Raw genomic sequence first — 102161 nt, 5'->3', positions numbered from 1 at the left:
GCAATAAGATCACGCTATCGGCGCTTGCGGCCGCAATGGCCGTAACCTCGATAGGCGGGGGACCGCTCGGAGACAAAGGAGGGGAGGCTAGGATCGGCTGGCTGCAAACGGCGTATGCCGAGGAGTTACCGGTAATAGATCCGCCAGGGACGGAACCGCCAGTGGTAGAACCGCCGGGTACCGAGCCGCCTGTAGCGGAACCCCCGGAGACTGAACCTCCAGTGGTAGAGCCGCCGGTAGTAGAACCTCCGGAAGCGGTGCCTCCGGTGATAGAACCGCCGATTGTCGCGCCGCCGTATGACGATCAGGCGGAATGGGCAAGCTTGCTGGCTTCGGGCATTCTGGATCGCGTGAACGAGTTGTTCGCTGCGCTGGCTGCCGGCGATCCGGCGGACTTCCAGGACGTACAAAATCTGCGCATCGAGCTCGCCGGACTGAGCGAGGCCGACTACGAGCCGTTGATCGCCCCGATCTGGAGCAAAATCAGCGGCAAGCTTCCCGAAGGGGTCGACGGCGAGGCGGCGAAAGCCAATCTGCTTAGATTTGCGAAAGCGATCGCATCCGCCCGGTACGACCCCGAGCTGTCGGAATACAAGGCCATCCGCAGAAATCCGGAATTCATCGCTCTGGTTCGGCTGATCGAATCGGCCGGCGGCGGGGTGAACGTGACGTTCAAGGATACGGTCGAATTCGTGCTGGGAGACGGCGGCGCGCGCAAAGGCATCGAGGGTGCGCTCGTCGACATGCTTTCCGGTTTGTCGCCGGTGGAAATGGCGATGGTGCTGGCCAGTCAGGAAAAATTGACGGACGTGCTGATCCGGGCAACCGACAGCGTGCTCAGGGATACGGACAACTACAAAGTGAGCCAGTTGCTGAACAACCTCGGCATCACGGCAGGAGATATCGGGGCCGCCGTCCGAGGGCTTCAGCTCAAGCTGCAGAAGGACGAGCCCGCCGTTCGCGCGCTGCTGATCGCTTATATCCGCACGGTCGCCGAAGCGAACGCGCAGATCAGCGAAGACGGGCGAGAGCATCGTTATGTTTTGACGGTACACGGAACGGAGGTTCCCGCTTTCCTGCTTAGATGGGATAAGGCGTCGGGAGATCCGGAAGCAACCGTTACTCCGGAGGGAGTCGTTACGATTCCCGAAGGCGTCGAAAGCGCATCGGCGGTCATTCGAGCCAGTCTCGTTAACCCTCTCAACGGGGTAGCGAAAGTGGTTTTCGAACAGCAGATTACGCTGACGGCCAAAGAGACGGAAGGCGACCGCTTCCCGGTCGAAGCGTTCATCGCCCGAATGAGCCTCATTCGCGACGCGCTCCTTGCGGGAGATCCATCGGACGCCCGCGCCGTGCGCAACCTGCGCGACGAGCTCGCCGGTCTGAACGCAGCCGCTAACCAACGGTTGATCGATCCGGTCTGGAGGAGCATCGCGCCTCGTCTGCCGGCGGACGTCGATCAGGCGGCGCTGCGTCTTCAGCTCTTCGAAGCGGTGAGAGCCGTCGGCGCGATTCATTACGATGCCCAGGCTTCGGAGCTGCAAGCCGTGCTCGCCGATCCGGAACATCGGGCGGCGCTGCAGACGGTCGCCGAGGCGGCGGGGATCAAGCGGCTGACAATGGACGATTATTTGATTTTCTGGTTCGGAGACGGCGAAAGCCGCGGAGGCGTCGAAGGAGAAATCCGCGCCATCGTGGCCGGAATGAGACCGTCGGAGCTGGGACGGCTGCTCGATAGTCCCGAAAGGCAGGGAGCGGTTCGCAATCAAGCGATCGCGGCGGTTCTGTCCAGAACCGAAGCCTATCCGTTAAGCGCCGCGTTGTCCAATCTGGGCGTTCGGCCGGCCGATATCGGCTCCGTCATCGCCAACTTCCAGGGCAAGCTTCGCTACGACGAACTTGCCGCCACAGCGTGGAACGTTGCCACGATCCGCGCCGAAGCTGTGCCAGTGGTGGAGATTACGGCGAACGGTCGCCAGCACCAATACGGATTGACGTTCCTTGGCGTCGAGATTCCGTCCTCCGTCCTGAGATGGAGCAAGGTGTCCGGAAGCAGGGATGTCAGCGTGACTTCCAACGGCAAAGTCACGATTCCGAAGAAGATCGCGGAGGCCACGGCCGTCATTCAAGCGGTATGGACGGATCGCAGCTTCCGCAGCGGGAAAGTTTTGTTCCGGCAGGAAGTGACGCTGGTGAACGAGGACTACGCGGAGTCCGTCGACGACATCGTCAAGGATGTGAAAGAGAAGCTGAACGACGTCGGCAGAAGGCTTAACGGCGCAACCGGCGACGAGGAGAAGGTCCAGCTTCTGGTGGAAGTGATCCAGCTTAACAAGGATACCGTCACCCGCATTCAGGCCGTGGAGGCTCCGAAACGGGAGAAGGACAAAGCGATCGCTGAAACGAAGAAGCTGACGCTGCGGATGACGACCCGCATTATTCAAAGTTTGTTGGATTTGTAAGTTAGCACAGGGGCTGTTCCATTATGGGGCAGCCCTGTTTTCGGAATAGGGGAGGGGGAGGGAAAAATGGGCAAGAAACGCGTGCGACGAAGAAGAAGGCGCGAGTTTCCGAAGCCGGACGCCGCAATCGTCACGTTATCCTCGCTGGTGGTTCTTCTTCTGATTTTATGGGGCGGGCTGCACATGCGGGAAGCTTCCCAGAGCAAGCTTGCGGCAGCCGCCGCTGCGGAGGAGCTGGGTGAACCGGAATCGCAGATGGCGTGGCAGGCAGCTCTCGAATTGTCGTCGGAGGAGGAGAATGTCGAATCGCCGGAGCCGGAGCCGGATGATACGTACGCGACCGAGACGGAGAACTCGTATTTGCCCGAGGGCGACGAGCAGGCCTCAGCGCCGGACTCCAAGGGCGGCTCCGACGAGCAGCTTGGCCGAGACGAGACTGCGAAGGCGGGACGGGAGAGCGGTGCAAAGTCGAATCAAGGGACGGCTGCGAAGCCGGGAACGCCGGTACGGTCTGCAACCGGATCCGAAAAAGCCGGAACTCCCAAAACACCCGATTCCGCAGAACAAGCTCCAGCCGAATCCGAACCGCCGGCCTCGGCCTCCGCGCAGTCGCCCTCAGACGCATCCAAGTCTGCCGCCCGTCCAGATACGAAGGAGACGAACGTCGCAGGGACGAAGGAATCCGCGCAACCGAATGAAGCTCCGACGATTCCGGCGGCAAGCGGCAAGCGCGATTACGATCAGGAAATCAAGGAAATCCAAGCCCAGTGCACGAGAGGGATGAAAGCGGCATTAAGCGAGGCGGAATCCGGCTTGCAGCAAGTGGATAAGAGGGATCCTTTCGCGATTCAGGCGTGGCAGTCGAGCCTGACGAAAAATATGGCGGCCGCGGAATCCGATTGCGACGGTCAGTTCAAGGAACTGATCCGAGACGCGGAGAACGATTCCGTATCGCCGGAAGCCATCGAAGAGTGGAGGAAATCTTTTAACGCCGCCAAAGAAGAGCTTAAGGCGGAGTCGAACGCCAAGGCGGCGCAATTACTCGGAGGGTGAATCGGTTTTGTTCGCCAGGGCGCGGTCGCGAAGCATTCGTTCGAGCAGGCTGCGAATGAGATCGAGATCGCTTTTCTCCAGTGGAACTCCGTCCCAATGAAGCTGCTCCACATTTAAGTACTCTTTCGCGTTGTGATTGAGCTCCGCAGGCGGGTCCGGATAATCGGTAAGGCCCAGGAGATAATCCGCGGACGTGCGCAGCACTCTCGACATCGTCTGTATGGACTCGATCGTGGGCTGCCGGTATCCGGATTCGTATCCCGCGTAAGTGCTCTTGGCGACTCCGACGCAATCGGCCACTTCCTGCATGGTCATTTTTCTCTTTTTCCGCAATTGCTTCAGTCGCTTCGGAAACATGCCCAGCCCCCCTTCCCAAGTCCCCGTTTCTTGTCGTATAGCGAAGGTTCACAAAGGACTTCGTTGTACTCTTCTCGGTTGCACCCATAATTATAGCATGTTTACCATATGCTTTCATCCGCTAGATTCCCTCCGGACCGAGCCGCCCACGGCAGGACGGCAGGCCGTCTGCCCGATTCGTATCCCTCATGCCTCTCGCTAACGGTTCCCGCAAGTTCCACCGATGCCTCCGATATGATAGTATGAAAAGAAAAAGAAGCCCTCAGAGGGTGAAGTTGCGATTGAGAGGTCGACCCATGCTCCCCAGATATTCAACCGTCAGACAATTCGGATCGGACGAGATCGTCATCAAGAAATCCCGTTTCATCGGTTATGCCAAGCCGGCGGAGACCGAAGAGGAAGCGGTCGCTTTCATAGAAGAAATCAAGAAGAAGCACTGGGACGCCACGCACAATTGCTCGGCCTACCTGATCGGCGAGCGCGACCAGTTCCAGAAGGCGCTGGACGACGGAGAGCCGAGCGGAACGGCGGGCAAGCCGATTCTGGAAGTGATCAAAAACCGCGGCATGAAAAACGTCGTCGTCGTTGTGACCCGCTATTTCGGAGGCATTATGCTGGGAGCGGGCGGTTTGGTGAGGGCGTATACGGACGGGGCCGTCGTCGGCATCGACGCGGCGGACCCGATCGTCAAAGTGCTGCATCGGGAAGTCGTCGTCGACGTAGACTATACTTGGTACGGCAAGCTGGAGAACGAGCTGAGGGGCCGTGGCTTCAGGGTGGGAGAAGTTTCCTTTACGGATCGTGTAAGGGTGCCTTGTTACCCCGAAGCCGGAGAGGCGGCGGAACGTTTTCAAGCCTGGATGACGGACTTGACGCAGGGGCAAGCCGTGATCGAAGCCGGTAAAGAGTTGTTCTTCATTGAAGGCGAATAACTCAAATGTTATTCCCTCGAAGAAGGGGTGACCCGTCTCGGCTCGAACGAGCCTGATGCCGTCACCCTTCGATGAGCTTCACGTAGAAAGTCCGTTCGCGCGGTCCGTCGAATTCGCAGAAGTAGATGCCTTGCCAGCGTCCGAGCAGCAGATTTCCTCCCGTCACGATAACGGTTTGAGACGTTCCGGTCGTGATCGCTTTCAGATGGGAGGCCGTATTTCCTTCGGCGTGGCGATATTTCGGATGCTCCCATGGATAGACCTCGTCCAACCGCATGAGCACGTCCCGTTTGACGTCCGGATCGGCGTTCTCGTTAACGGCGATGCCGGCCGTCGTGTGCGGACAGTAGACGATGACGGCTCCTTCGGTTACGCCGGAGCGGACAACGGCGGCCGCAACCTGCCTCGTGATGTCGATCACCTCGTCGCGACGCGACGTGGACAGCGTTTCCTTGATCAGCACAATCAACCCTCCCTTCCCCCTGATTATACCATCCACCGACAAAAGCCCAAAATCCGACTCGCCATTTATAAGCGCATTGAATAGGGTGCATTAGATTTTTTAATGAAATTGCGCTTGCTGCTCCGAATATGGATTGACGGGAGAAGCCGTTATCTGGTAAAGTATCAATACCTACTAATTTAATAGGAATTATCTTATATACAGCTCTCAAAAGCTCGGGGGGTACGCGTCAACGTGAGTTCCATGCTGCAGGGTCGCTGGTGGAGCTGGGGATTTCGCAGCACCGTCATGCTTTATTTCATTGTGCTCATTATTTTTCCGATTATCGGGATTTACGGGCAGTCTTTCTCGTCGGGATGGGCGGCGTTCGCCGATAACATTACGGAACCGCTCGCCTGGAAAGCCGTGCTGCTCACGGTTAAGCTGGCGCTGATCGCCACCGTCATCAACATGTTCATCGGAACGATGTCGGCGTGGGTGCTTATCCGCTACCGGTTTCCGGGACGACGGCTGCTGAACAGCCTGGTGGATCTGCCCTTCGCTTTGCCGACGGCGGTGGCGGGATTGATGATCCTGCTGCTGCTCGGTCCTCGCAGCTCGGTCGGAGGACTGGCCGAGAAGCTTGGCTTTACGATTCTGTTCCATCAGCCGGCCATCGTGATCGCGATGGTATTCGTCACCTTCCCGTTCGTCATCCGCGCGGTTCAGCCTCTGCTCGAAGAGATGGACTCTTCGGAGGAGGAAGCGGCGTACACGCTGGGGGCGACGAAGGCGGCGACGTTCTGGAAGGTCATTCTTCCAAGTATGCTTCCGGGCATTCTGAGCGGCGCGATGCTGGCGTTCTCCAGAGGGCTTGCGGAGTTCGGGGCCGTCGTGCTCGTTGCCGGGAACATTCCGGGCAAGACGCTGATCGCTTCGGTATATATTTTCGGCGAGATCGAGAGCGACAACGCGATCGGGGCAACCGCGGTCAGCGTGCTGCTGCTGACGTTCTCCTTCCTGATTCTGTGGACGGTTAATTACGTCCAGATGAGGAGGAAGAACGGATGAGAAGGCTGTGGATCGGATTAACCGTCGCCGTGTTCAGCGTGCTGCTCATCATTCCCGTCATTCGGATCGCGATGGGCGCTTTCGACGAGGGCTGGGGCGGGTTCGCCAGAGGATTGGCCAGACCCGAAACGCTGCACGCGCTGTACATGACCGGACTGATCGTCGTCATCGTCACGATCGTCAATACGCTGTTCGGCGTTATGCTCTCCTTGTATCTGGTTCGGGCGACCTGGCTTGGCAATAAAGTCAAACAATTGCTCAACAGCATTGTCGATCTGCCTTTCGCGGTGTCGCCGGTTATCGGCGGTTTGATGATCGTGCTGCTGCTCGGTCCCGAGACGGCGCTGGGAGCGCTGTTCAACAAGGCCGGGATCAACATCGTCTACGCCCTTCCCGGGATGATCATCGCGACGTTGTTCGTGACGTTCCCGCTTGTCGTGCGCGAAGTGATGCCGGTGCTGCAGGAAATCGGCAGCGCGCAGGAGGAAGCGGCGGCGACGCTCGGAGCAAGCGCTTGGACGACGTTCTGGCGCGTCACTTGGCCGTCGATCCGCTGGTGCGTCGTCTACGGCGTCGTGCTGACGGTCGCCAGGGCCATGGGAGAATTCGGAGCCGTGCTCGTCGTGTCGGGGAACATTCTGTTCAAGACGCAGACGGCGACCACGCTCGTGTATCAGGATGTCGAGAACTTTAATCTTACCGCGGCGAACTCCATCGCCTTGGTGCTGGCGGCAGGCTCCGTTACGCTGCTTCTGCTGATGGAATGGGCCAAATCGAGAAGGGAAGTGCATTGAGATGCATATCGAGGTTCGCGGATTAAACAAAAAATTCGGCGATTTCCAAGCGGTGGCGGACGTTAACTTCGAGATCGAGAAGGGCCAATTGATCGGTCTGCTCGGGCCCAGCGGCGGCGGCAAAACTTCGATTCTGCGCATGCTCGCCGGTCTGGAAACGGTAGACGACGGCGATATTGTGTTTCATGGCAAGCGGGTGAACGACCTTCCTCCCCAAGAGAGAGGAATCGGCTTCGTCTTCCAGAACTATGCGCTGTTCAAGCATATGACGGTGGCGGAAAACATCGCGTTCGGCCTGGAAGTGAAAAAGTGGTCGAAACAGAAGATCAAAGAGCGGGTGGCGGAGTTGGTCGATCTGACCGGACTGTCGGGCTTCGAGAAGCGTTATCCGCACCAACTGTCCGGAGGTCAGCGTCAGCGCGTCGCGTTCGCCAGGGCGCTCGCTCCCGAGCCGCAGTTGCTGCTGCTCGACGAGCCGTTCGCCGCGATCGACGCGAAGATTCGCCACGAGCTGCGCTCCTGGCTGCGCGAGATGATCGATCGTCTCGGCATTACGTCGATCTTCGTCACGCACGACCAGGACGAAGCGATCGAAGTGGCGGACCAAATTATGATCATCAACAAAGGGCGCCTGGAGCAGAAGGGCACGCCTTGGGAAATCTATAAAAATCCGGAGTCCCCGTTCGTGGCGAGCTTTATCGGCGAGTCGACGATCATCGAAGACGTCTCGGCGCTGCGGGGCTTCGGCGGATCGGCCGAGCCCGGCACAAAGGCGCTTATCCGTCCGGAATACGTCGAGATCGGCAAAGCGTCCGATTTCGAGCTGCTGTCGGCGACGGAGACCGGACGCGTCCGGCACATTCATTTCCGCGGAAGCGAATGGCTGGTGGAGGTCCAGATCGGAGCGGCGAAGCTCGTGACTTACCGTTCCTTGGAGAAAGAGATTTTGCAGCCGGGCGACGAGGTGCGGGTGCTCATTCACCGGGCTTATCTGTTCAACGATACGGACAGCTGGGTCATGGAGAACAAACTGAAAGAAGATCCGATGCCGGTTCACATTTAAGGCCGGACGGATGACGGATGGGAGCCTACGAAGGCACCGGGAGGTTGCGATGAAGAGGGAAAACCGTACGCTCGCAATCGGGCGTACCGCTTTGTATAGCGTATTTATTCTATCTATGCTGGCGTTTGTCCTGTCGGCTTGCGGAGCCGGTCGCGAAGAGCCGGGTTCTTCGGACGTTCCCGCGGAAGCGGGAGACGTCACGCTCGTGATCGGCGCTTATTCGGTCGCGAAGGACGCGCTTCAGGAGATTATCCCGGCTTTCAAAGCCCATTGGAAGGAAACTACGGGACAGACAGTCGCTTTCCAGGAGTCGTACGAAGCTTCGGGCACGCAGACCCGTTCCATCATCGGTGGCTTCGATGCGGACGTGACCCTGCTCGCGCTCGAAGGGGACGTGGATAAGCTGGTGAGCGCCGGACTCGTTTCTCCGGAATGGAATAAAGCTCGAATGAACGGGATGATCACGCGCTCGATCGTCGTGCTCGGCACGAGGGCGGGAAACCCGCTCGGTATCCGGGATTTCGAAGATTTGACGAAGCCGGGCGTGAAGGTGCTGTACCCGAATCCGAAAACGTCGGGAGGCGCTCAGTGGGACATCAACGCGATCTATGGGGCGGGTCTTAAGAAGGCGGAGCTGGAGACGGGAACGAAGGATGCGGCAGCCGCGAAGCAATTCCTGGTGGACGTGCACCGCAATATCGAATCGATGGACAAGAGCGGGCGAGCCTCGATGGCCGCCTTCGAATACGGGGTCGGGGACGTTATCATCACCTACGAGAACGAGCTGCTGGCGCGAATCGCCAAAGGCGTGGAGTACGATATCGTCGTGCCGCCGAGCACGATTCTGATCGAGAATCCCGCGGCGGTCGTCGACCGCAATGCCGATCGCCACGGAGTGAGGAAAGTCGCCGACGCTTTCGTCGAATTCCTCTATTCGGACGAAGCCCAGAAGCTGTTCGCCAAGCACGGCTTCAGGCCCGTGAACGAGGCGCTGGCCGCGCAGATGGGAGACCGTTATCCGCAGCCGCCGGAGCTGTTCACGATCGATTACTTGGGCGGATGGGGCGAGGTCAGGGACACGCTGTACTCCAAGCGGGGGATCTGGTATCAGGTACTGGCCGGACAATGAGCGGACGGGTTGGTAAAAAACAGTTTTAGCGGGAAGGCTATACACCGCTGGGCTGTTTTTTTTGTTATAATTGTAGATTAGAACAGGAATTGCGCAGCCAATAGGGAGGACTATCATTTGCAGAAACCAACCACGATACGTATTATGCTCATGATTCTTTATTTTCAGCTCGTTATGTTTTTACTGAGCGTCGGATCGCTGCTGGCGAATTTGGACGAGTTCAACGGCAGCGACAACGGAGCAAACTGGTCATTCATGATTTTGTACATGGCGCTTACGTTGCTGTCAATGATCGGCATGATCGTGATGATTAACAAGAGAAAGTATTTTTTCACGATGCTGATATCCATAGTTCTTTTATTGTGTTCCATGCTTACGAATCAATTGCAGTTTATGCTGTCTACTGTGCTGATTCTCATGTTCTTGCTTAAGCCGACTCGGGATTATTTCCGCGGAACTTACGTGGCTCCTCCTTCGGCGAGGAACCGCACAGCAGCCGCCGCGGCGACGGCCGATGGAGAAGAAGTCGAGAAAGCCGCATTGGCCGAGCCCGATGAAGCTCCCGCCGAGCCTCTCGTCAAGCTGAAGAAAGAACCGGAAGTGCATGTTCGCGAAGCGACTCCGGAGGATGCGGATACGGTATACTCCTTGATGAGGATGGCGTTCGAGGAATACCGCACGGCGATTCCTCCTTCTAGCGCGCTGGACGAAACGGAAGAATCGGTGCTGGAGGCGCTGCGCAGCGGCAGCGAATCGGCCGTGATCCTGTACGAGGAAGACACGGCTGTGGCGATGGTACGCTTCAAGTATGACGGCGACGCCATCTATTTCTTCCGCCTGTCGGTAGCTCCTCATCGCCGCAGAAGAGGATACGCAAGGCAGTTGGTGAAATGGATCGAGACGCATGGCATCGCCAAAAGCAAGAAGATCAGCCGCTGCAAGGTGCGCCAATCGGTGCAGAACAATCTGGTGCTTTATCAAAATATGGGCTACGAGGTCGTCGACCAAGAGCTTGTCGTTCGCCCTGCGGGCACGGTTAAGGCATTTACGTTGGAGAAGAAGCTTTGGGAATGAATACTCCCGCCACTTATCTTAGCTCGCCGGTCTTCGGACCGTGCGGGCTTTTGTTCACGATTTTTAACCGATCCTAGCGGAGGACATATGAGAAATGTCGGGATATTCGCTCACGTCGACGCGGGCAAAACGACGACGACGGAGCAAATGCTGTATCGGAGCGGACGGATTCGCTCCTTGGGCAGCGTAGACGACGGGACGGCGCAGACGGATTGGCTGGAGGTCGAACGGGCGAGAGGAATCTCGGTACGTTCCGCCGTTACGAGATTCGAATGGAAGGGCGTTCGGATCAACTTGGTAGATACGCCCGGGCACGTCGACTTCCTGTCCGAGGTGGAGAGGTCGCTACGGGTCATGGACGGAGCCGTTCTGATCGTATCGTCCGTAGAAGGCGTGCAGGCCCAGACGGAGGTTATCTGGCAGGCGCTTCGGGATCTGGGGATTCCTACGCTGCTGTATATGAACAAGCTGGATCGCACAGGAGCGGAACCCGAGCGTGTGCTGGGAGAGATTCGCCGGCTGCTGTCCGCGAACGCGGTTCCGGTGCAGAACTGCGGCGATGTCGAAGGAGCGTTCTCCGGTCCGATCGAGCTGCTGCAAGTCGGCGAAGATGCCAGAGCTGCTTGGTCGGAGCAGGCGCGCGCTGACCGAGAAAGATTGGCGGAGAAGATCGCGGAGCGGGACGATGCGCTGCTGGAAACGTATTTCGAGCGGGGAAGCCTGGACGATTCCGAGCTGATTCCGGCGTTGCAGGACGGGGTTCGGCGTTGCGAGCTGTTTCCCGTCCTCTACGGGGCATCCAATCGCGGCATCGGCGTCGACGCGCTCATGGACATGATCGTCGGACTGCTGCCCCCTCCGGAGGGCAAGGAAGAGAAGCCGTTGTCCGGCGTCGTGTTTAAGCTGGACAAGGACCCGACGATGGGGAGACTGGCCTATGTTCGCTTGTACGGGGGAGTCCTGCGCAACCGGGATACGGTACACAATCATTCTTTGAATATCGAGGAGAAAGTGACGCAGATTCGCAAAATGGACGGGCAGCGCAGTGAGGACGTCGGTATTCTGAAGGCAGGGGATATTGCCGTCGTCTGCGGATGGAGCCGGGTGAGGATCGGCGATATCATCGGCACGAGCGAAGGCGTGCCGGGGGTCCGGCGGTTGGCCGAACCGCTGCTTACCGTGCAGGCGCATTGGCGCAGCGAAGCGGAATATCCGGCTGTCGTTGCCGCGCTGCAGGAACTGGCGGACGAAGATCCGTACCTCGACGTGCAGTGGCTGCAGGAGGACCGCGAGCTTCACCTGCGCGTCATGGGGCCGATCCAGGTTGAAGTGCTGGGGCAGATGCTGTTAAGCCGGTACGGGCTTGAAGTTAATTTCGGAGAGCCTTCGGTCATTTACAAGGAGACGCCGGCGCGCAAGGGGGAAGGTTTCGTCGCGTATACGATGCCGAAGCCCTGCTGGGCCATTCTGCGCTTCGTCATCGAACCGGGAGAGCGGGGAAGCGGCCTGGAGTACCGATCGATCGTCCGTCCGGAGAGGCTGCTGGACAGCTACCAGAACGAGGTGGCCAGACGCGTGCCGGAGGCGCTTGAGCAAGGCTTGAAAGGATGGCCGGTTACCGATTTGAAGGTGACGTTGATCGAAGGAGAGCACCATGTCTGGCATACGCATCCGCTCGACTTCGTCGTGGCGACGCCGATGGGCATAATGGACGGACTGGCGAATACGGGGACGATTCTGCTGGAGCCGATGCTGCGCTTCCGGCTGTCGACGCCGGAGGAGTTCGGCGGCAAGCTGATGAGCGAGCTGTCCGTCATGCGCGGGGAGTTCGACATGCCGGTCGTTCGCCAAGGCCGCATGGAGCTGGAAGGGAGACTTCCCGTCGCCACTTCTCTGGATTTTCCGGCCCGTCTGGGGTCGATGACCAAAGGAAGAGGGACGCTGACGACCTACTTCGACGGCTATCAGGAATGTCCTCGCGACGTGAACGCGGAGAGGAGAAGACGCGGCGTTAATCCGCTTGATACTTCCAAGTATATTTTGGCGACCCGCAACGCTCTGTCGATAGGGTGATTCGGGCGACTAAGAGAAAAAGGCTGTTCCGTTCAGCAAGGCCGTAAGGATTGACGGCTTCGCTGACGGAACAGCCTTTTCGTTTTATGCGTTCAGCACGAATTTCTCGATAACATGCTTGACGCCGTCCTCGTTGTTGGACAGCGTGACGTAATCGGCGACCGCCTTCAGCGCCGGAACGGCGTTGGCCATCGCGACGCCGAGTCCGGCCGCTTCGACCATCTCGTGGTCGTTCATCGCGTCACCCATGGCGATCGTCTCTTCGATCGGAATGCCGTAATGGGCGGCAAGGAAGCGCAGCGCATGCCCTTTGGTGCCTTCCGGGTGCAGGAACTCCAAGTAGTTCGGCTTGGACTTGGTCAGATGCGCCTGCGATCCGAAACGGGCTTTCAACTCGGGCAGCAGCGCGTCCAGCTTCGCGGGCTCGTCGATGATGAGCAGCTTCGTCTGCTTCGGATGTTCGATAATGCGCTTAAAGTCCGTTTCTACAAAATAGGGGATCTTGGATTGCTTGACGTAGCCTTTGACCTTGTCGTTATCTTCGGGTACGTACAGCTTGTCGTCGATGTAGCTCTGCAGGTGCAGGCCGTTGGCCAGGCAGTATTCGTACAGTTCGCTCGCGACTTCTACCGGAATGGAGCGCTCGTAGAGCACCTCTTCGTCCAGCAGATTTTTGATCAGCGAGCCTTGGTAGGTGATGATAGGAACGTTCAGTCCGACTTGTCGGGCGATCTTCTGCGCGGAATCGAACATTCTTCCCGTCGCGATGGTAATATGGACTCCCCGGGCGATCGCGTCATTCATCGCTTGGCGCGTTCCTTCCGTCACCGTCAATTCGTCCGTTAACAGCGTGTCGTCAAGATCCATGGCTATGAGGCGGTATGGCATCTTTCTCTCCCTCTCTGTCTCGTTGGTATCGTCCCATTGTAACCCAAATCGGCTTAATCGAAAAGACGATAGGCATGGTATAATGATGGGGACTATCGGAGATGAGAGGAGATTCGGCAATGAAACGTTTGCGTTGGGGAATACTCGGCTGCGCCGCGATCGCGGACCGCGCCGTCATACCGGCCATTCTGGCGTCGGAGACGGGGGAGCTCGTCGGCATTGCCAGCAGGAACGAGGAGAAAGCAAGGGCGAAGGCGGAGGAGTTCGGCATTCCGAAGCACTACGGAAGCTATGAGGCATTGCTGGCCGACCCGGAGATCGATGCCGTGTACATCCCGCTTCCGAACCATCTTCACAAGGAGTGGACGATCGCGGCTGCGAAGGCCGGCAAACATATTCTGTGTGAGAAGCCTCTTGCGATGAATGCCGCGGAAGCGCAGGAGATGGTCGACGCGTGCAAGGAAGCGGGCGTGCATCTGGCCGAAGCTTTCATGTACAGGCACCATCCGCGTATCGCCAGGGTGAAGGAGATTATCGCGAGCGGGGAGATCGGCGCGCTGAGGGCGATTCGGGGCGTATTTACATACAATGGAGCCGCGAATAAAACGGATATTAGACAGGTGAAGGAATGGGGAGGCGGCGGTCTGTATGACGTCGGCGTATATCCGCTCAGCGCGGCCCGTTGGATTACGGGAGCCGAGCCGGAAGCGGCGACGGTTCACGCGCTGTTCTCGCCGGAGCACGACGATGTGGATATGATGGCCTCCGGTCTGGTAGAGTTCGAGGGCGGAGTGGCGTTGACGTTCGATTGCGGCATGTGGGCGACGTTCCGCAACGAGCTGGAGATCGTCGGCACGGAAGGCACGATCGTGCTGAAGCCGTCGTTCCTGCCGAATAAGGAGAACGACGTGATCGTCATGCAGGCCGGCGGGGAGACACGCACGGAAGGCCCTTACGGCGTGGACGCATACGTAGCGCAATCGGACCAGTTCGCCCGCGTCGTCTGGGGAGAGGAAGCTCCTCTGTATCCGGCTCAGGATGCCGTCGCCAATATGAAGCTGATCGACGCTTGCCTGGAGTCCGCACGCACTCGCCGTCGGGTTGAATTGGGATAATCTAATTACCCAGCACGTCCTTAAGGATGGCCAGGTTCGCATTGTAGGCGGAATTGATCCAATGTCGGGCGGCCACCTGGTAGACGCGATTTTGTTAGGGGTTATACTGACTATGAATGAACAAACGGGGCGGTGTGCAGAGTGAAGCGGATGCCAATCGGAGTCGATGATTTTAAAGCCATACACGAAAGAAATTTGTACTACGTAGATAAGTCTATGATGATCAAGGACATTCTTGATGATGGAGCCGAGGTTAATCTAATTGCGCGCCCCCGACGGTTCGGTAAAACACTCAATTTATCCATGCTGCGCTATTTTTTCGAGAAATCGGTTGAGAGTCACGTAACGCTTTTTCAGGACCTAAAGATCTGGCAACAAGGAGAGCGGTATCGGCGGGAACAAGGCAAGTATCCGGTCATTGTTTTGACGATGAAAAGCCTAAAAATGAATACATGGCCAAATAACTACTCCAGGCTATGCACATTACTAGCTACAGAGATAGAACGGCATGCTTACTTGTACGAAAAAAACAATTTGTCCAGCAACGATAAGTATGTCATCTCCAGAATCCTTGATAGGACTGCGGATGAATCGGAGTACGGGGGAAGCCTGGAACTGCTGTCGCGGCTGCTTCATGCCTACCATGGCCAGAAAGTCATTATTCTCGTAGACGAGTACGATACGTTGCTAAACGAGGCTTATATCCACGGTTTTTACGATGAGGCGGTTAATTTTCTGCGCTTGTTGCTGGGTGAGGCATTTAAGAATAACATTCATCTGCGCAAGGGAGTTATGACCGGGATTTTTCGCGTTGCAAAAGAAAGCATTTTCAGCGGGCTGAACAATCTCAAGGTAAGCACAATCATTCAAGATGACTACAGGGAATACTTTGGATTTACGGAATTTGAGGTCCAGGAAATACTTGAGGATTTCGGATTAACGGAACAAGTTGCTGAAGTCACGAAGTGGTATAATGGGTACCGGTTCGGGGAAGAAAGTCCCCTTACGATCTACAATCCATGGTCCATTATTCAATATGCGGATCAGCGCAAGCTGGTTTCATACTGGGTGAACACGAGCGATAATTTAATCGTGCGCAAACTCGTGACCGAGAGCAGCGGAGAGATTCAACTACAGGTTGCGGACCTGTTAAAACGACAGGCAATCGGTCCAATTCGCATTGATGATACAATCGTGTACCGAGAAGTAGATCGTTCGCCGGACACTATCTGGTCATTCTTGCTCATGAGCGGTTATTTAAAGACCGTGGAATTGGAAAGGCACAAGGAAGGGATGCTTCGCGGATTGTTCGGAATGCTGACGATTCCGAATGAAGAAGTGTATGATTTTTTCGCGGAGATGTTGTCTAATTGGTTCTCGGATACGGTAAAAGGCGGATCTACGACCAAGCTGCTGCAAGCGTTGACGGACGGTGATATTACCACTTTTAACGGGATGCTTAGAGAGACCGTTTTACACGTGTTTAGTTATCATGATGTGAGCGACGATCGCTCGGAGAGCTTCTACCACGCATTTGTTCTGGGGCTTCTGGTTTATCTCGATAAGGAGTACGAGGTCATCTCTAATCGTGAGAGCGGATACGGAAGACATGACGTAATGATCGTGCCTCGGGAGGGAAGAAAAGGACGGAAAGGGATTATTCTCGAGTTTAAAAAAGCGGATACGCTGCAAGAAGAGTCATTAGATGAAGCTCTTGATGCTGCTCTGCATCAAATTGAAGAAAAGCAATATGAGGCAGAGCTTCGGGCCCGCGGAATTCAGGATATCGTAAAGCTCGGCGTTGCTTTTAAAGGCAAACAGGTAAAGGTTAGAGGTAGAAGGCAGGAACTTTGATTAATCATCCAATTTGAGCGTTCTTGGAGAATGCGATCAATATATGGATACCGATAAATGAGGACACCCCTGGGTGTCTTCTGTTTTTATACCACATCGTCGTGATGCCCTGCTTTATGGAAACAGCCACCGCTCCAACTCAAACGGTCCGAAGGACGGAGGCTGGAGAGGCGGTGGACAGACGCTCGACGAAACGGGTGTCGACGCGGATTTTCATCCGGGCGTCGGAGCCGTGCTCGGCCGGATCCGTCAGCAGGTCGACGGCGAGCCGGGCCATCTTTTCCTTCTCGACATGGATAGTCGTCAGCTCGGGCGTGACGATGACGGACTCGTTGATGTTGTCGAAGCCGATGACGGAAATGTCCTCCGGGACGCGATAGCCGAGCTCGGCCAGCGTCTTCATGGCGCTGATGGCGATATAGTCGCACTCGCAGAAGAGCGCCGTAGGCAGCCTGCCTTCCGACCGAATGCAAGCTTCGAGCTGCTGGCGCATCGATTCTTGCGAAGAAAGCAGCGTCGGCGCGACCGCGAACGTTCGGCTCGGCGCGACCTCCAGACCTCTCTCCCGAAGCGCGGCAAGGAAACCCGATTTGCGCTCCTCGAAGTTGTGAATCCGCACGTTGGACGCGACATAGCCGATGTCCCGGTGACCTAGCTCGCACAAGTGCGCTCCCGCCTGGTAGGCTCCCATTGCATTGTTGATTTCGACGAAGTGAATCGGCAGCGTATCGTAGCAAGTATCCAGAACCACGAGCTGCGGGAGACGATCCGCGGCTGCTGCGATCTGCTCTCTCCCTAGATTGGTCCCCAGCAAAATGACCCCGTTGCTGCGATGTTCCTCGGCAATGGCACGAACGTTATGCTCGAACTGCTCCATATCCACGGATGAGAACATAACGGAATACCCTTTGGATCGGCAGCGTTCTTCGACGAAATGAATCAATTCGCGGAAAAAAGGCTGCTGGTAATACTCCTCAAGTACGATTCCCAGATTGGTGATGACCAGAAACAAAATCGATTTGGAGGTTTTATCGGACGAGGCAGTCGAGTTTCTCGGTTTGACGTTGTACCCCATTTCCCGGGCAATGCGCAATATTCTTTCCCTCGTCTCGCTGCCGATGCCGGGCTTGCCGCTGAGCGCCAAAGAGACGGCCGATTTCGAAACTTGCGCGATTTTCGCGATATCTTCCATTTTCATCGGAATTTCTCCGTTCTATTTCGAATATTAAGCTGAAGATGTCGAAGCTGTTGAGTTGAGTTTAGTTTACTATTGTTTTCCCGTTTTGTACAACACCTAAACTAAACAATCGTAATAATCCAGTTAAAATGACTAAACTAACACTAAATTTTAGTTGACTCCCTCATATTACGGTGATAGGATGGGGGTGTGAGTGAGTGGGGTTATCGTCTTTCTAATGACTATTTAGTTGTTATCTTGAATTTGTTTAGTGAAGTTTAGTTTACTCATGAGGGCGTTGAGAAAGGCAGATCCGAAAAGCCGATTTCACAAGGGAGAGAGCGACATGAAAAAGCTGAAGCTGGGGTATGCTCCGACGCGGAGGTTCACGTTCAGCGCGGAAGACGCTTTTAAGTACAAGGTGCAGATCCGCGAAAAGATGGACTCCTTCGGAATGGACATCGATATCGTCGATTTGGAGGGGCTTAATTCGGAAGGGCTGCTGTACGACGACCGGATCGGGGCGGAGGCAATCGCGGAGCATCTGCTCAAGGAGAAGGTTGACGCGGTCTTTTTCCCGCACTGCAACTTCGGGACGGAAGATACGGTAGCCCGGGTCGCCAAGGCGCTCGGCAAGCCGGTGCTGCTGTGGGGGCCGCGCGACGAAGCGCCGCTGGAGGACGGAATGCGCCTTCGCGATACGCAGTGCGGACTATTCGCGACGGGCAAGGTGCTGCGCCGTTTCCGGACGCCTTTTACTTACGTGACGAACAGCCGGCTGGACGACCCCGTGTTCGAGCGCGGCTTCAAAAATTTCGTGGCGGCGGCCAACGTGGTGCGTCATTTCCGCAGCCTGAGAATTTTGCAGATCGGGCCGCGGCCGACTTCCTTCTGGACGATGATGTGCAACGAAGGCGAGCTGCTGGAGCGGTTCGGCATCGAGCTGCACCCGATTACGCTGGTGGATATTACGAACGCGGCGAAGAAGGCCGAGAAGTCCGGAGGTCCCGAGCTGACGGAAGCGATCCAATACATTCGCGACAAGCTGGATATCTCCGAGGTGACGGACGACGACGTTAAGAGGGTAGCCGCGCTTAAAGTCGCGATGAAGAAGCTGGCGGTCGACTCCGGCAGCACGGCGATCGCGATTCAGTGCTGGTCCGCTCTGCAGGATGCAATCGGCATTATGCCGTGCCTGGCCAACGCGATTTTGACCGACGAGCAAATTCCGGTCACTTGCGAGACCGACATCCACGGTGCGATCACGTCGGTGATGGTGCAGGCGGCCGCGATGAACGAGGCTCCGACCTTTTTCGCCGATATTACGGTCCGCCACCCGGAGAACGACAATGGCGAGCTGCTGTTCCACTGCGGCAATTTCCCCGTGTCGCTCAGCGTGGAGAACAAGCCGAAAATGCGCAAGCACTTTTTGTTCGACGATCATGCCCCGGGTACCCACGAAGGAGAAATCCGCGGCGGCAGCATGACGATCGCCCGCTTCGACGGCGACAACGGCGAGTATCAGCTGTTCCTCGGCAAGGCGAAAGGCATCACTGGCCCGTATACGCGCGGTTCTTACGTCTGGGTGGAGGTCAACGACTGGCCGCTGTGGGAGGAAAAGCTGGTGAAAGGCCCGTACGTGCACCATTCCGTCGGCATACACGCCAACGTCATCCCGGCGCTTTACGAGGCCTGCCAATACATTCCCGGCCTTACGCCGGACCCGGTCGATCCGACGGAGGATCAAATCCGCGCTTGGCTGAGAGGGAGCGTGTAACGATGGCAAGCATACTGGAACTGAAGCGCAAATCGCTGCAAATCCGCAAAGAGCTGATGACGATGATCCATGCGGCGAAAGGCGGGCACACCGGAGGTTCGCTCAGCAATACCGACATTTTGACCGCCCTTTATTATGAAGTAATGAAGCACGATCCGAATCGTCCGAAGCTTCCGGAGCGGGACCGTTTCGTGGCGAGCAAAGGGCACTGCGTCGAATCTCTCTGGTGCATTTTGGCCGACCTCGGCTATTTTCCGAAAGAGGAGCTGTCCACGTTCAGCCAGTTCGGCACGAGATTGATCGGACATCCGAACAACAAGGTGCCCGGCGTCGAGATGAATACGGGAGCGCTCGGTCACGGCCTGGCCGTGTCTGTCGGAATGGCGCTGGCCGCCAAGCGGGACGGCAATCCGTACCGCGTCTATTGCCTGATGGGCGACGGAGAGCAGGCTGAAGGCTCGGTCTGGGAGGCGGCGATGGCGGGTGCTCACTACAAGCTGGACAATCTCGTCGGCATCATCGACCGCAATCGGTTGCAGATCAGCGGGAGCACGGAGGACGTTATGGCGTTGGAGCCGTTGGACCGAAAATGGGAAGCGTTCGGCTGGCATGTCGTCACCGTGGACGGCCACGATTACGGCGAGCTGCTGAAGGCGTTCAGCTCCGTGCCGGAGGCAGCTGGAAAGCCAACGCTGCTGCTGGCCAACACCGTCAAGGGCAAGGGAGTTTCTTTTGCGGAAAACAAACCGGAATGGCACCATCATGTTCCCAACGACGAGCAGCTGAAGCAGGCGCATGAGGAGATCGACGCCGAGCTGGCCGCGCTTGCAGATGAACAGGAAAGGAGCGGGGCTCATGCCTAATACGATTCCGAACCGCCAGGCGATGTGCGAAACGCTGCTGGAACTGGCGGAAAGCAGCCGTGACATCATGGTGCTGGCAAGCGACTCGCGGGGCTCGGCGGCAATGGCGCCGTTCGCGAAGCGGTTTCCCGAGCAATTCGTGGAGACGGGCATCGCGGAGCAAAACATCGTCGGCATCGCGGCGGGCTTGGCGCACAGCGGCAAAACGCCGTTCGTGACTTCGCCGGCCTGTTTCCTGAGCATGCGGAGCATCGAGCAGATCAAGGTGGACGTCGCTTACTCGAATACGAACGTCAAGCTGATCGGCATTAGCGGCGGCATCTCGTACGGAGCGCTCGGCATGTCGCATCACTCGGTTCAGGATATTGCCGTAACGCGGGCGATTCCCGGTCTGGCCGTCGTGCTTCCGGCGGATCGCCATGAGACGAAGAAGATGACCCGCGCCATCGCCGAATATGAAGGCGGCGTATACGTGCGCATCGGACGGAATCCTGTCGAGGACGTATACGAGGAGGACGACGATCGCGAGTTCGTGCTCGGCAAAGCCGTTCGCCTGAAGGACGGCGGCGATCTGACGCTGATCGCCGCGGGAGAAACGGTGCGCATTGCTCTGGATGCCGCTAAGCTGCTGGAGCAAAGCGGCATTCAGGCACGGGTGCTGAACATGCATACGATCAAGCCCCTGGACACCGAAGCGATCATCGCCGCCGCCGAAGAGACGGGCGCGATCATCACGCTCGAGGAGCACAGCGTATACGGCGGACTCGGCGCCGCGGTCGCCGAAGTGACGTCCCAGCATTGTCCGGTTCCGCTCAAGATTCTCGGCATTCCCGACGAGCCCGCGATCGCCGGCAAAACGGCCGAGGTGTTTCGCCATTACGGCCTGTCCGCGGAGAACGTCAAGGAGCTTGCCGAGCGATTGACGAGCGTGAAGGCGCGATGAGCTATCTGCTTACCGTAGATCAGAGCACGGCCGGCACGAAAGCGGTGCTGACCGACCGGGAAGGACGCATCCGGCATCGCTGCTCGCTCGCGCATCGGCAAATCTATCCGCGGGACGGCTGGGTGGAACACGATCCGCTTGAACTGTATGATAACGTTAAAGGAGCCATTCGCGGAGTCATGGAGAACGCCGGCATTGGCCCGGACGCCGTCGCGGCGCTGACGATTACGAATCAGCGCGAGACGGCGCTGATCTGGGACCGCGAGACCGGCTTGCCGATCGCCAATGCGATCGTCTGGCAGTGCCGGCGGTCCTCCGATTGGTGCGAGCGAATGAAGCGGGGAGGGCTGGAGTCGCAGGTCGCGGCGAAAACCGGCCTGACGCTGGACCCTTATTTCTCGGCAGGAAAATGGAGCTGGCTGCTGGAGCATGCGGCGACCGGCATTCCGATCGAGCGACTGGCCGCAGGTACGGTCGACAGCTGGCTGCTCTGGAAGCTGACAGGCGGTCAAGTACATGCAACCGATTACACGAACGCGAGCCGGACGCAGCTGTTCAACATCCATACGCTGAGATGGGATGAAGAGCTTGCGGACGCCTTCGGCATTCCGCTGTCGCTGCTGCCGGAAGTGAGGGACAGCGACGCCGCATACGGCATGACGGCCGAGCCGGAGCTGTTTCCGTCTCCGAAGCCGATCGTCGGCGTCATCGGAGATTCGCAGGCCGCGCTGTTCGGCCAGCAGTGCACGCGGCCGGGCATGGCCAAAGGGACTTACGGCACTGGAACGTCCGTGCTGATGCATACCGGAGACGATCCGATCAAGGCGGGACACGGGCTGGTGACGGCAGTGGCCTGGGGAATCGGCGGCCGGGTGGAGTATGCGCTGGAGGGCGTAATTCGCTCGACCGGAGACTGTCTGAATTGGGTGCGCAACGAGCTCGGCTTGTTCCGGGATTACTCCGAGTTGGAAGCGGCCGCAGAGGAAGTCGGCGATACGGGAGGAGTCTACCTGGTACCGGCTTTCGTCGGTCTCGGCGCTCCGCATTGGAACGCCCGAGCCCGAGCGGCGATTATTGGCCTCAACCGTTCGTCGGACCGCCGCCATCTGCTGCGCGCCGCGCTCGAGAGCATCGCCTATCAGGTAGCGGACGCGGTGCGCCTGCTGTCGGCGGAGACCGGTTTGCCGCTGCGCGAGCTGCGCGTCGACGGAGGGGCTACCGCCAACGAACTGCTGATGCGTTTCCAGGCAGACCTGTTGGATGCGGAAGTCGTTCGCTCCGATGCGGCCGAACTGTCCGCGCTCGGTTCCGCCTACCTGGGAGGGCTGGCTCTCGAATGGTGGGACCGGAACGAGTTGTTTTCGTTTTATCGCCAAAATAAAAGCTATTCGCCGAGCATGGACCCAGAGACGCGCGAGCGTCTGAGCCGGGGTTGGCAAGCGGCGGTGACGGCCGTGCTTGCGGCCGAGCAAGCTTCGCGGGCAGACTGATGTTCTGTCGGGCAGGCTGGGGCTGCGGCAGATCGCGTTCTGAGGACCGAATGCGGTCCGTCATCAAATCATACAGAAGAGGTGGAGGAATCACCGATGTCGTTGCGCGTCGTCCAATTAAAAACGGAATACGTCGAAAATCCGCTTGGACTAGACGAGAAGAAGCCGAGGCTCTTCTGGCGTCTGGAGTCGGAGGAGCGGGGAGCTTCGCAGAGCGCGTACCGCGTACTGGTGGCTTCCTCAAAGGAAGCGCTGGATCGCGATGAGGGAGATCGATGGGATTCCGGCAAGGTGGAATCGGACCGGTCCGTTCATATCGTTTACGAAGGAAATCCGCTTGTCTCCGAAGGACGTTATTATTGGAAGGTTCAGGTTTGGGACGGGCAGGGCCTGCCGTCGGCATGGAGCGAGGCGGCGTTCTGGACGATGGGGCTGCTCGACCGCGGCGAATGGAAGGCAGGGTGGATCGGCCGCAAAACGGAGCCTAACGTGGGCATGCAGCCGTCTCCGTTCGTGCGCAAGTCGTTCGCCGTCGACGGCCGAGTGGCGAGAGCGACCGTCTACGCCACGGCGTTGGGGCTGTACGAGCTTCGGGTAAACGGCGAGAAGGTCGGCGATCTGTTCGCGCCGGGCTTTACCGATTACGACAAGCGGGTGCAGGTGCAAACCTATGACGTGACGCAGCTTCTGACTGAAGGGGATAACGCTGTCGGAGCCGTGCTCGGAGACGGTTGGTACTGCGGAACCGTCGGCTTCCTGGGCAGCAAGGTTTACGGGGAGCGGCCTTTTTTCCTGCTGCAGCTTCATATTGAGTTGGCCGACGGCTCCAAGCGCATCGTCGCGACGGATTCGTCCTGGCGCACGACCCGCGGGCCGCTTCTGTATTCCGACATGATCAAGGGCGAAGCGTATGACGCGCGGCTGGAGCTGGACGGCTGGGATCGGCCCGGCTACGACGATTCGGGCTGGGAGCAGCCGGATGTCCGTCCGGGCTACAACGGTCTGCTGACCGCCTCGCTTGAGCCTCCGGTGCGCATCACCCAGACGATGAGGCCGATTTCCGTGCGCCGCACGGAAGCGGGAACCTACATTTACGATATGGGACAAAATATGGTCGGCTGGACGGAAGTGAAGGTTCGGGGGGCGCGGGGACGGAAGATTACGCTGAGCCATGCCGAAATGCTCAACCCCGACGGCTCGCTGTATTTGGATAACCTAAGGGTCGCCGTACAGCAGGATCATTATATATTGAAGGGCGAAGGCCTGGAAAGCTACGAGCCGCGCTTTACGTTCCATGGGTTCCGCTATGTCGAGCTGATCGGTTATCCCGGCGAGGCGGATCTCGATACGATCGTCGGCAAGGTCGTTCATTCCGACACGCCGCGCAATGGACGGCTGGAGACGGACGACGAGAGGGTCAACAAGCTGTATTCGAATATCGTGTGGGGACAGCGGGGCAACTTCCTGTCCGTTCCGACGGATTGCCCGCAGCGGGACGAGCGTCTCGGCTGGACCGGGGATGCCCAGATTTTTGCCCGAACGGCTTCCTACAACATGGACGTATCTCGTTTCTTCACCAAATTCACGTGGGACATGATCGACGCGCAGCAGCCGTCGGGCGCTTTCACAGACGTGGCTCCGGACGCCGGATGGATTCGTCACAAAATGTGGAATACCCGGCTCAACTGGTTCGCGCCGGATAATGCGGGCTGGGGAGACGCGGGCGTCGTCATTCCGTGGACGCTGTACCTGATGTATGGGGATACCCGCATTCTGGAAACCCATTACGACGCGATGACGCGCTGGGTCGAATATTTGAAGGCCAACACGGACGGACTGGTCCGCCCGAACTACGCCAACTACGGCGACTGGCTGTCGATCGACGCCGATACGCCGAACGAGGTGCTGGCGACCGCTTACTTCGCCTATAGTACGAAGCTGCTGTCGCGCATTGCCGGAGTACTGGGCAACGCAGACGACGAATCCCGCTACGGGAAGCTGTTCGCCGATATCGCTGCCGCATTCCGCCGCGCCTTCGTCGACGAAGAGGGACGCATTCACGGTGAGACGCAAACCGTCTACGTGCTGGCTTTGCAGTTCGGTCTTCTGGAAGGCGAGCTTCGCGACAAGGCAATCGCCCATCTCACGGCCAACATCCGCGAACGGGGCGACCGGCTGTCGACCGGCTTCCTCGGCGTCGGGTACTTGCTTCCCGCGCTGACCGACAGCGGACGGCTCGACGTCGCTTATACGCTTCTTACGCAGGAGGCTTTCCCGTCCTGGATGTATTCGATCAAGCACGGGGCCACGACGATCTGGGAGCGCTGGGACGGCTGGACCGAGCATAACGGCTTCCAGACGCCGTCGATGAACTCGTTTAACCACTACTCGCTTGGCTCCGTCGGCGAATGGATGTTCCGCTATATGGGGGGCATCGAAGCCGATCCTGCAAGACCAGGCTTCCGCCATGCGATCATTCGTCCGCAGCCAGGAGGCGCGATTAAGGAGGCGAAGGCGGAATACGAGTCGCTGCACGGCCTTGTGACAACGGAGTGGAAACGTTCGCCCGACGGAAGCTTCCGGCTTGCCGTGCGTATTCCGGCGAATACGACGGCGACGGTGGTCGTTCCGGGCGGCGGTGTCCGCGTAGACGGCCAGCCCGTCGAAGAAGCGGCATCCGCGCAAGGCTGGAAGCTGGCCGACCGTACGGCAGGCGCCGCCGCGTTCGAAGTCGGCTCGGGCGAGTACCTGTTCGAGTGCGTCCTTGTCCTTGAAAATAGCCGGCAATAGGGGAGGGGAGCTGAAGGTGAACGCCATTTTCGAACATTTTCCTTATCGGGTTCCTGCGAACAAACGCGTGCGCGTCATCGTCAACACCGATGCGGCGAACGAGGCGGACGACCAGTATGCAATCGTGCAGGCGCTGCTGACGCCGAAGCTGGACATTCGCGGTTTCGTTGCAACGCATTTCGGTACGCATCGCACGGACAAGTCGATGGAGCAGTCCTTCGACGAAATTAAGCGGATTCTCGAGCTGATGGACATGAGCGGGGATTATCCGGTTTACCGGGGCTCTGTGGGAAGGTTCGACCCCCATGAGCCGGCCGTTAGCGAAGGCGCGCAATTCATCATCGACGAAGCGATGCGCGACGACGCGCAGGAGCCGCTGTTCGCGATCTTCCTCGGCGCGATTACCGACCTCGCGGCAGCCTACAAGGCCAAGCCCGAAATCGCCGGAAGGCTGACCGCCGTCTGGATCGGCGCAGGCGCTTATCCGCACGGGGGCGAGGAGTTCAATCTGGGCAACGACATCGCCGCGGCGGACCTCGTGTTCGGGTCCGACATCCCTCTCTGGCAGGTTCCGAGGGACGTCTACAAAATGCCGCGCGTCTCGCTCGCGGAGCTTGCCGTCAAGGTGCGCCCGTGGGGGGGAATCGGCGAGTATCTGTTCCGGCAGCTGGAGGAATTCAACGTGCTGCCGATTCATTCGCTGCGCTGGCCTCCCGGGGAGTCGTGGAATATGGGCGATTCGCCGGCGGTATCCCTGCTGATCGACGATCAGAACTTCGATTACGAGCTTCGGCCCGCGCCGGAAATCGGAGAGGATATGAGCTACGCCCATTCCGGGACGCGCAGGCCGATTCGGGTGTACACAAGCGTCGACTCCCGGTTTATTCTGGAGGATCTGTACGCGAAGCTTCAGCTTTTTCACGAGTTGAAAGGTTCCGGCCGGGGCAAATAGGGAATAACGGACAGGCAGTCCCTCAGGACTGCCTGTCCGCATGTGCAGTAAGCGCGCTCGGCGCGCTTACTCCCCCCAACCGCCCCCAATTTTGTCAGGTTAAGGTCAAAATTTGTCATCCCCCGATCCTGGCGATTAGGTAGACCTTAGGCGGAACCGAGACTGCGGGGCTAAGGCCAAGAAAGTGCCTTGATGCTACTCATGACGGGGTGCCAAGGCCAAGAAAGTGCCTTGATGCTACTCATGACGGGGTGCCAAGGCCAAGAAAGTGCCTTGATGCTACTCATGACGCGGTGCCAAGGCCAAGAAAGTGCCTTGAGGCTACTCATGACGCGGTGCCAAGGTCAAGAAAGTGCCTTGAGGCTACTCATGACACGGTGCCGAGGCCAAGAAAATGCCTTGAGGCTACTCATGACGCCAGACGCAGTCCAAGACGTCAGCGGCCATAGCCCCAAGCCGCCTTCATTTCTGATATTCGCGGGGAGTCATGCCGGTCGCCTGCTTGAAGATGCGGCTGAAATAAAACGGATCGGCATAGCCGACCTGCTCGCCGACCGTCTTAACCGGCAAGTCCTTGCGCTGCTTGAGCAGGCGCTTCGCTTCGTTGATCCGCAGCGTGGCGATGTATTTCGAAGGCGCTTCGCCGGCGTGCTTAAGGAAAATCTTGCTTAAATACGCGGAGGAGAAGTTGAACTGCTTCGCGAGCTGCTCCAGACTGATCTCCTCGTGAAAATGATCCCGCAGATACTGCTGGACGCGCTGTACCGTTTTCTCGATATCGTTGGCTTCGACGAGGGGCTCCTTCGACAGCTGCGCCCGAACGTCGTCCAATACGTCCGCGAGGTCCTGCTGCTTGACCGGCTTCAGCAGATAGTGCTTGACGTTGAACTTCATCGCCTGCCGGGCATATTCGAAATCGGCGTACCCGCTGGTGATAATGACCGCGGTGCGCGGATAATATTTATGCACCTCTTCGATCAGCTTCAGCCCGTCCATCACAGGCATGCGAATATCCGTGATGAGCAGCTGGGGCTGCATCCGTCTGACAAGCTCCAACGCTTCCTCGCCGTGCGTGGCTTCTCCGATGACCGCGAAGCTTTGCCGGCTTTGCTCGATTTTGCGGATCAGGCCGCTGCGGATCAGATCCTCGTCCTCGGCGATCACCGTCGAATATTGAATGTCACGCATGCCGAATCACTCCTTGTGCAGCAGCCCTCCGATGCGCACCGACGCGCCGCCCTCCGGAAGGTTGCGAACTTCGAAAATTTTACGCTCGCCGTAAATCAGATTCAATCTTAAATAAATGTTAAGCAGACCCATGCCGTTCAGCTCCAGCGTCGGGAGGCTGCTTTCCCTCTCCAGCAGGGCCATCTTGTCGTGAAGCTGGGCCAGCTTGTCCGGCTCGAAGCCGCCGCCATAGTCCCTCACTTCGATTTGCCAGCTGGTGTCGTCCAAGGCGCCAATAATGTCGATCCGCCAGGGCGGAGCGTGGGAAGTGCCGAATTTAATGCTGTTTTCGACCAGCGGCTGCACGGCAAGCGTGGGCGCCATCTGCGCCAGCAGTTCCTCCGGCACATCAACGCGGTAGGTCAGCCGCTCGCCGAAGCGGATCTTATTGATTTCCAAATAATTGATTGTGTTCGTCAGCTCGTCCCGCAGCGGCACCTGCCGCTCCTTGGAGGTAATGTACCGCAGGAAGTCTGACATATGCTCGATCGTCGCGATCAGTTGTTCGTTCATCCGCTGTTCGGCCATTTCCTGAAGATTGGCCAGCGTATTGTACAGAAAGTGCGGATTCATCTGGGACTGAAGGGCGTTAAGCTGCGCTTGCAGGCTCTGCGCCTCGGCCAGCAGCAGGTGGTCCAGCGACTGCTTCAACCGTTCGCTCATGCTCTGGAACGCGTCGTGCAGCTCGTCCAACTCGATGAAACCGCTTTTCATTTTCTGCTGCGCGATAATGTTGGACCCGATATGCTCGAACGAGAAGTTGCGCACCGCGCGCCGAATCCGGTAGATCGGAAACGTAATCTTGTTGGCCGCATAGAAGCTGAGGCCGATGCCGAGCGCAAGCAGCACGAAAGCGGTTCCGAACAACAGGAACGTAAATTGCCTGAGCGGCCGGAACAAGTCGCTTTCCGAGGTCGTCAGAACCGTAGTCCAGCCGGTCGAGGACGAATAGTGCAGCGACAACAGCTGCTTCTCCCCGGTAACGGGATCGGTGAAAGGAAAGCTGCTGTACAAGTCCGCGCTCTTGTCCATAGGGGCGACCAGACTGCGGAACGCTTCGTTCCGCTTGCCGTCGTGCTCGAACGGGTAGATGACCCCGCCGTCCCGGTTAAGCACGTAAATATGGCCGTTGTACGGATTGTTGCTTTCGAAATCGGCAGCGCTTGCAAAAATGCGGTGCGCGTACTGCTTCACTTCGATGGCCCCGATCGGCACGTTGTATTCGTCGTACAGCAGCCGGTAGAGCGAGATGGAGTACTTTCCGACCGCGGAAGAATAATACTTGGACAGCTGCAAATCCAGGTTCGGATTGGAGACGAACTTGCCGGGCTGCCGATGCAGCAATTGCTCGATAAACGGCTTGTCCTCCGGGTTGTAGGCTTGTTCCCGGTTGTCGAAGCCGGTTCCGTAATAACGGCCGTTAAAAGAATACAGGTAAATTTGCTCGACCAGCCTGGAAGGCCCGATAATGGCGGTCAGCGCGTCCGTCAGCACCTTGGCGTCGTCGTTCTGCCGATTGCGCTGCTGCTGTACGGCGGAATTCGCGCCGGTATCGGTCGCCGGGGTCGCTTGGACTGTCTCGTTGCCGTCCGGCCCACTGACTTCGGACATGTAACTGGCGAAGCGCTCTTTAACCAGATTGGAGTACATGACATTCAGGGACACCCGATTAAGCTGCTCGATCTGCTCAACGAGCTGGTCGCGGATCGAGACGCCGAAGCTTTCCAGCGTGCTCATGGCCTGTCCCCTCAGTTGATGGGTCGACCAGGAGTAGAAGAAGAGAACGAACGTCGCGAACACGATCAGGATAATGGAGGAATACGTCAGGAACAAAGCCGTTTTCATACTTTTGAACATGCTCTCGTACTCCTTGATGCTAAACTGAACTAAACGTAGTTAAATTATACCTCAACATCTTTCGAATGTAAGCGGTTAAATTTAGACAAGTTTAGGACCGATTATTCTATGGAGGAAAAAAATCAGCTCACTATACTTAAAGTATCATCCATGGATGAACTAGCCGTTAACGAACAGAGGGGGACTATTCGAATGAAAAAATGGACGATGACCTTGCTTTCCGTATTCGTCGCGATGACGGTCGTGCTGGCCGGATGCGGCGGCAACAACGGCAAGGATGCCAACGGCGGAAGCGCATCTCCGTCTGCCGGAGCGGGCGGATCTTCCGAGCAGGGCGGCAGCAAAAAGAACGTGACGCTGACCTACATGGCGAGCCAGGGCTGGATCAAAGATTCAGAAATGGAGCTGGCGAAAAAGTTCGAAGAGGAAACGGGCATTAAAATCGACTTTCAGATCGTTCCAGCGGACCAGTATTTCAACGTGCTGAAAACGAAGTTGAACGCGGGGGAGGGTCCGGACATTTTCGGAGGACAGAGCGGCTATAGCGAAATCACGATGAACTACAACGTCGAGAAAAACGCCGTCGATCTGAGCGATCAAGAATGGGTGAAGCGCGAAGATCCGTTGTCCGTCGAGCAGCTAACCGTCAACGGCAAAGTGTATGCGCTTACGATTTGGGACACCTACAGCAGCTTCGTCATCGGGTACAACAAAAAGCTGTTCAACGAGCTGAATCTGGAAATTCCAAAAACGTACGAGGAGTTCAAAAACGCGGCGCTGAAAATTCAGCAAGCCGGGGTGACGCCGATCTACGAGCCGATTGCCGACGGCTGGCATCATGTCATGTGGTTTTCCGAAATCGGACCGAACTACGATAAACTCGAGCCGAATCTGTACGACGATTTGAACCAGAACAAGAAGAAATTCGTCGACAGCCAGGTCATGCTGGATTCCTTGACGCAGCTAAAGGAAATGTACGATCTGGACTTCTTCGGGGACAACACGCTTTCCGATACCGGCTCCGACACGGTAGCCAAGCTGGGCAGCGGCGAATTCGGCATGAGCCTGGTGGCGCAGAGCGTCGCGACGGAGATCGCGGAGGAATACGAGGAATTTGAAATCGAGGACATCGGCTTCTTCCCGATTCCGCTGACGGATAATCAAATCTACTATATCAATCCGGGCGGACCGAGCAAATTCATCTATTCCGGCTCGAAGTACATCGAGGAAGCGAAGCAGTACTTCAACTTCCTGACGAAGCAGGAAAATCTGCAATTCATGCTGGACAACGATCCGACGATTTCCAATCTGAATTTCCCGGACCTGAAGAACAAATATACCGCCGAGCAGCAGAAGCTGTTCGACAGCTACCAGGAGCGCGGAACGGACATTCAGAACTACGTCAACTATGTGAACCCGCAATGGATGGACATCGGCAAGGATATCGTCGCGATGCTGTCGGGCGTCATTCAGCCGGTCGACGTGCTCAGAAGCATCGACCAGCGTCGCGCGGAGATGGCCAAGGTGGCGCAGGATCCGAACTGGAAATAAGTCGCCTGTCCGGCGGGAATCGGGGTTGGCAATGGTCGCGCAAACGGCCGTTGCCAATTTCATTCTAAGGGGAAATGAGGGAAATTGCGATGAATCGCGCTATCTATCCGTTTTATTTCGGCATTGCTACCTTGATCGTCTATTCGATATTTTTCGTCGTGCCGGGCCTTATGGGCATTTACTACTCGTTCACCGACTGGAACAGCTACTCGGACGAGATTCGTTTCATCGGCTTCGACAATCTGGCGAAAATCTTCTCCGGAGAAGCGAAGTATCTCAGCTACATCGAAAATACGCTCGTGTTCACGGTCAGCACGGTCGTGCTCAAGACGGCGCTTGGCTTGCTCTTCGCGATTATGCTGAATGACGGCGTCCGGGCGAAGGGGCTTCACCGCGTCATGCTGTTCATGCCCTCCATCGTCCCGATGCTCGTCGTCGGTTTGATCTTCAAGTCGATTCTGAATCCCGCCAGCGGGCTGCTGAACGAATCGCTGCGGGCGATCGGGCTCGATTTTATGGCGCAGAAATGGCTGACCGACCTGAACTGGGCCTTCAAGTCGATCATCGCCGTGGACATCTGGAAGGGCGTCGGCTACATCATGATCATTTTGCTGGCCGGCTTGCAATCAATCGACAAAACCTATTACGAGGCCGCTGCGATCGACGGCGCAAACTTCTGGCAGAAGCTGACGCGCATTACGATTCCTCTTATCGTGCCGGCGCTCGTGGTCACGACGGTGCTGAACCTGCTGCACGGCCTCAAGGTGTTCGAAGCGGTGTACGTATTGACGAACGGCGGTCCGGGATACGCGACGGACGTCATGTATACGGCGATTTTCAAAGAGTTTTCCACGGGTAATTACGGCATGGGCACGGCGCTGTCTTCCGTCCTGTTCGTCGTGATGACGTTGCTCGGCTACTTTGTCGTACGGCTGATGTCGAGGGAGGGGGACGAACGATGATGAACAGGGTTCTGCTGCCGACGTTGCGCAACGCATTGGCCTGGATACTGAGCGCGACGATGTTTATTCCGCTGCTGCTCGTCGCCGTCAACTCCTTGAAGACGAAAGCCGAAGCGAACGGAATGAACATGTCGCTGCCGAAGTCTTTCCAGTGGTCGAACTACACGATCGTTATCGAGGAAGGAAAGCTGATCCAATCGTTCTTCAACAGCCTGCTGTACGCGACCGGCGCGACGATCGGAAGCATTCTTCTCGCTTCGCTGGCCGCCTACGTCTTCTCTCGCAACCGGACCCGGTTGAATAAGGCGATGTACTTCTATCTGATCATGGGAATCGCGATGCCGACCAACTTCGTCACCTTGATGAAGGTGATGCAATGGACGCATCTGGTCAATACGCAGACCGGAATCATTCTAATGCTGGCGGCGTCCAGCATTCCGTTCAGCGTGTTTCTGATCTACGGCTTCGTCGGCAGCGTTCCCCGCGAGCTGGACGAAGCGGGCATCGTCGACGGCTGCTCGCCGATCCGGCTGTTCCTCTCGGTCGTCATTCCGCTGCTGACGCCGGTGCTGGTGACGGTGGCGATCCTGAACTTCATGGGCTCGTGGAGCGACTTTATTCATCCGCTGTACTTTCTGAACAACTCGGACAAATGGCCGATGACGCTGGCCGTGTACAATTTCTTCGGGCGCTTCCAGGTCAACTGGAACCTCGTGTCGGCGGATATCGTGCTCACGACGCTTCCGGTCATCGTCATTTATTTGCTTGGCCAGAAATTCATTATTTCCGGCATGACGGCCGGCTCGGTCAAAGGGTAAAGAAGGTGAGCAAGCTGCTATCGCAACAGGAAACGCAGCGCGAAGACGATTCTATCCGGGTTCATAGACAGAGAGAAGAGGAGAGACCATGATGGCTAACGACAACGCCCAAGCGGGCGCGGCAGCGGCCCGGCAGGCCGTCTCGGCGGCGCACGATCCGCGCAGCGAGTGGTTCACGGAGGCGCGGTTCGGGCTGTACATTCACTGGGGGCTGTACGCTCTGGGAGCGCGCCACGAATGGATGCGGTCCCGAGAATTTCTGAGCAACGAGGAGTATGAGAAATATTTCCGGCATTTCGACCCCGATCTGTACGATCCGGCGAAATGGGCCAAGCTGGCGGGCGAAGCCGGGATGAAATATATGGTGGTGACGACCAAGCATCACGAGGGCTTCTGCCTGTGGGACTCCAAGCTGACCGATTACAAGGCGACCAATACGCCCTGCGGCAAGGATTTGCTGCGTCCGATGCTGGAGGCGTTCCGCGCGGAGGGCATTCGCACCGGGCTGTACTATTCGCTGCTGGATTGGCATCATCCCGACTATACGGTGGACGTCAAGCATCCGATGCGCTATGTCAAGGAATACGCGGCGCGTGACGCGCAACGGAACTGGCAGAACTATGTGAACTACATGCACGGCCAGACGAGGGAACTGCTGACGGAGTACGGGGACATCGACGTGCTGTTCCTGGATTTCTCCATTCCGTCCGAGGAGGGTTTCCCGGGAAAAGGGAAAGAAGAGTGGCAGAGCGAGCGATATGTAGAAATGGTGCGTTCGCTGCAGCCGAATACGCTGATTAACGATCGGCTCGGCGTGCCGGGCGACATTACGACGCCGGAGCAGTATCAGCCGCGGGAGCGGATCAAGGTCGACGGCAAGCCGGTGCTGTGGGAAGCCTGCCATACGTTCAGCGGCTCTTGGGGGTATTACCGGGACGAGGAATCCTGGAAGAGCACGGAGCAAATTCTCCGCATGCTGATCGATACGGTGAGCAAGGGCGGCAATTTCCTGCTGAACGTCGGTCCCAATGCGCGCGGCGAGCTGGACGAACGGGCGGTCGAACGGCTGGAAGAGATAGGAGTCTGGATGAGAAAGCATGCGCGCTCCGTTCACGGCTGCACCGCTGCTCCTTCTGAGCTGCCGGCCTGCCCGGAGGATTGCCGGTTCACGTACAATCCGAAGACGAATCGGCTGTATCTGCATCTGTTCGCATGGCCCTTCAAGCAGATTCATCTGCCGAATTTTTCGGGTCGGGTCGAGTACGCGCAACTGCTGGACGACGCTTCGGAAATCCGCATGGTGGAAGGCGAGAAGAAGCTGACAATGGAGGCGGGCGCGTTCGACGAAGGTCGTCCGGCCAATATGCTGACGCTGCAGCTTCCGGTCAAGCAGCCGAAGGCGGCGATTCCGGTCATCGAGCTGTTTTTGAAAAACTAGCGCGAACAGGGAGAGGAGATCACCATGAATAAAAAATACCGGATGGGCGTCATCGGCCTCGGAGAAGGCCGCAGCATCATGTCGGCCGCGCTGCAAAGCGAGCGGTGGGAGCTGGCGCAAGTATGCGATTTGAATGAAGAGTTGTGCCGCCAGCGGGCGCAGGAATTCGATTTTCATCATTGGACGACCTCTTACGAGGAGATGCTGGCCAACGACGACATCGACGTCATCGCGATCTATACGCCGGATCAGCTTCATGGCAAGCATATTACGCAGGCCGTCGAAGCCGGCAAGCACGCGATCTGCACGAAGCCGGTGCTGCCTTCGCTGGACGACGCGGCGAAGCTGCTCGCCTTCATGAAGCGGACGGACCGCAAGCTGTTTATCGGGCAGAGCACGCGTTATTTCGAGCCGATGCTTCATCAGCGCCGGGATTTCGAAGCCGGCCGTCACGGCGAGCTGTCAGTCGTGGAGGCCCATTACATTACGGACGGTCGCTGGTTTCTGGACAAAGGCTGGAGCAGGCAGAAGGGCTTCAGCTGGTTCCACGGCTTCATGATTCACGCGGTCGATCTCGTGCGCTGGTATCTTCCCGACGTGTCGGAGGTGTCCGGCTTCGCGCGGACGAGCGCCAATACGAAGGCGTTCGGTCTGGAGGCTTGGGATTCACTGCGCTTCGTCGCCCGCAACGAAGCGGGTCAGATCGCTTCGATGGCCGGGGATTACGCGCTGCCTGCGCTCGGGCAGCACGCCCAATCGCAGATCGGCTGCGTCCTTCGCGGCACGCAGGGGACGACTCGGGCGGAATACTCGAACCTGACCTATTATACGAATTTTGCCGGAGAAGAGCCGAAGGTGCATACTTTCGACGATAAGGAGCCCTACTATTTCCGCTTCGAGAACAAGAGCCACCATGCCGGAGAGTATCAGAACTATATCGAATACTTCGCGGACTGTCTCGACCGGGGCGAGGAGCCGCTGCCTGACGCGCGGGAAGCCATTCATACGCTGGCGTTCATGGAAGCGATGACCCGAAGCGTTCAGCGCGGAGGACAGCCGGTCAAGCTGGCCGAGGTGATCGCGGAGTACGGACTGTAGAAGGAACGGGAACGGGAGGCATTATCGGGATGGAGTTGAGATATAACAAGCCTGCCGAAGCGTGGACGGAAGCATTGCCGGTCGGCAACGGCCGGCTCGGCGGCATGGTGTTCGGCGGAATCGAGCAGGAGCGCGTCAGTCTGAACGAGGATACGCTGTGGTCGGGCTATCCGCGCGACTGGAACAATCCGCGGGCGTTGCAGGTTCTCCCCGAAGTGCGGCGGGCCGTGCTGGAGGAGCGTTACGAGGAGGCCGAGCGGCTCAGCAAGGCGGGCATGATGGGGCCTTATACGCAGGCCTACATGCCGCTGGGCGATTGGCATATTCGCTTCTATCACGGCCATTTCGCCGACGGCTACCGGCGTTCTCTGAATCTGGAGGACGCCTGCGCGACGGTCTCCTACGAGATCGGCGGCGTCCGCTATACGCGGGAGCTGTTCGCTTCGCATCCCGATCAGTCGCTGGTGTACCGTATTGCCGTGAATCAGCCGGGCAAGCTCGCCTTGAAGGCGTGGCTGGACAGCCCGCTGCGCTCGACGACGGCCTGGCGGGACGGCGGGGAGGACGAGGCTTTCTTCGCGGTACGGGGAGACTGTCCGTATGAGGTAAGCCCGAACTATGTGCACGATCCCGAGCCGGTCAAGTACGAGGCGGAAACGGACAGCCGCACGATCTCGTTCGAGGGCCGGCTGGCCTGCCGCGCGGATGCCGGCGCAAGGCTGAGGGTCGACCATACGGGCATCCATATCGAGCAGGCGACGGAGGTCGTGTTTTATTTTGCGGCGGGGACGAGCTTTGCCGGCTTCGATCGAATGCCGGATCGCGAGGCTTACCCTCCGGGCGGACTGACGGAGCGGCAGCTGCGGGAAGCGGCGGCGAGGCCGTTCGCGGAGCTGAAACGGCGGCATGAGGAAGATTATCGGCCGCGGTTTCGGCGCGTTCGCTTCCGCCTCGGTTCCAGCCTGCCCGAAGAGGAGCGGGCGACGGACGAGCGGCTGCGGCAACACGGGGCGCAGGACCCGGGGCTGGTAGCGCTGCTCGTACAATACGGCAGATACCTGCTGCTCGCATCCTCGCGCCCGGGCACGCAGCCGGCCAATTTGCAAGGGATTTGGAATCGGCATATTCGGCCGATCTGGAGCTGCAACTATACGCTGAACATCAATTTGCAAATGAATTACTGGCTGGCGGAAACGGCCAACCTGAGCGAATGCCATGAGCCGCTGCTCCGGTTCGTCGAGGATCTGTCCGTCACCGGGGAGGAAACGGCCCGCATTCATTACGGCTGCAGAGGCTGGACGGCGCATCACAATTCGGATGTGTGGCGGCAGTCCGCGCCTCCCGGCAACTACGGCGACGGCAATCCGCTGTGGGCGAATTGGCCGATGGGCGGCGTATGGTTGTGCCGGCATCTATGGGAGCATTATTTGTTCACGAGGGACGAATCGTTCTTGCGGCATAAGGCGTATCCGGTGCTCAGGAAGGCGGCGCTGTTCTGCCTTGATTGGGTGCAGCCTAACGGAGCCGGAGCGTATATGACCAATCCGTCTACTTCGCCGGAGCACCGCTTCCGGCTGCCGGACGGCAGAACGCCGGCGCTTACCGTTTCTTCCGCGATGGACATCAGCCTTATTCGCGAGTTGCTGGGTTTCTGCATCGAGGGGGCCGGGTTGCTGGGGCTGGAAGAGCCGCTTTTGCCGGAGCTGCGAGAGGTTCTGGAGAAGCTGCCCGAGACGGAGATCGGCAGCCGCGGGCAAGTTCAGGAATGGTATTCCGATTTTGCGGACGAGGACGAAGAACACCGCCACGTGTCTCATCTGTATGATCTGTTTCCCGGTTCGGCATGGGGAGAGAACCGGCAGGCCCATCTGTACGAGGCGGCAGGGCGAACGCTGGAGCTGCGGGGAGACGGCGGCACGGGCTGGAGCATCGGCTGGAAGATCGCCTTGTGGGCGCGCCTTCGCGACGGCAACCGCGCATTCGACATCGTGCGCCGTCTGCTGGTCGAAGTCGAGGACGACGGCGTCATGGATTTCCACCGGGGCGGCTTGTACGCGAACCTGTTCGTCGCGCATCCGCCGTTCCAGATCGACGGCAACTTCGGCGCCGCGGCGGGCATTTTCGAAATGCTGCTGCAATCGCACGAAGACCGGCTTGATCTGCTGCCGGCCTTGCCCGATGCTTGGCCGGAGGGAGAGATCGTCGGTTTGAAGGCGCGCGGCGGATTTACCGTCGACATGCAGTGGGAGCGGGGCCGGCTGAAGCGGGCGCTCGTTGCCTCGCCGGCGGATCAGCCGCTGCGCATCGCGTATCGGCACCCCGTTCGGGTGCTGTGCGCCGAGACCAGCGAGCCGCTTACCGGGGAAGCCGCTTCCGAGCATACGATTGCCGCGCGACAAGACCGGATCTACGAGATCCGGCCGGTAGATTGAAGGGGGGCAGCGCCGAACCCCCACCGATCGCCCGCTGTAGGCCGACTCAGTCGGGTGATCCCAATGCCCCCAATGCCCCCAATGCCCCGGATGCCCGACCCCGCGCGCGGGGCGATGGGGAATACGCACTGGTGATCCCGCTCCGATCGGTTTATAATTTGTAAAACATGAACGAGCGGCGTCGCAGAAGGGGGAGAAAAGAAGATGAAAGCAGGAGGAAATCCGACAGTCGCCAAAGTTCGCGACTTTTTCTCCCGAATTCGCACAGTCCTGCTTTTCAGCTATTTCGTCATTATTTTGCTGTCCATTGTCATCGTCGGCACCGTTTCGTTCACCATTTCCTCCTCTACGATCAAAGGCAGGGTCGAGTCGGCCAACGTGCAGATCGTCCGGCAGATCGCCAACAACATGGACAACGATTTTCGCAGCAAGCGCAATTTGCTGCTCGCTCCGTACTACGACCAGGAGTATATCGACGGCATCAACGCCTACCCGGAGATGAGCGAGCAGAACCAGTTCCTGTTCCGGCAGAAGCTGGAGAACCTGTATCTGAAGAGCTTCAACGCCACGCCGATCCGCGGCTTTATTCGCTTTCAAATCTATTATCGCAACGGGGAATTGCTGGCCGCCTCCAATGACTATAAACCGTGGACACCCGTTCAGGTTCGCAATTCCGAGTGGTTTCTGCGCACGGTGGCCAAGGACGGAGAGGTATTCTTCAACGGTCCCAGCTCGGGCGACGGCACGACCGACGCGGCCGCGACGGCGTATTCCTCGTCGATCCTGATCCGCGACTTCTCCAATCCGGAACGCTTCATCGTCGTGCGCGTCGAATACGGAGACGATCTGTTCCGGGCGATCGGCCGCAGCGACGACCTGTCCGCCGACAGCCGGATTCTCGTGCTGGACGGGCACAACGGTCTCGTCTACGATTCCCGGCCGGACGCTCCCGTTCCCGGGTCGCGGTTGCTGAACCGGCTGGACGGCCCCGAGGGCAAGTTCTGGACGGAAGGGGAGGACGAGGAGCAGTTCGTCTCGTACATCGTCTCCGAATCGACCGGCTGGAAAGCGGCCATCTTCACGCCGCGCCGGGACATTCTGGGCCCGATCGACAACATCAAAACGATCGTCATCGCCACGGCCGTCGTCGCCTTCGCGCTGACCTTTATTATCTCCGTCCTGTTCGGCCGCCGGATTACGCAGCCGATCCAGACGCTCTACAAGCACGTCAACCGCATCAAGCGCGGGGATTTCTCCGAACGGGTCGAGATCAAGCGAGCCGACGAGATCGGCCTGATCGCCGCCAACTTCAACGCGATGCAGGACGAGCTGCGCAATCTGATCGAGAACAAATACGTCAACCAGATCAAGCTGCGGGAAGTGGAGCTGGCGATGCTGTATTCGCAGATCAACCCGCACTTCCTGTACAACACGCTCGACATCATCAAGGCGATGGCCGACTATCACCGGGCTTCGGAGATCGGGGATATCGCCCAGGCGCTCGCCGATATGTTCCGCTACAACACGCGCAACCGCGATGAGGTCGTCACGCTGCAGGAGGAGCTGGACCAGATCGAGGCGTACATGAAAATCCAAAGCATCCGCTTCGACGACAAAATCGCCTACGAGGCGGACGTGGACGAGAGCCTGTACAATTACCCGGTGTTAAAAATGACGCTGCAGCCGCTCGTCGAAAACGCGGTCTTCCACGGTCTGGAGCGCAAGCGGGGCAAAGGAACGATAAGAGTCGCGGCGATGAAGGAGGAGGGGCGCTTCGCGCTGATCGTGGCCGACGACGGCGTCGGCATGTCGGAGCAGCGGCTCGCCGACCTGCGGACGAAGCTGAAGCAGTCGCTGCACCGGGAGGAAGCCGTATCCGTCGCCGAGGGCGGCATCGGCGTCCGCAACGTCTACGCCCGCTACGCCATCCAGTTTGGGGACAGGCTCGGCTTCGAGGTGGACAGCCGCAAGGGAGCCGGAACGAGAATCAGGCTGTCTCTGCCCTTCGACGAACACGCGGGAGGGCTTCCGGACCCTTCCGGACGATGAAGTCGGATTATTCAACAAAACGGGTCGATTTTATGAATGGGGTTACAGAAAACGCTTCCCTTATAATGAAAGCGTAACCAGAAGGAACATACTTTAAGGGAGGTTCACCAACGATATGAAAAAGATGAAAGCGGTATCCGCGGCGGTGGCCATCGGTCTGCTGGGCGCATCCCTCGCGGCTTGCGGCGGCGGCAACGGAAACGACAAAGGCGCTTCTCCTTCGGCTTCCGCCGGCGGAGCGTCCGAAAGCCCGAAAAACAGCAATCCGGTCACGCTGACGTTCGTCATCTCGAACACCGAGGATACGACGGCGTTCAACAAAGTATTCGAGACTTACGAGCAGCAGACCGGCAACAAAGTCGAGCTTCAGGCGCTGCCGGGCGGGGATTACGACAATCTGATCAAGACGCGCTTCTCCACCGGCGATTTTCCCGACCTGTTCCTCATGCAGCCGGGAACGAAGCAGTACGTCAAGCTGAGAGCCGCGGAGACGCTGCACGAATGGTCCGGCGAGTCCGGCATCTGGGACAACGTATTCGATTCGATCAAGCAAGCCCAGGTGGAAAACGATAAAATCTTCGGCGTTCCGTACGGCTCCACCGGCATGATGGGCGTGTTCTACAACAAGGAAGTGTTCAAGCAAGCGGGCGTGGACGTGCCGGCCAATTACGCCGACCTGGTCGAGATCGCCAAGAAAATCAAGGCGGCCGGCTTCACGCCGTTCTACGAAGGCGTTAAAGACGCTTGGCCTCCGCAAGTGTTCTACTACACCGGCTGGGTGACGCAGGTTGATCCGGCAATCGGCGACGAAGGCGTCGCCAAGCTGAACCGCAACGAGCTGAAGTTCGCCGACATTCCCGAGCTGAGAGATCTGTTCGCGAAGCAGAAGGAATTGAAGGAGCTGGACCTGTACCAGAAGAACGTCATGGCCGGCACGTACGACGAAATGCAGAACGAGATGGGCGACGGCAAAGTGGCGATGGCCTTCATGCTGGACGGCATCGTCTCGCAGATGGAGCAGAAATTCGGCAAAGACTGGGTAACGAACAACCTCGGGTTCTTCCCGTTCCCATCCGCGACCGATCAGGGCATCGCCATGATCACCCCTCCGAACCAGCTGATGGTGCCGGAAAAAGCGAAAAACAGGGACGCCGCGATCGAACTGGTGAAATTCATGCTGCAGCCGGACAACGTCAATCTGTTTTACGCGAACAAACCGGGCATTCCGATTTTCGAAGGTGCGACAAGCGAGCTGTATCCGGTGCAGGAAGACGTCAAGGCGTACATCGACGCCGGCAAGTCCCGCGTCAACATCCAGAACCGTCTGACCGCTTCGTTCGTGGACTTCTCGAAGACGCTGCAAAACTTCTTCCTTAAAGGCGATATCGACGAGGCGATCGAAGAATTCGGCGCCAACTATCAGAAAGACGGCAAGGCCAAGCTGCTGGAAGGCTTCTGATTCCGGGCCGGCCCCGCTCATAGACAAAAATAGATAAGGGGCCGTCTCCGCCGGAAGACCGCGGTTTACCGGCGAAGCGGCCCCGTCCAACTTGGGAGGAGGAGGGGAACATGGAAAGGCGCAAATACCCGCTTTATTTTTCCTATCCCGCCGTTGCCGTTTTTCTGCTGTTTTTTATCGCCCCGACTCTGATCGGAGTGTATTACAGCTTTACGAACTGGAACATTAACGCCGATTCGGTCAAGTTCATTGGCTTCGACAATTACGCGGCTCTTTTCCAGGAACCTAGACTGGGAAAGGCGCTCAGCAATACATTGATTTTCGCGGCTGCCGTTACCGTTCTGCAGAACGTCATCGGATTCGCGCTCGCGCTCGTCATGAACGAGTCGATCCGGATGAGGAACTTTTTTCGCACGGTGTTCTTCATGCCTTACGTCATCGCTCCGATCATTATCGGCTACGTGTTCCGAGCGATCTACCATCCGGAACACGGCATCGTCAACAAACTTCTGGAGGGCGTCGGTCTCGGCTTCATGGCCCAGGACTGGCTCAACGATCCGAAGTGGGCGTTGTTCTCGATTATCATTACGGACCTGTGGAAGGTCTCTGGCTTTGCGATGGTCATCTATCTCGCCGGGCTGCAGTTCATTCCGAAGGATCTGCTGGAGAGCGCGGCGATCGACGGAGCCAACTACTGGCACCGCCTCAAAAATATCATCCTGCCGCTCATCGCCTCGTCGACGACGGTCAACATTTTGCTGTCGCTCATCGGCTCGATGAAGGTGTTCGAGATGGTCATGGTGCTGACGGACGGCGGTCCGGGCTACACGACCGAAGTGTTCTACACGTATATCCGCAGCACGTTCAGCATGGGAGAAATGGGCTATTCGACGGCGATCAACCTGGTGCTGTTCGCGCTTGTCACTCTCGTCGGCCTGCCGGTGCTGGCGGCGCTTAAGAAGCGGGAGGTGGAGATGTGATGAGGCGGGGAGGCAAACAACTCGCGCTGTATCTCGTCGTCCTGCTCGGAGCGCTCGTCATTCTCGTTCCGTTCTATATGATACTCGTCAACTCGTTCAAGGGCATTCGGGAATCGGCGCTGTTCGGCATGGGGCTGCCGTCGGAATGGCTGTTCGCCAACTATGAGAAGGTGTTCGAGCAAGGGAATATTGTGCGCGGGTTCAAAAACAGCTTCCTGCTCGCGGGGCTGACCGTGCTGTGCGTCAACCTGTTCGCCTCGATGGCCGCCTTCGTCATCCAGCGCCGGGACGACCGGCTGATGCGGAGCCTGTACCTGACGTTCATTATCGGGCTGATCGTGCCGGTATCGATCGTGCCCACGATCCGGCTGATGGACATTCTGGGCATCAAGGGAACGTATTTCAGCATGATCATGTATTACACGGCCGTGCTGCTGCCGTTCTCGGTGTTCCTGCTGGTCGGCTTCATGAAGCAGATTCCGCGCGAGCTGGACGAGGCGGCGATGATCGAGGGAGCGGGCTTCTTCCGGCTGTACTTCCGGATTATTCTGCCGCTGCTGATCACGGTGCTGGTAACGGTGTCGATCGTCGTCATCGTGTCGGTGTGGAACGACTTCTTCGGGCCGTTCTATCTGGTGACGGACAGCACCAAGTGGACGATCGTGCTGCAAATTTTCAATTTCGTATCGCTGTACAACACGAACTGGGGCGTCGTGTTCGCGTTCATGGTCATCGTCGTGCTGCCGGTGCTGCTCGTGTACTTGCTGCTGCAGCGCTACATCATCGACGGCTTGACCGCCGGTTCGGTCAAAGGCTAGGGCGACGGCGGCAACGCGGAGAAAACCGGCCCAGGAAGGCCGCGAAAAAGGAGGAGGTCCGGCATGCGCAAAGTGATGGTGGTCGACGACGAGAAATGGGTCCGGCGCGGGCTCATCCAATCGATCCCTTGGGAGCGGCTCGGCCTCCTGCTGGCCGGCGAGGCGGCGGACGGCCAGGACGCTTACGAAATGGCGCTGGAGCAGAAGCCGGACCTGCTTTTCCTGGACATGAGGATGCCAGGCCTGGACGGCAAGGAGCTGCTGGCGCTGCTGGACGCCGAGCTGCCGGAGCTGCTTACGATCGTCGTCAGCGGCTATTCGGATTTCGAATATACGAAGCAGGCGATTCGCCATCGCGCCTTCGATTATTTGCTTAAGCCGGTCAAGAAGGAGGAGCTCGCCGACGTGCTGGACAAGGCGGTGGCGGAGCTTGACCGGAGGGAGGAGCAGCGGAGGATGGCCGCGGAGAGCCGACAGGACGACGGCTGGTTCCGCGACCTGCTGCTGGAGCGCGCGGAAGCGCCGGCTTCGTGGGCGGGCTTGTCGACGGCCGGCTTCGTCGCCCGGGCCGACCGGTACGGGGAGGACGGGGGAGACGCGGACACGCTGCGCGCTTTGCGGGAGAAGCTCGTTCGGGAACGGACGTTTTATTTCGGCGGGGAGTGGGAGCTGGCGCTGTCGCCGGCTCCGGACGGCGGTCCGGAAACGGTCGGGGCCGTCGCCGCGCGCAATCTGGCTCCGGGAGAGCTGCGCCGGCTGCTTGCCGCCGCCCAGGCCGAGTGGAAGCGAACGGACGGCGTCGGCCGCAGCATCGGCGTCAGCGAGGAAGGGCCAGCGGAGGCGAACTGCCTGCGGAAGGCTTACGCTCAAGCGCAAGCCGCGCTCGCCGGACGCAGGCTTCATGCGAAGGAAGCGCTCTTGTTCGCGGGATCGTGCGAAGGCGCGCCCGCGGCGGAGCCCTATCCGCAGAAGCGGGAGCAGGCGTTTCTGCTTGCGCTGCAGATGGGCAGCCGGGAAGAAGCCGGGCGGGAATTCGAGCTGCTGATGGCTTCCCTCTGCGGAGAGTCGGCGACGGTGGATCGGATGCAGCGGGGAGCGATCCTGCTCGTCCACGCGCTGGAGCGCCAGCTGCGCGCCAACGATTCCAGCCTGGAGATCGTCTGCGGGAAACATCCGCTGGAGCTGACGGAAGCGCTGCGGCGCAGAGTCGATCCGAATTCCGTGCGGGCGCTGTTCGAGAACGAGATCATTCCGGCCGCGCTGGCCGCGGCGGAGAGGCAAGGGGCGACGCAGGGGGAGCGGACCGTCCGCGAGGTTCTGAAGCTGATCGAGACGCATTTCGACCAGCCGCTGTCGCTGCAGCACATCGCGGAAAGCCGGTTCGTCAATCCCGACTATTTGAGCCGGCTGTTCAAGAAAACGACCGGCCACAACTTCGTCGATTATTTGACCGTTATACGCATCCGCAAGGCGATGGAGCTGATGCGGGTTCCGACTTATAAAAACTACGAGATCGCCCGGAAAGTCGGGTACGAGGACTATCGATATTTCAGTCAGATTTTCAAGAAGAAGACCGGCAAGACGATCGGGGAATTCCGCAGCGAATTCGTCACGGGTAAAACGTAAACGAAACGATACAGGCACGACAAGCATGGAAGAGGAGAGATGGAACATGGCAAAACGAATGATTCCCGATACGCTGATGCTGGAGGAACGGGCCGGACACGCGCTGAACGCGATGGCGGGCATGTCCGATCCGGATTTTCACGGCTATCCTTTTTTCGCCGCCAACCTGATGTCCGATCCGGCCAACATGACGCACGGGGACTGGGATTTCGGCTCGTCGCACGGACGGATGATCGACGGCATGATTTTGGCCCGACACATGTCGGGAGAGACGCTGGGCGAGGAGATCGAGGCCAAGTACCGCGAAAATCTGCTAACGTTCTTCAAGGAAGACGGACTTAGCTATCGTCAGCACAATCCGAATTTCGATTGGGAGCAGAACGCGAACCTGATCGACCAGCGAGCCGTCATTCTGTCGCTTACGACTTGGTATATGACGAGCGGCGATCCGAAGGTCAAGGAGGCGGCCGACCGCCATGTGGCCGCGCTGAAGCGGATTGCGATCAAGGAGCGGGAGGTGTGGTACTATCCGGCTTCCGAATACAAGGAGGGCGGCTGGCCGTCGCGCAACGCCGCGCTGCTCCGGCTTGCCCCCGATCCGGCCGCGTTCTGCGGACGGCTCATCATGCCGCTGCTCAAATATCACGAGGTGACGGGCAGCAAGGACGCCTTCGAGCTGTGCCGGTTCTTCACGGCGCTAATCGTCGAGCGAAGCGGCGTATTTAACGCGGACGGCAGCTTTAACGACGCGCTGGCGTACCGCAGCGGCCACTTCCATACCCGCCTCGGCACGCTCGACGCGATCGCGCGTTTCGGCGAGTTCACGGCCGACGCCAAGCTGATCGCCTGGGTCGAGAAGAGCTACGCGTGGGCGCTGACCAAGTGTACCGCGTTCGGGTGGACGCCGGGCGATCTGAAGGAGCAGGCGTACGAGCACGAAACTTGCTCGCTCGTCGATCTGATCGCGACCGGAATTACGCTGGCGAAGAACGGCTACACGAAATATTGGGGAACGGTGGAACGGTTCCTGCGCAATCATTTGACGGAGTCGCAGCTGCTCGACCTCGATTGGGTGAAGGAGACGGACGACAAGTCGGGCAACGTGCCGGGCCATATCAGCTATACCGACGTCGCCAAGCGCACCCGGGGCGCGTTCGCCGGCTACTCCGCCCCGAACGACTTCTGCTGCGACGTTAACCACGGCCGCGGCCACACGAACGACCTGCAAATCTGCTGCCTCGGCTCCGGCACCCGCGGCCTGTACATGGGCTGGAGCAATACGATTACCGAGCGCGGCGGCAACGTGAGCGTGAACTTCCTGCTGAACCGCGGCTCCGTCTGGCTCGACGTCGACAGCTATTTGCCGCATGAAGGAAAAGTCGTGCTGCACGTGCACAAGGACATTGCCGAGCTGCGAATCCGCATTCCGGAGTGGGCCGGCTACACGAAGGTCAACATCGTTCGCGAACGCGGCGGCAACGTCTCGGAGGGGCGCGGCATGGACCCGAGCAGCTGGATCAACGAACACTTCCTGCTGCTGGGCGAAGCTTCCGAAGGGGAGACGATTACGGTGACGTTCCCGCTGGATACCCGCACGACCGTAGAGACGGCGATCGGCCAGACGTTCCTGACCCAGTGGCGCGGCGACGACGTCGTCGGCATCTCGCCGGAGGGACGCTACCATCCGTTCTACAGCGGGCGCAAGGTGTACGATGCCGCTCCGATACGCGAGGGCGACTATCGGCGGCTGGACAACGAGATCGTATGGTAAGGGGCGGAACGCTGTCCTGAGCAGAGGTTTATAAAGGAGGATTCAGACGATGAAAACCGTCGTTGCCGTATATACCGGCCAAGGGCTGGCCGATCCGCTGAAGGCCGTCTTCCGGGAAGTGCTTCCGGATGTGAGGCTCGTCAACCTCATTGACGATTCCCTCATCGGGGACGTCGTCAAGGCGGGACATATCCCGCCGGGAGTCGCTCGCAGGCTCGTGCAGTATTTCCATAACGGCGAGGAGATCGGAGCCGACGTCATTCTGAATACGTGCTCGTCGGTCGGCGAAGTCGCCGACGAGGCGCGCAAGCTGATCGGCGTCCCGATCGTCAAGATCGACGACGCGATGGCCGCGAAGGCGGCCGCGGCTTACGACCGCGTCGCCGTCCTGGCCACGCTGCCGTCGACGCTGAAACCGACGATGCGCCTAATCGAGAAGAAAGCGGCCGAGCTGGGACGCGAAGTCAAGCTCGTCAACGGACTGGCTGAAGGGGCATTCGAGGCGCTGACCGGCGGCAAGCCGGAGGAGCATGATCGGATTCTGCTCGAGACCGCGCTTCGCGTCGCGCGGGACGCGGACGCGATCGTGCTGGCCCAAGGCTCGATGGCTCGGATGGAGAAGGCATTGGCCGCGGAGACGGGCAAGCCGGTGCTGTCCAGCCCGCGCCTCGGCGTCGAGCAGGTGAAGATGACGCTGGAGAAGCTGAGCCGGGGGGAGCCGGTCGGAAAGCCGGTCTTCGGCGAAAGCGGCGATCTGCCGCCGGTATGCTGAGAGACGGCACGGGAGTCGAAATCGCGGGAGGATTTAGGGGGAACGGAAAATGAGCGAAGAACGCGTCAAGGCGGTCTATTTGGCGGAAACGCCGTATTCGCTGGAGAAGGCGGCGCAGATTATCGCGGGGGAGCAGTCGACGGGAACGTTCACGGCGGTGCCCGGAGAGACGGATGCGCTTAAGGAGCGGCATGCCGCCAGAGTGGAGGCGATCGAGCCGCTGGAGGAGGCGGACGCTCCTTCCCTGCCAGGCGCGAAGCCGCCGCATAGGCACGACGGCAAATATCGGAGAGGTTATGTGACGGTGTCGTTCCCGCTGCATAACTTCGGCCCGTCGATTCCGAACCTGATGTCGGCGGTGGCGGGCAATCTATACGAGCTGCGGGAGCTGTCGGGCCTTCGGCTCGTCGATCTGGAGCTGCCGGATTCTTTTGCGAAGCGGTATCCGGGGCCGAAATTCGGCATCGAAGGCACGCGGAGACTGACGGGCGTCTACGGGCGTCCGATTCTCGGCACGATCGTGAAGCCGAGCGTCGGGCTGTCGCCGGAGGAGCTCGGCAAGCTGGTGTACGAGCTGGCGCTGGCCGGCATGGATTTTATCAAGGATGACGAGCTGAACGCCGATCCGCCGTATTTTCCGTTGGAGCTGAAGGTCAAGACGGTGATGGAGGCGGTGGAGCGCGCGGCGGACGTCACCGGGCGCAAGCTTATGTACGCGTTCAACATCACCGGGGACATCGACGAACTGAAAGCCAATCATGATCTGGTCGTCCAGGCCGGCGGAACGTGCGTGATGGTCAGCATATTAAGCGTCGGCCTGGCCGGCCTGGCTTATTTGAACGGCTACAGCGAGGTGCCGATTCACGGCCACCGCAACCAATGGGGCATGCTGACGCGGGCGCCGCTGCTCGGCTTCGAGTTTGCCGCTTACCAGAAGCTTTGCCGGCTGGCCGGAGCGGATCAGCTGCACGTCAACGGACTGAACAGCAAGTTTTACGAGAGCAACGAGTCGGTGCTCCGCTCGATCAAGGCGTGCACAACTCCGCTGTTCGGAGGTTACGAGGCGATGCCTGTCGTGTCTTCGGCCCAGTGGGCGGGAACGGCTCCGGCCACCTACGAGGCGACCGGCAGCGTCGACGTCATGCATCTGGCGGGCGGCGGCATGCTGGCGCATCCGGACGGACCCGCGGCGGGCTTCGAGAGCATGAAGCTCGGCTGGGAGGCAGCGGTCCAAGGCATCCCGCTGGATCGTTATGCGCTTGAGCATCCGTTCCTGCAGCGGGCCATCGACAAATACGGGAAGGGCTGATCGCGGGATGAATGCGAACGATGCGGGGCGTGAGGCTGCCGGAAAGGGGCGGCAGATCTGTTATTACGGCGACGACTTTACCGGGTCGACGGACGTGCTGGAGGCGTTGTTTCGCTCCGGCATGAAGCCGGTGCTGTTTCTGGAGCCGCCGACGGCTGAGCAGCTGGACGGCCGGTTCGCTTGGGCGGACGCCTTCGGCGTAGCCGGCGTCGGCCGGTCGATGTCCCCGGACGAGATGGAGCGCGAATTGCGGCCGATCTTCGAAACGCTGAAGGGCGCTGGAGCGCCGATCGTGCATTACAAAATCTGCTCGACGTTCGATTCCTCTCCGGACACCGGCAGCATCGGCAAAGCGGCGGAGATCGGCCGGCAGGTGTTCGGCGGGCGGCGCTATGTTCCGCTGCTCGTAGGCGTGCCGTATTTGGGCCGGTATACGTTGTTCGGCCAGCATTTCGCGACGGCGGGGGACAAGGTGCGCCGGCTTGACCGCCATCCGACGATGTCGCGTCATCCGGTAACGCCGATGGACGAGGCGGATCTGCTTGTGCACTTATCCAAGCAGACGTCGCTGCGAGCGGTGTTGATGGACATCCTGGCGCTCGACGGCGAGATCGGGGAAGTCCGTTCCCGGATAGAGGCGCTGCTGCGGGACGAGGCGCCGGATATCGTACTGTTCGACGCGTTCGACGAGAAGCGGCTGCGGACGGTCGGCCGATTGATGCTGGAGGAGGCGGCGGAGCGTCCCGAGCCGCTGTTTGTCATCGGCTCGTCGGGCGTCGAGTACGCGCTTGGCGGATACGGGTCGGAGAACGGCGTTTCTTCGGATGCGTCAGTTCGGGAGGCGTCGGTCGACGCTGTCGAACGCCTGCTTGTCGTCTCCGGCAGCTGTTCGCCGGTCACGGAGAAGCAGATCGCCGAGGCGACGGAAGCCGGCTTCGCCGGCATTCGCGTGCCGGTGCACGAGCTGATCCGCCCGGAGCTTGCGGGCGGGGCGAGGAGTCGGCTGCTGCAGGAGGCCAGGGAGGCGCTGCTCGCCGGCCGGAGCGTCGTGCTGTACTCCGCTTCCGGACCGTCCGATCCGAGCATCGCGGAGCTGCGCTTGGCGCTGGAAAACCAAGGCCTGCGGGCCGAGGACAGCAGCCGGGTGCTCGGGGCCGAGCTGGGCTCGCTCACCCGGGCGCTGGTCGAGGAAGCGGGGCTGTCTCGCGTGCTGATCGCCGGCGGGGATACGTCCGGGTACGTCGCGCGGGAGCTCGGCATTTACGCGCTGGAGTGCGTATCCGCGCTTGCGCCGGGAGCCCCGCTCTGCCGGGCGTTCTCGAACGAGGCGGCGCTGGACGGCCTGGAACTCGTGCTCAAGGGCGGCCAGGTCGGAGGAGAACGCTTTTTCGAACGGGTGCTTCGGGGACGCTGACGGACGAGAAAAACGAGTCGCTTGCGAAGCAGGCGGCTGCGAGGGACAAAAGACGGAGGGGAACGCCATGCGGGAAGAACAAATGGAGGGCATGCCGGACTGGATGAACCTCGGCGTGTTGGGGAGGAATACGGAGCCGCCCCATGCCTATCTGATTCCTTATGCGAGCCGAGAATCGGCTCTATCGGAGGCGCGTGAAGCGTCTCCTTTTTTTCATCTGCTGAACGGGAACTGGAAATTTCGCTATTGCGAAGCGCCGGAGCTGGCTCCGCAAGGGTTCGAGGCGCCGGATTACCCGGACAGGGATTGGAGGGAGCTGCCCGTGCCGGGCAACTGGCAAATGCACGGATACGGCCGGCCGCATTACAGCAGCTGTCCGTACCCGTTTCCGGTCGATCCGCCGAATGTGCCGCGGGACAATCCGACGGGCTGCTACCGGACGACGTTTCGCATCGACGAAGCGTGGAGTGGCCGCAACGTCCGCCTTGCATTCGAGGGCGTCGACTCCGCTTTTCACGTTTGGGTGAACGGACGGTTTGTCGGATACGGGCAGGGCAGCCACATGACAACCGAATTCGACGTCACGGACAAGCTTGTTCCCGGCGACAATTCGCTGGCCGTCAAAGTGTATCAATGGTCGGACGGAAGCTATCTCGAAAGCCAGGACAAGTGGCGGTTGAGCGGGATATTCCGCGACGTTTATTTGCTGGCTTCGGCGCCGATCAGCATTCGGGACGCGAAGGTCGTCGCGGAGGCGGACGAGAGCGGCGGACCCGCCGAGCTGCGGGTGGCGCTGGCCGTCGCCAATCTGACGGAGGGGCAGCGGCAGATTTGCCGGCTTCGGATCGAACTGCTCGATGCGGAGGGCGCGCCGGTGCTGGATCGCTGCGAAGCGGTAGATCCGCGGCCGGGGGAGGAGCGGATCGTGACGTTTAACGCGGCGCTGGCCGATCCGAGGCCATGGACTGCGGAGACGCCGTATTTGTACACGCTTCTGCTTACGCTGTCGTACCCGGACGCCCGAGCGGCGGAGGTAAAGCGGATTTTCACGGGTTTTCGCCGGGTGCGGGTGGCGGAAGGCAAGCTGCTCGTCAACGGCCGGCCGGTTATCGTCAAAGGCGTGAATCGCAACGAGTTCGATCCCTGGCGAGGCTTCTCGACGACCTTGGAAGCGATGAAGCGCGACGTCGAGCTGATGAAACGGCACAACATCAATACGGTGCGTCTGTCCCACTATCCGAACGATCCGCGTTTTCTGGAGCTGTGCGACCGTTGCGGACTGTACGTCATCGACGAGGCGGATCTGGAAACGCACGGCTTCGCGTTTACCGGAGAGCGGGTCAATCAGGAGACGCCCGGCTTTGCCAAAGGGGCCGCGGAGAGCTTCCTGTCCAAGCACCCGGACTGGACGGAGGCCTATATCGACCGGGCTAGGCGGATGGTGGAGCGCGACCGTAATTTTCCGTCGATCATCGTCTGGTCGCTCGGCAACGAATCGGGTTACGGCCCGAACCACGATGCGATGGCCGCCTGGGTGCGCGAGGCCGATCCGACCCGGCCGATCCATTACGAGCGGGCATACGACTCGCCGATCGTCGATATCGTCAGCACGATGTATCCGTCGGTGGACATGCTGATCGCCGAGGCGAACAACCCGGACGCCCGTCCTTACCTGATGGTCGAATACGGTCATGCGATGGGCAACTCCGTCGGCAATCTGCGGGAATATTGGGAAGCCGTGTACCGTTATCCGCGGCTGCTGGGAGGTTTGATCTGGGAGTGGGCCGACCTGGCGATCGGGCGGCGGAACGAGGACGGCGAGCCGTATTATTTGTACGGAGGCGACTTTGGGGAGGAGCCGCACAGCGGCAGCTTCTGCCTCGACGGTCTGCTGTTCCCCGACGGCACGCCGAAGGCTTCCCTGCTGGAGTACAAGAAGGTTCTCGAACCGGTCGAGACGGAGTCTTGGAACGCGGCAACCGGCGAATGGTCGATTCGTAACCGGTACGATTTCCTGACGCTGGCCCATTTGCGGGGAGAGTGGGAGCTGAAGCGGGACGGAGAAACGGTGGCTGGCGGAGAACTGCCCGCGCTGTCCGCGGGGCCGGGAGAGACGGAGACGGTGCGTATTCCGCTTCCGGAAGGAATGTTGCCGGTTGGGCGGGGTTTCCGCGAACAGTTGGCGGATTCGCTTTTCTCGGAAGAGACAATCGCACAAACGGGAATTCGGAACGGGGAGTTCCCGGAAGCGAGAGAGATCTGGGTACATGTCCGTTTCGTCCTGCGGGAAGCTGCGCTATGGGCGGAAGCCGGCCATGAAATCGCTTGGGCGGATTTGCCTTTGTTCGTTGTTCCTCAGGAGCGAAGGACGGAGCTTCGGGAGAAGCCGGGCCGGAGATTCGAGCTTATGGAATCTCCACGCGCGGAGGGAGGACAAAGGCGGAACGGGGGAGGAAAGCCCGTTCGCATCGCGGAAGACGATCGGCAGGTCCGCGTCATCGGCGACGATTACGAGATGTCGTTCTGCAAACGTACCGGACAGCTCTCGGATTGGATCGTCCAGGGCGTTCCCCTGCTGGCTTCGGGACCTAGGCTTAACTTCTGGCGGGCTCCGGTCGACAACGATGCGCGGTTGGCCAAGGAATGGGTCAAGGCCGGCTACGACCGGCTGGTCGCCGATGTTCGCGGCGTCGTCTTCAGCCGACCGGCCGAATCCGAATTGACCGTGAAGGTCGACTCTATCATTGGGGCAAGAGGCGAAAGCGTCGCGTTTCGCGCCCGGACGATAGCCGTCGTAAGCGCCGGCGGCGAACTGCGGCTCGAAGCTCGCATCGAGCCGAGGGAAGGGCTGCCTCCTCTGCCCCGTTTCGGCTTCGAACTGACGATGCCGTCCGGCTTCGAACGGATGGACTGGTTCGGCAGAGGGCCGCACGAATGCTACGCCGACCGCAAGGAGAGCGGCAAGCTCGGCCTCTACGGGGGGACGGTGCAGGAACAGTTCGTACCGTATATCAAGCCGCAGGAGAACGGCAACAAAGCCGACGTCCGTTGGGCTGCGGTGACGAACGCTTCCGGCATCGGCCTTCGCTATGCGTCGGCAGGCGGACGCCATTTCGACTTCAGCGCCCATCATTACTCTGCCGAGGATTTAACGCGCGCGAGCCACGTTCACCTGCTGACGAGACTCGGGGAGACGATCGTCAAGCTTGACGCCGCCCAGAGCGGGCTCGGCAACCACAGCTGCGGGTACGCGCCTACGCTGGAGCAATATTTGCTGCGGCCCGACAGGCCGCTCTCTTTCTCGTTGGACGTTCGTCCTTGGAGAACGTGATGCGGAACGCCCGTTAACGGGACCTTTGCGAAAAAATGCAAAGCGGCCGGTCGTCCAATACCGCGGGCAATCCGGGAAGCAGCCTTGTCGTCCAGGATGACGGGAACCTCGTCATTTACCGCCCGGACGGCAGGGCGGTGTGGGCCTCCAAACGATAGACGGTCTCCGTCGACGATTGAGAAAAGCCGATCGACAGGCTGCCGGGTTTCCGGCTTTCTATCGGTCGGCTCTTTGCTCTTCCGATGGCCTACTTTGCTTCGTCAGCGGACGGGCGGAAGGCCATGCGCTTCGCGAATCAGAGAGAAGTAGCGATCCGCGAGAACGGCTTCGTATTCGGGACCGAGCGACGCCTGGAGAGCGGCGACGTCCGAAGGCGTCATGCTCCAAGCGAGCAGCCCCAGCGAGACGAACAGCGGGGACCGTCCGTCCCAGTCGGCCTTCGCTTCGGCGAGAACGGCCTGCCCGTCCTGCACCGTGCTGATGCCGTGCATCGTCGAGACCGGCAGGCTGCCGTTGGCGAGCTCTACGCCGTGCCGGTCTTCCCAGCTCAAGAACAGGCCCGGCGCATGGTAATGCTTCCGGTACGCTTCCGCGATCTCCGGTTCGAGCGGCACGTTGTCGCTGTCGATCCGGTTCAAGACGTAAGGAACCGTCATTCCCGTTTTCTTCAGGTAGGGATAAGTCCGCTTCAGGAAGTCCGCGAACGAATCGGCCGGCCAAGCGCTCGGATAGAAGTATCCGGCGCCGGAAGGCCCGGCGATCAGCAGGTCGTTGTCCGTCGCGGTGCCGCGGTAATAGTTCAGGATTGCCGGAGCGGCGTCGTGCAGCAGCGGGCTCGACGTCCAGTTGATCGGGACTTCGCCCCGCGCGGAATCGTCCCACAGCACGCGCATTCTGTGCTGATTGTACTGGAAGTTGTCTCCTTCGCTGAACGTATAGGTGACGTAGATTTTATTCTCCAACTTCTGCTTCGCCTGCTTGGCCGGAGGAGCCGCACGAGGTTTCGTGCCGGAGAATACGGTCAGGTTGCTGAACCAGTCGGCCGCTAGCACGTAGACGCCGTAGCGCGAAGCGATCTCGACGCCGCTGAATTCGCCGTCCACGTCGTTACTGAACCAGCCGAGGTACGGAGTGCCGGGCTCGACGTCGGACAAGATCCGCTCGAAGAGCGCCTTCTGCTCCGGCACGTTCGACTCCAGCCAGAACACCATCGCTTTATTGGCGACGGCATAGTCGCGCAGGTAGCCGTACGGCTCCTTCCGTTCGGCGGAAGGCGGCTCGACGTTGCCCGCGGATACTTTGTACTGGTTCCACATATCCACTTCGGCCGTCAATCGCGCCGTTCCCTCGGGAGGAGCGAATTTGTACACGAAGTAGCGACCGTTATCCGCGAAGCGATGCCCGCCCTGGCCTTCGGAGACTTGCGAGTTCTGCCGATCGTGCAGATAAGCTTCTTCGTCCGGGGTGCCCGCGGTAAATTGCGCGATCGGATTGCCGTCCGCTTTGACGGTTACTTGGTGCACGGCAGGGCCCCAGCCGTCCTGGGGAATAGCGTCGTCGAAGCGGACATAGACGGCCTCTTTGCCGAGGAAGGCGGACAAGTCGAAAGAGTAGGTCTGACGGTTGCTCGCGTCCCGTATTTGTTCCTTCTCCTCCGCGATCGTCTCGAAGGAAGCGGGCAGGCCGGGCGCGATCCGGATCGCCGTGTCGGGGCTGAGCCCGACCAGCATACGCCGGGTCGTCCGGCTCCAGAGGTTGTCGTACTGCCAGGTATAGGCGTCCATGCGATCTTTGAACATCCCCCGGAAGTCCTTCACCACGTTCAGGCCGTACGGCATCGCGGTCAATTTGGCGGCCAGCTCGGGGCTGGCGACGACGGCGTCCTCCAATCCCGCGAGCGTGGTCGCCACGTTGACGGAATCCGGAACCGCCGGATCGTAGACGACGACGCCTTTAATTTCCTTGCGGTAAGCGTCGAACACGTCCCAGTAGTCGTCGTGAAGCCAGTAAGGAACGGACAGGTCGTTCAGCCAGGCCAGTCTGCCTTCCTCCTGATTTTCAAGCAAATAAATGCGCGGCTCCTTCCGATTGACGATGCCTTGAAGCGTGCTCATCAACAGCTTGACGTCGCCGGGCGCGTCGTAAACGTCGGCGACGTCCAGATGCTTCGCCTGCTTGAAGCTCGGGAGCGCCTGCCCTTTGGGCCAGACGATTTTGCCCGCTTGCGGCGCGGAGGGACCGGCCGAAGCGGCGGCTGTTCCGAACGAGCAGACAAGGGCGCACAGTACGGCGATGCATGGAGCGGCCAACTTTCGGGACATCACATTCACTCCTCTTTCTTTTCAGATTTGACTTCTTAAAACATATTAAATATATTTAATTATAATTTTCAATATGTTCGACAAATGTTCTAACGATTCCACACGAAACTTGCTTTTGCGATAGAGATGAAAGTCGATTTTATGCGAAAAATGGTCGTTGAATACGGCGCGGGATAGGCTGGAGTACCCGTTCTTGCGGGCTTTAGGATGGATCTCTGGTTGCTCTTTGCCAATAAGGAATATAATATATATTGCATATACCGCTATGGGATTGGTGATTACGATGAGCACGAACGAGCGCGTCCCGCTGTATCAACAAATACAGGACTATATCCGGGATATCATCGCCGTGGAAGAAATGAAGACCGGCGACCGGATTCCTACGGAGAAAGAGCTGATGGAGCGATTCCAGGTCAGTAAAATCACGGTGGCCAACGCCTTGACCGGATTGGCCAACGAGCAGGTCATTACCCGCGTGCCCGGGAAGGGGAGCTTCGTAGCGGACAAGGGGTCGAGGAATGGCGCGCCGTCGTCCGTCGCTGCCACGCTGAGCCGGGGCGGCTCCGCTGAAGGGCGGGCGCTTACGGGGTTGATCGGCCTGGTGATGCCTTCCATCGACGATTACTTCGCCATTCGGCTGATCGAGGGCATACAGCGCACGCTCGGGGCGGAAGGCTACAGGTGCATGATCGTGCTGTCCGGCGGCAAGCTGGAGAAGGAAAAGGCGGCCATCAAGGAGTTGAAGGCGCTCGGGGCGGAAGGGCTGCTTATTTTCCCGGTGGACGAGGAGCACTATAACGAGGAAATTCTAAGCATGAAGTTCGAAGGCTACCCGTTCGTTCTGATGGACAGGCATCTTCCGGGCGTCGAGACGCACTTCATCGCCTCGGACGGCCGGCAGGGCGTTCGCCTCGCGATCGACCATCTCTGGGAGCTCGGACACCGCGAGATCGCGATCTGCTCCGATTCCCCGCTGCTGACCGTCACGGTACAGGAAAGGATCGAGGGATATATCGCGGCGCTGAAGGATAAGGGCGCGCTGATCAACCCGGCCCATATGATTACCGGTTTTACGCTGGCCGAGAGCTTGAAGGAATCGGAAGGCCATCCGTTGTTCCGCTATATCCGCAACCGGATGGCGACCGCCTATATCTCCTTGAACGGCAGGCTGGGCGTGCATATCTACCAAATGGCGCGGCAAGCGGGACTCGATGTGCCGGGCGACGTGTCGATCGTGAGCTTCGACGACCCGACTTCAATCGTGGAGGAGTTCAGCATTTTCACCCATATCAACCAGTTCGAGAGAGAGATGGGCGTCAAAGCGGCGGGCAAGCTGCTTGAGGTTATCCGCGGGGAGCGGAACGCGAAGCATTTCGACAAAACGCTGATCGAACCGCGTCTGGTCATTCGTCAGACGTCCGGAGCGAACCGGCAGCGTTAAGCGCGCGAGGAATGTTGTCACAAATTGAATAGCAAGGCGGACGATGGGAGGCAGCCTTTCCGGATGAGGGGCGCCTGCCTATTTTTTTTGATTATTTTGTAAAAACATATTGAATATATAAAAGATATATATTATATTCGTTGACAAAGAGAGCAACACCTTCGATTCACATCCGGACAAAGCGGGAGGTTGGGCGGCATGGCGAGAAATCGAACGGAAGAACGGACGGGGTTCCAGGAATCGGGTGCTTATCACCCGGATTACGATTTGCAGACGGACTTCGTCATGGTGTACGGCATCGACGGCACGATGGAGCAGCGAATCGGCCAGTGGAGGGACAAAGGATATATCGTCCATCTGATGACCGGCATCGCATGGGGGACGTACAACGACTATCTGGACGGCAAGACGGATGGGCGGACGCATTGGGACGAGGCGCAGACCGACCGCAGCGGCGAGATGATTGTACACGGGAAGAAGCCGGTCGTCATTCCTTACATGGTGCCTACGCTGAGCTTTACCGATTTTCTGGCCGAACGCATCCGCATCGCGGTAGACGCGGGCGTGGAGGCGATTCATCTGGAGGAGCCCGAATTTTGGGTCAACGGGGGTTACTCCGAGGCGTTTAAGCGCGAGTGGCTGCTGTATTACGGAGAGCCTTGGTCTCCCCCGCACGCATCGCCGGACGCGCAGTATCGCGCTTCGAAATTGAAAGCGTTTTTATATACGCGGGCTCTGGATCGGCTGTGCGCGGAAATGAAGGATTACGCATTGCTCAAGTACGGTCGCCGGCTGCGCTTCTACGTTCCGACCCACAGCCTGATCAATTACACGCAGTGGCGGATCGTCAGCCCGGAATCCAGGCTGCTGGAGCTTCCGTCGATCGACGGGTACATCGCCCAGATCTGGACGGGGACGTCGCGGACGCCCAACGTGTATCAAGGCTTACGGAAGGAACGAACCTTCGAGACGGCTTATCTCGAATACGGCATCATGCAGGAGCTGGTTAGGGGGACCGACCGCCGCATGTGGTTTCTCCACGATCCGATCGAAGATAATCCGAACTACACCTGGTCGGATTACAAGCAGAATTACATCAAGACGGTCGTCGCTTCGCTTCTTCATCCCGGAGTTGCTCATTACGAGGTGTCCCCGTGGCCCCGCCGCATTTTTCAGGGGAAATACCCTTCGGAGGACGGTATCGGGAAGGCGGCGATTCCGCCCGATTACGCGACAACGCTGCTTCACGTGATGCATACGCTCGGCAACATGGCCCAGGACGAGGTCGAGACGGAAGACGCGGCGCAGGGGATCGGGGTGTTGATCGCCGATTCCGCGATGTTCCAGCGCATGAAGCCGGAATCCGAGGCGGCCAACGCAGGCAAGTACGACGGCACCGATCCGGAAGGCTTCAAGAAAGAAGGCGATACGGAGCTGCTTGATTTCTCGCCGTTCTACGGACTCGCGCTGCCTCTGCTGAAGCACGGCATCCCCGTTCGGCCGGTACAGTTGGATAACGTGCGTCGCTTCGCTCACTATTTGGAGGATTATCGCGTCCTTCTGCTCAGCTACGAATATATGAAGCCGGAATATCCAGACCTTCATTACGCTTTGGCCGGGTGGGTGAGGGAAGGAGGAGCGCTGATCTATGTCGGAGACGACTCCGATCCGTATCACCGGATTCGGGCATGGTGGAATGAGAGCAAGGGCTCCGGCGGAAGGGCGCGGACGTACGGCTCGCCTCGCGAGCATCTGTTCGAGCAGCTGCAGCTTGGCGGGGCGGATGGCGGAATCTACAAGGCGGGCAAAGGAGCGGTCGGGTATCTCGCCGTTCGTCCGGACGATTGCGCCGCGTCGGAGGCGGGAGCGGAAGCGCTGCGCTCGTTGGTCAGGCAGACGATGGAGGCGCTCGGAGATTCGGCGCTCAGCTGGCGTGCGAAGCCGTATTTCAAGATCAAGCGAGGCCCTTACGTGATCGCGGCGGTGATGGAGGAGTCGGTTGCCGATGAGCCACTGGTCATCGACGGGCCGGTCGTCGACTTGTTCGACCCGTCATTGCCCGTCAAGCGGGAGGTGCGCCTGATGCCGGGCGAGCAGACGCTGCTGTTCGACGTGGAGGCTGGCCGCCCGGCGGCCGACGAGGCGGCGGTTATCTCCGCTTCGTCCCGAATCGAGGAACTGGACTCGCAGGCTAACGGCTTTACGTTCATTGCGAGAGGGCCTGCAAGCCTGCGCGCGACGGCAAGGTTCTATTGTCCTCGCATGCCGGTCTCCGCAGCGCTTGAATGCGAGGGGAGGACGGAATCGATTGCGTGGGATTGGGACTCAGGGACCCGAAGCGTTCTTCTGGAATACCGGCACGGGAGCGAAAACAAAGCGAACGTGCGAGTAGACTGGGGAAGCTGACGTCACTGTTCCATCCGGGCTTCTGCGGATAGACCGACCGGAGGATAGTGTCACTTTTATGGAAACGATTCCATATAACAGTCCCCGGATTTGAAAGCGCTTCGAGGGGCTGCATTTTGCAGGAGGTGGGAGAAACAATGATCGTGAAAGAAGCGAGAGCGGGAGTCTTGCCGACGAGAACGAACAAAACCTGGACCAAGGTATGGAGTTTCAGACACATCTATTTATTCATGCTCCCCGCGATCGTCTGGTATCTCGTATTTTGCTACTACCCGATGTACGGCATTTTGATCGCGTTCAAAGATTTCAAATATAACATGGGAATACTAGGCAGCCCTTGGGCGGGCTTTCGGTATTTCGAACAGTTTCTGAACGATTCCAGTTTTTACTCGGTGCTCTACAATACGCTGTCCATCAGCGCGCTCAAGCTGCTGTTCGGATTCCCGGCGCCGCTGATTCTTGCCTTAATGCTGAATGCCGTCTTTCGCAATAAAATAAAGCGGATTTTCCAGACGATATCCTATCTTCCGCACTTCGTATCCTGGGTCGTCGTTGTGACGCTGATGCAGAAGATTCTTTCGCCCAACGTCGGACTTGTTAACGACATCCGTGAAAAGATGGGGCTGGATCCGATCTTTTTTATGGGCATGACGTCGTTATTTTATCCGCTGGTCATTATTTCGGATATTTGGAAAGGCGTCGGGTGGGGATCGATCATTTATTTGGCTGCCTTGACCAATATCGATCCGCACTTGTACGAGGCGGCGGAAATGGACGGAGCGGGCCGCTGGAGCACCTTATTTAAAATTACGCTGCCTTGCCTTACGCCTACGATCGGCATTCTGCTGATTTTCTCCCTTAGCGGCATCCTGAACGCGGGGTTCGACCAAATCTGGCTCATGCAGACGCCCGCAACCATAAGCGTCGCGGAGATACTGGATACCTACGTGTTGAAAACGGGCATCCAGCAGGGGCAATTCGCTTACTCCACGGCGATCGGCTTGTTCAAGTCGGCTATCTCGCTGGTTCTGATTGTGATTGTCAACAAGATCTCCAAAAAGGTCAGCGACGTATCACTATGGTAAGCCGGCGAATTTTATCACATGAACCAAGGAGGTGCGGGTATGGGCGTAAGAAAAATGTCTGCAGCCGATAAAGCTTATTCGACGCTTAATTATGCGGTGCTGACGTTGTTCAGCCTGACGGCACTTTATCCCTTTATCTATTTTCTTGCGCTTTCATTCAACGACGGCTACGACGCCATGAAGGGCGGCATCTACTTTTTCCCGCGGGTCTTTACGCTCGAGAACTACAATAAGGCGTTCAACAACCCGCTCATCTTGAACTCCTTCATGATCTCGGTTACAAGAACGTTCATCGTGACCGTAAGTTCCGTTCTGCTGACGGCTCTGCTGGCCTACGGGCTTTCGCGCAAAGGCTTGCCGGGAAGGAAGTATATCGTTTTCTTCTTTTTCTTCACCACTCTGTTTAGCGGCGGGCTTATTCCGACCTTTATCCTGTTCCGGCAGCTGGAGATTCTCAACACGTACTGGGTGCTCGTTCTGCCGATGATGTATAACTTTTTCAACGCGATTATCATGAAAACCTTTTTCGACGGAATTCCGGGAAGCCTTTCGGAATCGGCCCGAATCGACGGAGCCAGCGAGCTGTCGGTATTCGCGAAAATCATTCTCCCCTTGTCGATGCCGGTTCTGGCCACGATCGCCTTGTTCGTCGGGGTAGGCGTCTGGAACGATTGGTTTACCGGACAGTTCTTCATTCAGAACGAAGACCTCTATCCTGCCGCCACGTTCCTGAACAAGATGATCAGCGAAGCTTCCTTCCAGACGATGACGGGATCAAGCGGCGGCTCCAGCATTCAGAACATGAGCGAGTCCCAGATGGGGCTGCGCGGCGTAACCCCGGAAGCGCTTCGAATGACCTTCGTCATCATTATTACGACGCCGATCATCTGCGTGTATCCGTTCCTGCAAAAATATTTCGTTAAAGGCGTGCTGGTAGGTTCGCTGAAGGAGTAGTCGACGGTATAAGAGGCATGGCCTTTTATATAAAAAAATGAGCAAACGAAAGGGGCTTGTCAAATGCGCAACACAAAGTTGAAAAGTTCGCTTAGCATGATGATTGCCGTCCCAATGCTCGTACTGACTGTGGCCGCATGCAGCGGGAACGGAGGAAGCAACAGTTCGGGGACTCCCTCGGGAAGCTCGGAGCAAAAAGGATCGGAAGCGCCCAAGGCGGTTACGTTGACCTACCTGAGCGCCTGGAACGGAGGCGGCGGCGCATTCCCGCAAGATCAGGAGAACAATCTCGTTGCGCGGCAGATCAGGGAGAAAGTCGGCGTAACGTTGAAGCTGGAATCCATTACAACCAGCGAAGTTGAAAAACTGAACACGATTTTTGCTTCCGACACGGTTCCGGATATCGTCAACGCTCCTTTCTGGTCGACGACCTCCGGAGAAGGGCAAGTCATCAAAAAAGCGGCAATGGAAGGGCAGCTTCTGGATTTGACCCCTTATCTCGATAAATATCCCAACGTGAAGAGACTGCTGACGACCGGCGTGTCCAAGGACTTTTACGAATTCGAGATGAACAGCCCGGAGTTCGAAGGCAAGCAGTATTTTATTCCGGTGGAGACGCCGGACGGTACGCTGGAGAGCATTCATAACTGGAATTACGGGCTCTATGCGCGGGGAGATATTCTGAAGGCTTTGAACGTGAATGCCGCGGATATCGATACGCAAGATAAACTGTACGACCTGCTGACCCAAATCAAGAACGGCAACTTCAAGGATATCGGCGGAAAGTCGGTCATCCCTGCCGGCACCATGCACAACGGTTGGGATTATGGCCGATACCTGATGGGGTGGTCGGATTACAATATTTCGGACTTCCGTCTGGAAGGAGGGAAGGTAACGCATTGGACCCTTGGCGAAGACCAGGAGCCCCGGCTGCTGTTCATGAGAAAGCTGATCTCGAACGGCTTGTTCGATCCCGAAGCCTTCAGCAACACCGATACGACGGCGAATGAGAAGCTCGCTACCGGCAAGATGGCCGTGTACGGAGCCCAACCGATGATGGATCAACTGTCCAAAACGCTCTATAAGACGAACCCGGAAATGCAGTACGAACTGCTGGGACCGATGAAAAACAAAAACGGGGAAATCGCGACGCAGGTCGCTACGCCAGGACGCGGCGGATTCCCGGTTATCTTCTTGAGCGCCAAAATCAAGGATCCCGAAGCGGCGCTGCGTTACCTCGATTATGTAAATAGCGAAGAAGGCCGTCTGCTCGCCTACTGGGGCGTCGAAGGCCAGACGTATACGCTGGATAACGGGCAGCCTCGTTGGCTCCCCGAAGTGAAGCAGAAGTATGACGATAACCCGGACGAGAAGCGCGACGAAGGACTTAACTTCCTGCCCGGCAGATTCATTGGGGCCTTCTCCTCCGATGTGACCTGGCCTCAGCCGGAGGACCAGAAGACGGAGTGGAGGAAGCTGGAGGAAAGCTTCTGGAAAAAAATGCCGATCAAGGTGATCGACAAGATCAGCGCCAACTACGTTGCCAGGGAATGGCCGCAATACGACAAATACCGGGATGCCACCAACTCGTTGAATTTTGACACCGAGTTCCGGAAAGCCCTCTTCGCCAAATCCGACGAAGAAGCGCTGAAAATGCTGCGCGACATCCAAGACAAGTACAGGGCGGCAGGCGCGCAGGAAATGGCGGATTTCGTAGCCGAAAAAGCGGCGGCTCGAGACGACATCGGCTTCTAATATAGAATAAACAGCCAATCGACCCAATCGCCTGAATCGGCGGTCGGGTCGATTTTGTGACCTGTAATGTCCCTCTTCGTTCGCTCAAATACCCGCCGCTTTAATGCAGTTCGCGAATGCTGCGAACGATTTGCTGCCGAACTGCTCTTTGCGCGTAACCAGCCTCGTCGTCATGAACCGGTATTGTTCGGGGACCGGATGCACGGTTAATCGTTCGTCAGCCTCCGTAATGACCGATTCGTTTAAAAGCGCGTTCCGAACGGCAGCGAACTCTTAGTCCAGGTGTTGACAGCAGGAGGATGGTATCCTCGTGTCGAACAAGGTGTTGAACATTCGGGCAAGCAGAAGGGGGAAGCGGCATGTTGAGGATGCTCGTGGTGGACGACGACAGGTTTGAAAGAGAGGGTGTGCGGTTTCTGGTCGGCAAGTTCGGGCTGGGATTGGAGCTGGCCGAGGCTGACAGCGCCGAGAGCGCCCTGGAATATCTCGAGCGTCATCCGGTCGATATCGTGCTGTCGGACATTAGGATGCCGGGCATGGACGGACTGGAGCTGGCGGATCGGATCAGGCAAGAGGGCTGGCCGGTCAAAATTATTTTCATGAGCGCCTACGGGGAGTTCGAATACGCCCAACGGGCGATCGACGTGCGCGCCATTCGCTACATGCTGAAGCCGATTCAGGTGACCGACGCGCTGAAGGTGCTCTCCCAGGCCATTCAGCAGTGCGAAGAGGAGCGGCAAGAGAAGGCGCAGCTGGAACGGATGGAGATGGCGTACAACCGGGAATCGCGGATGGAGAAACATCGGCTGCTGGCCGATCTGCTCTCCGGGAGGCTTCAGCCGGACGAGTATGCGGGCATGAGGCTGGCCGATTTCGGCTACGAGCCCAATCTGCGTCTGCTGATGCTGGATGCGAGAAGCCGATTCTTCGACCGCACTCCTCCGGATTTCGAGGAGCGGCTCGACAGCGTTGTCGGGCGGTGGCGCGAATGGTTTCATCTCAACGAATTCCAGGCGCTGCTGTTTGCAGAGGCGCAGCCGGGAGAAAACGCGGACGAATTCGTGCGCATCGCGCAAACGTTGTCGGAGCGGCTGCTGACCGAGTACGGACAGGACGTCGCCGTTGTCGTCAGCGGTCCGGTTGAGACGCTCGACCAACTGATTCGCGAATACCAGACGATGGAGACGATGCTGGAGGGAAAGTTTTTCTGGGGTCAAGGAACGGTCGTGCAGACGAATCGAACGGCGGAGGACGAGGTGACGGCCGGCGTTCAGGGGATGCTGGACGAGGTGAAGCAGCACATCGAGCGCACGCGCTTCGACTTCGCTTATTTGAGATTCGAGCAGTTGTTCGATCAATTGCAGAATAGCGATCGTCTGTCGTCCATTTACGTCAAATACGTATGCATGGAAGTCGTGAAAGCGTTGTTCGACGCCTCGGCGCGGAAAAACTTCGAGCTCTTCAACAAGCATCTAGAAAGCGTACACAAGACGACGAGGCTCACTGATCTGCGCTTGGTCATGAGGGAGATCCTGGAAGAGCATTCGCCTGCAAGCGCCGCCCGGCTCGGGGACGGCTCCTCGAAAGCGATCGAAGAGGTCGTGAAATGGATCGAGCGCGAATACGATCAGGATCTGTCTTTGGAGCGACTGGCGGAGAGGGTGTATTTGTCGCCGAGCTATTTGAGCTACTTGTTCAAGAAGCAGAAGGGCATCAGCTTAAACAAATATATGACGCTGTACCGAATGGACAAAGCGAAGGAGCTGCTGCTGACGACCAACGCCAAGGTGGTGGACGTAGCGCCGCAGGTCGGCTACGGCAACGTTCCCTATTTTATTTCGCTGTTCAAAAGCCATTTCGGCAAAACGCCCGCTCAATTCCGGGAGGAGTCGTAGCCTATGAACCTGCCTTCGCCCGGACTGTTCAACCGCATGCGGTTCAAGAACAAGCTGTTTCTCTCGTACATGGTCGTCGTCATTATTCCGATCCTGATTTTGGGCGTCTATGCGTACAACCAATCGCGGCAGATGCTGGATTACCGGACGCTTGAAGGCATAGACAAGAACGTCGCGACGGTGACGGGCAGCATCGACAGCTCGCTCGAAAGGTACAGCCACACGCTTCGATCGATTATTTACAACGTCACGTTCCAGAAGATCGTCGAGAACGACTACCTCGACTTGGTGAATCTGTCGCGGGATTTGAACGGCTACTTGACTCCCTATGTCAACATGATGAAGAACCTCGACAACGCGGTGGCGAAAATTACGCTCTACGCCCAAGGAGACGTGCCGGAATACGACACGCTCCTGCTGTCGTCCGAACGGGTCGCCGACGCGGAGTGGTACCGGGTGACGCTCGATTCCGCTCCCAACCAATACCGCTGGTTTTATGACGACGGGTTGTTCGTGACGGCGAAGTTCCCCCGCAATCTGGGGAGCGATAACACCCACGTCGTCTATATGAGCCTGAATGCCGAGACGATCTTCAGCGTGGCGGAAATGCAGCGCGACAACGGAGTCGTCATCGCCGACGGTCAGGGCCGGCTGGTCTACGCCAACCAATTCGCGGCCCGCTTCGCCGACTTCACGGCGGAGGAGTTGCTCAAGCAGAAGGACGGGACCGTCAAGCTGGGCGACACGCGCCTGTTTCTTTCCCGGAAGCCGTTGAAGCAAAGCGACTGGACGATCTACTGGTTCGTGCCGGCCGACCGGGCTTCGGTCGAGGCCGGATCGATTATCAGCGCAACCGTCGGGATGATCGTCGTCTGCATCGCGATTATGCTTGCGGTCATTACACTGTTCTCTCGCACGATGATCCGGCGCATTCTAGCGCTGAACGTGATGATGAAGAAGGTGGAGATGGGCAATCTGACTCTGAACGTGCACAGCGCGGACCGCGACGAGATCGGCGAGCTGACCAACCGGTTCGGCAGCATGCTGGAGCGGATCAACGCGCTGATCGAAGAATCGTATAACGGAAAAATCAAGCAGCAGGAGGCGGAGTTGAAAGCGCTTCAGTGGCAGATCAATCCGCATTTTCTGTACAACGCGCTCTCCTTCATCAACTGGAAGGCGCTTCGCAAGGAGGCGTACGACATCAGCCATACCGTCACTTCGCTGTCGCGGTTTTATCGGACCGCGCTGAATCGCGGCAGCAATATCATTTCCGTTCGCGACGAGCTGGACAATGTTCGTTCTTATCTGGAAGTCATTCAATTGATGCAGGATTACAGCTTCGACGTAACTTACGAGATTGACGAGTCGGCGCTTCGATACTCTACGATCAATCTGATTTTACAGCCGCTGGTCGAGAATGCGATTCAGCACGGGGTGAATCAGAAGCGCGAGGGTCGAGGAATGCTGCGCGTCGCCGCTGCCGCCAGGGAAGGAGCGATCGTGTTCACGGTTCGCGATAACGGGCCGGGAATGCCGGAAGAGCTGGTTCGGGCCGTCGCCTCGACGCAGTCGAGCGGCTACGGACTCAAAAACGTCAATGAGCGGGTCAAGCTCAAATTCGGCGCCGAATACGGCATCGCGATTACGAGCGAGCCCGGCGACGGAACGACGACCACCCTGACGGTTCCCCAGTACCTTCCCGAGACGGATTGAAAATAGAATCTCGCATCCTCGCGAGCTTGCGGGGAGTGCGGGTTTCTTTTTTTCTTGATCGTTCGAGTGAAGTTCGTAAAAAACCGAAGCGTTTCTAAAATCTTTGATAATTCTTTCTTATCCGGCCGCTGGTATAGTGGAAAATAGGAGGAGGCGACAGGATGAACAAAACGGCATCGATGGAAAGAAAACGGATACATTCCGAGCGGATGCGCCTCGTCAAGCGGTATCGCGTGCTCCTGCTGATGATGATTCCGGCCATGGTTTATTACGCGGTTTTCCACTATGCCCCCATGTACGGCGTTCTGCTGGCGTTCAAGGACTACAAGCTGACGGAGGGCATCGTCGGCAGCCCGTGGGCCGGGTGGAAGCATTTCGAAGCCATTTTCTCGGACGGCTATTTCTACACCATTTTGAAAAACACGCTCATTATCAGTCTGTACAAACTGGTCTTCGGTTTTCCGATTCCGATTCTGTTCGCGCTGCTGATGAGCGAGATCGCGAGCGCCAAGTACAAGAAGCTGGTGCAGACCGTCTCGTACTTGCCGCATTTTATGTCCTGGGTCGTGCTCGGCGGTATTTTCTTCACCGTCTTCTCGCTGGAGGGCCCGGTCAACTCGATCGTCAAGCTGATGGGCGGAGATCCCGTTCTCTTCTTGGCGGACGACCGGTATTTCCGTTCCATTCTCGTCGCGACGAGCATTTACCAAGGCTTCGGATGGGGCTCGATCATTTACTTCGCGGCGATTACGAACATCGATCCGCAGCTGCACGAAGCGGCCATCATGGACGGGGCGGGCAGGTTCCAGAGAATGTTTCGCATATCGATTCCAATGCTGGCCCCGGTCATTGCGATCATGCTGATCCTGTCGATGTCCGGCATTCTGGACGCGGGCTTCGATCAAATTTTCAATATGTACAACGTCAAGGTTTACAGAGTGGCCGACATCATCGACACTTACGTGTACCGCAAAGGTCTGCTGGAGATGAACTACAGCTACGCGACGGCCGTCGGATTGTTCAAGTCGGCGGTGGCGCTCGTCCTGATCGTCGTAGTCAACCAGATCGTCAAGCGGCTTGGCGGCCGCGATCACGCGCTGTGGTAAGCCGGGAGAGGGAGGCAGAAGACGATGATCAACGTAAAAAAGTCGAGCGGAGACCGGGTGGTCGATGCGGTGCTGTATGCGGCAATGGCGGTCATAATGATAATTACGCTGTATCCGTTCTGGACGCAAGTCGTCATTTCTTTGGATGGGGCGGGGGTAGGCGGAACGGCCTATGCGTCAGGACTGGTTTTATGGCCGAAGGAGTTGACGCTAGCCAGCTATAAGTTAGCGTTCGATTTTGCGGAATTGTGGACGGGCTACGGCAACACGATTCTGAGAACGCTAATCGGCGTGCTGCTGTCCGTATTCTTCACCGCGCTGACCTCGTATCCGCTGGCCAAACGGGATTTGCCGTTTAACGGTGCATTCACCGGCATTATTTTGTTCACGATGCTGTTCGGAGGCGGGCTGATTCCGACTTACTTACTCATCAAAGAGCTGAACATGATCAATACGCTGTGGGTTCTTGTCATCCCCGGCATGATCGGCGCGTTTAACGTGCTCATTATGCGCAACTTTTTCCGCGGCATTCCCGAAGAGCTCGAAGAATCGGCTCGCGTCGACGGTGCAGGCTACGCGAGGATATTTTTCCAGATCGTCATTCCGCTCTCCAAACCCGTACTCGCCACCATCGCGCTATGGGTTGGGGTCGGCCATTGGAACGCCTGGTTCGACGCGATGATCTACGTGAGCGATCCGGATAAGCAAGTGCTGCAGGTCATTTTGCGGAAAATCGTCATTCAGAACGACATGTCCGACATCAACAACGTGATCAACAGCATCGGCAAAGCGACGGCTTTCTCGGGCAGGCAATTGCAGTCCACCGTCATTATGTTCTCGATTATCCCGATGCTGATCGTTTATCCGTTCATTCAGAAGTACTTCGTGAAAGGCGTCATGATCGGCGCTATTAAAGGGTAAAGCCCCTTTTAATAGATAACATCGATAAGGGAAGGGTTGGTTGCAGATGAAAAAGAAAGGTTGGCTGTCTCTCTCGCTGGCGATTGTCCTTACGGCAACGTTGCTGTCGGCGTGCGGCGGGAATAAGAACGGAGGCAATTCAAGTCCAAGCGCTTCTAACAGCGCTTCTCCCAGCGAAAGCGCGGCTTCGAGTTCAAGCGAAAGCCCTGCGCCGGAAGCTCCGATGAAGCTGACGTTCTGGGATCTCGACGGAACGGCCATGAAGAATTCCCCGGGGATCACGGCGTTACAGCAAAAACTGAACATCGAAGTCGACTACATCTCGACGACACGGGAAGCGATGAAAGAGAAATTAAACCTGATGCTGGCTTCGAACGATATTCCGGATTGGTGGAAGGAGCCGTCGTTCCCGGATTACGACAAGCTGCTGCAGCAGAGCGTGGCGGCGGAAATTCCGCAGGAGCTGATTGAGCAAAATATGCCGAAATATGTAGCCTGGCTGAAGCGGTACCTCGGCGACGATCCGTTCCAATACGTGCGGCGGGACGGCAAAATTTACGCCCTGCCGGTCATCTGGGACATCGGCATCGACGGCGTGCAGCTTGGGTTCCGCGAGGATTGGCTGAAGAAGGTCGGAATTACGAAAACGCCGGAAACGTTGGAAGAAATGGAAGAGGCGCTTACCAAATTCCGCAACGACGATCCGGACGGCAACAACAAGAAGGATACGTACGGCATCACCTCGTCCGGCGACAATATCGAGTCGATGATGAGTTCCGTCTTCGGCGCGTTCGACGCCTATCCGAACATTTTCCGCGAGAAGGACGGGAAGATCGTACGCGGAGAGATCGAGCCGGGCGCCAAGCAAGCTCTGGAAGTGCTTAATCGCTGGTACAAGAACGAACTGATCGATCCGGAATTCGTCGTCAACAAAGGCAATAACGTTGAAGACAAAGTGCTTGGCGGCAAAGTCGGCGCGATCGAGTATTATTGGTGGGCGTTCTTGCCGGGCAGCGCGTTCCTCGGCGGCGAGCAGTGGCTCGACAAGCTCAAGGCGCAAAATCCGGATTTCAACTTCGCGATTACGGGCGGAGTGAAAGGACCGGACGGCAAATGGGGCATCTCGCAATACAATCCGGCGTTCGCATCCGGAGTCATGTTCGGCAAGCAGCTGGAGCAGGATCAAGCGAAAATGATTCGCTACATGCAGGTGTTCGAGGCGACTCAGTTCGAGCCCGATTCCTACGCGGCGCTGAATTTCGGAATCGAAGGCACGCACTGGAAGCGGAGCGACAAGGGGACGGTAGAGTTCATTCCGCCTTACGACAACGAGGACGAGCGCAAGAAGGCGGGCATCGTCGCCTATTCCATGGCCGGATCGTTTAACGATTACGATTTTCAAACTTCATATACGTCGGACGAAAGCCTGCGCCAGCTGGCGAAGGATACCCGGGCTCAAGGTTCCCGCGAAATCGACATTCTCGCTCCGTTCAGCAAGCCGGTCTACAATGAAACGCAAGACAAGCTGAAGCAATTTACGCTGACGACCTTTATCGACTTCATTACGGGGCGCAAATCGCTGAACGAGTTCGACGGTTTCGTGGCCGAGTGGCGGAAAATGGGCGGAGACAAGGTGCTCGAAGAGGCTCAGCAAATCTATGATCAGTATTTGAAATAATCTTCGGTAACGTTCGCAGGAGGTTGTTGTCTCGTCAAACGGGCAATAGCCTCCTGAGTGCTGCCGCGTCTGCGGCGGTTCTTTGCCAGGAGCGAAAGGGAGGATCATCGATGATCAACAACATTCGGGCCGGACAGCTTGATCTGGCGATCGAAGAGCGGGGAGAGGTATGGCTGCGGACCGGCGGAAACGGCGATTCGGGCGGTCTGCCGCTGGCGGATCGGCCTTCTCCTCTGCTGCGGGTGCTGAAGGACGGGGAGTTGCTGTCGCCGTCCCGTTGCGAGTCCGGGGGCCGGACGGGGGAACTGACGCTGACGTACCCGAACGGGACGGCGGCGAAGATCGGCGTGCAGACCAAGGACGGTTACGCGGTGCTTGAGGTATTGTCCATCGAACAGGGCGAGCCGGATGCCATCCTTTGGGGGCCGTTCCGCACCAGCGTCGGCGGATCGATCGGCGAGTCGGTCGGCATCGTGCATGACGGCCGATTCGCGATCGGCTTGCAGGCGCTTAACGCGAAGACGGTCGGCGGCTGGCCGCTGGAGCTGGAGCGATTGGACGGGATGGCATCGTCTTACGCCGAGGGAGCGCCGGACCCGGACGGCCGCCAGCCGTCGGACAGCAAGTTCGAATATCCTGTATGCACCGCTTGGCCTACGACGGACGGCGGAAGCGTGCTGCAAGCCTATACGCGCGACCGGACGAAGCGGTCGATCCGCCAAGTGTGGAACGTGCCGTCGGCTGACGTGCGGCCCTTTGAGGGCGAGGACGCCGTTATTGCGGGCAGCCGCATCGCCTTGTTCGGCTGTCCGTTCGACCAGGTGCTCTCCACGATCGAACGAATCGAGCTGGGCGAGGATCTGCCCCACCCGACTATCGAAGGGCAGTGGGGAAAGACGTCTCCGGCGGCCAATCAATCCTACTTGATTACCGATTTCACGGAAGAGACGATCGGGGATGCGGTTCGGTACGCCAAGCTGGCCGGGCTCCGCTACGTCTATCATCCCGATCCCTTCGAGCAATGGGGCCACTTCAAGCTCAAGCGCGGCAGCTTTCCGAGCGGCGACGAAGGATTGAAGCTTTGTTCGGAGACGGCAAGGGCGGAGGGGATCTCGCTCGGCATCCATACGCTCAGTAATTTTACGACTTTAAATGATCCTTACGTCAGCCCGGTTCCGGACAAACGTCTGCAGCCGATCGGATCGGCCGAGCTTCTGGAGGAGGCGGGCGAACGGAACGACTGGTTGGTCATCGACGAACCGTGGCCGTTTACCGTTTCGCTGTATCGCAAGACGGCAAGAATCGGCAATGAGCTGGTCGAATACGAGACGGTATCGGAGACGGCGCCATGGCGGCTGCTCGGCGTGAAGCGCGGCATGCACGGCACGGCTGCATCTAAGCACGCCAAGGGGGAAAAGGTAGACCGGCTGTGGGATCATCCGTACGACGTCGTGTTTCCGGATTTGGAGCTGCAGGACGAATATGCCGATCGGCTGGCGGAGCTGATGAATAGGGCCGGCATTCGGCAGGTTTCATTCGACGGCCTGGAGGGGCTGTACGCAACGGGGCAAGACGATTACGGCGTCGTCAAGTTTGTCGAAAGGCAATACCGGCGATGGAAGCAGGAAGTGATCAACGACGCGAGCATAGCGGTGCCGAACTACCTCTGGCACATTGCGACCCGGTTCAATTGGGGCGAGCCTTGGGGGGCGGAGACGCGCGAGGGGCAGTTGGAATGGCGGCTCAGCAATCAGCGGTATTTCGAGCGCAACTTCATTCCGCGGATGCTCGGCTGGTTCCTCATCCGTTCGGCGTCCGACCGCTTCGAGTCGACGGCGCTGGACGAGATCGAGTGGGTGCTGTCCAAAGCGGCCGGCTTTGGAGCGGGCTTCGCGCTGGTGGCGGATGGCGTCGTCTTGAAGCGAAACGGCAACATCGAGCCGCTGCTGGCGGCGGTACGGGAGTGGGAGACGGCCCGGCGGCTCGGCGCGTTCAGCGCGGAGCAGCGGAAGCGGCTCGTCGATCCGAAGGGGGATTGGCATCTGGAGCCGGACGGGGTGCGGCGGTGGAAGCTGTATCCAGTGCAGGCGACGAAGCCGCTCGTCTGCAGCCCGGCCGAACAGCAGCCGGGACAGCCGGGCGGCTCGGACTGGGCGCTGTTCAACAAGTACAACGAGCAGCCGCTCCGCTTCACGATGCGCGTGCGCCCGTCTTATGGCAACGAAGACGCGGCAGTGCAGCGCCCGACCTTCTACACGGACGGCGTCTATATGACGTTCGATACGGAAGTGGCGGCGAATCAGTATCTGGAGTGCGACGGCACCCGCATCGGGCGCGTCTACGACGCGAACCGCAACCTGATTCGCGTCATCGAAGCCTCGGCTGAAGCGCCGACCGTCCGTCACGGCGGGCAAACGCTGTCGTTCAGCGCCAAGTTCGTCGGCGACCCGAAGCCTGACGTCGCCGTCAAAGTATGGCTTCGAGGCTCCCCGGAAACGGTCGCCGTCGATGAATGAATAGAATTTCCGAAGGTCGCGTACATCGCGGCCTTTTTTTTAATTTTGGGGTCGTTTTGAGAACAACATTTTGATCCCATTTCCCGTTTTCAAATTGATATTTTGGCAAAACTATGTTGGGCGTCCTTAAAACAAATACTCGTGACTCGCGCATAAGGGGGTAAATCGATGAACTATACGGAATTCGAGGGGCGGTCCAGCGACGGAACCCGAATGTTCGGCTGCTCATGGAAACCGATCGGCGAGCGCCAAGTCAAGGCGGCGATCGGAATTGTTCATGGGATGGGAGAGCATACCGGACTTTATATTCATGTGGCCCAAACGTTAACGGCCGCAGGTTATGCCGTTTTCGCTTTGGACCAGCGCGGGCACGGGCGTACAGGCGGCAAGCGCGGGGATATCCCTATTTACGATACGCTTCTCGAAGGCGTCGATTTCCTGCTCGCCGAAGTGGACCGGCGGTACCCAAACTTGCCGAGGTTCCTTTATGGACACAGCATGGGAGGGAACGTAACGATCAATTACTTGCTGAGGAGAAAGTCCAAGCTGGACGGAGCGATCGTAACGGGGCCGTGGCTCAAGCTGGCGTTCAAGAGGCTGCCGAATCGGTTGGCGGAGCGGATCGCGGAGCGAATGCGTCTCGGATCCCGTTCTTCGGCAGCCGAGCAAGCGATACTCGCTCCGGAAACGATCAGGGGCAACGCAAAGGACTCGTTGAGCCATACGAAGATTACCCTAAGATTTTTTATCAACGTGCAATGGGCCGGTTGGAGGGCGCTTGCCCAGGCGCGGGAATTGACCGTTCCGGTGCTTCTTCTCCACGGGAGCAACGACGAGGTTACCTCCATTAAAGGAAGCAGGCTATTTGCCGAACGCGCTTGCACTCTCTGTACCTTCCAAGAGTGGCCGGGCTGTCGGCACGAACTTCATAACGAACCGGGCCGGGACGATGTGCTCGCTTCCGTTCTCCAATGGTTAAATGAATCCGAATTACGCCAATCCCGCCAATCCCAAACGCTTCAGCAACAAATGCAGCATAAAATGAAAATGCATCGTAACCAGCCTCAATAATCGGACCTATTCGCAGGTTTGACGTTGCGGATAGATCTTAAAAGTAGCGGTTATTAAGGAAACAACGGTTCCATTGAAATCGCTTTTCGGAGAGAAAGTAGCGCTTCGTTAGCCCGCCTCAAAAGGATGGGATACCCCTTTTCATCTGTGTACGGTGATCATGGAATTTTCACGCGCTTAAGGTTTGGGGCGCAGCCCGAAGTCGATCTCTACATGGCTGCGAATAACGAGGTTTACCGGCAATTGGTCGATTATGGTTTCAATCCACGCTCCCGTACAGGGAGCGACCTCAGCAAAGAGGCGCGAAAGACGGGGGATGGTAAGTTTCAATCCACGCTCCCGTACAGGGAGCGACAGCGGGCCTTCTGAGCCCTTGCAGGGCAAGGGATTTGAGGTCCGAAAGTGCGAATCGTCAATTTCCACTCGAAAAATCGGCTTCAGAAACGACTCAAAACCCGAAAACCCTTGTGCAGCAAGAGGTGCGAATCCCCCAGGAAAATCATGTGAGCTTGGGGTTCGCACCGAATACGTTGAGTCTATCTCTATTATAAGCATTTTCTGGCATGCTTTGGAAGCCTACTCGGACTTAGCGGATTATTATGTGGTTTTTTACCGGCTTGTTTGAACTACGTACGACGAATGATCGATATCTCTATTTATTTGCTTGCACCTACAGTAACTGGAGGTTTTATAATGGGAGGCGAGAGGAGGAGAGGAAATGGACAAAGAAACCTATCCCATCGGCAAATTTGCTGAATTGAGCGGTATTCCGGTAAGAACGCTCCATCATTATGATGAGATGGGTTTGTTGCGCCCGCGTCGCCAGGCAAGCGGTCATCGGATCTATGGTACGGATGATCTGATTACCCTGCAGAAAATTATCGGTTTGAAATCGCTCGGCTTCTCTTTGGAGCGTATTCGTCAGTTCATCAACAATCCCAAGTCGGATATGAGTCTGGCGGAAACATTGGACATGCAGAAGCAGGCCCTGGAAGCTGCCCGCGCTAAGCTGGATAAGTCGCTGGATATACTCGAGAGAATGCGGGCTAACTTGCAGCATGAAGGGGAATTGGAACATGATATGATGTTTTTGCTCATTCGCAACATGTTAAGGGAGGACAAGCAACGCGAATGGGTTGCCGAACAGTTATCGGAACAAACGGCGATGGCTTTGTTCGATATTTCAAAGGATGCAAAAGTCGAACTGGATCGAGAACTGCTTGCCTTTGTCCAATCGGTCAAACGATTATCGATGGGAGCCTCAGACTCTGCCGAAGCTGAGGTGATGATCGATTTTTATGTCAAGCGAGTGCTGGGCTTTCTTGATGATGAGGCGATAGCCAACTTTGTCCATATTCCGAAGGAGCAGCATGAGCATTTGGAACAATTGGTAGATATGCCGTTTGATGATCGGGAGACGGCCTGGCTGGATGAGGCATTGGCTCACTATGCAAGCAAGTATGGACTGCATGGGATGGATCAGAAGGAGGGGGAGGTCTTATGAATTTGGCTCAAAATCGGACACAGCGGATAAAGGCGGAACTGGCGGCGTGGACGAAGGGGATCAGGAAGCAGGGAATATACAATGGAGTAGTGCTGGTTGCCGATCGTGATGAGGTATGGCTGCTTGAAGCAATCGGCTTGGCAACGGGACTGGACGGCGGCGTGAAGCGCCCGCTCACTGTCGACTCCATGTTTGAATTGGCATCGGTATCCAAGCCAATTACGGCGTTAGGCATTGTGCTTTTGAAGCAGAGGGGAGAACTGGACTGGGAGGACCCGGTAGCCAAATGGATGCCGGAACTGCCTTATCCGGGGATTTCGATACGTCACTTGCTGTGCCATACGTCCGGTTTGCCCGATTATATGGAATTGTTCGCTGAAGTGTGGGATCGCTCGCAATATGCCTGCAATGAGGATGTGCTGCGCATGCTGATCGAGCACAGACCCGAACCGTTGTTTGCGCCCGGCGATCAATGGCAGTACAGCAATACCGGATATATCCTGCTGGCGCTATTGATCGAACGGATCAGCGGCCAGTTGTACGGCGACTTTCTGGACGAATGCGTTTTTCGGCCGCAAGGCATGATGCGCACACGCGTATATAATCGCCGCATACAGCCTGAGGCAATGCCGGATGACTATGCGCTGGGATACGTTCATCGGCTGGATCATAACGGCTATGTGCTGCCGGATGAGGTGGACGATCTGGACTATGTCCGCTATCTGGACGGACTGCAGGGCGATGGAATGGTCAATAGTACGGCCGGCGACTTGCTGCGGCTTGATCGAGCTTTGTACGACGATGCATTTGTTCCTGCGCATGTTCGCGAAACGATGTTTGCACCGGTGCTGTTGAACGGTGGAGAAGCTTTTCATTACGGTTTCGGATGGCTGATCGAACAGGATGAGCGACTCGGCAAAGTTGTGTATCACAGCGGCGGCTGGCCGGGCTATGCGACGATGTTCAAGCGGTATGTGGACAAAGGGCTGACCTTAATCCTGCTGCAGAACGGGACACGCGATTACAGTTATAACCAGCAAATGATCGAGGGCATCGAACACATCTTGTGCGGCGGCGAATACCGATTGCCTGAGCCTTTGGTCGAGCGAGTGATTGTCTCGCTGACTTCGCAGCAGTGTCAGCCGCATGAGGGGTCATACCGCTTCGCCCATACGCAGGAAGAAGGGAGGACGATGGATGTGGAAGTGATCATGGAGCCGGGACGGCTGCGCATGACTCTCGGTAATGGCATGACGATGAACCTTCTGCCGCTTAGTCCCACCCGCTTCTACGAACAGCAGACGGCTACCGAGCTGGAATTTGCCGCCGAGTCAGCAGGGCAAAGCATGAAGTTGATCTGGCATAACGGTGAGGAGACGAGTGTGGCGGAGCGAGTCGTGTAGGTGCAGAGGCGTATTATCACCGCTCTTTCCGGCAGTTGCCTTCAAGGCGCCTGCCGGGAATAGGGGAGACGGGCAGTGCCCGACATTCCTTATCGACACCGGAGCAGCGCTTATTAAAAGCATCGGGCGGATGCTGGCACAGCTTTCTCTGACGGTACAATCCGCTATCGTTGGACGCTGAGGATCCTAGTTCAGAATAAACAATTCCTCAACCGGCAGTTGTAATGCTCGCGCCATTTTAATGGCTATTATGGTACTGGGTATGAACTTGCCATTCTCGATTGTGTTGATCGTTTTTCTGGTGACTCCGATCAATTCGGCCAACTGTTCTTGGGTCAAATTCATTTTGGCTCGCTGCACCTTTATCGTGTTCTTCAGTATATCTTCACTAATCGTCGATTACCTCATTTTTGTCAAAGCTTAAGTAGGCCGCCAGGGGGGAGACGACAGCAACCACGAGCAATAAATGAAGCGCGAGCCGGGCTTCAATAGTCGTATATAGGCTCAGTACGAATAAAACTCCAGCGGATGCCAAAATGCCCCAGAAACCGATTGTAAAGCTCTTCAGTCGAATCCATCTAAAATACTCGTTATTTAAGGGATTGGTCAGCGGGCGTCTTTTTACCATATGAAGCGATAAAATAACAATTCTAATGAGGTAAAACGCCCAGATACATAGGCCAATCAGTGAAAGTCCGGTTGTGAGAACGGTAACCCATTTTACGCTGTCCAAATGAAAAAAAGGGATTAGATAGAACAGTTGCCATATTGCAAAACCAATCAAATTTCCTTTTAAAAAGGTTCTTCTGCTTGTTTCCAATTGGGTGACTTCGGATGACGTATTGATCTCTCCCTTCTATAATGTAACCTATATTACTCATAATATAACCTTTTTGTTACAAAATCAACCTCGATTAGGCCAGGTCCGGGCGAATCTCGTCCCCCCGGGTCCCAGAAAGAGCCGTGATTCACAGAACTACGGAAGCGGGAACAGCAGCTCGCTTATAGTTTCCATGACCAGTTCAGGCTGATCGTGGATGACCATATGCCCGCTTGTTTCCGCTATGATCAGCTTGCTATCTGTCGAAATGTTCAGCATATTGCGCTGGCCTGCCTGCCATATAGCTTCGAGCTTGTGTCCGCCTTCTTCCGAGATGCCCACAGAATTATAGTCCGGCGCTACTCCGCGCGCAATAATCCGGACGGGCAAGTCGCCGAGCTTCTGTCCGCGAATTGCATCCTCCGTCGTGTAGGCTAGTCTTCCTTCCTCAGCCTTCGCTTCAAAATAGTTCGGGGTTGAGATTACATTAATGAAGACATCCCTGTCTTCTTGCGGAACCTGCCCTTCCAGCAGCCAATCCTGAAAAACACGCATGACACCGCTTTGCTTCAGCAGCTTCATCACGAATACCGGCGGATTGCCGGTAAAGTTCTCTTCCTCCAGAATGGATTTGGATATTCTCATAAGGTTCGTCCTTTTGCGGAAGGGTCAGGCGCTTTCTTGGGCCAAACGAAATAGGCGATGGCAATCAGCAGATCGATGCCTAAGATAAGCGACCATAATCGGATTGTGCCGTATAATGTTTCGGTTCGTTCCGGGTCCTGAACCAGGTAAATGAGTCCGTACAGGCAGCCAATTCCGATGACGTAAGCAAGCACATGTCTCAGCCAGCTCTTAAAATAGTGACGGGCATAGTCCAGACCATAGCGTTGGATCGGCTTTTCTCCCTGCTTGGCGATGTAGTATCGGAATCGTTCGTCCGCCCAGGCAATCATCGATTTGCCGAAAGCGATGGACACTCCGATATACACAGCCGCGATCCCATGCGCCAGGGTAGCGGAAGCGCCGCGGTACAGGTCGAATCCCGTAATGGCCAGCAAAATCAAATCAATTAGCGGAGTAAGCGCTAGAAAAAATAAACCCAATCTCTTTTGGTTCAGCAGGTAACGGGTAAATAGGCCAACTATAATGACAATCCAAAAAGCGACTTCGCAAGCGACAATCATTACGCCAATGAAATTCAATTGCGTCCCCTCCATTGCAATACAATCGTATTATTTAGATTGGAAAAGTATATCACCAGACTCCGAATAATACAATTGTATTATTTCGTTGTTTGCAGGCGACGCCTTTGTTACAATGAGGTTATGACTAAAATCGTAGATCACGACGAACGGAGATTGCTAATTGCCGGAGCTGCTTTACGTGTCATTAAAAGGATGGGCATGAAAGGAGCGACTGTAAGAAATATTGCCCAGGAGTCGGGGCTGTCGCTGGGGGCGCTGCGTCATTATTTTTCGACTCAGGATGAATTGCTTGACTTTTCGATGGATCTGGTGAAAGAGCGAGCTGCTGCCCGTATTTATGAACTTAGCCGTTTGGAAATACCGATCTTCCAGAAGGCTCTGAAAATATTGCTGGAGCTGCTGCCTACGGACAAGGACAAGCTGGCCGAGATGGAGGTGTGGTTCGCGTTCAACACCCACTATAGAAGCAGCGGCTCTTCCTACAATATTCTGAATGACGGCATACTGGCTCTTATCGAACGCATGCTCCGAAGCATGAAGGAATCCGGAGCGCTGCGTCCGGAACTGGACTGCGAGCTGGAGATCGAACGGTTGTACGCTTTAATAGACGGTATAGCTCTGCACGCATATCTGGATACAAAGCGGGTGGATTACGAACAAATCGTAAAGCTGGTTACCTATCACATGAGGTCGATCTGCACGGAAGAAGCTTTTTCCTGAAAGCAATACTAGATTGGAAGGAGCGGACACCAACCGACCTCTGCGCAGCATTGTTCGAGGAGGAAGTGAAATTATGTCAAAAGAATTGCTGGACAAGCTGCAAAGCTGGTATGAAGATGATCAGCATGACAAAATTGCCGAAACGATTGAACAACTGCCCGAGTCGGAGCTGGACTACGCAATCGTAAATCACTATGGCCGCGCGCTTAACAATTTGGGGCGATATAGCGAAGCGTTGCAGCAGTTGTTGTCGATTGAAGAGCAGGGAAGATGGGATCCAGCGTGGCACTGGCGCATCGGTTATGCTTATTTCTTGTTGCAGCAATGGGAAGAGGCTCTGTCGGCAATCGAGCAGGCAGAGAAACTAGGGTCTGACATTGAAACCGTTCAGGAGTTTATGGAGTATTGCCGCGATATAATGAAGAGGCAAGCCGAGGCGATTAAGGAGATTAATCGTGTACCCTTTCGGGAGCGCGACTTCAGTCAATTTTGGGAGCGGAGCGATTATGCTAACGAGAGCTACATAGAGGCACCGCCTACTGCAGAGATGATAGCTTCTATAGAAGAGGAGCTTGGGTACAAGCTTCCGGCGGATTATATTTGGCTGATGCAACAGCAGAACGGCGGCATCCCGGTAAATACTTGTTTTCCGACGGCTATCCCGACCTCCTGGGCGGAGGATCACATTGCGATTACCGGTATTATGGGGATCGGACGCGAGAAAACTTACAGTTTGTGCGGTGATTTGGGCAGCGGTTTTATGCTTGAAGAATGGGGCTACCCTGACATTGGAGTTGTCATCTGTGAATGTCCATCAGCAGGGCATGATGTAATTATGCTGGATTATCGCGCTTGCGGCCGGGACGGTGAGCCTGCCGTCGTACATGTGGATCAGGAGGCTGATTACCGGATCACCTACCTTGCTCCGAGCTTTGCGACTTTTATCGTAGGGTTGGTTAACGAAGAAGTATTCGACACTTCCGAGCAGGACAAGCTTGATGCGTTGGACAAGGTGAAGAATGCACAATTCTCTCCCTTATTGCATTCGTTATGTGAGAAAGCAGAAGGAATAAGTCAGATTGAAGCGGTCATACGCCATATTTGTACCCGGATCGTAGAGGATAAAGGTCATTTCTCTCTTCATGCGGACGAGCTATCCATGCTGATGTATGATATCCAGTTCTGGTTGTACACCCAAGCTTACCCGGAGGTGACGCGAGAGCAATATCTTGCGGACTATTCGGACATCATCGTCTTTGCAAAAGGTTTTAGCACCAGCGGGTACGCGCCCGGTTTTATTACGAGTTGGCTGGACGAACGGATCGAGCAAGGGGATATTGCTAACGACGGAGGCATATTAAGCCTTACGGGGGCTGCAACCGAGCGTTTGGTGGGTAAGCTGGCAGCTATTGAATCCGACTTGGATGATCAAGGAGCGAATTCGTTCGAAGAGGAGCTATAACCGTTCACTTGGTTCGAACATGACAGCGAGAATGTCTCGGTGATCTTGACAGCAGGAAGCTATAAGCAGGAACTGTTAGGGATTGTACGTTTCGACCCGGAGGCAGGCATATTCTGTGCGTATTCCGATCGGAAGGAAGATTTGCTTCGATTTGCTGCAGGATTCAAGCAGTCGTGTGAAAATGATGAGCTGATCCACGATTTATTTTCCAGGGCAATATTGGATTAAAGTAAGTACAGACAGAAGCACCGCTTCCTTTGTCGGGCGATTTGCAACAATCTCTGACGGAAAGAAGCGGTGATTTTCTTTTACAAGTTTCAATCCAACCTCCCGCGTGGGAGCGACCGACACAAACTGACAAAAGCATTACCTCAACGTTATTTCAATCCACGCTCCCGCACGGGGAGCGACTCCCCAGCCCGAAGCGCCGTATTGATGCCGAACCGATTTCAATCCACGCTCCCGCACGGGGAGCGACAGCGGGCCTTCTGAGCCCTTGCTGCGCAAGGGATTTGAGGTCCGAAAGTGCGAATCGTCAATTTCCACTTGAAAATCAGCTTCAAAAACGGCTCAAAAACCCGAAAACCCTTGTGCAGCAAGAGGTGCGAATCCCCCAGGAAAATCATGTGAGCTTGGGGTTCGCACTAAATTCGTTAAGTCTATCTCTATTATAAGCATTTTGGCATGTTGTGGAAGCATACTAGGACTTAGCGGATAATTATTTCACTATACTTCGGCGCGAAAATTGGTACCCAGACGATCTCCAAGGCCGAAGTAATGACGGAAGTTGTAAATAAGCGGATTCCAGCGAGAGGGGTCAATATGATCGCTACCCACCTTCTTCGTGATGTCCGGGAGGGCGTAGATTTGCAACGCTTCGGTTTCGACAATCGCAAACAACGGTGCATAGTCCGGGAACGAAATCTTCTTGACTGTGCATTCGATTTGCAGCGGGCATTCCGCGATTCTTTGAGGTTTGACGAAGAGCGAAGCATCTGGAGTAAGTCCGGCAACGGTGAATTTATCCGGCTCGTAACGGTAGCCCATTCTCGCTTTATCATCCGGCACCGGATATTTTCCCGTGAGCGATCCCAGCTTTTCAACCTTCCGCCACATGGAAGCACCGGGGATGTTGATGACCAGCTCAGGCGTTTGCTGCAGGTTGTCAAGGCCTTTTCCACCTAAACCCATTCCCAGCACCAAATAGCGTCCGAGCGCCCAAGATGAGGACAGGGGGCTGATGTTGGTCGTACCGTCTTCGTTCAGCGTCGTAACGAGGATGACGGGCATACCGTAGTATAAAATTTTGGGTTGAATGTTCAAATGACTTGATTCCGTAGGGGATGTTTTCAGGATCATTTTCTAGTACCTCCGATGGGTGTATATTTCGATAGGCTAATGCCCCTACATCATTGTAATTCATGGACGCTTCCATTATCATCGAAATGTGGAATGCAACTAAAGGAGGCTAAGATGAAGATGAAACGGAATGTATCGTCCATTGCTTCGTTGATAAGCGACCCGTCTCGGGCGGCCATTTTGATGCATCTTCTGGACGGTCGATGCCATCCAGCTGGGGACTTGGCTGCCGCCGCGGGGATTACCCCGCAAACGACCAGCTTCCATTTGACGAAGATGACCGAGATCGGGATGGTGACGGTCGAAAAGCATGGCCGGCACAGGTATTACCGGATAGCTCAAGCGAGCGATGCGGAAGCGATCGAGCAATTACTTTCGTTTGCCGGGCCAACGCCAGTCGTCTCGCTACGACAATCGGACCAAATGAAAAAGTTACGCCACGCACGGATGTGCTACGACCATTTGGCCGGGGAAGTAGCGGTACGAATTACGAAATCGCTGCTCGAAAGGGAGCATTTGTTGAAAGAGGGCTTGCAGCTTCACGTTACGGCATCCGGTGAACGTTTTTTTGAGGAGATCGGTTTAGATTTGCTCCAACTCCGCAAGAAGCGGCGGGCTTTCTCTCGCTGCTGTCTCGATTGGACGGAGCGCGAGTATCATTTAGCCGGCGCGCTCGGACAAGGATTAACCGAACGGATGTTAGAAATGGATTGGTTTCGACGGGAGGAGCGCAGCCGGGCCGTGCGAATCACGCAGATAGGGAAGCAAGGAATAGCGGAGCGATTTGGAATTCAACTGGATTGCGAGACGGCTGGTTCAGCGGTGATTCAACCCGAAGAGACACGGGAATAAGGCGAATAAAGGGCGATCTCGGATCAAAGAGTTGAACGTAGCACTCGACAATTACTCCCATTATTGGTTTGTGGTACTGCTTGGGGTATATTAATCGAAAGCCTTTATGAACAATATTCATCTTCGCAAGAGTGTCATGACCGGAATCTTTTGCGTAGCGAAAGCGGTGAAGTGCAGCAACTGGTTGCTGAGTTGTTGGAGCGTCGACCGATTGGACCGATCCGGCTGGATGATACGATCGTATACCGGGAATCGAACGATCGCCAGAGGCTGTCTGGTCTTTCTTGCTGTTGAGCGGATATTTGAAGCCATTGCAGGTGGAACGTAAAGAAGATGGCGAACCTGCACGGCCTACTGGATGTACCGAACCGGGAGCTGTATTATTTCTAACGAAAATTGTTGCGTACTTGGTTAACTGACACGACAGAAGGTCAAGAGCAACAACTGTTAGAGGCGCTGACTAGAGGGGATATCCCTTCTTTTCAAGCCAGATTCAGAGACGTTGTGTTGCGAACTTTCAGCTATAATGATGTGGGCAAGGATAAGTCGGAAGCTCTCTATCACGCGTTTGTGCTCGGGATGATGGTGCATTTGGGCGAAACGTATGAGGTGCGTTCGAACCGCGAAAGCGGCTATGGGAGATATGATGTAATGGTTATTCCCAGAGATAAGTCCAAAGGGCAAAAGGGGATTATCATCGAGTTTAAAAAGGCCGATCGGTACGAAGAAGAGTCGCTTGATGAAGCCGTTGTCTCGGCTCTTCGGCAGATTGAGACTAAGCAATACGATGCTGAACTGCGGGCAATGGGCATCTCGGACATCGTCAAGCTGGGCATTGCTTTCAAAGGCAAGCAAGTTAAGGTTCAGAGTGGGTAATGATTTATGAGAGATGGAATTTCAAAGAGCGGCCCTGAGGCGAAGAGGCTTAAGGACTGCTTTCTTATTTAGAGCGCACATGAATCCTCGTTGGTGCAGGGAGAGCGGCAATCCTAGCTTTAGGCTGGGGGAGTTAACCACGCCTCCCTTCCGTACAGGGAGCGACAAGCTTGGGTTCTCCTTGATATTAATCCCGAAGGTTTCAATCCACGCTCCCGTACAGGGAGCGACCACAAAGTCCGGCACGTTGAGAGTGTTCGACGGAGCGTTTCAATCCACGCTCCCGTACAGGGAGCGACTCGGCAACAAAGGCGGCGCGCCACCGGGCAATCAGTTTCAATCCACGCTCCCGTACAGGGAGCGACTGCGATGAAGGATGTGCCGCTAACCGGGACCGTGTTTCAATCCACGCTCCCGTACAGGGAGCGACGACGAAGTACTGCTAAAGCAGCTTGTGGCCTATCAGTTTCAATCCACGCTCCCGTTCAGGGAGCGACGGCTGCAAAGGAAAAATGCAATCGAACATCAAATGTTTCAATCCACGCTCCCGTACAGGGAGAGCGACAGTTGCGGTTTGTGATGTCGATAAGTATGTAATTGTTTCAATCCACGCTCCCGTACAGGGAGAGCGACGCCATACTCCATTCATTATCCTGAACAACAATATAGTTTCAATCCACGCTCCCGTACAGGGAGAGCGACCCGGGAGTAGACGGTCGAGCATGGCCGTCTTGTAGTTTCAATCCACGCTCCCGTACAGGGAGAGCGACAGCGCCCCATTTGAGACCTTGCAGGGTAAGGGATTTGGGGCTCAAAAGTGCGAATCGGCATTTTGGTGGGGAGGAAATAGGCTCAAAAATGCTCCGAAAACCCGAGAGCCCGTGTTCTGCAAGAGGTGCGAATCCCTCAGGAAAATCATGTGAGCTTGGGGTTCGCACCAAACCGAATATAACTACTACTCTATTATAATCTCAGATTGACTTAAACTCCCAGTATATACGATGTACCATTGAAAGACATAATGTTATAACCCATGATCCCCCATTAGGTGCAGAGGGAGATACGAAATAGTTCAGAATAAAGAGGAGGGGCCGAAGCCCCTGTAGGATGTACTTCACAAATACTATGTTTCAATCCACGCTCCTGCGTGAGGAGCGACCTGCGTCAATACTACTATTAAATCATTGAAAAAGAAAGGGTAACCGTAGTTCCATAATTTGATTTTTGATCCTAAAATGGAAAAAGTTATTGACTGCGAGTTATCATTGAGATAATCTGAGGATAGACATTAACTTAACATATACTATAAAAACAATTAAGACGCAATGATCTACCCTTCTCACACCCCAGATCAACAGACATCCTGATAACAAAGGAAGTGTCTGCAATGAAATATGCCCATTCCAAACGAGACCCACTAACGAAAAAGTTACTCCCCAAAGAACAATGGCATGGACTCGATCCTCATTCGGAAGGTACTGCGAATTTTGCAGGAAAATTCGCTGGCTGTTTTAGGTGTGGAATACTTGGAGAAATTCTCGGTTATGTGCATGATTACGGGAAGAACCTACTTGACTTCCAGCGTAGACTTGAAGGCTCAAAACTCAAGGTAGATCATAAAACAATGGGAGCTCTTGCAGTTTATCAGCACTATCCGCATCCATACGGTCTTATCTTGGCGTATGCAATTTATGGACATCATGGGGGACTACCCGATCATATCTCGCGTGGGGGTCATTCTGGCCTATTTGATGTATTATCCAAAAACGAATTTAAGATTATTGACAATATCCCTCCATTTTTTCCTGAACTAATTGAGCATACCATTCCTAAACGATCACCTACAGCGAATAGAGGTATGTCACGGTCATTGTGGATTCGCATGATATACTCTGCACTTGTTGATGCTGATTACTTGGATACTGAACGGTTTTTACATCCGGAGAAAGCGGCTGCCAGACAACGCTTTATGCGGTTGGAGCAGTTAAATGTGTTGTATCAAAAGAAGCTGGATGAACTTTTATCTTCATCATCTGATTCGTTAATGGCTCGAGCTCGAAGAAGAGTGCTGAAAAGTTGTCTGCGAAAAGCTCTCGGGCCGAAAGGCTTCTATATACTGCGTGCCCCTACTGGAAGCGGAAAGACCTACAGTTCTTTGACTTTCGCCTTGGAGCATGCCAGACATCACAATACCATTGAAAATTGTGTGAGGAGAATAATAGTCGCATTACCCTTCACGAGCTTGATAGAACAAACGGTTGGAGTATACCGAGAGGCGCTAGGTGAAGATAATCTGAATACGGTTCTGGAGTATCACAGCAATATCGTTATAGAACCAGGGAATGAAGACGAGTTGGAACCCCGATTGCTCGACAGCGAGAATTTTGATGCTGGGCTGATTGTTACCACCAATGTTCAATTATTCGAGAGTCTGTTTGCCTCTAAACCTTCGCGTGCTCGCAAGTTACACAGACTGGCAAACAGTGTCATTATCTTGGACGAAGCACAAGCTTTGCCTGAGCATCTTTTGTTGCCGACTTTGGCAGTGCTTCGCTGCTTAATTGCTGATTACGGGGTTACGGTTTTGTTTTGTACGGCGACTCAGCCTGCTTTCCAAGATTCTTGGTTGGATGGGATACAGCCTATCGAAATTATTGAGGAACCACGCCAACTGTATTCGGAACTGAAGAGAGTCAATACTACCTTCGTTGGCAGGAAGACAAATCTAGAATTAGCCGAGTTAATTATTTCCAATGGAAATCGAGTTTTGTGTATCGTCAACACTAGAAAACAGGCACAACATTTATTTAGCCTTCTTACGAAGTCAGAGCAACTCAAGAAGTCCAATGTCTATCATTTAAGTGCTTTAATGACCGCAGACGATCGAATAGAGATGTTGGAAAAGATCAAATCAAAGGCCAAAGAAGGTCCATGCTATGTCATCGCTACAAGTCTTGTTGAAGCGGGAGTAGATATTGATTTCCCTATCGTTATGCGGGAAATGACCGGAATAGAGAGTATCGCCCAAGCAGCCGGACGCTGCAACCGTGAGATGTTGGCTGAAAAAGGAATCATGTTCCTTTTCGAATCAGCCGATTACCCATCGTTACCTTATGCGTGGTATTCAGGAAGAGCCAAATTGGCCAAATTGATCCTAAGTCGCCATGCTGATCCTTTAACTCCAGAAGCGGTAGAAGAATATTTTCAGCGATTCTATTTTCAAGAAAAGAGTCAATTGGACAAGCATGGGATCTTGCGTAATCTGAATGGTGCCGCGGATGAGTATTCGTTTCAGTTCCGTGAGATTGCTGAGCAGTATCAATTTATTAAAGAAGATACCGTTTCCGTTGTGATTCCTCACAACGCAGCTTGCCGAGAGTTACTTCAACAGGCCAATGATTCCCGGTTTCCCGCTAGCTTCAGCCGTAAATTACAGCGTTACGCAATTTCTTTATACCCGAAAGAACTGGAATACTTACGCAAAAAAGAAAGATTAGGAATCATCGGTAACGTCATCTACTATCTGCAGGATTCAGAAGGAAGCTTCGAAGGGGATATTACCGATTTATACGGTGATAGATTAGGTTTGAAAGTCTATTTAGAAGAGGAGGGCTAATTCAATGGGATATGGTGTGTCACTGCATGTGAGTGGGGATTACGCTTTATTTTCAAGACCTGAGATGAAAGCGGAGCGGGTAAGTTATGACGTAATCACGCCATCGGCAGCTCGCGGAGTGTTAGAGGCCATATTTTGGCGACCAGCTATTCAATGGGTTGTTGATCGTATTACAGTCCTTAATCGAATTGAATTTGAATCGATTCGCCGTAACGAGGTAGGTTCTAAAATTCCCCCCAGGAATGTTACGGCTGCCATGGCGGGCTCTAAAATTGACTTGCACCAATATGTTACCGAAGATCGGCAGCAACGTGCTTCACTTATACTTCGCAATGTGGCTTACATCATCGATGCACATTTTGTCATCCTACCGGAGAAAGCGGGAGAGAGCGATACTCCGGAGAAATTCTATAACATGTTCTTGCGGAGGGCCAGACAAGGCCAGTGTTTCCATAACCCCTATTTGGGGTGCAGGGAATTCGCTGCCAAATTTAGGCTTGTAGAAGCGGAAGAGAAACGGCCAATCAGCTACTATGCTAATGACGATGACTACGATCTTAGTTGGATGTTGTGGAACATTGAATATGAACAAAAAGAGGTGAAGAATAGAATTTTGTATTCGTTTAGTCCTCGTTTTTTCCATGCCCGGATGAAAAACGGCATAATAGATGTCCCTAGCGAGGTGAGCGTATGATTTTGCAGGCATTATGCGGATTTTACGATCGCATGGTGGAGGAACAACCGGAAAGTATAGCGCCTTTCGGGTTTGCCATTACTCCAGTGTCCAAGTGTATTGTACTGGATATCGAGGGAAATATCGTACAAGTTCTGGATCGCGTTCAATTTCAAGAATATTTCGAAAAGAAGAATGTGAAAAAAGTTAAAGCCGTTCCGCAGCGGCTTCTCACTCCGCAACAGCCTAAGAGATCGGGTAAACGGCCTGAACCGGCTTTTCTGTGCGAGAACGCTAACTTCTTATTTGGAATCTATGGTGATTCGGACGGAGCAAACTACAGGTTTGAGGCAAGCAGGGATCTTCACGAACAGGTCCTAGGTGGAGTAGAAGACGAAGGGGCGGTGGCTGTCCTTTCATTTTTCTCCAAGCGAAAGAAAGGATCGTTGGACTACGGTGACATAGATACCTCAGGTTTAGAGGATGGGGGGAATATTGTTTTTCAACTGGAAGACGATATGTGGAACTATGTTCATGAGAGACCCGCTATAAGGGAAGCTTGGACGAATTATTTGAATAGCCGTTTCGAGGAAGCCGGCATAGGCCAGTGTCTTGTGACAGGGGAAGTCGGCCCAATAGCACGCATACATGGCAATTTGGACGGATTCGGCCAAGATAAGCCTACGCTCGTTGGATTCAATAAGGATAGCTTTGTTTCATATCGCAAGGAGCAGGGAGAAAATGCTCCGATATCGGAGTCCGCTGCTTTTAAGTATGTTACGGCACTGAATCTGCTTATAAACGATAAAAATCATAGTCTCAACATCCATGATGAGAAAATGATATTTTGGGCAGAAAAGAAAGCGGATTTGGAAGAGCAGATTGTCGATTCAATGCTTAATGGAGAAGCGGGCAATTGGAAGTTGGACGAGTTCTCACGGCGCAAACTTTCCGGACTGATGGATCATCTTTACAACGGTACTTCTCCAGAACAGTTAGATCTCAATGCCAACGTTAGATTTTTTGTACTAGGATTATCCTCTAACAAGACAAGAGCTGTAATTCGTTATTTCTATATCAACACATTTGAAGAATTCTTGGAAAAGATACGGAGACACCAGTCTGATATTTATGTGAAAGGAGCACCTTGGGAACCTGAACATCCCTCTTTCTCGCAGATATTACTGGAGACGGCTCTTCGCAGAGAAAGTAAGAACATTCCTCCACCGCATCAATCATCTCTTATTCGTAGTGTGATGACAGGAGTTCCGTATCCCAATAGTCTCTACATGGCCATGCTCGGAAGAATAAGAGCAGAAGCATCTGATGATGCCGGGAAAGCAATCAATCGCATTCGAATCGGCGTTATCAAGGGCTACCTTAATCGATCGGCACGGCAAATGAAGCAGGAAGAAAGGATGAGTGAAGTGCTAGATTCAAACGAGAAAGCCATTCCGTATCGATTAGGCAGATTGTTAGCAATCTTGAACAAGGCGCAATTAGAGGCTCTGGAAAAGGTGAATGCGTCTGTTGTAGACAAGTATATGAACGCCGCATTAGCAAGTCCCCAACAAGTTTTTCCAACGCTGCTGACCAATTCTCAACCTCATTTTTCGAAAATAAACAAAAATCATAAGGGAAGGTACATCTACCTATACAACTTACTCTTGGAGGTGCTTGGGGAAATTCCAACGAGTGGATTTCCTAAGACGTTAAATGCCGAGGGACAAGGCCAGTTTTTAGTGGGATTTTTTCATCAAGAACAGGACTTCTATAAAGGGAAGAATAAGGAACAATCGGGAGAAGACAATGATTCGGTAGTCGAGGTTTAATCGAAACGTCATCAGAATTTATAATTTTAGGAGGCTGAAGAAGATGGGAGAAGTATTGAAGAACAGGTATGAATTTGTGCTGTACTTTGACGTCGAGAATGGTAATCCCAATGGGGATCCGGATGCCGGCAATATGCCGCGTATAGATCCGCAGACAGGGTATGGTCTTGTTAGTGATGTAAGCATTAAGCGCAAAGTTCGTAATTACGTTCAATTCTCTAAAGAAGGTCAAGACGGTTTCGATATTTACGTTAGTGAAGGTGCGGTATTAAATAACAAACAGAAAGAGGCGTATGAAGCTAATGATCTGAAAACGAAAGATAATAAGGATGATAAGCTGACAGCTCAGGCTTATATGTGCCGGCGATTTTTTGATGTAAGAGCATTTGGAGCCGTTATGGATACTGGCGATTTTAAATGCGGGCAAGTTCGGGGACCGATTCAGCTTTGCTTCTCCAGAAGTGAAGATGTAATCCTTCAACAGGAAGTGACCATTACGCGTATGGCCTCCACTACGGAGAAGGAAAATGCCTCTGAAAACCGCACGATGGGGAGAAAATATCTGGTTCCCTATGGCCTATATAGATTGGAAGGATTCGTTTCGGCTAAATTTGCCCAGAAAACAGGCTTTACTCAAGAGGATCTCGATCTCTTCTTCGAATCGCTTAAGCTGATGTTTGATCAGGACCGTTCTGCCTCTCGAGGTAAAATGTCAGCACGTAAGTTGTATGTGTTCAAACATGAATCCGAGTTGGGGAATGCTCCGGCTGCGGCACTGTTCGAACTGATTGAGGCAAAGTTAATTAATCCGAGTGAGCCTCCCAGAGCATTTAAACACTATGAACTTACGGTTGACCAAAATTCTGTTCCCGAAGGTGTCCAATTGATTGAGATGTTATAGTAGGGCAAGCTAATAGAGCAACCAGGTATACGGCTTTAATTTAGTTTCTGTCTATTGAAGAAAAGACTCTGCTGGGGTCTTTTTTTCAATATGTTTCTGGAAAATACGCACAATAATTCGCCAAATATAATGGGTCGTTTTGACGATTATGAATTAGCTATGATGGAAGAACGCTACGAGGTGAAGGCGGAGAATTGCGAGAAGGAGGAAAGGCATTGGAGTGGCCGTCATGGTTCCAAAGCGCGATCCAGGAGAGACTTGACGAAGTAACCGCCCGAATTCAGTTCGATCCGAGTGTGAGCCGGCATCGCGTCGAAGAGAAGCAAGCTTTCGAGGCACTATTTTCCCGTATGGATATAATGCCCGAGTTTGCGGAGTGGGAGGACAAGCATCATTACCGGCAGGCCTTGGAGAATGAACGCTTATACCTGCAGGGAATGCGCGATGGGGCGAGGCTGGTTATGGCGTTGCTGTCCGATTTGCATGTGTCTGATAACGTACGAGATTCGGAAAAATAAAGCTAGTGATCGCCTCCTTGCCCATAATGAAAAACACCGCCCCGTTAATCAGCGATTGTTAAGCAATCGCAGACTTTCGGAAGAGGTGCTTTTTGATTTAAGCTAGCCAGTGCTCACTCCAACCTAGTCGAAGGAGTCGCAGTTTCGCCCAGAGCGACTTTTTTTGTCGGGATACCGAATCTGATCACCGGTTGAATGGCCGGAAGCAATTGTTCCGTAATAAGCTTCCAAGGGGGCCAATCGCCACCCGTTTAATGCAACTGTTTATTGTCGATTCCCTTATCGAGTTTTTCGCAGATCAGGGCCCATGCAGCGTAAAACGCAAACAGCAGGACATAACCGATCAGAAGGACATAAAGACCGATGCGCAACGATGCGAACGGAAGCTCGAAAAAGAAGGCTTGCCAGAACGCTCCTCCGGTTTTTTCCCAGATTCCCGGCGTTAGAAAGGCTCGGCTGGGCTGAACAAGAATCGAGATATCATAGAGACTATTGGACATGCTGCTAAGGATCATGAAGACAAAGATAAGTAGGGCTTTTAACAAGCTATGCCAAGCCTTCTTGGTGTAACGGGAATGCGAGGACTCTTTGTCGGAAAAGATGGATAGCTCTTCGCCTTGCTGGGGAGGAGCGGTAAAATACTGCTCGCCGGAACGTATACTTCCCGCAGTGTGCGTCCATCCTGCATCCGAGAACAAGCTCAGGTAGCTATTGTAATCGGCCCTGGTTTTGAAAGTTCGGTAATCGACGCTATACACGAGCCGCTGAGGGGAGTGCTTGCGGAAGGTATAAAACAACCCTTTCTTAACCAGTCTCCATCCTGTCTCCGCCTGCTCGCTCAGCCACTTTTCTTCCGCTTGGTAGCTCCTAAACAGTTTAAACCTTTTCATTGAAATCACCTCACGTTTTCGATAGGGCTTGTTTCGTAACGTTGACCATGTGTTCCATACGCTGCAGGTCCATCTGAAGAATCTCTCTGCCTTTGGACGTAATCTGATAGACTTTCCTTCTCTTATCCCTCGTGGAAACCGGCTGTATATACTTGAGCTTCAGCAGATTCTCGATCGCGCCATACAGCGTGCCTGCGGCCAGTCTCACCTGGCCGTCGCTGACTTCCTCCACCTTCTGCATGATCATGTACCCGTGAGCGGGCTCAAGCAGGGAGAGCAGAATGTAGTATACGGTTTCGGTCAGAGGCAGGTTTTTGTCCCTGTTCACGGCCCGAGCCTCCTTGATCAAAATTCAGTTCAACTATACAGTATAACTGTATAATTAATAATATACAGTTCAACTATATATATCAACTGTATAATGTGGGAGAGCAAATTTCTTTTGGAATCGTCGTTAGGATTCCCCAACCGGATAGGCTACGACTTGTTGAAGCTGCTTGCGGATTTGGGCGGTTCGGGGTTACAGGGTCTGCCCGCTGTCGACCGTAATGAGCTGTCCGGTCAGGGCCTCCTGCTCTAAAGCGGCGCAGATCATGGACGCAATATCCTCCGGCGAGGCAATTCGCTGCAGAAGCAGCCGAGGCGCCAGACACTTCATCTGCTCCTCCCGGCCAGCCCACCATCTGGTAGCGACGGCGCCGGGAACGATGCAGTTGACTCTAACGCTCGGTGCGAGAGCTTTGGCCAACGATTTCGTCAGACCGTGAACCGCTGCTTTGGATACGGCATAGGGGAGCGAGGAACCGAGTCCGGTCTGACCGGCTATGCTGCCGAGATTAACGATCGCTCCCCGATTGTTCTTTTTCATTGGAACGGCCGCCGCCCGAGCGCAGAAAAACATGGCCTTCACATTGACGTCGAATACCTCGTCCCATACCTCCTCGGTTGCCGCCTCCAAATCCTCCATCGGAATATGCCGGGTTATGCTTGCATTATTGACCAGCAGGTCAACCGAGCCGAAATGCTCCAAAGCCTCATCGACCAATGCCCGGGCTTGCTCGTCTTTCGATACATCGGCCTTCACGGCAATGGCCTGTCCTCCTGCAAGCGTGATTTCCCGAACGGTTTCGCAGGCTTCCTCATGAGAGCGCGAGTAGTTGACAAGGACCCGCGCCCCTCGTTCTGCCAGCATTACACTGGTTGCTCGGCCGATTCCCGTACCGCCTCCGGTGACGATCGCCACTTGATTTTTTATATTCATCGCTTGGATTCCCTCTTTCAGATTCAGGATATTTTGATTGTAAACCCATATTATCTATCTGTATAATTGAATGGTATGAATGATCTATTCAAAATAATTGAATTATAAAAGAGGCTAGAAAATGGACATGAAGACGCTGATAACCTTCCAAACGATCATTAAGCAGGGGAGCTTTAACCGTGCGGCCCAGCAATTGAACTATGCACAGTCGACCGTGACGATGCAAATACAAAAGCTGGAGGCGGAAATCGGAATGCAGCTTCTGGAGCGGGGGAAGGAGGTTGCCCTGACGGAAGCGGGCAGGCTGTTTTACGAACAAAGCCACCGGATCGTTAAAAATCTGGAGCAGTTGCACAGCACCCTGGAGGAACTGAAATCCGGAGAAGCGGGGGATATCCGCGTGGGCGTCACGGAGCCTTCCGCCAGCCATCGCTTGCCAGGCCTTCTGAACTCGTTTTTGGCCCGATATCCGAAAGTACGTATCTCCATAGAGATTTCGAATTCTTCGCAGCTTAGCAGTCAGTTGTCGGCGGGAGAACTGGATTTTGCAATTTGCTCGGTGTCCGGCTTCGGCTCGGACCTGTATTTCGAGCCGATCTTCGAGGAGGAGTTTGTGGTTTTGCTGCCCGAGAGCCACCCGCTTGCCCGGTTGGAGGTCGTCGAGCCGGAAAACTTGCTGGAGGATCGACTGCTTTTCACCTCGACGAGTTGTCCCTATCGAAGGAAGCTGGAGCTGGCGATGCAGGAGAGTGGGAAAGTCCCGCTTCATACGATGGAGATTGGAAGCATGACCGCGTTGAAGTTCTATGCGGAGAACGGTCTCGGCATCGCTCCAGTGCCCAAAATACTGACGGAGCCCGGAACGAAAGGGCTGACAGTTAGGCCAATCGGCGGAAATGTCGCCCGGATGACCACCGGATTCTTGTACAAGAAAACGGCTTACCCCTTCACGTCGGCAAGCCGCAAGCTTTATTTGCATATAAAAGAGGCGTTGCTCGGCCAGATATGACCACCTCTTAGCTGATCCGGCGTTGGCTTGTGTTTTACACCAATTATCAGATTCGCTTTGGGAGCAATCTCGTTCTACCGGCTCTTGCAGCAATGATTCAGCCCATGCTCTCGTAAGATGGGGCGTACCAGAGAGAAGGGGCGGGGGCGTTTCGATCCACGCTCCCGCACGGGGAGCGACACGATTGACGGTATGGATCACGAGGCGGTAATGTTGGTTTCAATCCACGCTCCCGCACGGGGAGCGACAGCATCACAATCACCCCTTGCCTGGCAAGGGATCTCAGCATTTTTACGCGAACCTTCTCCCGCCACCTGTTTTAATGGCGTCACAGTCGGGTAAAAATGCTGTGAAGCCTTATCCTGTGGGCAGCGCGAACCTCCCAGTGAAATCATGAGAGCTTGGGGTTCGCGGTAGCGAGTGCTTGACTTCATTTTATCATAGGTAGATATAAAGTGGCGGTTCTTTTCCAGCGGCGAATAGTCTAGCCCATCTCTTTAATTTAAACCTGACTCCTGCAACTTCCAGCCCGCTCCCATCGTTGTAACCTGTAGACATATAAGCCATACTGGGAGGTTATCGCAGTGACCAAAAACCATCGAGTAAAGACAGCGGCGTCCATACTGGTATTATCCCTTGTTCTTGCCGCCTGCGGGTCGAAAAACAACAACGGGCCCGACGCGCCTACGTCCACCCCGTCGCCGACGGCTTCTCCTACGGAGACGGCGCCCGAGCCGACGGAAACGGCTTCGCTTCCTCCGACGAAGGATTCGAGCGAGCTGATTGCCAAGCACTATCGGGAGATGACGCTCGCAGGAGCTCCCGCGCAGGAAGCGTACGGCGAATTGAAAAAATCGATGGAACAGGTACAGCCCGCTCAAGCCGACGAATTGATTCGGACGCTTGAGCAATTTTATGAGCAGGATCTGCCGAAAGCCGAAAAGTCGTTCGAGGAGCCCGAAGTCCAGCAGGCGCTGATCGAGCTCGACTGGCCGATTACCGAGCAGGAGGTTGCGAAGCTCAAGGATGAGGAAGTGCGCGCGCTCGTCGAAAACACGGTAGCGGGCGGCTACAAGGTGGAGACCGCGGAAGGCTACTATTTTCCGGTGGTGGACTACGGCAGGCTTCTGACGTACGGGGATCAGGTGTCGATCTCGATGAAGGCTTACCTGGACCTGAGGGCGAGGGAATCCGACGCTCCTTCCGCCAAGGATGCCGCGCTGGTCATTTCCTGGGATGAGCTGGCCTCCAGGCTTCTCGCCTCCGAAAGCTATCTCGTCACGTTTCCCGATACTCCCGAGCGCCAGAAGGCCGAGCAAAGCTTCCTTCGCTACTTGAGCTTCTACTTCATCGGGCTGAGCAATACGCCGATTTTCGATGATGAGACGTTCGCCATTCGTCCGGAACTGAAAACCCAGTACGAGCAGATGGCCGCTTCCCACGGGGAGACGATCTCGGGCCAATTCGCGAAAGAACTTCTGTCCATCCTCGAAGAGTCGAAGGGGCAGTTGTTCGTCAAGAGCGACAACGGCGAGCAGACGGACGTCCCAGCCGTGAAGAAATTCCGCGACAAGCTGCAGGACGAAGCGCTGGCCAAGCTCCCCGCCGCAAAAAACAACTAAACAGAGCCAAAATCGCATACAGGAATTCCCCCTCCCTCCGTCGAATTCTAATATTCAGAAAACGTTTTCCATCTCAAAACATTCTGGCGCGGAGGGACTTTTTATGGCCAAAATTCAATTCCCGAAAGATTTCGTCTGGGGGACGGCAACCGCCTCTTATCAGATCGAAGGGGCTTACCAAGAGGACGGCAGGGGACTGTCGATCTGGGATACGTTCTCCCATACGCCGGGCAAAGTGTTCAACGACGACAACGGCGACGTGGCGTGCGACAGCTATCACCGATATGAGGAAGACATTGCCTTGTTGAAAAAGTTGGGGGTGAAGGCGTATCGATTTTCGATCGCCTGGCCCCGCGTTTTCCCGCAAGGGACGGGTGACGTGAACGAGAAGGGGTTGGACTATTACCGGAAGGTCGTGGACGCCTTGCTCGCCGCGGGCATTCAGCCTTGCGCGACGCTGTATCACTGGGACTTGCCGCAGGCGCTGCAGGACAAGGGCGGCTGGGATAACCGCGAGACGATCGACGCGTTCGTGAACTACGCGGAAGTGATGTTTAAGGAGTTCGACGGCAAGATCAAGCAGTGGATCACGTTTAACGAGACGTGGTGCGTCTCGTTCCTGTCCAACTATATCGGCGCCCACGCACCCGGCAATACGGATCTGCAGCTGGCAATCAACGTCGCCCATCACTGCATGGTCGCGCACGGACGCGCGGTTCAGAAGTTCCGCGAGCTCGGCATTAAGGGCGAGATCGGCACGACGCACAATCTGTACTGGTTCGAGCCGTACACGACTTCGCCGGAGGACATCGAGGCGGCCCGCCGCAACCGCGCGTTCAACAACGAGTGGTTCATGGACCCGACGTTCAAGGGCAGCTACCCTCAGTTCATGGTCGATTGGTTCGGGGAAAAGGGGGCGACGGTACCGATTCTGCCGGGCGACATGGAGACGATCGCGCAGAAGATCGACTTCATCGGGGTCAATTTTTACAGCGGCGGCTTCGGGCGGTACAGGAAAGGCGAAGGGCTGTTCGACTGCGAAGAGGTGCAGATCGGCTTCGACAAGACGTATATGGATTGGAACGTCTACGCGGAAGGGCTGTACAAGGTGCTGAGCTGGGTGCATGAGGAATACGGCGATACGCCGATCTACATTACCGAGAACGGAGCCTGCTACGAGGACGAACTGACCGAGAGCAACCGCGTCCATGACGTCCAACGTACCGAATATTATCGCAAGCATTTTATCCAATGTCACCGCTTGATCGGTTCCGGAGTGCCGCTGAAAGGCTACTTCGCCTGGTCGCTGCTCGACAACTTCGAATGGGCGGAAGGCTACCGCAAGCGCTTCGGCATCGTCTATACAAATTACGAGACGCTGGAGCGCCATCCGAAGGACAGCTATTACTTTATCCAGGACGTCATTACCAATGACGGGTTCGAGGTTTAAGCGCGCGAGTCTCAGGTCCAACGAAGGCAAGCCCCCCGGCCGACCGGGGGGCTTGCGATCTATCCAGCACCTAATGGCTAGCCCTCCATCATTTTCTGAGCGGTCGCTTCGTCCGTTACGAGCATCTGGATATGGCCTCCCCGCAGAGCGGCCCTGATGCTCTCGATCTTGTGCAGGCCGAAGGCCAGCCCGACGACGTTGCCGGCTTGCCGGAGCTGCTCCAGCCCGACGCCGATGACCCGGCGGTTGATCGGATGCGCGACGATCTGTCCGTCCCGGTTAATGAAGCGGGAGTTGATGTCTGCGACCGCATCGAGATCCCTCAGCTCCCCTAGCACCGTTTCGTTCAAGTAGCCGTATCTCTCCATCGTGGACATCGAATACGGATTGCCGATGCCGACGAGCGCCAGATCGACCCGCTCCCCCTCCTCCAGCACGTGGACGATGTTCGGCAGCGTGGCGATCTGATCCCGCAGCTGCTCCGTCTCCACGACGGACGGCGCGTACAGCGATTCGCTTTTTCCCCCGAGCTTCTTGGACAGTTCGTACGCGATATGATTGGAATGCACCTCGGTGCGTTCGTTGCCCATTCCGCCGATCAGCGGCACGATTTTCACGTTGTCCTTCTTGTCCAGCGGAAATTCCCTCACCATATGGTACAGCGTGTTGCCCCAGGACACCCCGACGCGGTCTCCGTTCTTGATCAGCTTCTGCACGAACAAGGCGGCGGCTTTGCCGACGGCGCTCGTCACCAGCTCCTTGTTCAAGTCCCGCGTAGGCACGACCAATACTTGCTTCAGATTATAGGTAAGCTCGATTTCCTTCTCCAGCTCGGACGTCTGCTGCGGATCGTCGTGCACGATAATCTCGACGACGCCGATCTCGCGCGCCTTCTGAATCATCTTGGAGATGATCGGACGCGAGATCCCGAATTTCTCCGCCAGCTTCTCCTGCGTCCACGATTCGTAGTAGTAAAGCTTGCATATTTTCACCATCAACCGGACGTCTTCGGAGCTCATCCGCAATCCCAACTTTCTACTTAAACTCTCTACTAGTATACACGATTCGCCTCCGCAGACTAGGAAATCCCCCCGCCGAAACCGCCGATTCCGCAAGTTTAACGCTGCGATTACATTCGCGTGACATTCGACGAATCTACCGAATTTACAATTGTTTTGTAAGAGAACATATGTAAAAAAGCAAGCGAAGACAGTCGAGGTGAAAGGATGGATATTACCATTTTGGGATACTGGGGAGGTTATCCTTCGGCGGACGGAGCGACCGCGGGGTATTTGATCGACACGGGCGAGGGGCAGATTTTGCTCGACTGCGGCAGCGGGGTGATGAGCCAACTGGTCAAGCACACCCGCGTCGACAAGCTGGACGGGGTCATCCTCTCGCATCTCCACTATGACCATATGGCGGACATCGGCATTCTCCAATATGCCGCGACGGGAGCGATCCGCAACGGGAAAATGCAAGGCAAGCTGTCGCTGTTCACCCCTTCGGAGCCGGTTAACGTGCTGTCGACTCTGTACGGGAACCATTCCGAAATTACGATCATCGATCCGGCCCTGCCGGTGAAGCTAGCCGGCGCGCTGGTCGAATTCGTTCCGGTCGATCACACGATTCCCTGCTACGCGGTCAAAATCACGTACCGGGGCAAGGTGCTCGTCTACTCGGGAGATACGTCGTATTGCGATTCGCTTGTCGAGCTGGCGAAGGACGCCGACATTTTCCTGTGCGAGGCGACGATCTGCGAAGGCAGCAAGCATACGACCGGAGCCGGCCATATGGACGCCAGTCAGGCCGGCACGATCGCGGGCAAGGCCAACGTGAAAAAGCTCGTGCTCGTCCATCTTCCCGGAGACGGAGATTTCGAGCATATGCTCCAGTCGGCCAGCGAAGCGTTCGGAGGGCCGGTCGAGCTGCCGGACACTTCCCGGATGTACACCGTATGAGCGCCGGGCAACCGAGGCGTCGGCTGCTGGCGCTGGACATGGACGGCACGCTGCTGGACGGCGACAAGCGGATTACGGACGAAGTTCGCCGGGCGCTTGCCGCTTATCTCGGGCACGGCGGGCTGCTGACGATCGCTTCGGGCCGGTTTCCGGCGTCGGTATGGCTGCACGCCCGGGAGCTGGAGATGAACGTCCCGCTTATCGCGCTGAACGGCGCGGTCATGCTGGATCAGCAAACAGGCGGCCTGCTGCAAGGGACCCCGATAGAGGCGGACGGCTTGATCTCGCTCATTCGTCTCGTACAGGAACGCGGAGCTTATGTTCATCTCTACGGCTACAACGAGCTGTACGTTGAGCGGTTGAACGAGATGAACGCCCGCTGGCCGCTCGCCAACGTAGTCGTCATTCCCAGCCGCGAGCTGACGGAGGGCAACTACCGCGAGCAGACAAATCTCATTCGGGTTATCCCGGTCGGCGACCTGGCGAGCTTCGCAGGCTCGGATCCCAGGCCGGTGTACAAGGCGACCGTCATCTGCGACAATCCCGGTTTGATCGACGAGCTGCTGGACGAGCTTGCCGGACGGAACGCCTTCGCGCTGACGAGGACGGGCAGACGGCGATTCGACGTCAACGCGTCCGGAGTCAGCAAGCGCACCGCGCTGGAACTGCTGTGCCGGGAACGCGGAATACGGCCCGAAGAGGTGGCGGCGATCGGAGATTACGATAACGATATCGAGATGCTGCGATGGGCCGGACTTGGAATCGCGATGGGCAATGCCGAAGAGCGCGTGAAGCGGGTCGCCCGCGCCGTAACGGGCAGCAACCGGGAGAGCGGCGTCGCGCGCGCCGTATGGCATCATCTCATAGATCGATAAACAGACAAAGAGGAGAGAAACACACATGTTGAAGAAAAGCACGATTCTGGCTTTGCTGGCCGCGACGGTTATCGTCGGCGGATGCGGCGCGAAATCGAATAACACCAATGCAGGCAGCGCAGGGGCGGCGGAACCGTCCGCTCCGGCCTCTTCGCAAGCTTCGCCTTCGGCCGAAGCGCCCGCTCAGGCTTCCGGACAGATCTCGTTCTACACTTCCCAGCCGGAAGAGGACGTCGTCAAGCTGATCGCCGCGTTCAACAAATCCTACCCGGACGTGAAGGTCGAGACGTTCCGCTCCGGCACGGAGGAGGTCATCGCCAAGCTGCAGGCGGAGAAACAGGCGGGCGGCGTTCAAGCCGACGTCCTGCTGCTGGCCGACGCCGTTACCTTCGAAGGCTTGAAGCGCCAAGACCTGCTGCTCTCCTACAAGTCTCCCGAGATCGAGCATATTCCTGCCGAGCTGGCCGACCCGGACGGCATGTACACGGGAACGAAAGTGATGGCTACCGTCATTACGGTCAACACCGACCAGGTGACCAGCCTGCCGACATCGTGGAAGGCGCTGACCGCCGCCGAGAGCAAGGACGCGGCCATTATGCCGAGCCCACTCTATTCCGGCGCCGCCGCTTACAACGTAGGCGTATTCTCCCGCACCGACGGCTTCGGCTGGGAGTTCCTTCAGTCGCTTAAGGACAACAACATGACCGTGATCAAAGGAAACGGCGCCGTCCTGAAAGCCGTAGCGAGCGGAGAGAAGGCGTACGGCATGATCGTCGACTTCCTCGTTCCCCGCGAGAAGGCGAACGGCTCCCCGATCGACCTGGTCTATCCGGAGGAAGGCGTGCCGCTCATCACCGAGCCGATCGCGATTCTGAAAGGCACGGACAACGAAGCCGCTGCGCAAGCTTTCGTCGACTTCGTGCTGTCGGAAGAAGGCCAGAAGCTGGCCGCGGAGATCGGATATACGCCGATTCGCGAAGGCGTAACGCCGCCTGCCGGACTGAAGGGCATCGCCGATTTCCACATTCTGTCCGGCGATCTGGCGACGTTGACCGACGAGCGCGAAGCGGACAAGAAGAAGTTTACCGAACTGTTCGGTAACTGATCGCGGAGCTGACAGCGGATGGCTACTTCCGACACTTCCGTCCTGGAGACGGGGATGAAGAAGGGCGGCGGGACGTTCCCCCGCTCTCTTCTCTCCGCATCGTCCTTAGGCAGATACGGGCTGCTGGCGCTCGGCGCGGCGGCGACGTTCTTCTTCTTCGTGCTTCCG

Annotated in this window: 80 protein-coding genes and 1 CRISPR repeat array (1 of these 81 running past the window's edge); of the genes, 64 read left to right on the top strand and 16 right to left on the bottom strand. The window is 56.4% G+C overall.

Annotation, left to right across the window (positions count from 1 at the left end):
- A partial coding sequence (locus ACESLM_RS00670; RefSeq protein WP_372629030.1) for a hypothetical protein occupies positions 1-2462 on the top strand: 2462 nt, incomplete at its 5' end.
- Positions 2463-2528: 66 nt separating this feature from the next.
- Positions 2529-3515 (top strand): prolipoprotein diacylglyceryl transferase, encoded by a 987-nt coding sequence (locus ACESLM_RS00665; RefSeq protein WP_372629028.1) that lies wholly within the window; start codon positions 2529-2531, stop codon positions 3513-3515.
- On the opposite strand, the gene ACESLM_RS00660 is transcribed toward ACESLM_RS00665, so the two are convergent.
- Positions 3501-3872 carry a helix-turn-helix domain-containing protein gene (locus ACESLM_RS00660; protein WP_094045229.1) on the bottom strand — a complete coding sequence of 124 codons (372 nt, stop codon included), beginning with the start codon at positions 3870-3872 and terminating at the stop codon, positions 3501-3503. The two genes, ACESLM_RS00665 and ACESLM_RS00660, sit on opposite strands and share 15 nt — an antisense overlap.
- Before the next feature lie 296 nt (positions 3873-4168).
- On the opposite strand from ACESLM_RS00660, the gene ACESLM_RS00655 reads away from it, so the two are divergent.
- Positions 4169-4804 carry a YigZ family protein gene (locus ACESLM_RS00655; protein WP_372629026.1) on the top strand — a complete coding sequence of 212 codons (636 nt, stop codon included), beginning with the start codon at positions 4169-4171 and terminating at the stop codon, positions 4802-4804.
- A gap of 61 nt (positions 4805-4865) precedes the next feature.
- Here ACESLM_RS00655 and ACESLM_RS00650 read toward each other — a convergent pair whose 3' ends face one another.
- Positions 4866-5267: a secondary thiamine-phosphate synthase enzyme YjbQ gene (locus ACESLM_RS00650; protein WP_372629024.1), complete on the bottom strand. Its 402-nt coding sequence runs from the start codon at positions 5265-5267 to the stop codon at positions 4866-4868.
- Positions 5268-5510: 243 nt separating this feature from the next.
- Here ACESLM_RS00650 and cysT point away from each other — a divergent pair, with 243 nt between their 5' ends.
- The 6 genes from cysT to ACESLM_RS00620 all read left to right on the top strand — a co-directional run bounded on the left by cysT (position 5511) and on the right by ACESLM_RS00620 (position 12450).
- Complete coding sequence (gene cysT, locus ACESLM_RS00645; protein ID WP_369827059.1) at positions 5511-6317, top strand: sulfate ABC transporter permease subunit CysT; 807 nt, start codon at positions 5511-5513, stop codon at positions 6315-6317.
- A complete protein-coding gene (locus tag ACESLM_RS00640) occupies positions 6314-7111 on the top strand; it encodes a sulfate ABC transporter permease subunit (RefSeq protein WP_372629022.1) in 798 nt (265 codons plus the stop codon). The genes cysT and ACESLM_RS00640 overlap by 4 nt, the downstream gene beginning before the upstream one ends.
- A 1-nt stretch (position 7112) precedes the next feature.
- Positions 7113-8174, top strand: coding sequence for a sulfate/molybdate ABC transporter ATP-binding protein (locus tag ACESLM_RS00635; RefSeq protein WP_372629020.1), 1062 nt, complete (start codon positions 7113-7115; stop codon positions 8172-8174).
- Between the two features lie 49 nt (positions 8175-8223).
- The gene (locus ACESLM_RS00630; RefSeq protein ID WP_372629018.1) at positions 8224-9303 is read left to right on the top strand and encodes a sulfate ABC transporter substrate-binding protein; all 1080 of its coding nucleotides are present in this window, start codon (positions 8224-8226) and stop codon (positions 9301-9303) included.
- A gap of 117 nt (positions 9304-9420) precedes the next feature.
- Positions 9421-10377 carry a GNAT family N-acetyltransferase gene (locus tag ACESLM_RS00625; protein ID WP_372629016.1) on the top strand — a complete coding sequence of 319 codons (957 nt, stop codon included), beginning with the start codon at positions 9421-9423 and terminating at the stop codon, positions 10375-10377.
- A gap of 87 nt (positions 10378-10464) precedes the next feature.
- Positions 10465-12450, top strand: a complete 1986-nt coding sequence (locus ACESLM_RS00620) for a GTP-binding protein (RefSeq protein WP_372629014.1) — start codon at positions 10465-10467, stop codon at positions 12448-12450.
- A gap of 84 nt (positions 12451-12534) precedes the next feature.
- On the opposite strand, the gene ACESLM_RS00615 is transcribed toward ACESLM_RS00620, so the two are convergent.
- Positions 12535-13338: a Cof-type HAD-IIB family hydrolase gene (locus ACESLM_RS00615; RefSeq protein ID WP_372629012.1), complete on the bottom strand. Its 804-nt coding sequence runs from the start codon at positions 13336-13338 to the stop codon at positions 12535-12537.
- Between the two features lie 119 nt (positions 13339-13457).
- Here ACESLM_RS00615 and ACESLM_RS00610 point away from each other — a divergent pair, with 119 nt between their 5' ends.
- Together ACESLM_RS00610 and ACESLM_RS00605 are read left to right on the top strand one after the other, a co-directional pair.
- On the top strand, positions 13458-14453 hold the full coding sequence (locus tag ACESLM_RS00610) for a Gfo/Idh/MocA family protein (protein ID WP_372629010.1): 996 nt from the start codon (positions 13458-13460) through the stop codon (positions 14451-14453).
- A 150-nt stretch (positions 14454-14603) separates the two neighbouring features.
- Entirely contained in the window at positions 14604-16307 is a 1704-nt protein-coding gene (locus ACESLM_RS00605) for an AAA family ATPase (protein WP_372629037.1), read from the top strand.
- Positions 16308-16446: 139 nt separating this feature from the next.
- Here ACESLM_RS00605 and ACESLM_RS00600 read toward each other — a convergent pair whose 3' ends face one another.
- On the bottom strand, positions 16447-17505 hold the full coding sequence (locus tag ACESLM_RS00600) for a LacI family DNA-binding transcriptional regulator (protein ID WP_372629008.1): 1059 nt from the start codon (positions 17503-17505) through the stop codon (positions 16447-16449).
- A gap of 325 nt (positions 17506-17830) precedes the next feature.
- On the opposite strand from ACESLM_RS00600, the gene ACESLM_RS00595 reads away from it, so the two are divergent.
- The 6 genes from ACESLM_RS00595 (at position 17831) to ACESLM_RS00570 (ending at position 26299) form a co-directional block, all read left to right on the top strand.
- Entirely contained in the window at positions 17831-19261 is a 1431-nt protein-coding gene (locus tag ACESLM_RS00595; RefSeq protein ID WP_372629006.1) for an L-fucose/L-arabinose isomerase family protein, read from the top strand.
- A 2-nt stretch (positions 19262-19263) separates the two neighbouring features.
- Positions 19264-20124, top strand: a complete 861-nt coding sequence (locus ACESLM_RS00590; RefSeq protein WP_372629004.1) for a transketolase — start codon at positions 19264-19266, stop codon at positions 20122-20124.
- Positions 20117-21067 carry a transketolase family protein gene (locus ACESLM_RS00585; protein ID WP_372629002.1) on the top strand — a complete coding sequence of 317 codons (951 nt, stop codon included), beginning with the start codon at positions 20117-20119 and terminating at the stop codon, positions 21065-21067. The genes ACESLM_RS00590 and ACESLM_RS00585 overlap by 8 nt, the downstream gene beginning before the upstream one ends.
- Entirely contained in the window at positions 21064-22557 is a 1494-nt protein-coding gene (locus ACESLM_RS00580) for an FGGY family carbohydrate kinase (RefSeq protein WP_372629000.1), read from the top strand. The genes ACESLM_RS00585 and ACESLM_RS00580 overlap by 4 nt, the downstream gene beginning before the upstream one ends.
- A 96-nt stretch (positions 22558-22653) precedes the next feature.
- Positions 22654-25347 carry an alpha-L-rhamnosidase gene (locus tag ACESLM_RS00575; protein ID WP_372628998.1) on the top strand — a complete coding sequence of 898 codons (2694 nt, stop codon included), beginning with the start codon at positions 22654-22656 and terminating at the stop codon, positions 25345-25347.
- 16 nt (positions 25348-25363) lie between these two features.
- Entirely contained in the window at positions 25364-26299 is a 936-nt protein-coding gene (locus ACESLM_RS00570; RefSeq protein ID WP_372628996.1) for a nucleoside hydrolase, read from the top strand.
- 462 nt (positions 26300-26761) lie between these two features.
- On the opposite strand, the gene ACESLM_RS00565 is transcribed toward ACESLM_RS00570, so the two are convergent.
- Positions 26762-27487 (bottom strand): response regulator transcription factor, encoded by a 726-nt coding sequence (locus ACESLM_RS00565; RefSeq protein WP_372628994.1) that lies wholly within the window; start codon positions 27485-27487, stop codon positions 26762-26764.
- A gap of 6 nt (positions 27488-27493) precedes the next feature.
- Positions 27494-29383, bottom strand: coding sequence for a cache domain-containing sensor histidine kinase (locus ACESLM_RS00560; RefSeq protein WP_372628992.1), 1890 nt, complete (start codon positions 29381-29383; stop codon positions 27494-27496).
- 192 nt (positions 29384-29575) lie between these two features.
- On the opposite strand from ACESLM_RS00560, the gene ACESLM_RS00555 reads away from it, so the two are divergent.
- The 16 genes from ACESLM_RS00555 (at position 29576) to ACESLM_RS00480 (ending at position 53211) form a co-directional block, all read left to right on the top strand.
- Positions 29576-30934 carry an ABC transporter substrate-binding protein gene (locus ACESLM_RS00555; protein ID WP_372628990.1) on the top strand — a complete coding sequence of 453 codons (1359 nt, stop codon included), beginning with the start codon at positions 29576-29578 and terminating at the stop codon, positions 30932-30934.
- Between the two features lie 89 nt (positions 30935-31023).
- Positions 31024-31896: a carbohydrate ABC transporter permease gene (locus tag ACESLM_RS00550; protein WP_372628988.1), complete on the top strand. Its 873-nt coding sequence runs from the start codon at positions 31024-31026 to the stop codon at positions 31894-31896.
- Positions 31893-32714, top strand: coding sequence for a carbohydrate ABC transporter permease (locus tag ACESLM_RS00545; RefSeq protein ID WP_372628987.1), 822 nt, complete (start codon positions 31893-31895; stop codon positions 32712-32714). Before ACESLM_RS00550 ends, ACESLM_RS00545 begins: the two co-directional genes overlap by 4 nt.
- A gap of 91 nt (positions 32715-32805) precedes the next feature.
- Entirely contained in the window at positions 32806-34152 is a 1347-nt protein-coding gene (locus ACESLM_RS00540; RefSeq protein WP_372628985.1) for an alpha-L-fucosidase, read from the top strand.
- A 24-nt stretch (positions 34153-34176) separates the two neighbouring features.
- Positions 34177-35250, top strand: a complete 1074-nt coding sequence (locus ACESLM_RS00535; RefSeq protein WP_372628983.1) for a Gfo/Idh/MocA family protein — start codon at positions 34177-34179, stop codon at positions 35248-35250.
- Between the two features lie 29 nt (positions 35251-35279).
- Positions 35280-37682, top strand: coding sequence for a glycoside hydrolase family 95 protein (locus tag ACESLM_RS00530; protein ID WP_372628981.1), 2403 nt, complete (start codon positions 35280-35282; stop codon positions 37680-37682).
- A 204-nt stretch (positions 37683-37886) separates the two neighbouring features.
- The gene (locus ACESLM_RS00525; RefSeq protein ID WP_372628979.1) at positions 37887-39731 is read left to right on the top strand and encodes a cache domain-containing sensor histidine kinase; all 1845 of its coding nucleotides are present in this window, start codon (positions 37887-37889) and stop codon (positions 39729-39731) included.
- Positions 39732-39846: 115 nt separating this feature from the next.
- Positions 39847-41190, top strand: a complete 1344-nt coding sequence (locus ACESLM_RS00520; RefSeq protein WP_372628977.1) for an ABC transporter substrate-binding protein — start codon at positions 39847-39849, stop codon at positions 41188-41190.
- Between the two features lie 110 nt (positions 41191-41300).
- Entirely contained in the window at positions 41301-42170 is an 870-nt protein-coding gene (locus ACESLM_RS00515; RefSeq protein ID WP_372628975.1) for a carbohydrate ABC transporter permease, read from the top strand.
- Positions 42170-42988 (top strand): carbohydrate ABC transporter permease, encoded by an 819-nt coding sequence (locus ACESLM_RS00510; RefSeq protein WP_094045300.1) that lies wholly within the window; start codon positions 42170-42172, stop codon positions 42986-42988. The genes ACESLM_RS00515 and ACESLM_RS00510 overlap by 1 nt, the downstream gene beginning before the upstream one ends.
- Positions 42989-43051: 63 nt before the next feature.
- Complete coding sequence (locus tag ACESLM_RS00505; protein ID WP_372628973.1) at positions 43052-44614, top strand: response regulator transcription factor; 1563 nt, start codon at positions 43052-43054, stop codon at positions 44612-44614.
- Positions 44615-44660: 46 nt separating this feature from the next.
- Complete coding sequence (locus ACESLM_RS00500; RefSeq protein WP_372628971.1) at positions 44661-46385, top strand: glycoside hydrolase family protein; 1725 nt, start codon at positions 44661-44663, stop codon at positions 46383-46385.
- 49 nt (positions 46386-46434) lie between these two features.
- Complete coding sequence (locus ACESLM_RS00495; protein ID WP_372628969.1) at positions 46435-47157, top strand: aspartate/glutamate racemase family protein; 723 nt, start codon at positions 46435-46437, stop codon at positions 47155-47157.
- A 49-nt stretch (positions 47158-47206) separates the two neighbouring features.
- Positions 47207-48466 (top strand): ribulose-bisphosphate carboxylase large subunit family protein, encoded by a 1260-nt coding sequence (locus ACESLM_RS00490; protein WP_372628967.1) that lies wholly within the window; start codon positions 47207-47209, stop codon positions 48464-48466.
- Between the two features lie 7 nt (positions 48467-48473).
- Entirely contained in the window at positions 48474-49880 is a 1407-nt protein-coding gene (locus ACESLM_RS00485) for a four-carbon acid sugar kinase family protein (protein WP_372628965.1), read from the top strand.
- Positions 49881-49947: 67 nt separating this feature from the next.
- Positions 49948-53211 carry a glycoside hydrolase family 2 TIM barrel-domain containing protein gene (locus ACESLM_RS00480; protein WP_372628963.1) on the top strand — a complete coding sequence of 1088 codons (3264 nt, stop codon included), beginning with the start codon at positions 49948-49950 and terminating at the stop codon, positions 53209-53211.
- 260 nt (positions 53212-53471) lie between these two features.
- On the opposite strand, the gene ACESLM_RS00475 is transcribed toward ACESLM_RS00480, so the two are convergent.
- The gene (locus ACESLM_RS00475; RefSeq protein WP_372628961.1) at positions 53472-55532 is read right to left on the bottom strand and encodes a GxGYxYP domain-containing protein; all 2061 of its coding nucleotides are present in this window, start codon (positions 55530-55532) and stop codon (positions 53472-53474) included.
- Positions 55533-55815: 283 nt separating this feature from the next.
- Between ACESLM_RS00475 and ACESLM_RS00470 the strand changes: the two genes are divergently transcribed.
- From ACESLM_RS00470 to ACESLM_RS00405, 14 genes are all read left to right on the top strand, one after another.
- Positions 55816-56973 carry a GntR family transcriptional regulator gene (locus tag ACESLM_RS00470; protein ID WP_372628959.1) on the top strand — a complete coding sequence of 386 codons (1158 nt, stop codon included), beginning with the start codon at positions 55816-55818 and terminating at the stop codon, positions 56971-56973.
- 198 nt (positions 56974-57171) lie between these two features.
- On the top strand, positions 57172-59379 hold the full coding sequence (locus ACESLM_RS00465) for a hypothetical protein (protein WP_372628957.1): 2208 nt from the start codon (positions 57172-57174) through the stop codon (positions 59377-59379).
- A gap of 137 nt (positions 59380-59516) precedes the next feature.
- The gene (locus ACESLM_RS00460) at positions 59517-60464 is read left to right on the top strand and encodes an ABC transporter permease (RefSeq protein WP_372628955.1); all 948 of its coding nucleotides are present in this window, start codon (positions 59517-59519) and stop codon (positions 60462-60464) included.
- 39 nt (positions 60465-60503) lie between these two features.
- A complete protein-coding gene (locus tag ACESLM_RS00455; protein WP_094045318.1) occupies positions 60504-61418 on the top strand; it encodes a carbohydrate ABC transporter permease in 915 nt (304 codons plus the stop codon).
- A 63-nt stretch (positions 61419-61481) separates the two neighbouring features.
- Positions 61482-63173 (top strand): type 2 periplasmic-binding domain-containing protein, encoded by a 1692-nt coding sequence (locus ACESLM_RS00450; protein WP_372628953.1) that lies wholly within the window; start codon positions 61482-61484, stop codon positions 63171-63173.
- Between the two features lie 359 nt (positions 63174-63532).
- Positions 63533-65068 (top strand): response regulator transcription factor, encoded by a 1536-nt coding sequence (locus ACESLM_RS00445; protein WP_372628952.1) that lies wholly within the window; start codon positions 63533-63535, stop codon positions 65066-65068.
- A 3-nt stretch (positions 65069-65071) separates the two neighbouring features.
- On the top strand, positions 65072-66784 hold the full coding sequence (locus ACESLM_RS00440) for a sensor histidine kinase (protein ID WP_372628950.1): 1713 nt from the start codon (positions 65072-65074) through the stop codon (positions 66782-66784).
- A 161-nt stretch (positions 66785-66945) separates the two neighbouring features.
- Complete coding sequence (locus ACESLM_RS00435) at positions 66946-67890, top strand: ABC transporter permease (protein ID WP_372628948.1); 945 nt, start codon at positions 66946-66948, stop codon at positions 67888-67890.
- A gap of 24 nt (positions 67891-67914) precedes the next feature.
- The gene (locus tag ACESLM_RS00430) at positions 67915-68811 is read left to right on the top strand and encodes a carbohydrate ABC transporter permease (protein ID WP_372628946.1); all 897 of its coding nucleotides are present in this window, start codon (positions 67915-67917) and stop codon (positions 68809-68811) included.
- A 46-nt stretch (positions 68812-68857) separates the two neighbouring features.
- On the top strand, positions 68858-70489 hold the full coding sequence (locus tag ACESLM_RS00425) for an extracellular solute-binding protein (RefSeq protein WP_372628944.1): 1632 nt from the start codon (positions 68858-68860) through the stop codon (positions 70487-70489).
- Between the two features lie 110 nt (positions 70490-70599).
- The gene (locus tag ACESLM_RS00420) at positions 70600-73005 is read left to right on the top strand and encodes a hypothetical protein (RefSeq protein ID WP_372628942.1); all 2406 of its coding nucleotides are present in this window, start codon (positions 70600-70602) and stop codon (positions 73003-73005) included.
- A gap of 168 nt (positions 73006-73173) precedes the next feature.
- A complete protein-coding gene (locus ACESLM_RS00415; RefSeq protein ID WP_372628940.1) occupies positions 73174-74076 on the top strand; it encodes an alpha/beta hydrolase in 903 nt (300 codons plus the stop codon).
- A 718-nt stretch (positions 74077-74794) separates the two neighbouring features.
- Positions 74795-75580: a MerR family transcriptional regulator gene (locus ACESLM_RS00410; RefSeq protein ID WP_372628939.1), complete on the top strand. Its 786-nt coding sequence runs from the start codon at positions 74795-74797 to the stop codon at positions 75578-75580.
- Positions 75577-76983 carry a serine hydrolase domain-containing protein gene (locus ACESLM_RS00405; RefSeq protein ID WP_372628938.1) on the top strand — a complete coding sequence of 469 codons (1407 nt, stop codon included), beginning with the start codon at positions 75577-75579 and terminating at the stop codon, positions 76981-76983. The genes ACESLM_RS00410 and ACESLM_RS00405 overlap by 4 nt, the downstream gene beginning before the upstream one ends.
- 186 nt (positions 76984-77169) lie before the next feature.
- On the opposite strand, the gene ACESLM_RS00400 is transcribed toward ACESLM_RS00405, so the two are convergent.
- From ACESLM_RS00400 to ACESLM_RS00385, 4 genes are all read right to left on the bottom strand, one after another.
- Entirely contained in the window at positions 77170-77343 is a 174-nt protein-coding gene (locus tag ACESLM_RS00400) for a helix-turn-helix transcriptional regulator (RefSeq protein ID WP_372628936.1), read from the bottom strand.
- 28 nt (positions 77344-77371) lie between these two features.
- Positions 77372-77803, bottom strand: a complete 432-nt coding sequence (locus tag ACESLM_RS00395) for a hypothetical protein (protein WP_372628934.1) — start codon at positions 77801-77803, stop codon at positions 77372-77374.
- 156 nt (positions 77804-77959) lie between these two features.
- Complete coding sequence (locus ACESLM_RS00390; protein WP_372628932.1) at positions 77960-78448, bottom strand: PH domain-containing protein; 489 nt, start codon at positions 78446-78448, stop codon at positions 77960-77962.
- Positions 78445-78990 carry a hypothetical protein gene (locus ACESLM_RS00385; protein WP_372629035.1) on the bottom strand — a complete coding sequence of 182 codons (546 nt, stop codon included), beginning with the start codon at positions 78988-78990 and terminating at the stop codon, positions 78445-78447. Before ACESLM_RS00385 ends, ACESLM_RS00390 begins: the two co-directional genes overlap by 4 nt.
- Positions 78991-79131: 141 nt before the next feature.
- Here ACESLM_RS00385 and ACESLM_RS00380 point away from each other — a divergent pair, with 141 nt between their 5' ends.
- The 3 genes from ACESLM_RS00380 (at position 79132) to ACESLM_RS00370 (ending at position 81421) form a co-directional block, all read left to right on the top strand.
- The gene (locus ACESLM_RS00380) at positions 79132-79731 is read left to right on the top strand and encodes a TetR/AcrR family transcriptional regulator (protein ID WP_372628930.1); all 600 of its coding nucleotides are present in this window, start codon (positions 79132-79134) and stop codon (positions 79729-79731) included.
- A gap of 73 nt (positions 79732-79804) precedes the next feature.
- Positions 79805-81193, top strand: coding sequence for an SMI1/KNR4 family protein (locus ACESLM_RS00375; protein WP_372628928.1), 1389 nt, complete (start codon positions 79805-79807; stop codon positions 81191-81193).
- Between the two features lie 39 nt (positions 81194-81232).
- Positions 81233-81421 (top strand): Imm51 family immunity protein, encoded by a 189-nt coding sequence (locus ACESLM_RS00370; RefSeq protein WP_372628926.1) that lies wholly within the window; start codon positions 81233-81235, stop codon positions 81419-81421.
- 498 nt (positions 81422-81919) lie between these two features.
- Here ACESLM_RS00370 and ACESLM_RS00365 read toward each other — a convergent pair whose 3' ends face one another.
- Positions 81920-82552: a flavin reductase family protein gene (locus ACESLM_RS00365; RefSeq protein WP_372628924.1), complete on the bottom strand. Its 633-nt coding sequence runs from the start codon at positions 82550-82552 to the stop codon at positions 81920-81922.
- 120 nt (positions 82553-82672) lie between these two features.
- Between ACESLM_RS00365 and ACESLM_RS00360 the strand changes: the two genes are divergently transcribed.
- The 7 genes from ACESLM_RS00360 to ACESLM_RS00330 all read left to right on the top strand — a co-directional run bounded on the left by ACESLM_RS00360 (position 82673) and on the right by ACESLM_RS00330 (position 91820).
- The gene (locus tag ACESLM_RS00360) at positions 82673-83404 is read left to right on the top strand and encodes an ArsR/SmtB family transcription factor (protein ID WP_372629034.1); all 732 of its coding nucleotides are present in this window, start codon (positions 82673-82675) and stop codon (positions 83402-83404) included.
- Between the two features lie 507 nt (positions 83405-83911).
- Entirely contained in the window at positions 83912-84280 is a 369-nt protein-coding gene (locus ACESLM_RS00355; protein WP_372628922.1) for a PD-(D/E)XK nuclease domain-containing protein, read from the top strand.
- A 199-nt stretch (positions 84281-84479) separates the two neighbouring features.
- Positions 84480-85048: a CRISPR direct-repeat array (repeat unit 32 nt; unit sequence GTTTCAATCCACGCTCCCGTACAGGGAGCGAC).
- Positions 85049-85667: 619 nt separating this feature from the next.
- Complete coding sequence (gene cas3 / locus ACESLM_RS00350; RefSeq protein ID WP_372628920.1) at positions 85668-87896, top strand: CRISPR-associated helicase Cas3'; 2229 nt, start codon at positions 85668-85670, stop codon at positions 87894-87896.
- A 4-nt stretch (positions 87897-87900) separates the two neighbouring features.
- Positions 87901-88590: a type I-C CRISPR-associated protein Cas5c gene (gene cas5c / locus ACESLM_RS00345; protein ID WP_372628917.1), complete on the top strand. Its 690-nt coding sequence runs from the start codon at positions 87901-87903 to the stop codon at positions 88588-88590.
- Complete coding sequence (gene cas8c, locus ACESLM_RS00340) at positions 88587-90401, top strand: type I-C CRISPR-associated protein Cas8c/Csd1 (RefSeq protein WP_372628915.1); 1815 nt, start codon at positions 88587-88589, stop codon at positions 90399-90401. Before cas5c ends, cas8c begins: the two co-directional genes overlap by 4 nt.
- Before the next feature lie 43 nt (positions 90402-90444).
- On the top strand, positions 90445-91302 hold the full coding sequence (cas7c, locus tag ACESLM_RS00335) for a type I-C CRISPR-associated protein Cas7/Csd2 (protein WP_372628913.1): 858 nt from the start codon (positions 90445-90447) through the stop codon (positions 91300-91302).
- Positions 91303-91517: 215 nt separating this feature from the next.
- Positions 91518-91820 (top strand): hypothetical protein, encoded by a 303-nt coding sequence (locus ACESLM_RS00330; protein WP_372628911.1) that lies wholly within the window; start codon positions 91518-91520, stop codon positions 91818-91820.
- Between the two features lie 251 nt (positions 91821-92071).
- Here ACESLM_RS00330 and ACESLM_RS00325 read toward each other — a convergent pair whose 3' ends face one another.
- The 3 genes from ACESLM_RS00325 to ACESLM_RS00315 form a co-directional block, all read right to left on the bottom strand.
- On the bottom strand, positions 92072-92710 hold the full coding sequence (locus tag ACESLM_RS00325) for a DUF2812 domain-containing protein (RefSeq protein ID WP_372628909.1): 639 nt from the start codon (positions 92708-92710) through the stop codon (positions 92072-92074).
- 10 nt (positions 92711-92720) lie between these two features.
- Positions 92721-93038, bottom strand: coding sequence for a PadR family transcriptional regulator (locus ACESLM_RS00320; RefSeq protein WP_372628907.1), 318 nt, complete (start codon positions 93036-93038; stop codon positions 92721-92723).
- Positions 93039-93230: 192 nt separating this feature from the next.
- Positions 93231-93971 (bottom strand): SDR family NAD(P)-dependent oxidoreductase, encoded by a 741-nt coding sequence (locus ACESLM_RS00315; RefSeq protein ID WP_372628905.1) that lies wholly within the window; start codon positions 93969-93971, stop codon positions 93231-93233.
- Between the two features lie 121 nt (positions 93972-94092).
- On the opposite strand from ACESLM_RS00315, the gene ACESLM_RS00310 reads away from it, so the two are divergent.
- The 3 genes from ACESLM_RS00310 to ACESLM_RS00300 all read left to right on the top strand — a co-directional run bounded on the left by ACESLM_RS00310 (position 94093) and on the right by ACESLM_RS00300 (position 98052).
- Positions 94093-94980 carry a LysR family transcriptional regulator gene (locus ACESLM_RS00310; RefSeq protein ID WP_372628903.1) on the top strand — a complete coding sequence of 296 codons (888 nt, stop codon included), beginning with the start codon at positions 94093-94095 and terminating at the stop codon, positions 94978-94980.
- 584 nt (positions 94981-95564) lie between these two features.
- The gene (locus tag ACESLM_RS00305) at positions 95565-96602 is read left to right on the top strand and encodes a hypothetical protein (RefSeq protein WP_372628901.1); all 1038 of its coding nucleotides are present in this window, start codon (positions 95565-95567) and stop codon (positions 96600-96602) included.
- Between the two features lie 103 nt (positions 96603-96705).
- Complete coding sequence (locus tag ACESLM_RS00300) at positions 96706-98052, top strand: GH1 family beta-glucosidase (RefSeq protein ID WP_372628899.1); 1347 nt, start codon at positions 96706-96708, stop codon at positions 98050-98052.
- A 77-nt stretch (positions 98053-98129) separates the two neighbouring features.
- Here ACESLM_RS00300 and ACESLM_RS00295 read toward each other — a convergent pair whose 3' ends face one another.
- On the bottom strand, positions 98130-99071 hold the full coding sequence (locus ACESLM_RS00295) for a sugar-binding transcriptional regulator (RefSeq protein WP_372628898.1): 942 nt from the start codon (positions 99069-99071) through the stop codon (positions 98130-98132).
- Positions 99072-99278: 207 nt separating this feature from the next.
- Here ACESLM_RS00295 and ACESLM_RS00290 point away from each other — a divergent pair, with 207 nt between their 5' ends.
- The 4 genes in view from ACESLM_RS00290 to ACESLM_RS00275 are tightly spaced (at most 25 nt apart) and all read left to right on the top strand, a layout consistent with a single transcriptional unit that may run on beyond the window.
- Positions 99279-100013 carry an MBL fold metallo-hydrolase gene (locus tag ACESLM_RS00290; RefSeq protein WP_372628896.1) on the top strand — a complete coding sequence of 245 codons (735 nt, stop codon included), beginning with the start codon at positions 99279-99281 and terminating at the stop codon, positions 100011-100013.
- Entirely contained in the window at positions 100010-100888 is an 879-nt protein-coding gene (locus tag ACESLM_RS00285; protein ID WP_372628895.1) for an HAD family hydrolase, read from the top strand. The genes ACESLM_RS00290 and ACESLM_RS00285 overlap by 4 nt, the downstream gene beginning before the upstream one ends.
- Before the next feature lie 25 nt (positions 100889-100913).
- Positions 100914-101993: an ABC transporter substrate-binding protein gene (locus ACESLM_RS00280; RefSeq protein ID WP_372628893.1), complete on the top strand. Its 1080-nt coding sequence runs from the start codon at positions 100914-100916 to the stop codon at positions 101991-101993.
- An 18-nt stretch (positions 101994-102011) separates the two neighbouring features.
- Positions 102012-102161: the 5' portion of an ABC transporter permease gene (locus tag ACESLM_RS00275; protein ID WP_372628891.1), read on the top strand. The gene runs 1608 nt beyond the window's last position; the window shows 150 of its 1758 coding nt (coding positions 1-150); its start codon is at positions 102012-102014; the stop codon falls past the right edge of the window.

Origin of the sequence: Cohnella sp. (genome assembly GCF_041641335.1) — a bacterium.
GTDB lineage: Bacteria > Bacillota > Bacilli > Paenibacillales > Paenibacillaceae > Cohnella.
Note: the sequence above shows the minus strand (reverse complement) of the source record. Positions and strands in the feature narration are given on the sequence as shown.

Excerpts from the sequence above, each read along its gene's own strand:
- ACESLM_RS00310 (WP_372628903.1), top strand. The coding sequence starts at position 94,093 with ATGGACATGAAGACGCTGATAACCTTCCAAACGATCATTAAGCAGGGG.
- cas7c (WP_372628913.1), top strand. The coding sequence starts at position 90,445 with ATGGGAGAAGTATTGAAGAACAGGTATGAATTTGTGCTGTACTTTGAC.
- ACESLM_RS00465 (WP_372628957.1), top strand. The coding sequence starts at position 57,172 with ATGGCGAGAAATCGAACGGAAGAACGGACGGGGTTCCAGGAATCGGGT.
- ACESLM_RS00280 (WP_372628893.1), top strand. The coding sequence starts at position 100,914 with ATGTTGAAGAAAAGCACGATTCTGGCTTTGCTGGCCGCGACGGTTATC.
- ACESLM_RS00535 (WP_372628983.1), top strand. The coding sequence starts at position 34,177 with ATGAATAAAAAATACCGGATGGGCGTCATCGGCCTCGGAGAAGGCCGC.
- ACESLM_RS00495 (WP_372628969.1), top strand. The coding sequence starts at position 46,435 with ATGAAAACCGTCGTTGCCGTATATACCGGCCAAGGGCTGGCCGATCCG.
- ACESLM_RS00435 (WP_372628948.1), top strand. The coding sequence starts at position 66,946 with ATGAACAAAACGGCATCGATGGAAAGAAAACGGATACATTCCGAGCGG.
- ACESLM_RS00460 (WP_372628955.1), top strand. The coding sequence starts at position 59,517 with ATGATCGTGAAAGAAGCGAGAGCGGGAGTCTTGCCGACGAGAACGAAC.
- ACESLM_RS00585 (WP_372629002.1), top strand. The coding sequence starts at position 20,117 with ATGCCTAATACGATTCCGAACCGCCAGGCGATGTGCGAAACGCTGCTG.
- ACESLM_RS00545 (WP_372628987.1), top strand. The coding sequence starts at position 31,893 with ATGATGAACAGGGTTCTGCTGCCGACGTTGCGCAACGCATTGGCCTGG.
- ACESLM_RS00315 (WP_372628905.1), bottom strand. The coding sequence starts at position 93,971 with ATGAATATAAAAAATCAAGTGGCGATCGTCACCGGAGGCGGTACGGGA.
- ACESLM_RS00605 (WP_372629037.1), top strand. The coding sequence starts at position 14,604 with ATGCCAATCGGAGTCGATGATTTTAAAGCCATACACGAAAGAAATTTG.
- ACESLM_RS00500 (WP_372628971.1), top strand. The coding sequence starts at position 44,661 with ATGGCAAAACGAATGATTCCCGATACGCTGATGCTGGAGGAACGGGCC.
- ACESLM_RS00445 (WP_372628952.1), top strand. The coding sequence starts at position 63,533 with ATGTTGAGGATGCTCGTGGTGGACGACGACAGGTTTGAAAGAGAGGGT.
- ACESLM_RS00365 (WP_372628924.1), bottom strand. The coding sequence starts at position 82,552 with ATGATCCTGAAAACATCCCCTACGGAATCAAGTCATTTGAACATTCAA.
- ACESLM_RS00520 (WP_372628977.1), top strand. The coding sequence starts at position 39,847 with ATGAAAAAGATGAAAGCGGTATCCGCGGCGGTGGCCATCGGTCTGCTG.
- ACESLM_RS00580 (WP_372629000.1), top strand. The coding sequence starts at position 21,064 with ATGAGCTATCTGCTTACCGTAGATCAGAGCACGGCCGGCACGAAAGCG.
- ACESLM_RS00505 (WP_372628973.1), top strand. The coding sequence starts at position 43,052 with ATGCGCAAAGTGATGGTGGTCGACGACGAGAAATGGGTCCGGCGCGGG.
- ACESLM_RS00615 (WP_372629012.1), bottom strand. The coding sequence starts at position 13,338 with ATGCCATACCGCCTCATAGCCATGGATCTTGACGACACGCTGTTAACG.
- ACESLM_RS00325 (WP_372628909.1), bottom strand. The coding sequence starts at position 92,710 with ATGAAAAGGTTTAAACTGTTTAGGAGCTACCAAGCGGAAGAAAAGTGG.
- ACESLM_RS00620 (WP_372629014.1), top strand. The coding sequence starts at position 10,465 with ATGAGAAATGTCGGGATATTCGCTCACGTCGACGCGGGCAAAACGACG.
- cysT (WP_369827059.1), top strand. The coding sequence starts at position 5,511 with ATGCTGCAGGGTCGCTGGTGGAGCTGGGGATTTCGCAGCACCGTCATG.
- ACESLM_RS00630 (WP_372629018.1), top strand. The coding sequence starts at position 8,224 with ATGAAGAGGGAAAACCGTACGCTCGCAATCGGGCGTACCGCTTTGTAT.
- ACESLM_RS00595 (WP_372629006.1), top strand. The coding sequence starts at position 17,831 with ATGAAAAAGCTGAAGCTGGGGTATGCTCCGACGCGGAGGTTCACGTTC.
- ACESLM_RS00430 (WP_372628946.1), top strand. The coding sequence starts at position 67,915 with ATGATCAACGTAAAAAAGTCGAGCGGAGACCGGGTGGTCGATGCGGTG.
- ACESLM_RS00490 (WP_372628967.1), top strand. The coding sequence starts at position 47,207 with ATGAGCGAAGAACGCGTCAAGGCGGTCTATTTGGCGGAAACGCCGTAT.
- ACESLM_RS00295 (WP_372628898.1), bottom strand. The coding sequence starts at position 99,071 with ATGAGCTCCGAAGACGTCCGGTTGATGGTGAAAATATGCAAGCTTTAC.
- ACESLM_RS00405 (WP_372628938.1), top strand. The coding sequence starts at position 75,577 with ATGAATTTGGCTCAAAATCGGACACAGCGGATAAAGGCGGAACTGGCG.
- ACESLM_RS00555 (WP_372628990.1), top strand. The coding sequence starts at position 29,576 with ATGAAAAAATGGACGATGACCTTGCTTTCCGTATTCGTCGCGATGACG.
- ACESLM_RS00540 (WP_372628985.1), top strand. The coding sequence starts at position 32,806 with ATGGCTAACGACAACGCCCAAGCGGGCGCGGCAGCGGCCCGGCAGGCC.
- ACESLM_RS00375 (WP_372628928.1), top strand. The coding sequence starts at position 79,805 with ATGTCAAAAGAATTGCTGGACAAGCTGCAAAGCTGGTATGAAGATGAT.
- ACESLM_RS00470 (WP_372628959.1), top strand. The coding sequence starts at position 55,816 with ATGAGCACGAACGAGCGCGTCCCGCTGTATCAACAAATACAGGACTAT.
- ACESLM_RS00380 (WP_372628930.1), top strand. The coding sequence starts at position 79,132 with ATGACTAAAATCGTAGATCACGACGAACGGAGATTGCTAATTGCCGGA.
- ACESLM_RS00515 (WP_372628975.1), top strand. The coding sequence starts at position 41,301 with ATGGAAAGGCGCAAATACCCGCTTTATTTTTCCTATCCCGCCGTTGCC.
- ACESLM_RS00665 (WP_372629028.1), top strand. The coding sequence starts at position 2,529 with ATGGGCAAGAAACGCGTGCGACGAAGAAGAAGGCGCGAGTTTCCGAAG.
- ACESLM_RS00455 (WP_094045318.1), top strand. The coding sequence starts at position 60,504 with ATGGGCGTAAGAAAAATGTCTGCAGCCGATAAAGCTTATTCGACGCTT.
- ACESLM_RS00550 (WP_372628988.1), top strand. The coding sequence starts at position 31,024 with ATGAATCGCGCTATCTATCCGTTTTATTTCGGCATTGCTACCTTGATC.
- ACESLM_RS00385 (WP_372629035.1), bottom strand. The coding sequence starts at position 78,990 with ATGATTGTCGCTTGCGAAGTCGCTTTTTGGATTGTCATTATAGTTGGC.
- ACESLM_RS00475 (WP_372628961.1), bottom strand. The coding sequence starts at position 55,532 with ATGTCCCGAAAGTTGGCCGCTCCATGCATCGCCGTACTGTGCGCCCTT.
- ACESLM_RS00610 (WP_372629010.1), top strand. The coding sequence starts at position 13,458 with ATGAAACGTTTGCGTTGGGGAATACTCGGCTGCGCCGCGATCGCGGAC.
- ACESLM_RS00560 (WP_372628992.1), bottom strand. The coding sequence starts at position 29,383 with ATGTTCAAAAGTATGAAAACGGCTTTGTTCCTGACGTATTCCTCCATT.
- ACESLM_RS00510 (WP_094045300.1), top strand. The coding sequence starts at position 42,170 with ATGAGGCGGGGAGGCAAACAACTCGCGCTGTATCTCGTCGTCCTGCTC.
- ACESLM_RS00660 (WP_094045229.1), bottom strand. The coding sequence starts at position 3,872 with ATGTTTCCGAAGCGACTGAAGCAATTGCGGAAAAAGAGAAAAATGACC.
- ACESLM_RS00285 (WP_372628895.1), top strand. The coding sequence starts at position 100,010 with ATGAGCGCCGGGCAACCGAGGCGTCGGCTGCTGGCGCTGGACATGGAC.
- ACESLM_RS00410 (WP_372628939.1), top strand. The coding sequence starts at position 74,795 with ATGGACAAAGAAACCTATCCCATCGGCAAATTTGCTGAATTGAGCGGT.
- ACESLM_RS00480 (WP_372628963.1), top strand. The coding sequence starts at position 49,948 with ATGCGGGAAGAACAAATGGAGGGCATGCCGGACTGGATGAACCTCGGC.
- ACESLM_RS00425 (WP_372628944.1), top strand. The coding sequence starts at position 68,858 with ATGAAAAAGAAAGGTTGGCTGTCTCTCTCGCTGGCGATTGTCCTTACG.
- ACESLM_RS00485 (WP_372628965.1), top strand. The coding sequence starts at position 48,474 with ATGAATGCGAACGATGCGGGGCGTGAGGCTGCCGGAAAGGGGCGGCAG.
- cas5c (WP_372628917.1), top strand. The coding sequence starts at position 87,901 with ATGGGATATGGTGTGTCACTGCATGTGAGTGGGGATTACGCTTTATTT.
- ACESLM_RS00565 (WP_372628994.1), bottom strand. The coding sequence starts at position 27,487 with ATGCGTGACATTCAATATTCGACGGTGATCGCCGAGGACGAGGATCTG.
- ACESLM_RS00420 (WP_372628942.1), top strand. The coding sequence starts at position 70,600 with ATGATCAACAACATTCGGGCCGGACAGCTTGATCTGGCGATCGAAGAG.
- cas8c (WP_372628915.1), top strand. The coding sequence starts at position 88,587 with ATGATTTTGCAGGCATTATGCGGATTTTACGATCGCATGGTGGAGGAA.
- ACESLM_RS00415 (WP_372628940.1), top strand. The coding sequence starts at position 73,174 with ATGAACTATACGGAATTCGAGGGGCGGTCCAGCGACGGAACCCGAATG.
- ACESLM_RS00590 (WP_372629004.1), top strand. The coding sequence starts at position 19,264 with ATGGCAAGCATACTGGAACTGAAGCGCAAATCGCTGCAAATCCGCAAA.
- ACESLM_RS00655 (WP_372629026.1), top strand. The coding sequence starts at position 4,169 with ATGCTCCCCAGATATTCAACCGTCAGACAATTCGGATCGGACGAGATC.
- ACESLM_RS00390 (WP_372628932.1), bottom strand. The coding sequence starts at position 78,448 with ATGAGAATATCCAAATCCATTCTGGAGGAAGAGAACTTTACCGGCAAT.
- ACESLM_RS00635 (WP_372629020.1), top strand. The coding sequence starts at position 7,113 with ATGCATATCGAGGTTCGCGGATTAAACAAAAAATTCGGCGATTTCCAA.
- ACESLM_RS00290 (WP_372628896.1), top strand. The coding sequence starts at position 99,279 with ATGGATATTACCATTTTGGGATACTGGGGAGGTTATCCTTCGGCGGAC.
- ACESLM_RS00440 (WP_372628950.1), top strand. The coding sequence starts at position 65,072 with ATGAACCTGCCTTCGCCCGGACTGTTCAACCGCATGCGGTTCAAGAAC.
- ACESLM_RS00300 (WP_372628899.1), top strand. The coding sequence starts at position 96,706 with ATGGCCAAAATTCAATTCCCGAAAGATTTCGTCTGGGGGACGGCAACC.
- cas3 (WP_372628920.1), top strand. The coding sequence starts at position 85,668 with ATGAAATATGCCCATTCCAAACGAGACCCACTAACGAAAAAGTTACTC.
- ACESLM_RS00360 (WP_372629034.1), top strand. The coding sequence starts at position 82,673 with ATGAAACGGAATGTATCGTCCATTGCTTCGTTGATAAGCGACCCGTCT.
- ACESLM_RS00450 (WP_372628953.1), top strand. The coding sequence starts at position 61,482 with ATGCGCAACACAAAGTTGAAAAGTTCGCTTAGCATGATGATTGCCGTC.
- ACESLM_RS00525 (WP_372628979.1), top strand. The coding sequence starts at position 37,887 with ATGAAAGCAGGAGGAAATCCGACAGTCGCCAAAGTTCGCGACTTTTTC.
- ACESLM_RS00530 (WP_372628981.1), top strand. The coding sequence starts at position 35,280 with ATGGAGTTGAGATATAACAAGCCTGCCGAAGCGTGGACGGAAGCATTG.
- ACESLM_RS00600 (WP_372629008.1), bottom strand. The coding sequence starts at position 17,505 with ATGAAAATGGAAGATATCGCGAAAATCGCGCAAGTTTCGAAATCGGCC.
- ACESLM_RS00575 (WP_372628998.1), top strand. The coding sequence starts at position 22,654 with ATGTCGTTGCGCGTCGTCCAATTAAAAACGGAATACGTCGAAAATCCG.
- ACESLM_RS00640 (WP_372629022.1), top strand. The coding sequence starts at position 6,314 with ATGAGAAGGCTGTGGATCGGATTAACCGTCGCCGTGTTCAGCGTGCTG.